The 114,290-nt window shown below is 64.1% G+C and carries 106 protein-coding genes, 1 tRNA gene and 1 riboswitch (2 of these 108 cut by a window edge); of the genes, 57 read left to right on the top strand and 50 right to left on the bottom strand.

The features are described from left to right. Both F3J19_RS17430 and F3J19_RS17425 read left to right on the top strand, forming a co-directional pair. A protein-coding gene (locus F3J19_RS17430) for a lyase family protein (RefSeq protein WP_167043520.1) crosses the window boundary here: on the top strand, positions 1–599 show its end. The gene continues 904 nt to the left of window position 1, outside the view; only the last 599 of its 1,503 coding nucleotides appear in the window; its start codon lies beyond the left edge, outside the window; it ends in the stop codon at positions 597–599. 213 nt (positions 600–812) lie between these two features. Then, positions 813–1,889: a GlxA family transcriptional regulator gene (locus tag F3J19_RS17425; RefSeq protein WP_167043518.1), complete on the top strand. Its 1,077-nt coding sequence runs from the start codon at positions 813–815 to the stop codon at positions 1,887–1,889. Between the two features lie 470 nt (positions 1,890–2,359). On the opposite strand, the gene F3J19_RS17415 is transcribed toward F3J19_RS17425, so the two are convergent. Further along, on the bottom strand, positions 2,360–3,310 hold the full coding sequence (locus F3J19_RS17415; RefSeq protein ID WP_167043514.1) for a DJ-1/PfpI family protein: 951 nt from the start codon (positions 3,308–3,310) through the stop codon (positions 2,360–2,362). Between the two features lie 102 nt (positions 3,311–3,412). Here F3J19_RS17415 and F3J19_RS17410 point away from each other — a divergent pair, with 102 nt between their 5' ends. The 3 genes from F3J19_RS17410 (at position 3,413) to F3J19_RS17400 (ending at position 6,665) form a co-directional block, all read left to right on the top strand. Continuing rightward, positions 3,413–4,117, top strand: coding sequence for a DJ-1/PfpI family protein (locus F3J19_RS17410; RefSeq protein WP_205192971.1), 705 nt, complete (start codon positions 3,413–3,415; stop codon positions 4,115–4,117). Between the two features lie 46 nt (positions 4,118–4,163). Beyond that, positions 4,164–5,495, top strand: coding sequence for an MFS transporter (locus F3J19_RS17405; RefSeq protein ID WP_167043512.1), 1,332 nt, complete (start codon positions 4,164–4,166; stop codon positions 5,493–5,495). 120 nt (positions 5,496–5,615) lie between these two features. Further along, positions 5,616–6,665 carry a porin gene (locus tag F3J19_RS17400; protein WP_240159021.1) on the top strand — a complete coding sequence of 350 codons (1,050 nt, stop codon included), beginning with the start codon at positions 5,616–5,618 and terminating at the stop codon, positions 6,663–6,665. A 315-nt stretch (positions 6,666–6,980) separates the two neighbouring features. On the opposite strand, the gene F3J19_RS17395 is transcribed toward F3J19_RS17400, so the two are convergent. Next, the gene (locus F3J19_RS17395) at positions 6,981–7,217 is read right to left on the bottom strand and encodes a tautomerase family protein (RefSeq protein WP_167043510.1); all 237 of its coding nucleotides are present in this window, start codon (positions 7,215–7,217) and stop codon (positions 6,981–6,983) included. A gap of 12 nt (positions 7,218–7,229) precedes the next feature. Further along, positions 7,230–7,640 carry a cupin domain-containing protein gene (locus F3J19_RS17390; protein ID WP_167043586.1) on the bottom strand — a complete coding sequence of 137 codons (411 nt, stop codon included), beginning with the start codon at positions 7,638–7,640 and terminating at the stop codon, positions 7,230–7,232. A 137-nt stretch (positions 7,641–7,777) separates the two neighbouring features. On the opposite strand from F3J19_RS17390, the gene F3J19_RS17385 reads away from it, so the two are divergent. The 5 genes from F3J19_RS17385 (at position 7,778) to F3J19_RS17365 (ending at position 14,853) form a co-directional block, all read left to right on the top strand. After that, positions 7,778–8,671: a LysR family transcriptional regulator gene (locus F3J19_RS17385; protein WP_167043508.1), complete on the top strand. Its 894-nt coding sequence runs from the start codon at positions 7,778–7,780 to the stop codon at positions 8,669–8,671. Between the two features lie 121 nt (positions 8,672–8,792). Further along, positions 8,793–10,037 carry a chromate efflux transporter gene (gene chrA / locus F3J19_RS17380; RefSeq protein WP_167043505.1) on the top strand — a complete coding sequence of 415 codons (1,245 nt, stop codon included), beginning with the start codon at positions 8,793–8,795 and terminating at the stop codon, positions 10,035–10,037. 270 nt (positions 10,038–10,307) lie between these two features. Then, positions 10,308–10,910, top strand: a complete 603-nt coding sequence (locus F3J19_RS17375; RefSeq protein ID WP_167043503.1) for a PAS domain S-box protein — start codon at positions 10,308–10,310, stop codon at positions 10,908–10,910. A gap of 821 nt (positions 10,911–11,731) precedes the next feature. Continuing rightward, positions 11,732–13,846, top strand: a complete 2,115-nt coding sequence (locus tag F3J19_RS17370; RefSeq protein WP_167043501.1) for a bifunctional diguanylate cyclase/phosphodiesterase — start codon at positions 11,732–11,734, stop codon at positions 13,844–13,846. A 242-nt stretch (positions 13,847–14,088) separates the two neighbouring features. Then, a complete protein-coding gene (locus F3J19_RS17365; RefSeq protein ID WP_167043499.1) occupies positions 14,089–14,853 on the top strand; it encodes a ParA family protein in 765 nt (254 codons plus the stop codon). A gap of 65 nt (positions 14,854–14,918) precedes the next feature. Here the strand turns inward: F3J19_RS17365 and F3J19_RS17360 are convergent, their stop codons facing one another. From F3J19_RS17360 to F3J19_RS17340, 5 genes are all read right to left on the bottom strand, one after another. Further along, entirely contained in the window at positions 14,919–15,602 is a 684-nt protein-coding gene (locus F3J19_RS17360) for a Fe2+-dependent dioxygenase (protein WP_167043497.1), read from the bottom strand. A gap of 68 nt (positions 15,603–15,670) precedes the next feature. Next, positions 15,671–17,914, bottom strand: a complete 2,244-nt coding sequence (locus tag F3J19_RS17355) for a TonB-dependent siderophore receptor (protein ID WP_167043495.1) — start codon at positions 17,912–17,914, stop codon at positions 15,671–15,673. Between the two features lie 327 nt (positions 17,915–18,241). Further along, the gene (locus F3J19_RS17350) at positions 18,242–18,853 is read right to left on the bottom strand and encodes a lysozyme inhibitor LprI family protein (protein ID WP_240159020.1); all 612 of its coding nucleotides are present in this window, start codon (positions 18,851–18,853) and stop codon (positions 18,242–18,244) included. Next, positions 18,807–19,940, bottom strand: coding sequence for an acyl-CoA dehydrogenase (locus F3J19_RS17345; RefSeq protein ID WP_167043492.1), 1,134 nt, complete (start codon positions 19,938–19,940; stop codon positions 18,807–18,809). The genes F3J19_RS17350 and F3J19_RS17345 overlap by 47 nt, the downstream gene beginning before the upstream one ends. A 12-nt stretch (positions 19,941–19,952) precedes the next feature. Beyond that, positions 19,953–21,161: an acyl-CoA dehydrogenase family protein gene (locus F3J19_RS17340; RefSeq protein ID WP_167043583.1), complete on the bottom strand. Its 1,209-nt coding sequence runs from the start codon at positions 21,159–21,161 to the stop codon at positions 19,953–19,955. A gap of 119 nt (positions 21,162–21,280) precedes the next feature. Between F3J19_RS17340 and F3J19_RS17335 the strand changes: the two genes are divergently transcribed. Next, positions 21,281–22,189, top strand: coding sequence for a LysR family transcriptional regulator (locus F3J19_RS17335; protein WP_167043490.1), 909 nt, complete (start codon positions 21,281–21,283; stop codon positions 22,187–22,189). Between the two features lie 9 nt (positions 22,190–22,198). On the opposite strand, the gene F3J19_RS17330 is transcribed toward F3J19_RS17335, so the two are convergent. Continuing rightward, positions 22,199–23,065 (bottom strand): hypothetical protein, encoded by an 867-nt coding sequence (locus F3J19_RS17330; RefSeq protein ID WP_167043488.1) that lies wholly within the window; start codon positions 23,063–23,065, stop codon positions 22,199–22,201. A 283-nt stretch (positions 23,066–23,348) separates the two neighbouring features. Between F3J19_RS17330 and F3J19_RS17325 the strand changes: the two genes are divergently transcribed. After that, positions 23,349–23,729, top strand: a complete 381-nt coding sequence (locus tag F3J19_RS17325; RefSeq protein WP_167043486.1) for a DUF5594 family protein — start codon at positions 23,349–23,351, stop codon at positions 23,727–23,729. A 149-nt stretch (positions 23,730–23,878) separates the two neighbouring features. Here the strand turns inward: F3J19_RS17325 and F3J19_RS17320 are convergent, their stop codons facing one another. From F3J19_RS17320 to F3J19_RS17300, 5 genes are all read right to left on the bottom strand, one after another. Continuing rightward, positions 23,879–25,999, bottom strand: a complete 2,121-nt coding sequence (locus F3J19_RS17320) for a phospholipase C, phosphocholine-specific (RefSeq protein WP_167043484.1) — start codon at positions 25,997–25,999, stop codon at positions 23,879–23,881. Positions 26,000–26,104: 105 nt separating this feature from the next. Further along, the gene (locus F3J19_RS17315) at positions 26,105–26,398 is read right to left on the bottom strand and encodes a hypothetical protein (RefSeq protein WP_240159018.1); all 294 of its coding nucleotides are present in this window, start codon (positions 26,396–26,398) and stop codon (positions 26,105–26,107) included. 239 nt (positions 26,399–26,637) lie between these two features. Next, positions 26,638–27,507: an alpha/beta fold hydrolase gene (locus F3J19_RS17310; protein WP_167043480.1), complete on the bottom strand. Its 870-nt coding sequence runs from the start codon at positions 27,505–27,507 to the stop codon at positions 26,638–26,640. Between the two features lie 19 nt (positions 27,508–27,526). Beyond that, a complete protein-coding gene (locus F3J19_RS17305; RefSeq protein WP_167043478.1) occupies positions 27,527–29,140 on the bottom strand; it encodes a benzoate-CoA ligase family protein in 1,614 nt (537 codons plus the stop codon). 131 nt (positions 29,141–29,271) lie between these two features. Further along, on the bottom strand, positions 29,272–29,739 hold the full coding sequence (locus F3J19_RS17300; RefSeq protein WP_167043476.1) for a DUF4863 family protein: 468 nt from the start codon (positions 29,737–29,739) through the stop codon (positions 29,272–29,274). Between the two features lie 226 nt (positions 29,740–29,965). Here F3J19_RS17300 and F3J19_RS17295 point away from each other — a divergent pair, with 226 nt between their 5' ends. The 5 genes from F3J19_RS17295 (at position 29,966) to F3J19_RS17275 (ending at position 36,595) form a co-directional block, all read left to right on the top strand. Continuing rightward, positions 29,966–30,931 carry a helix-turn-helix transcriptional regulator gene (locus F3J19_RS17295; RefSeq protein WP_167043474.1) on the top strand — a complete coding sequence of 322 codons (966 nt, stop codon included), beginning with the start codon at positions 29,966–29,968 and terminating at the stop codon, positions 30,929–30,931. Between the two features lie 118 nt (positions 30,932–31,049). Continuing rightward, positions 31,050–32,729 carry a 2,3-epoxybenzoyl-CoA dihydrolase gene (gene boxC / locus F3J19_RS17290; RefSeq protein WP_167043472.1) on the top strand — a complete coding sequence of 560 codons (1,680 nt, stop codon included), beginning with the start codon at positions 31,050–31,052 and terminating at the stop codon, positions 32,727–32,729. Between the two features lie 84 nt (positions 32,730–32,813). Beyond that, entirely contained in the window at positions 32,814–34,241 is a 1,428-nt protein-coding gene (gene boxB, locus F3J19_RS17285; RefSeq protein WP_167043470.1) for a benzoyl-CoA 2,3-epoxidase subunit BoxB, read from the top strand. Positions 34,242–34,298: 57 nt separating this feature from the next. Further along, positions 34,299–35,534: a benzoyl-CoA 2,3-epoxidase subunit BoxA gene (gene boxA, locus F3J19_RS17280; RefSeq protein ID WP_167043468.1), complete on the top strand. Its 1,236-nt coding sequence runs from the start codon at positions 34,299–34,301 to the stop codon at positions 35,532–35,534. A 281-nt stretch (positions 35,535–35,815) separates the two neighbouring features. Then, positions 35,816–36,595 (top strand): amino acid ABC transporter substrate-binding protein, encoded by a 780-nt coding sequence (locus F3J19_RS17275; RefSeq protein ID WP_167043466.1) that lies wholly within the window; start codon positions 35,816–35,818, stop codon positions 36,593–36,595. A 182-nt stretch (positions 36,596–36,777) separates the two neighbouring features. Here the strand turns inward: F3J19_RS17275 and leuA are convergent, their stop codons facing one another. After that, the gene (leuA, locus tag F3J19_RS17270; RefSeq protein WP_167043464.1) at positions 36,778–38,484 is read right to left on the bottom strand and encodes a 2-isopropylmalate synthase; all 1,707 of its coding nucleotides are present in this window, start codon (positions 38,482–38,484) and stop codon (positions 36,778–36,780) included. Positions 38,485–38,789: 305 nt separating this feature from the next. Beyond that, positions 38,790–39,446 carry a cadmium resistance transporter gene (locus tag F3J19_RS17265; protein ID WP_167043462.1) on the bottom strand — a complete coding sequence of 219 codons (657 nt, stop codon included), beginning with the start codon at positions 39,444–39,446 and terminating at the stop codon, positions 38,790–38,792. A 197-nt stretch (positions 39,447–39,643) separates the two neighbouring features. Here F3J19_RS17265 and F3J19_RS17260 point away from each other — a divergent pair, with 197 nt between their 5' ends. Next, positions 39,644–40,111 carry a hypothetical protein gene (locus F3J19_RS17260; RefSeq protein ID WP_167043460.1) on the top strand — a complete coding sequence of 156 codons (468 nt, stop codon included), beginning with the start codon at positions 39,644–39,646 and terminating at the stop codon, positions 40,109–40,111. Positions 40,112–40,219: 108 nt separating this feature from the next. Here the strand turns inward: F3J19_RS17260 and F3J19_RS17255 are convergent, their stop codons facing one another. Then, entirely contained in the window at positions 40,220–41,488 is a 1,269-nt protein-coding gene (locus F3J19_RS17255) for a DUF3443 domain-containing protein (protein WP_167043458.1), read from the bottom strand. A 41-nt stretch (positions 41,489–41,529) separates the two neighbouring features. Further along, positions 41,530–41,979: a DUF2844 domain-containing protein gene (locus F3J19_RS17250; RefSeq protein WP_167043456.1), complete on the bottom strand. Its 450-nt coding sequence runs from the start codon at positions 41,977–41,979 to the stop codon at positions 41,530–41,532. A 436-nt stretch (positions 41,980–42,415) separates the two neighbouring features. Here F3J19_RS17250 and bamC point away from each other — a divergent pair, with 436 nt between their 5' ends. Then, complete coding sequence (gene bamC / locus F3J19_RS17245) at positions 42,416–43,645, top strand: outer membrane protein assembly factor BamC (RefSeq protein ID WP_167043454.1); 1,230 nt, start codon at positions 42,416–42,418, stop codon at positions 43,643–43,645. A gap of 237 nt (positions 43,646–43,882) precedes the next feature. Continuing rightward, positions 43,883–44,029 carry a hypothetical protein gene (locus tag F3J19_RS17240; protein WP_167043452.1) on the top strand — a complete coding sequence of 49 codons (147 nt, stop codon included), beginning with the start codon at positions 43,883–43,885 and terminating at the stop codon, positions 44,027–44,029. A 608-nt stretch (positions 44,030–44,637) separates the two neighbouring features. On the opposite strand, the gene F3J19_RS17235 is transcribed toward F3J19_RS17240, so the two are convergent. From F3J19_RS17235 to F3J19_RS17220, 4 genes are all read right to left on the bottom strand, one after another. Continuing rightward, positions 44,638–45,564, bottom strand: coding sequence for a DMT family transporter (locus F3J19_RS17235; protein ID WP_167043450.1), 927 nt, complete (start codon positions 45,562–45,564; stop codon positions 44,638–44,640). Positions 45,565–45,958: 394 nt separating this feature from the next. After that, positions 45,959–47,557 (bottom strand): L-lactate permease, encoded by a 1,599-nt coding sequence (locus F3J19_RS17230; RefSeq protein WP_167043448.1) that lies wholly within the window; start codon positions 47,555–47,557, stop codon positions 45,959–45,961. A gap of 471 nt (positions 47,558–48,028) precedes the next feature. Then, positions 48,029–48,493 carry a hypothetical protein gene (locus tag F3J19_RS17225; protein ID WP_167043446.1) on the bottom strand — a complete coding sequence of 155 codons (465 nt, stop codon included), beginning with the start codon at positions 48,491–48,493 and terminating at the stop codon, positions 48,029–48,031. A 231-nt stretch (positions 48,494–48,724) separates the two neighbouring features. Continuing rightward, positions 48,725–48,937, bottom strand: coding sequence for a glycine zipper 2TM domain-containing protein (locus F3J19_RS17220; RefSeq protein WP_167043444.1), 213 nt, complete (start codon positions 48,935–48,937; stop codon positions 48,725–48,727). On the opposite strand from F3J19_RS17220, the gene F3J19_RS17215 reads away from it, so the two are divergent. Beyond that, positions 48,923–49,255 (top strand): hypothetical protein, encoded by a 333-nt coding sequence (locus F3J19_RS17215; protein ID WP_167043442.1) that lies wholly within the window; start codon positions 48,923–48,925, stop codon positions 49,253–49,255. The genes F3J19_RS17220 and F3J19_RS17215 overlap by 15 nt on opposite strands. Here F3J19_RS17215 and thiC read toward each other — a convergent pair. Further along, positions 49,249–51,180, bottom strand: a complete 1,932-nt coding sequence (thiC, locus tag F3J19_RS17210; RefSeq protein WP_167043440.1) for a phosphomethylpyrimidine synthase ThiC — start codon at positions 51,178–51,180, stop codon at positions 49,249–49,251. The genes F3J19_RS17215 and thiC overlap by 7 nt on opposite strands. Before the next feature lie 93 nt (positions 51,181–51,273). Then, a riboswitch (TPP riboswitch) is annotated at positions 51,274–51,392 on the bottom strand. 314 nt (positions 51,393–51,706) lie between these two features. On the opposite strand from thiC, the gene F3J19_RS17205 reads away from it, so the two are divergent. From F3J19_RS17205 to F3J19_RS17180, 6 genes are all read left to right on the top strand, one after another. Further along, positions 51,707–52,156 (top strand): hypothetical protein, encoded by a 450-nt coding sequence (locus tag F3J19_RS17205; RefSeq protein WP_167043438.1) that lies wholly within the window; start codon positions 51,707–51,709, stop codon positions 52,154–52,156. Positions 52,157–52,265: 109 nt separating this feature from the next. Further along, positions 52,266–53,174, top strand: a complete 909-nt coding sequence (locus F3J19_RS17200) for a DUF1223 domain-containing protein (RefSeq protein WP_167043436.1) — start codon at positions 52,266–52,268, stop codon at positions 53,172–53,174. A 51-nt stretch (positions 53,175–53,225) separates the two neighbouring features. Beyond that, on the top strand, positions 53,226–53,867 hold the full coding sequence (locus tag F3J19_RS17195; RefSeq protein ID WP_167043434.1) for a cytochrome b/b6 domain-containing protein: 642 nt from the start codon (positions 53,226–53,228) through the stop codon (positions 53,865–53,867). Between the two features lie 118 nt (positions 53,868–53,985). Further along, positions 53,986–54,777: a molybdopterin-dependent oxidoreductase gene (locus F3J19_RS17190; RefSeq protein WP_167043432.1), complete on the top strand. Its 792-nt coding sequence runs from the start codon at positions 53,986–53,988 to the stop codon at positions 54,775–54,777. Between the two features lie 86 nt (positions 54,778–54,863). After that, positions 54,864–55,112, top strand: a complete 249-nt coding sequence (locus tag F3J19_RS17185; protein WP_167043430.1) for a pentapeptide MXKDX repeat protein — start codon at positions 54,864–54,866, stop codon at positions 55,110–55,112. A gap of 442 nt (positions 55,113–55,554) precedes the next feature. Then, complete coding sequence (locus tag F3J19_RS17180; RefSeq protein ID WP_167043428.1) at positions 55,555–56,484, top strand: EamA family transporter; 930 nt, start codon at positions 55,555–55,557, stop codon at positions 56,482–56,484. A 233-nt stretch (positions 56,485–56,717) separates the two neighbouring features. Here the strand turns inward: F3J19_RS17180 and F3J19_RS17175 are convergent, their stop codons facing one another. The 3 genes from F3J19_RS17175 to F3J19_RS17165 all read right to left on the bottom strand — a co-directional run bounded on the left by F3J19_RS17175 (position 56,718) and on the right by F3J19_RS17165 (position 60,823). Then, positions 56,718–58,757 (bottom strand): NADPH-dependent 2,4-dienoyl-CoA reductase, encoded by a 2,040-nt coding sequence (locus F3J19_RS17175; RefSeq protein WP_167043426.1) that lies wholly within the window; start codon positions 58,755–58,757, stop codon positions 56,718–56,720. A gap of 163 nt (positions 58,758–58,920) precedes the next feature. Further along, positions 58,921–59,058, bottom strand: coding sequence for an entericidin A/B family lipoprotein (locus F3J19_RS17170; protein ID WP_167043424.1), 138 nt, complete (start codon positions 59,056–59,058; stop codon positions 58,921–58,923). 223 nt (positions 59,059–59,281) lie between these two features. Next, entirely contained in the window at positions 59,282–60,823 is a 1,542-nt protein-coding gene (locus F3J19_RS17165; RefSeq protein ID WP_345891046.1) for a sensor histidine kinase, read from the bottom strand. Between the two features lie 231 nt (positions 60,824–61,054). On the opposite strand from F3J19_RS17165, the gene F3J19_RS17160 reads away from it, so the two are divergent. The 7 genes from F3J19_RS17160 (at position 61,055) to F3J19_RS17130 (ending at position 64,725) form a co-directional block, all read left to right on the top strand. Continuing rightward, positions 61,055–61,231 (top strand): DUF1328 family protein, encoded by a 177-nt coding sequence (locus tag F3J19_RS17160; RefSeq protein WP_167043422.1) that lies wholly within the window; start codon positions 61,055–61,057, stop codon positions 61,229–61,231. Positions 61,232–61,288: 57 nt separating this feature from the next. Next, positions 61,289–61,450, top strand: coding sequence for a DUF1328 family protein (locus tag F3J19_RS17155; RefSeq protein WP_006052455.1), 162 nt, complete (start codon positions 61,289–61,291; stop codon positions 61,448–61,450). A gap of 74 nt (positions 61,451–61,524) precedes the next feature. After that, positions 61,525–62,097 carry a ferritin-like domain-containing protein gene (locus tag F3J19_RS17150; protein ID WP_167043420.1) on the top strand — a complete coding sequence of 191 codons (573 nt, stop codon included), beginning with the start codon at positions 61,525–61,527 and terminating at the stop codon, positions 62,095–62,097. Between the two features lie 209 nt (positions 62,098–62,306). Beyond that, positions 62,307–62,939 carry a response regulator transcription factor gene (locus F3J19_RS17145; protein WP_167043418.1) on the top strand — a complete coding sequence of 211 codons (633 nt, stop codon included), beginning with the start codon at positions 62,307–62,309 and terminating at the stop codon, positions 62,937–62,939. Between the two features lie 14 nt (positions 62,940–62,953). Continuing rightward, complete coding sequence (locus tag F3J19_RS17140; RefSeq protein ID WP_205192968.1) at positions 62,954–63,403, top strand: response regulator; 450 nt, start codon at positions 62,954–62,956, stop codon at positions 63,401–63,403. A gap of 43 nt (positions 63,404–63,446) precedes the next feature. Next, on the top strand, positions 63,447–64,268 hold the full coding sequence (locus F3J19_RS17135; RefSeq protein ID WP_167043414.1) for an aminoglycoside phosphotransferase family protein: 822 nt from the start codon (positions 63,447–63,449) through the stop codon (positions 64,266–64,268). 43 nt (positions 64,269–64,311) lie between these two features. Next, positions 64,312–64,725 carry a VOC family protein gene (locus F3J19_RS17130; RefSeq protein ID WP_167043412.1) on the top strand — a complete coding sequence of 138 codons (414 nt, stop codon included), beginning with the start codon at positions 64,312–64,314 and terminating at the stop codon, positions 64,723–64,725. Between the two features lie 17 nt (positions 64,726–64,742). Here F3J19_RS17130 and F3J19_RS17125 read toward each other — a convergent pair whose 3' ends face one another. The 3 genes from F3J19_RS17125 to F3J19_RS17115 form a co-directional block, all read right to left on the bottom strand. Further along, positions 64,743–65,084, bottom strand: coding sequence for a DUF1493 family protein (locus F3J19_RS17125; protein WP_167043410.1), 342 nt, complete (start codon positions 65,082–65,084; stop codon positions 64,743–64,745). Between the two features lie 51 nt (positions 65,085–65,135). Further along, entirely contained in the window at positions 65,136–66,338 is a 1,203-nt protein-coding gene (locus F3J19_RS17120) for an MFS transporter (RefSeq protein WP_167043408.1), read from the bottom strand. A gap of 441 nt (positions 66,339–66,779) precedes the next feature. Further along, complete coding sequence (locus tag F3J19_RS17115) at positions 66,780–67,589, bottom strand: phosphodiesterase (RefSeq protein ID WP_167043406.1); 810 nt, start codon at positions 67,587–67,589, stop codon at positions 66,780–66,782. Between the two features lie 356 nt (positions 67,590–67,945). Here F3J19_RS17115 and F3J19_RS17110 point away from each other — a divergent pair. Next, positions 67,946–68,030, top strand: a tRNA-Leu gene (locus tag F3J19_RS17110). 261 nt (positions 68,031–68,291) lie between these two features. On the opposite strand, the gene F3J19_RS17105 is transcribed toward F3J19_RS17110, so the two are convergent. From F3J19_RS17105 to F3J19_RS17065, 9 genes are all read right to left on the bottom strand, one after another. Next, on the bottom strand, positions 68,292–68,681 hold the full coding sequence (locus F3J19_RS17105; protein ID WP_167043404.1) for a DUF779 domain-containing protein: 390 nt from the start codon (positions 68,679–68,681) through the stop codon (positions 68,292–68,294). Positions 68,682–68,746: 65 nt separating this feature from the next. Then, entirely contained in the window at positions 68,747–70,267 is a 1,521-nt protein-coding gene (gene adh / locus F3J19_RS17100; RefSeq protein WP_167043402.1) for an aldehyde dehydrogenase, read from the bottom strand. Positions 70,268–70,420: 153 nt separating this feature from the next. Next, positions 70,421–70,915, bottom strand: a complete 495-nt coding sequence (locus tag F3J19_RS17095; RefSeq protein ID WP_167043400.1) for a molybdopterin-dependent oxidoreductase — start codon at positions 70,913–70,915, stop codon at positions 70,421–70,423. A gap of 179 nt (positions 70,916–71,094) precedes the next feature. Then, the gene (locus F3J19_RS17090; protein ID WP_167043398.1) at positions 71,095–71,832 is read right to left on the bottom strand and encodes an enoyl-CoA hydratase/isomerase family protein; all 738 of its coding nucleotides are present in this window, start codon (positions 71,830–71,832) and stop codon (positions 71,095–71,097) included. Between the two features lie 54 nt (positions 71,833–71,886). After that, complete coding sequence (locus tag F3J19_RS17085) at positions 71,887–72,132, bottom strand: hypothetical protein (protein ID WP_167043396.1); 246 nt, start codon at positions 72,130–72,132, stop codon at positions 71,887–71,889. 59 nt (positions 72,133–72,191) lie between these two features. After that, positions 72,192–72,977, bottom strand: coding sequence for an SDR family oxidoreductase (locus tag F3J19_RS17080; RefSeq protein ID WP_167043394.1), 786 nt, complete (start codon positions 72,975–72,977; stop codon positions 72,192–72,194). A gap of 48 nt (positions 72,978–73,025) precedes the next feature. Continuing rightward, positions 73,026–73,340, bottom strand: coding sequence for a non-heme iron oxygenase ferredoxin subunit (locus tag F3J19_RS17075; RefSeq protein ID WP_167043392.1), 315 nt, complete (start codon positions 73,338–73,340; stop codon positions 73,026–73,028). Between the two features lie 55 nt (positions 73,341–73,395). Continuing rightward, positions 73,396–74,397 carry a 2Fe-2S iron-sulfur cluster-binding protein gene (locus F3J19_RS17070; RefSeq protein ID WP_167043390.1) on the bottom strand — a complete coding sequence of 334 codons (1,002 nt, stop codon included), beginning with the start codon at positions 74,395–74,397 and terminating at the stop codon, positions 73,396–73,398. A gap of 127 nt (positions 74,398–74,524) precedes the next feature. After that, positions 74,525–75,469 (bottom strand): LysR family transcriptional regulator, encoded by a 945-nt coding sequence (locus F3J19_RS17065; protein WP_167043388.1) that lies wholly within the window; start codon positions 75,467–75,469, stop codon positions 74,525–74,527. Positions 75,470–75,587: 118 nt separating this feature from the next. On the opposite strand from F3J19_RS17065, the gene F3J19_RS17060 reads away from it, so the two are divergent. From F3J19_RS17060 to F3J19_RS17030, 7 genes are all read left to right on the top strand, one after another. Continuing rightward, positions 75,588–76,844 carry an SRPBCC family protein gene (locus tag F3J19_RS17060; RefSeq protein WP_167043579.1) on the top strand — a complete coding sequence of 419 codons (1,257 nt, stop codon included), beginning with the start codon at positions 75,588–75,590 and terminating at the stop codon, positions 76,842–76,844. 3 nt (positions 76,845–76,847) lie between these two features. Continuing rightward, positions 76,848–77,330: an aromatic-ring-hydroxylating dioxygenase subunit beta gene (locus F3J19_RS17055; protein WP_240159017.1), complete on the top strand. Its 483-nt coding sequence runs from the start codon at positions 76,848–76,850 to the stop codon at positions 77,328–77,330. 28 nt (positions 77,331–77,358) lie between these two features. Beyond that, entirely contained in the window at positions 77,359–78,411 is a 1,053-nt protein-coding gene (locus F3J19_RS17050) for an aldo/keto reductase (RefSeq protein WP_167043386.1), read from the top strand. A gap of 139 nt (positions 78,412–78,550) precedes the next feature. Continuing rightward, the gene (locus F3J19_RS17045) at positions 78,551–79,930 is read left to right on the top strand and encodes an MFS transporter (protein ID WP_167043384.1); all 1,380 of its coding nucleotides are present in this window, start codon (positions 78,551–78,553) and stop codon (positions 79,928–79,930) included. A gap of 73 nt (positions 79,931–80,003) precedes the next feature. Further along, on the top strand, positions 80,004–81,083 hold the full coding sequence (locus F3J19_RS17040; RefSeq protein ID WP_167043382.1) for a porin: 1,080 nt from the start codon (positions 80,004–80,006) through the stop codon (positions 81,081–81,083). A 291-nt stretch (positions 81,084–81,374) separates the two neighbouring features. Next, on the top strand, positions 81,375–83,051 hold the full coding sequence (locus F3J19_RS17035) for an alkaline phosphatase family protein (protein ID WP_167043575.1): 1,677 nt from the start codon (positions 81,375–81,377) through the stop codon (positions 83,049–83,051). Between the two features lie 285 nt (positions 83,052–83,336). Beyond that, on the top strand, positions 83,337–84,686 hold the full coding sequence (locus tag F3J19_RS17030; RefSeq protein ID WP_240159016.1) for a cytochrome c peroxidase: 1,350 nt from the start codon (positions 83,337–83,339) through the stop codon (positions 84,684–84,686). Here the strand turns inward: F3J19_RS17030 and F3J19_RS17025 are convergent. The 6 genes from F3J19_RS17025 to F3J19_RS17000 are packed head-to-tail and all read right to left on the bottom strand — an operon-like array spanning position 84,683 to position 92,415. Continuing rightward, entirely contained in the window at positions 84,683–85,768 is a 1,086-nt protein-coding gene (locus tag F3J19_RS17025; RefSeq protein WP_167043378.1) for a GTP-binding protein, read from the bottom strand. The two genes, F3J19_RS17030 and F3J19_RS17025, sit on opposite strands and share 4 nt — an antisense overlap. Then, positions 85,765–87,183, bottom strand: coding sequence for an MFS transporter (locus F3J19_RS17020; RefSeq protein WP_167043376.1), 1,419 nt, complete (start codon positions 87,181–87,183; stop codon positions 85,765–85,767). Before F3J19_RS17020 ends, F3J19_RS17025 begins: the two co-directional genes overlap by 4 nt. 57 nt (positions 87,184–87,240) lie before the next feature. Beyond that, positions 87,241–87,639, bottom strand: a complete 399-nt coding sequence (locus F3J19_RS17015) for a hypothetical protein (RefSeq protein WP_167043374.1) — start codon at positions 87,637–87,639, stop codon at positions 87,241–87,243. A gap of 8 nt (positions 87,640–87,647) precedes the next feature. Next, complete coding sequence (locus F3J19_RS17010) at positions 87,648–89,435, bottom strand: hydantoinase B/oxoprolinase family protein (RefSeq protein WP_167043372.1); 1,788 nt, start codon at positions 89,433–89,435, stop codon at positions 87,648–87,650. Beyond that, a complete protein-coding gene (locus F3J19_RS17005) occupies positions 89,432–91,534 on the bottom strand; it encodes a hydantoinase/oxoprolinase family protein (protein ID WP_167043370.1) in 2,103 nt (700 codons plus the stop codon). Before F3J19_RS17005 ends, F3J19_RS17010 begins: the two co-directional genes overlap by 4 nt. A 29-nt stretch (positions 91,535–91,563) precedes the next feature. Beyond that, positions 91,564–92,415 (bottom strand): fumarylacetoacetate hydrolase family protein, encoded by an 852-nt coding sequence (locus F3J19_RS17000; RefSeq protein WP_167043368.1) that lies wholly within the window; start codon positions 92,413–92,415, stop codon positions 91,564–91,566. A gap of 115 nt (positions 92,416–92,530) precedes the next feature. Here F3J19_RS17000 and F3J19_RS16995 point away from each other — a divergent pair, with 115 nt between their 5' ends. After that, a complete protein-coding gene (locus F3J19_RS16995; protein ID WP_167043573.1) occupies positions 92,531–93,493 on the top strand; it encodes a LysR family transcriptional regulator in 963 nt (320 codons plus the stop codon). Positions 93,494–93,577: 84 nt separating this feature from the next. Here F3J19_RS16995 and F3J19_RS16990 read toward each other — a convergent pair whose 3' ends face one another. Next, positions 93,578–94,585: a porin gene (locus tag F3J19_RS16990; protein WP_345891045.1), complete on the bottom strand. Its 1,008-nt coding sequence runs from the start codon at positions 94,583–94,585 to the stop codon at positions 93,578–93,580. 712 nt (positions 94,586–95,297) lie between these two features. On the opposite strand from F3J19_RS16990, the gene F3J19_RS16985 reads away from it, so the two are divergent. The 7 genes from F3J19_RS16985 to F3J19_RS16955 all read left to right on the top strand — a co-directional run bounded on the left by F3J19_RS16985 (position 95,298) and on the right by F3J19_RS16955 (position 102,872). Further along, the gene (locus tag F3J19_RS16985; protein ID WP_167043364.1) at positions 95,298–96,128 is read left to right on the top strand and encodes an alpha/beta hydrolase; all 831 of its coding nucleotides are present in this window, start codon (positions 95,298–95,300) and stop codon (positions 96,126–96,128) included. Positions 96,129–96,220: 92 nt separating this feature from the next. Further along, positions 96,221–97,099 (top strand): xanthine dehydrogenase family protein subunit M, encoded by an 879-nt coding sequence (locus tag F3J19_RS16980; protein ID WP_167043362.1) that lies wholly within the window; start codon positions 96,221–96,223, stop codon positions 97,097–97,099. Next, entirely contained in the window at positions 97,096–99,417 is a 2,322-nt protein-coding gene (locus F3J19_RS16975; protein WP_167043361.1) for a xanthine dehydrogenase family protein molybdopterin-binding subunit, read from the top strand. The genes F3J19_RS16980 and F3J19_RS16975 overlap by 4 nt, the downstream gene beginning before the upstream one ends. A 2-nt stretch (positions 99,418–99,419) precedes the next feature. Continuing rightward, entirely contained in the window at positions 99,420–99,911 is a 492-nt protein-coding gene (locus F3J19_RS16970; protein WP_167043359.1) for a (2Fe-2S)-binding protein, read from the top strand. A gap of 110 nt (positions 99,912–100,021) precedes the next feature. Further along, a complete protein-coding gene (locus F3J19_RS16965; RefSeq protein ID WP_167043357.1) occupies positions 100,022–101,407 on the top strand; it encodes an MFS transporter in 1,386 nt (461 codons plus the stop codon). Positions 101,408–101,412: 5 nt separating this feature from the next. Next, positions 101,413–101,790, top strand: coding sequence for a RidA family protein (locus F3J19_RS16960; protein ID WP_167043356.1), 378 nt, complete (start codon positions 101,413–101,415; stop codon positions 101,788–101,790). Positions 101,791–101,822: 32 nt separating this feature from the next. Next, complete coding sequence (locus F3J19_RS16955) at positions 101,823–102,872, top strand: XdhC family protein (RefSeq protein WP_167043354.1); 1,050 nt, start codon at positions 101,823–101,825, stop codon at positions 102,870–102,872. Positions 102,873–102,909: 37 nt separating this feature from the next. Here F3J19_RS16955 and F3J19_RS16950 read toward each other — a convergent pair whose 3' ends face one another. Further along, a complete protein-coding gene (locus F3J19_RS16950) occupies positions 102,910–104,517 on the bottom strand; it encodes a class I adenylate-forming enzyme family protein (protein WP_167043352.1) in 1,608 nt (535 codons plus the stop codon). Beyond that, on the bottom strand, positions 104,514–105,449 hold the full coding sequence (locus tag F3J19_RS16945; protein ID WP_167043350.1) for a LysR substrate-binding domain-containing protein: 936 nt from the start codon (positions 105,447–105,449) through the stop codon (positions 104,514–104,516). Before F3J19_RS16945 ends, F3J19_RS16950 begins: the two co-directional genes overlap by 4 nt. A gap of 304 nt (positions 105,450–105,753) precedes the next feature. Between F3J19_RS16945 and F3J19_RS16940 the strand changes: the two genes are divergently transcribed. From F3J19_RS16940 to F3J19_RS16915, 6 genes are all read left to right on the top strand, one after another. Next, positions 105,754–107,211: a UbiD family decarboxylase gene (locus F3J19_RS16940; RefSeq protein WP_167043348.1), complete on the top strand. Its 1,458-nt coding sequence runs from the start codon at positions 105,754–105,756 to the stop codon at positions 107,209–107,211. Positions 107,212–107,340: 129 nt separating this feature from the next. After that, positions 107,341–107,988, top strand: a complete 648-nt coding sequence (locus F3J19_RS16935) for a carbon monoxide dehydrogenase subunit G (protein WP_167043346.1) — start codon at positions 107,341–107,343, stop codon at positions 107,986–107,988. Positions 107,989–108,013: 25 nt separating this feature from the next. Then, the gene (locus F3J19_RS16930; RefSeq protein ID WP_167043344.1) at positions 108,014–108,655 is read left to right on the top strand and encodes a UbiX family flavin prenyltransferase; all 642 of its coding nucleotides are present in this window, start codon (positions 108,014–108,016) and stop codon (positions 108,653–108,655) included. A gap of 108 nt (positions 108,656–108,763) precedes the next feature. Continuing rightward, positions 108,764–110,209 (top strand): MFS transporter, encoded by a 1,446-nt coding sequence (locus F3J19_RS16925; RefSeq protein ID WP_240159014.1) that lies wholly within the window; start codon positions 108,764–108,766, stop codon positions 110,207–110,209. A gap of 223 nt (positions 110,210–110,432) precedes the next feature. Continuing rightward, complete coding sequence (locus tag F3J19_RS16920) at positions 110,433–111,464, top strand: porin (protein WP_240159012.1); 1,032 nt, start codon at positions 110,433–110,435, stop codon at positions 111,462–111,464. 46 nt (positions 111,465–111,510) lie between these two features. Beyond that, on the top strand, positions 111,511–112,248 hold the full coding sequence (locus F3J19_RS16915) for an ABC transporter substrate-binding protein (protein WP_167043340.1): 738 nt from the start codon (positions 111,511–111,513) through the stop codon (positions 112,246–112,248). 77 nt (positions 112,249–112,325) lie between these two features. Here the strand turns inward: F3J19_RS16915 and F3J19_RS16910 are convergent, their stop codons facing one another. The 3 genes from F3J19_RS16910 to F3J19_RS16900 form a co-directional block, all read right to left on the bottom strand. Beyond that, positions 112,326–112,586, bottom strand: a complete 261-nt coding sequence (locus F3J19_RS16910; RefSeq protein ID WP_167043338.1) for a hypothetical protein — start codon at positions 112,584–112,586, stop codon at positions 112,326–112,328. Positions 112,587–112,654: 68 nt separating this feature from the next. Next, a complete protein-coding gene (locus F3J19_RS16905; protein ID WP_167043336.1) occupies positions 112,655–112,915 on the bottom strand; it encodes a hypothetical protein in 261 nt (86 codons plus the stop codon). After that, positions 112,896–113,414: a DUF2778 domain-containing protein gene (locus F3J19_RS16900; protein WP_167043334.1), complete on the bottom strand. Its 519-nt coding sequence runs from the start codon at positions 113,412–113,414 to the stop codon at positions 112,896–112,898. The genes F3J19_RS16905 and F3J19_RS16900 overlap by 20 nt, the downstream gene beginning before the upstream one ends. 413 nt (positions 113,415–113,827) lie before the next feature. On the opposite strand from F3J19_RS16900, the gene F3J19_RS16895 reads away from it, so the two are divergent. After that, on the top strand, positions 113,828–114,290 hold the 5' portion of the coding sequence (locus F3J19_RS16895; protein ID WP_167043332.1) for a type VI secretion system tube protein Hcp. 11 nt of this gene lie beyond the right edge of the window; only the first 463 of its 474 coding nucleotides appear in the window; the start codon lies at positions 113,828–113,830; the stop codon falls past the right edge of the window.

The following is a 114,290-nucleotide window of genomic DNA, read 5'->3' as shown; positions in this document are numbered from 1 at the left end:
TACTTCTCAGTTCGGGACCGCGTGGCGGCATTGCAGAACTCGCTTTGGCGCCGCATCAAGCCGGGTCGTCAATGATGCCTGGCAAGATAAACCCGGTGCATGCGATAGGACTAACGCAGGCGGCCTTCATGATATCCGGCGCTGAGCACAGCGTGATGCTCGCATGCGCCGGTGGACAATTGGAAAATAACAACTACAAGCCATTGATCGCGACATGTTTATTCAAGGCACTGAGGCTCGTGGAGCGAGCGGTATTTCTGTTTGATACCCACGTGGTGCGCCCGCTCAAGGCCGATCATGAGTTGAGCATGAGACATCTCGTTGACTCGATGGCGATAGCACCTGTAGTCAAAGAAAAAATAGGATATGCGCGGACGTCATCTCTAGTACGTCAAGCAGTGGCATCGGGAAAGACGTTGTTAAAGGTACTCGTTGACGAAGGTATCGTGAGCGAAGGCGAGGTGCAGGAACTCCTGCGACAAAGCAGTTTCCACCCTGATCTCCCTCATTCACAAATGTGGGCAAACCCGCTGCGGTCGACAGGAAGACTAGCTCAGCATGACTCGTCGAAAATCGGACCGCGGCGCGGCCAACGCTAGCCGTACGTCATCTGAAAATTGAAGCCATCTCGTTGGCGGCGGCTAAAGACCAATAACTGTGTGACAGATTCGAACCGGCCCATGCATCCAAACCGGAGAATGAAAAGGACTTATGTCATCGCCTTGATATGAAAAAAATTTTCGTTTTATTGAAATTTTTCATTCTAAATCGCGTTGAATTTAACCGGGCGACCGTTCTCCGAGGGGCGGAAAATGGAAGAAATTTGTGGCCCAATGAAATCGCATGATAAATTCAAAAAAATGATTGGTGGAGTGAGGAATTTCTCATTTTTACTGATCCCGAATTTTACGATGAATCCGCTCGTAAATGCGATAGAAGTATTGCGATTGGCAAATCAGCTCGGACGGAAGGATCTGTTCAAGTGGACACTCTATTCAGAAGGCGGCGGAGCAATTGAATCAAGCAATGGAATTTCATTTCAAACAAAGATGATTCAAGATGCTCCATTACCGGATATCTTGTTTATATGTGCTGGAAACGATGTACATCGGTTAAGACTTGCTTCGTGTCTGTCACTCGTGAGGAAATTTGCAGCCTCAGGAGTTCTCCTTGGAGGGATGTGCACAGGTTCATTCGTTCTGGCTAAAGCGGGGCTCCTTGATGGGTACTCGTGTACGATTCATTGGGAGTATCTAACAATGCAGAAGGAGATGTTTCATAGAGTGAAATTTGAGAAACGGATTTTTGTCGTTGATCGGGACAGAATTACGTGTATCGGTGGCACCGCGTCTTTGGACATGATGTTGCATTTAATTGATGGGGAAATTGGAAGTGATTTAAAGAAAAATATATTGGAATTTCTCGTTATTGAGTCGATAAGAGGCGGGGAATCTTTGAAGCCGACTCCGAAAATCGATGGATACGGTTTTCACCAGGATATTCTGCGATCTGCCATTGAAATAATGGAAAATAACGTAGAAGAACCACTTTCATGTGAGGAGCTATCGCGACGGATCGGAATTTCAACCAGACAGCTACAGCGCATTTTTGGGAGAAATTCAGGAGGCGGGATTAAAAGATGCTATATTGCCATCAGGCTACGCCGCGCGCGAGAACGGATTGTTCAATCAAATATGAATATTTCAGATATATCGATTGCGAGCGGATTTCATTCTCTGGCCCATTTCAGTCAAAGCTATAAGGATTTTTTTGGCTTGCCGCCAACGGAAGATCGCCGCCTGGCACAGACAGAGCTGAAAAACGAGCATGGCGATGTCGGGAATCCGTTGCGTTTATTGCCTTCGCGCAGCGCGAGCGGATTGAACTGATCCTGTGCCGTGAATTGTCGGCGGGGACCGTCAGGTCATGGCGAGAAACTGTCTGTAGGCCGGCCCGACCCAATAGAGTTGGCACGCGCCAGATCTTGGTGGGGCATCGATGTCGCTGCACCGTTTGCCGGCGACTCTGTGTCCGCCGTCGTCACGGGGACAATTTCGGGCCTCGTATACGAAGCGTGCCCCCATACGGAGACGACCGTGATCGCACTCGAGTTCGGTACCGTCGCCCTCGAAGAGTTTGTCGATGCTTTGCGAGGTGACCATCGACTCCATCCTTTGGCGTGATATGGTACCAGCTCAGTTTCGAAGCGCCGTTGGCCAAGCCATGGTGAGGCTGAAATAGACTGATTTTTCTCGCCCTCAGTACGCTTCGCGGGACTGCCGCGTAGAGCAATACCGAGGCGGGGAAAAGTTTTGTATCACCTCTTGAGGAGAACCGTCGACCTTCCCGATGATGCAATTCAGCCATGCTTTCCGAAAAAGCTGCGGAACGCGGAGGGTGGCAGGCCGAACTTGCGTTGAAAGGCTCTGCGCATTTGCTCCTCCGAGGCGAAGCCGCAGCGGTCCGCGATAATCGCAGTTCCGCTTGTGGTTGTCTCCAACATGATTCGAGCTCTCGATAGCCGCAGTTCCTGGACAGCGACGAAAGGTGAGCACCCCATAGCCAGCCTGAAGCGTCGCTGGAACGTTCTCGATGTCTGACCGGCCGCTGAGGCAAGTTCCTCGACACTCCACGTTTTGTGAAGCGCGGCCGATACCTTGGCCATCAGGGGGGAAAATTCAGCTGCTCCGGCCTTTTCCTGCATGACAAGTGTCTCGCTGAATTGGGCCTGTCCGCCGGGGCGCCGCAAATAAACAACGAGCTTCTTGGCCACAGATGCCGCCACGCGGTAACCATGGTCCTCTTCCACCAACGCAAGGGCCATGTCGATACCGGCGGTTACACCCGCCGATGTCCAGACGTTGCCGTCGTTCACGAAGATCGGCGACTCCTCCACACGGATCTTCGGATACCTGGAGCGCAGTGCGTCGCATTTCTCCCAGTGCGTCGTTGCCCGTCTGTCGTCAAGAACACCCGCGGCCGCCAGCAGGAATGCCCCCGTACACACGGAGCAAAGCCGTCGCGCCGTTGCCTGGCTACCTGAGATCGAACTCGTGAGTGTGCGACTTGCACAAGCTCTTTCCACACCGGTGCCGCCAGGGACGACGATCGTGTCTGCCTGATCCAATGTTTTTAGATCCGCGTCGACGACGATATCAGGTCCGGCGCTGGCGCGAACCCTGCCAGGCACCTCTGAAACCGTTATGAGCGTGTAGGCAGGCGAGGACATTTCCCGGTTTGCCAGGGCGAAGACCTGCATAGGCCCTGCGATGTCCAGTGGCTGGTACTCGTCGTACACGACAAAAGTCACAAGGCGTGGCTCGTTTGGCAGGAAAGGGGGGCGATTTGAGTTTTTTGCCACTCTCCTCCTCCTAGAATCGTTTCAACACATTTAACGGCAAGGAATGATGGTATGACGAACGCGGGCTTTCGTGTGGGAATGGTGATGTTCCCAGGCATTACCCAGTTGGATTTGACGGGGCCTCTCGAGGTTTTGAGCGCCGTTGCGGGTTGGTCGGTCGATCTCGTTAGCGAAACCACGGATCCTGTGCCGTGCGGCCGTGGATTTCGACTCGTACCGACCGTCCGGTTTTCCGACGCGCCCCTGTACGACTTGCTTGTCGTGCCGGGAGGGCCGGGCGTTGACGACGCCATGCTGAACCCTGTCGTCGTGGAATTTGTCCGGAACCAGGCGAAGCATGCTCAATATGTTTTTGGAATCTGTACGGGCTCCCTGCTTCTTGGCGCAGCAGGATGTCTCAACGGACGCCGGGCGAGTTGTCATTGGCAGGCGGTGGATCTGCTGACCCATTTCGGTGCGACGCCTAGTCGCAACCGCATGACGATAGACGGACGAATGTTTACTTCCGGAGGCGTCACAGCCGGCATCGACATGGCATTAAAGGTCGTGGGCGAGCTCGCGGGCAAACAGGTGGCGGAGGGCATTCAACTGCTCCTGGAATACGACCCGGAGCCGCCGTTTGACGCCGGCACACCAGAAACCGCACCCGTGGACGTAGTCGAGCGGCTTGAAGTCGCAAGCACCCAGCGCAAGGCTAATCGACGGGAAGCCGTTCTGTCCGCTTGCGCAAGGATGAATCAGATTTGTCCCGACTGAATCGCAGAGACGTACCGAGTGACAGGCAATGAAGAGGAGGGACACCATGAATCTGGGCAACGCGGCAAATATGCCAGATATTTCGAGCAGCTCACAGCACACGTCGGGAAAGTCCGTCGAATGGCGCACAATCTTCATCGCTAGCGTCGGCGGAGGACTGGAGTTCTATGACTTCATCGTGTACGGCATTTTTGCGCCGTATATCGCCAGGTCTTTCTTTCCTTCCGGCAGCGTCGTCGTCTCGATGATTGCAACCTTCGCCACATTTGCTGTGGGTTACATGGCTCGACCGCTGGGCGGGTTGGTCCTGAGCCATATCGGAGACAAGTTCGGTCGTCGCTCGGCGTTTCAGCTTTCGCTGGTGACGATGACGGTCACTACCGCCGGAATGGCTTTTATGCCCACCTATGCAATTGTTGGGGCATCGGCGAGTGCCGCATTCGTGGTCCTGCGTTTTCTGCAAGGTGCATGTATTGGGGGGGAGCTACCCGGTGCCATCGCTTACGTCGTTGAGACTGCGCCAGGGAAAAGTGGGCTCGCGTGCGGCCTCATGTTCGCATGCGTGAATACAGGAAGTCTGGTTGCCGCGATCGTCAGCATTGTGCTCCATGCGACGTTGACCGAGCCCGATATGTTGTCGATAGGCTGGAGAATAGCGTTCCTGATCGGTGGCGTGCTCGGCGCCATTGGCGCATTGATGAGGAGGAGCTTGCGCGAGACGGAGCTTTTTCTGTCCGTTAAGGAGAAAAAACGGGCCAAGGTACCTGCGCTCGAAGTCGTTCAGGCACACCTTCCGCAGATTCTGATGGGAATCGGTATCGTAGGCCTGAATCAGGCACTCATCGCAGTGCTCAACGTGGCTATGGTTCCCTATCTGACTCAGGTGGCGTCCTATTCGGCACAAGCCGCAAGCTCGCTTGTGATGTTCTCCGTTGCCATCATGTCTGTCGCGATTGTCCTGGTAGGATATCTAAGCGATATCATCCGAAAGACGACGATTTATATTGCAGGCGCGGCGTTGATTGCTCTGGGTAGCTATCCGTTCTATACGTCAATCGCTTCTAAAGCGATAGATCCGTATGTCGCGTTCTGTCTGGCTGCGACCGCCTGCTCGTTGATCTCTGGCACCTTCGGGGTACTCGCGTCCGAGTTGTTTCCCACCAGACTGAGATTTAGTGGCCTGGCTATCTCCTACAACATTGCAGCGGCGCTGCTAGGAGGATTTACGCCACTTCTGACTTCGTTATTGACCAGAATCACAGGGAATAGTGCAGCGCCTGGATTGTTTGTCTCTATTGTCTCGGTTCTGGGTCTCATTTCAGCAATTGCAATACTGTTCAAAAGATCTGAAGATCCTGCGGCCGTGAGCCCAGAGTAGTGGTGAATTAGTCGTTCGTTCCTCTCAATTAGATGAAGCAAGCGGCTTGATGATATTAAATATCAAGCGGGTAGGCGCATTCATTGATTGAATAAAATATATATAAATCAGGAGATAAAATTGAAAAATGTACTCTTGGCATTGTGCTCGATGCTATGGGTTGCCTCATCTTATGGGCAGTCATCCGTTACGTTGTATGGCCTGATGGATGCTGGCATCACCTATACCAATAACGTCGAGAGTGGCAAGACGCATGGTGCGGATCTGCAGTTCACGTCTGGCTCGGCGCAAGGCGACCGCTGGGGCCTACGGGGAGCAGAGGATTTAGGCGACCAGGAAAAAATCATTTTTGTGCTCGAGAATGGCTTTCAGCTTTCAAACGGTGCGTTGGGACAGGGCGGTCTGGAATTCGGAAGACAAGCCTATGTCGGTGGCGCAGGACCATGGGGTACGTTGACGCTGGGTCGTCAATTCGACTTCATCGGTGATCAAATGTTTGCGTATGCGATCGGTGCGAATACTCCAGCCGGTCTGCTAGCGTGGAGTCTTCCCGCTTACGCGGCTGGCGGCTACAGCTTGGACAATCGCGTATGGGGCGATCAAGTGAACAACGCTGTCAAATACATGTCTCCGGTTGTCGCCGGTTTCTCTGCGGGCGCAATGTTCGGATTCGGCAATACGCCAGGGTCGATTGCCGCAAGCAGTTCCCAGGCTTATATCGTCAACTATCGGCAAGGCTCATTCAGTGCATCACTTGCCTATTTCGGTCAACACGATGTCAAAACAGGCGGCAACTCACGTGAGTTTGCGGGTGGCGCATCGTACGAGATCGGCGCGGCGAAGATGTTTGCGATGTTGACCGATGTTCGTTTGACTGGCGGCGATCAGGCCCGGGCAACGACTGCCGAAGCGGGTATGACCTATCGACTGACGCCAGCACTTATGCTCGGCGGCGGCGCTCAGTTTCAGAAGCGCAACAATGGACTGGGAAGCGCAAATCAACTGACACTCGTCTCGGACTACAGCTTGTCGAAGAGCACAGACGTCTACGTTATCGCGGCATTGGCGCACGATCATGCGTTTGGCGCGCAGGTTCAGGCCGCACTCGGGTCGCCCTCTGGATCCGATGTCCAGACTGGTGCGCGAATCGGTATCCGCCACCGATTCTAGCGCTTGAATGCCAGAGCAGCAGAGCATGATCGTAACCGCGGTCGGCGTAGATACGGCCAGGACGACTCAGCGGCTGGCCGCGCACGCCGCCAATCGGCACGATGTCACGACGCTCGCTCACGCACGCGCCGTCATCGCGGCATGGCATCAGGACTATCTTGCGGATGTTGCGCACACCGGAATACCGGCAGCGAAGCACGTGACGCCCTGAGCCGATCTGGAGAGTGTCAGGCACTCTGGATAATCGGCTCGGCATGAGCAGGCATAAGCATGACAAAGACGACGCAATGCAGACCTGCCTAGATCCTCCCCGAGCTATAAACTCGACGGGTCATACCCCGGCTGTTGGTAAAGCGTGTCCCACTTATCGCGAATGTCAGGATGATAGACGTCCCTGACCCAGGCCGAGGGCTGCACCACCTCGATACCCACGGAAACGGACTCCTTTCCATACCCAAGGATGCGGGTCACGGCCTTCGTGATTTCATCGGATAGCTGCTGCTTCTGCTGCTCCGACTTGCCCGGCCATAACTTGACGATGACGTGCGGCATCGTTGGCTCCCGTTAGCGTGAACCGGCGGAACTAGGATACTGATCGTCGCTGACCTGTTCGAGCCAGTCGACGACCTTGCCGTCGAGCGCTTCCTGGATGGCGATATGCGTTATCGACGTATCGGCACAAGCCCCGTGCCAATGCTTGACGCCCGCGGGAATCCAGACCACGTCGCCCGGACGTATCGTTTCGAGCGAACCACCCCAACGCTGCACAAAGCCGCAGCCCGCAGTGACGATCAGCGTCTGACCGAGCGGGTGCTCATGCCACGCAGTACGTGCACCCGGTTCGAACGTCACGCTGCCACCGGAGGCACGAGCCGGCTCGTGGGGTGGAAACAGCATGTCCACGCGAACGCTGCCCGTGAACCAGTCGGCCGGGCCCCTGGCGGAAGGAACGCTCCCGCAACGCTTGACTTCGATTTCCATTTTTCGCTTCCCGTTTCGAGGTTTGCTCATGCCAGCCGGATGCGCTACGTGGCTGATGGAGGCACTGTACTGATCGTGTGATTCATCCGGTAGCTGCTAGACTTGGCAAACGGATATGAGCCAAATTCATCATGACGAACGTTGATCTGAATGTCCTGCGGGCGTTTTTTGTCGTCGCGCGCGAGCGCAGTTTCACTCGCGCGGCGGCTCAACTCGGCGTATCGCAATCCGCGCTGAGTCATTCGATGCGCGGTCTGGAAGAGAAAATAGGCTTGCGATTGCTGACCCGGACCACCCGGGGCGTTTCGCCCACCGAAGCAGGTGAGCGCTTGTTGTCGAACGTCGGACCCTACTACGAGGGGATCGAGGCGGAACTGATGTCGCTGAGCGCGCTGCGGGGAAAGCCGGCAGGGTTGATCCGCATTTCGGCTCACGATCACGCGGCCGATACCATTCTCTGGCCCAGGTTGAAGGAGGTGTTGCTCAGCTATCCCGACATCTCGGTGGAAATCAACATCAACTACGCGATGGTCGATATCGTGGCGGAGCGGTTCGACGCGGGTGTGCGGAGCGGCGATCTGATCGCACAGGACATGATTGCCCTACGTATCGGTCCCGACTTCAAAATGGCAGTCGTTGGTTCACCTGACTATCTGATGTCGAATCGGCCGCCGGTCACACCGCATGATCTGGCGGCTCATCACTGCATCAATCTTCGTCTTCCGACGCGCGGCGGATTGTATGCCTGGGAATTCGCAAGGAAGCGCGAAGCATTGCACGTGAACGTCAGTGGTCAATTCATCTTCAATACGACACCGCAAATGCTTGACGCCGCGCTGGAAGGATACGGACTTGCCTACGTGCCCCATGATCTGGCTGCTCCGTATCTGGCCGAGGGGCGGCTCGCGAGCGTGCTCGACGCATGGTGTCCGACGCTGCCCGGCTATCATCTTTACTATGCGAGTCGACGGCAAACATCGCCGGCGTTTGCCGTGATCGCCGATGCGCTTCGCTACCGTGGTTGAAGCGCGCGCACCTTTCCGTGCTGCGGTTTTTTCGCCCGCATACCCATGGAGCAGGTCATGGCGACGATGACTCTCTCACCCACTCATGCCTCGCACCGAGATCGCTCGAACCCGCACCGCCATGGACGCTGAAATGTCGCCGTCGCGCGCCACCCGGCTGGGCCGCGCCTTTGAAGTTTTCACGGTCTTTCTGAAGCTTGGGCTGACGAGCTTCGGTGGCCCGATTGCCCACATCGGCTACTTTCGCCGCGAGTTCGTCGAGCGACGCCGCTGGCTGGACGACGAGACTTTCACCGATCTGGTGGGGCTTTGCCAGTTTCTGCCTGGACCGGCGAGCAGTCAGGCGGGCTTTTCGATCGGGCTGCTGCGGGCCGGGTGGGCCGGCGGTCTCGCCGCCTGGTGCGGCTTCACGCTGCCGTCGGTGTTCGCGATGCTGGCCTTTGCGACCATCGCGCCGAATCTGGGCGGCCGGGTCGGCACGGGGGTGATTCACGGCCTGAAACTGGTGGCGGTTGCCGTGGTGGCCCAGGCCGTCTGGGATATGGCGCGGCGCCTGTGTCCCGATCTGCGTCGCGCGGCGATCGCGCTGGCCAGCGTGGTGCTGCTGAGCCTTCTGTCCACCGCTTACGCGCAACTCGCGGTAATCGGCATGGGTGCCTTGCTTGGCCTTGCACTGTGCCGAACCGGGGACGTGCAAGCGGCGCGTAACATGACGCGGCACCCGGGCGAATTCCATGTATCTCGAAGGGCGGGTCTTGCCGCATTGATCGCGTTTGGTGTCCTGCTGTTCGGACTGCCGATGCTGAATGTGCCCGGAGCCGCGCAGGGCGTACGCGTATTCGAGGCGTTCTACCGCTCGGGCGCGCTGGTCTTCGGCGGTGGACACGTGGTGCTTCCGCTGCTGCAGCATGAGACGGTTTCGACAGGGTGGATCGCGCCGGGCGACTTTCTTGCCGGATATGGTGCGGCCCAGGCTGTGCCGGGTCCGCTATTCACCTTTGCGGCCTTCCTTGGCTGGATGATGGCCGCGCCGCCCAGGCACTGGAGCGGCGCGCTGCTGGCGACTTTGGGTATCTTTCTGCCGGGCCTGCTGCTGGTCCTTGCGGCGTTGCCGTGGTGGCAGGCGCTGCGTGCCCGTCCGGCAATGTCGGCAGCGCTCGCGGGTGTCAATGCCGCCGTCGTCGGTCTGCTGGCCGCCGCACTTTACTTACCGGTATGGACGAGCGCGGTTCGCACCCAGGCCGATTTCGCCACGGCATGCATCGGGTTCTGTCTTCTGACTCGATGGAAAGTGCCGCCGCTCGCGGTCGTTGTCTTCTGCATCGCAGCCGGCGTGGTGCAAGGCGTTCTGCACCAGGCGATGTAACGGCTCAGCCGGCCTTGCCGTGGCGGCGTGCCACCTGACGACCGGTATGGCGGCATCGTCCGGGGGCAAGCGGGTATTTGTCAAGATGATGAAATTCAATCGTCAGACATTTTTACCGCAGTGGTATGGTGATTCCGCCTATCCGGCAAGTCGAATTGACCGTGTATTTGTATCGCGTTACGCTGTGGCGCCAGCCCAGTCGGTTTTTATCAACCACGCACCAGCGAGGTGATTCCACAAGCGCGATGCAAGGGAAGTCTGTACACGGCTATGAAAAGCGAACTCTTCGACGACCTCGTCACCACTTCTGCAGCGGGTTCGCCTGACGCGATTTTCCTCGTGAACGAGCGGGGGCGCATCCTGCATGTCAGTCCGGTGTGCGAGGATATATTTGGCTACGTACCGGGCGATTTCGTCGATCAGTTCATCATCGACTTCGTGGTGCCAGCCGATCAGGACGCCACACTCAGAGAGGCGCGAGAGGTGCTGGCCGGCCGCAAGCGGGTCGGTTTTGAAAACCGTTATCGACACAAGGACGGACGCGATGTCTACGTCACGTGGTCGGCGCGCTGGCTGGAGCACGAGCGCCTGCGCGTCGGGGTAGCTCGCGACGTGACCGAGCTGCGTCGCCGGGACGCTTCCCCCCTGGCGCTGTTGTCGCTTCTTGCGCCGCATGAACGCAAGGTGCTCGACCTGCTGCTGACCGAGGCGTCGGAGAAACAGATCGCCGAGCGGCTGGGCCTTGCTGCCTCGACCACGCATTCCTATATCACCGGAATCTTTCGCAAATACGGCGTGCGGGGCCGGGCGGGCTTGATGAGCTTATGGCTCAAGCATCTCTCGAGCAGCATCGCACAGGCGCACGAAAGGTAAGGGCGGTTCTCCTCGCGCGGAAAAAGTAGCCGCCGGCAAGCCCTACCCGCAATATCCGCGAGTCAGCCTTGTCAAGCGGCATTCGCCGCGCAGAGCCCGCCGCTTTTACACGCGTTTTCTGGGCTCCTGTCGGGTTCTCTCAGGTCTCTAGCGATGCCGTTTTTTGTGGCTTACCGGTCGGGTTTCCCGCATCGCCCGCGATGCGGTTAGCCTGTATGCAGGAACGGATGCTATCCGAAACGGTTTGCCGAACCTATCCTGCTAATCAGAGGGTTTCCTTCGCCTGAATTCTCCGCCTGGAATTTCCGGCACGCCAACGCCAATGCCAACGCGCGAAACAAACGTGGCGTTGCGAGCGACGGTTGATCTGTTCACCGTCTGTAATCCGGGTTGTTAATCAGCCAGCCATACAAAAAAGCGAAAATAACCATTCAATCCACGGAACGACGGATAATCGCCTTCGCCTCGATACTGTCGGGGGCGGCTTTGGCAGCCTGAGCGGGGATCGTCGTCGAACGGCGGCGCCAAAGCGCGTTGTCCGCACAATCGGCGGCCCATCTGGACCACGTAATGGGGATGACATGAATGGCTGAGCAGCAGCGTTTGACAGGCGAAACCCCGGACATGGCCGTACCTCGGGCCGGTGCGTTACCGCGGGCGGCCGGAACAGGCTCGACGCACGAGACCCACGAGACGCAAGCACGGCGTATTCGCGTCGGGCTCTAGGGCAACCGTCAAGGCAACTTTCAAGGCAAACCCCGGCGCGAACTCAATACAGATTCAGCGCGGAAAAAGCATGGAGAAGAAGAGGTCAGCCGTTGATGCTAGCCGGCACCTACGACCCGCTACTCGTCGTTTGCTCGTTGCTGGTGGCGAGCCTCGCATCGTTTACGGCGCTCGACCTGACGCGGCGCATCGCAACGGCCAGGGGCCGGGCCGCGCGCTGGTGGCTGGCAGGCGGCGCCTGCGCCATGGGCGTCGGCATCTGGTCCATGCATTTCATCGGCATGCTGGCGTTCAGCCTGCCGATTCCCCTCGGCTACGATCCGGCGATCACCGTTTTGTCGCTATTGATCGCCATCGCCGCGTCGGCGTTCGCGCTGCGGCTCGTCTCCCATGCATCGCTGCCGCGCCTGCATCTGGGCGTGGGCGCGTTGTTGCTCGGGATCGCCATCGCCGGCATGCACTATACGGGCATGGCGGCGATGCGCATGTCGCCGGGTATCGAGTACGACCCGCTGCTGTTCGCGCTATCCCTCGTCATTGCGGTGCTCGCGTCCGCGGTGGCGCTCTGGATTGCCTTTCACCTGCGCCGCCAGACCCCGAGAATCCGGTATTTGCGGGCCGGCGCCGCGCTGCTCATGGGCGGCGCGATCGTCGGCATGCACTTCACGGGCATGGCCGCCGCGCGGTTCCCGCTCGGCAGCCTGTGCGGCGCGGCGCACGGCGGCATGAACAAGGGCTGGCTGGCCGTCGTCATCATCGTCGCGACGTTGGCGATTCTCGCGATCACGCTGATCATTCTGGTGCTCGACCTGCGGTTGGAAGCCGAGACCGCCGTGCTGGCGACCTCGCTGGCGGAAGCGAACGAGGAACTGACTTATCTCGCGCTCCACGATACGCTGACCAAGCTGCCGAATCGCGTGCTGCTGCACGACCGCCTCGAACAGGCGATTCAGCAGGCGGGCCGGGACCAGCGCCGCTTTGCTCTGCTGTTCATGGACCTCGACAGCTTCAAGCCGGTCAACGACGCGTTCGGCCATCACGTGGGCGACCTGCTGCTCGTCGCGTTTGCGCAGCGCATTCGCGACAACATCCGCGTGCAGGATACGGCGGCGCGCGTCGGCGGCGACGAGTTCGTGCTGCTGGCCGGTATCGGCGATCACGCGGATGCGGCCAGCATTGCGGAAAAACTCGTCAGGGCGGTCGAAGAACCGTTCGAGGTCGAGGGCCAGGAACTGAGGGTCTCGACCAGTATCGGCATCGCCATCTATCCCGACGACGGCGAGCATCAGGACGATCTCCTGAGCAACGCGGATGCGGCGATGTATCACGCGAAGGGCTTGGGGCGCAATCGCTACTGCTTTTTCGAAGCCTCGATGAACGTCAACGTCGAGGCGCAGATGCAGCTCGTGCAGGACCTGCGTCTGGCGCTCACGCGAGGCGAGCTGATTCTCCACTATCAGCCCAAATTCGATGCGGCGAGCGGCGAGGTGACCGGCGCCGAGACGCTGGTGCGCTGGATGCACCCGACGCGCGGGTTGATTGCGCCGGGCCAGTTCGTTCCCGTCGCCGAAAAAACCGGGCTGATCGTGCAAATCGGCGATTGGGTTCTCGATGAAGCCTGCCGGCAACTGAGCGAATGGCACAGGCTGGGTCGAACGGACTGGTCGATCGCGGTCAATCTCTCGGCCTTGCAGTTCCGGCACGCGGGGCTGTTCGAGACGGTACGCAATACCCTCGCACGCCACGCGCTCGATCCCGGCTGCCTGACGCTGGAAATTACCGAATCGACCGCGATGTCCGATGTGGAGACGGGTCTTGAGATCCTCATGCAATTGAGGAAGATGGGCGTGCGGATTTCGATCGACGATTTCGGCACGGGCTATTCCAGCCTGCTGTATCTGAAGCGCCTGCCCGCGGCCGAACTCAAGATCGACCGCGGCTTTGTCCGCGATCTCACGCATGACACGGAAGATGCCGCGATCGTCTCGGCGATCATCGCGCTGGGGCAAACGCTCAATCTGAAGATCGTCGCGGAGGGCGTGGAAACCGTCGAGCAACAGGCGTTTCTGGCCGGGCTCGGCTGCGATGCCCTGCAGGGCTTCCTGCTCGGCAAGCCGATGGCGGCGGAGGATTTCATCGAGGCGTTCCCGCTTCCGGAGCAGGAGCAGGTGCTGGCCGACCCGGATGCGGCATCTATCGATGGACCTTGAAGACCTTCAGGCAGGGCTCAACCCAAGGCTCAATCGGGGCTCAATCGAGGCTCATTCGGGGCTCAATCGGCACAACGGCGAACGTATCGACTCCGGGGAAAGAGCGCCGCCCGTTGGCGCCAGGCTCGGCGTGGCCACCGGGGCAGACGCAAGGGCTTTTCTTTCATATCCATCTGTTCGCGCTGTCACGCCACTGGAGTAAGCTGTGCGCTTTGCGCATTCGTCAAAAGGGACAGGGGTTTATGCGGCGTGTGATATTCAATCAGAAGGGTGGGGTCGGCAAATCGACGATCGTCTGCAACCTGGCCGCCATTAGCGCCAACGAAGGCCAGCGGACGCTCGTGATCGATCTCGATCCGCAGGCCAATTCGAGCCAGTATCTGCTCGGCGAACAGGCGCGGGATCTCAAGCCCGGCGTCGCCGATTTCTTCGAAACGGCCCTGAATTTCAGCTTCCGGCCGACGCCCGCCTCGACGTTCGTCCATCCGACGCCGTTCGAGAATCTCGACGTGATGCCCGCGCATGCCGATCTCGATGCGCTGCACGGCAAGCTCGAATCGCGCTACAAGATCTACAAGCTGCGCGACGCACTGAACGAACTCGATGCGTACGACGAGATTTATATCGACACGCCGCCGGCGCTGAATTTCTACACGCGTTCCGCGCTGATCGCGGTCGAGCGTTGCCTGATTCCGTTCGACTGCGATGATTTTTCGCGCCGCGCGCTCTACGCGCTGCTCGACAACGTCAAGGAGATTCAGCAGGACCACAATGCCGCGCTCGAAGTCGAGGGAATCGTGATCAACCAGTTCCAGCCGCGCGCGAGCCTGCCGGTGAAGCTCGTCGAGGAACTCGTCAGCGAGGGGCTGCCGGTGCTGGACTCGCGCTTGTCGGCGTCGGTGAAGATTCGCGAGTCCCATCAGTATGCGCGGCCGATGATTCACTACGATCCGCGTCATAAGCTCACCCAGGAGTTTACGGCCTTGCATCGGGAACTGGCCGGGTAGTCCGGTCGGCGGGTCCGATGCATGCCGCCGGCTCATGACCGGCTTAGGGTCGACTTAGGGCCGACTCAGGTCTCGCTCCAGACCCGCAGCAGATTGTGATAGATGCCGACGAGCGAGCGGCGCGACGCGTTATCGGCGTTCGTCGCGTTGAGCCGCTGGATCGTGTTGTCGAGTTCGAACAGCAGCGCGCGCTGGTTATCGTCGCGCACGAGGCTCTGGACCCAGAAGAAGCTCGCGAGCCGCACGCCGCGCGTGACCGGCACGACGTGATGCATGCTCGTCGCCGGATAGAGGATCGCGTCGCCGGCCGGCAGCTTGACTTCGTGCGCGCCGTAGGTGTCCTCGATTCGCAGTTCGCCGCCGTCGTACTCGTGCGGCTCGGACAGGAACACCGTGATCGACACGTCGGTGCGGACCTTGAGGCCCGAGCGCAGCACGCGCACTGCGCCGTCGATGTGCGAGCCGAAGGTCATGCCGCCCGAGTAGCGGTTGAAATGCGGCACGTACGCGCGATTCGGCAGCGCCGCGCTGATGAAGAACGGATGGCGCTCGGTCGCCGCGAGCACGCGGTCGGCGAGTTCGCGCGTGATGGGCGCTTCTTCGTCGAGCTGCTGGTTCTGCTTGACCTCCGCGCCGTGATAGCCGGCCGTCGCGCGGCCGTCGACCCACGGGCTGTCGGGCGCTTCGAGCGCGCCGCGAATGTAGCGCACGGTGTCGGCGTCGAGCAGGCTGGGAATCCGGATGAGCATGATGATTCCTTTGGCCCGGCCAGGCGGCGCGGCAGCGGCGCGCGCATCCGGCCGGACGCGTTCCGGCCTTAATAGAACCGGTAGTTGAAGGTAGCCAGCAGCGTGCGCCCGATGCCGGGCACCGAGCGTCCGCCGTCGGACGCGATCAGCTGGTCGTAATAGAGCTTGTTGGTGAGGTTCAGCAGGTTGAGCTGAACGTCGTACCGCTTCGTATGATAAGCCGCCATCGCGTCGACCCGAACGTAGCTCGGCACCTTCACGACGTTGTCGGTGGCCGGGTAGCGCGACGACATGTAGATCGGCCCGCCGCCGATTTCCCAATGCTCGACCGGCTGGTACGTGACCCACAGCGTCGCCATGTGGCGCGGCGTGTTCGGCAGCGTATTGCCCTGCGTGCCGTCGAGCGCCTTGACGATCTCGCTGTCGAGATAGGTATAGCCGCCGTAGATCTGCCACTTGCTGCCGAGGCGGCCGGTCGCGCCGATCTGGTAGCCGCGTACGCGCGTGTCGCCGTCGAGCGTATAGGTGCCGTCGCCGTTCTGCGTGCGGGTGTTGCTCTGCTCGATCTGGAACAGCGATTGCGAAATCGACAGATTGCCGTCGAGCAGATCCCACTTGCTGCCGATCTCGTACGACTTGCTGTGTTCGGGCGCGAGGTTCTGCGTGCCCGAGGTCAGCGTGAGCGCTTCGAGCGACGGGTCGAACGACGTGCCGTACGAGAAGTAGTACGACTGCCAGTCGGTGGGCTGATAGATAAGGCCCGTGCGCACGCTGGTGAAGTAGTTCGTCTGGCTGGCGTAGGCCGGCGCCGTCGTCGTGTTGGCGATGCTGGCCTGGAAGCGGTCCCAGCGCACGCCGCCGACCACTTTCCAGTGCTCGCCGAGCGAGATCGTGTCGTTCACGTAGGCGCCGAACGAATTCGCCGACGACTCCGCGAGGTTGTCGAGCGTCTGCACGGAGCCGGCCGGGCGAGGATTGTAAGGCGGGTCGAGCAGCGGCACGATCGCGATCGTGCCGCTGCCCTTCGGCATGCCGGGGCCGGTCACGCGATAACCCTGATTGGTGTAGGTCTCGTGGCCGAGATCGATGCCTGCGACGACCTTGTGCTTGATCCAGCCGCTGCCGAGCGTGCCTTCGATATCGGTCGAGTTGTAGATCGAATGATTGTCGATGACGCGGTCGCGGCTCACGAGGCCGACGTAAAGCGACGAGAGCGGCAGGTCGGTGAAGTTGCCCGCCCCGAGTGCCGGCGAGTTGGCGAACGGGCCGGTAAATAGACCCCGTTTCAGGCTCGTTTCGCGGGCGTCGGTGTCGGTATGGCTGAGCTGCGCCTGATTGCGCAGCACGAAGCCGTTTTCGAACCGATGGATGTAGCGGCCGGTCACGGTCTGATTGTCCTGCAGGGTCCGGTCGTCGGTGAAGCCGTAGAAGGTCGAGCGGCCGACCGGCGCGGGCGCGCCGTTGACCGACTGCACGCCGTAGTCGGCCATGTCCCGGTTGTGCTGGATCAGCGCGGACAGCGTGAACTCGTTCGGCGTGCCGATCCCGAAGCTCACGGTCGGCGCGATGCCGTAGTCCTTGCTCGACATCACGTCGCGCGTGCCGTGCAGCGACTGGCCGAACGCGTTGATGCGGAACGCGGATGTATCGGTGAGCGGCTGGTTGAAGTCGACCGAGGTGCGATAGTGGTCGTCGGTGCCGATCGTCGTCGAGACCGAGGCCGATTTCGTCAGGTTGGCCTGCTTCGTCACCTGATTGATGACGCCGCCCGTGGAGCCGCGGCCGAAGTAGAGCGAGGAGGGGCCGTACAGGACGTCGATCGATTCCAGGTCGAAGGTGTCGCGATAGTACTGGCCGCGGTCGCGAAAGCCGTCGAGATAGATGTCGTTGTTGGCGGTGAAGCCGCGCAGATTGATGTTGTTGCCGATCACGCCGCCTTCGGCCGCGCCGATCGTGACGCCCGGCACGTTGCGCAGCGCGTCCGAGAACGACGTGACGCCTTGCGACTGCATCAGTTGCTGGTTGACGACCGTGACCGCCTGCGGAATATCGTGCACGTCGGTCGACACGCCGGTGATGTTCGTGCGGTCGGTCTGGAAGCCGGTGCTTTCCGCATGCCCCGTCACTTGAACCGTAGGCAGCGTCTGCGGCTGGCTCGATGCGCTGTCCGCTGGAGCGGCGGCAGAGGACGAGGCAACCGGGGACGATGCGGCGGCGGGTGCGGCGGTGTTCGTCTGCGCGAAGGCGGAAGTCGCGATGGGCGCGCAAAAGAGACCCATCACCGCGATAGCGAGCGGAGTTTTGGTCAGCATCTGGTATGTCTGGAGTGTGGATTTATTAGCCAACGCCTTGGCCCACGCTTTCCAGACGGCCCTCTGATTCGCCCCAGGGGCGAGTGCTGACGCTGCTGCGCAATGCGGCTTTACGGCGTTGTTGTCTTGGCACTCAACCGGTCTTGCTGGCTGGTCCGGCGTCGCGGGGAGCGACGGGACAACTGGCTTGCAACAGCACCTGAATGAGAATCGTTACTATGCCTTATGTAGTTTCTTAACTCAACAGAAATAATCTTTCATTTTTCTTTCTGTATTATTTCTGCATCATTTTCGCGTGAAGGCGGGTTTATTTCTGAATGGCCGGTTTTAGCGGTTGTATTTTTCAGATTGGATGGTCTTGCTCATGCGCTCCGTCGCGGCTGTTTTGCACATCGCGATGGCGGTGGGCAGCATCGAGCCGCCGCCCCATTCATGCGAGGCCGATTTCTCGCATTGCGTGTCGCGGCGTTTTTTCCATGCGGCGATCTTTCTCTCCAGAACGGCTTTGCAGGCTGTCGATGATCCGGCCGTCGCATCCACGATGTGCGCCAGTTTCTGTTCCGCCACGATCTGATCGCGCCATGCGCAGAAATTCATATTGGTCTGGTTGTCGTCGCAATGGGATAAGGCCGCGCTGACCTCGCTCGCGGGCAGGCCGCTGCGCGTCGCGATCTCGCTGACCGGATCGGGGGCGGCGGCCCATGCGGAAGTGCTGATAAACGTCAGCGCGAGGATCAGATGTTTCATCGCTGGTGTTGCGTGATGAACGGTGCGGCTTCTTCGCGGCGGCGATGGATTAAGCCTGACATGCTCACCACTCGGAGTTGGATGAGAGCAATCTAGCAGACCTTGCAAAGGGAAGCGCGTTTCGCGAACGATTTTGGGCCTTCGCCTATCGAGCCCCCAACGCCACGAACCGCTCCAGATGATGATCCTCATCGCCCAACTGATGATCGATCATCACGAGCCGCTTCGCGTAATGAGCGAGCCGCAATTCCCACGTCATGCCGATCCCGCCGTGCAGCTGGATGCACTCCTGCGCGACCAGCGTGCCGATCCGGCCGATGCTGTACTTTGCCGCCGACACCGCGCGCTCGCGCGCCTTGCGTTCGCCATCGAGCGCGGCGGCCGCGTTGATGACCGCCGAGCGTGCCTGCTCGATCTCGAGCAGCAGATCGGCCATGCGGTGCTGCAGCGCCTGGAAGCTGCCGATCGGCACGCCGAACTGCTTGCGCGTGCGCAGGTATTCGAGCGTGTCGTCTTTGGCGACATCCATCGCGCCGAGCGCTTCCGCGCAGAGCGCGAGCACGCCGCAGCTCACCGCGTATTCGAGCGTCGCGAAGCCTTCATCGGCTGAGCCGAGTACGGCGTTCGCGCCGAGCGTGACGTGGTCGAACGTCACTTCGGCAGCACGGCCGCCGTCGATCTTGCGATAACCGCGCACGTTGACACCGGCCGCCTCGCGCGGCACGAGAAAGAGCGTGAGGCCCGCTGCGGCATCGTCGGCGCCGCTCGTGCGCGCCGACACCAGAAAGACCGCCGCCTGCTCGCCATGCTGAACCACGGCCTTCGCGCCGTTCAGGGTCCAGGCATCGTCGTGCCGCTGCGCGCGCGTCGCGCTCACGCGAGCGAGTTCGTAATGACTGTCCGGCTCGCCATGCGCGAGCGCGGCGATACGCGAGCCGTCGATCAATGCGACCAGCTCCGCTTTCTGCGCCGCGCTGCCGCTGCGCGCGAGCGCGCGGCCGACGATCAGCGTATCGAGAAACGGCTCGACGACGAGCCCGCGCCCCAAGCTCTCGAACACGACGGCGATATCGAAACCGCCGCCGCCGAAGCCGCCGCTCGCTTCATCGAACAGCGCGCCGACGATGCCGAGTTCCGCGAAGCGTTGCCACAGTTCAGGGCTGAAGCCTTGCGCCGAGCGCGCGATGCGGTCGCGCGTCTCGAAGCCGTATTGTTCGCTGACGAAGCGGTTCAGCGTGTCCGCCAGCATGCGGCGGTCTTCGGTGTGCCGAAAATTCATGACGTGGGTCTCTCAGAGTCCGAGGATCATTTTGGCAATGATGTTCTTCTGGATTTCGTTCGAGCCGCCGAAGATCGACAGCTTGCGATTGTTGAGGTACAGCGCCGCCGCGCTCGCGGCTTCGTCGGGGCCGACCGGCACGCCGTCGAAACCTTCGTACAGCGCTTCTTCGACGAACGGCTGCGCATAGGCGCCCATCGCGCGGCGCGTGAGCGATGAAATCTCCTGGCGAATTTCGGTGCCGCGAATCTTCAGCATCGAGCTTTCGGCGCCGGGCACGCCGCCGCCCGCGACTGCCGCGATCACGCGCAGGTTGGTCGTCTTCATGTTCTCGAGATCGATCTCGACGCGCGCCATGCGTGCCGCGAACGCTGGGTCTTCGGCGAGCGGGCGGCCATTGCGGCGCTGCTGCGCGGCGATCTGGCGCAGACGGTTGAAGGCGGCCACCGAGAAGCCGACACCCGCGATATTGGTGCGCTCGTACGTAAGCAGATATTTCGCGTAGGTCCAGCCCTTGTTCTCTTCGCCGACGAGATTCTCCGCGGGCACGCGCACGTCGGTGAAAAACACTTCGTTGACTTCATGCTCGCCGTCGAGCGTGATGATCGGCCGTACTTCGACGCCGGGCGTGTTCATGTCGATCAGCAGAAAGCTGATGCCTTCCTGCTTGCGCACGTCGGTCGCGGTGCGCACGAGGCAGAAGATCATGTTCGCGTAGTGGCCGAGCGTGGTCCACGTCTTCTGGCCGTTGACGACGTAATGCTCGCCGTGCGCATCCTGGCCGCGCACGGCCGTGGTTCTGACCGAGGCGAGATCGGAGCCCGCGCCCGGCTCCGAATAGCCTTGGCACCACCAGTCTGAGCCGTCGAGAATGCGTGGCAGCCAGTGCCGTTTCTGCGCCTCGCTGCCGTATCGGATCAGCACCGGCCCGAGCATGTTGACGCCGAACGGCACGATGCGCGGCGCGCCGGCCAGCGCGCATTCGTTCTCGAAGATGAATTTCTGCACCGCGTTCCAGCCCGGGCCGCCATATTCCTGCGGCCAGTGGTTCGCGAGCCAGCCCTGCGCGTTGAGAATCGCGTGCCACTCGGCCATGTCGTCGCGCGTGAGGCGGCGGCCGCCGTGCACTTTATCGGCGAGACGCCGCGGGAGCTTTTCGCGCAGAAAGGCCAGCACGTCGGCGCGAAACGCTTCTTCTTCGGGGGTGAAGTTCAGATCCATCGCGGGGTCTTCCATCCATGTTCGTGGGGGCTGATGCGCATTCTGGAGTGGTCAACGTTGATTGACAATGGCATGCCCGATTGACAGACTGTCAAAATTATTTTGACAAAGGCGCCGCGATGGACGTCAATTCCCTGACCCTGCTCGTGGACATTCTCGACGCCGGCAATCTGAGCGAAGCCGCGCGCCGGCTCAAGATGAGCCGCGCGAACGTCAGCTATCACCTGAATCAGCTGGAGCGCTCGATCGGTGTGCAGCTGGTGCGGCGCACGACGCGCCGCGTCGAGCCGACCGAGATCGGTCTGCGCCTCTACGAGCATGGCCGCACGATCCAGAACGCGCTGCTGGCCGCGCGCGAGTCGGTCGCGACGCTCGGGCAAAGCCTGCAGGGCCACGTGCGGCTGAGCGTGCCGAGCGGCTACGGCCAACTCGTGATGTCCGACTGGCTGATCGCGTTCAAGCGTCTGCATCCGGGTATCGTGCTCGACGTGATGTTCGAGAACCGCGTCGAAGACCTGCTGCGCGATGAAGTCGACATCGCCGTGCGCGTCATGTCCGAGCCGCCGCAGAACCTCGTCGCGCGCGACATGGGGCCGGTCAGATATGTCGCGTGCGCCTCGCCCGGCTTCGCGCACACGCACGGCATGCCCGCGACGCTCGACGACCTGCGCGCCGCGCCGCTGATTAGCGCGGCCGTGATCGGCAGGCAGTTGCGGCTGGCCGCGTATCTGCGCGACGAGCGCCACGAGGTGCTGCTCGAACCGACGATCATCTTCGAGAACTTTCTGTTTTTACGCGAGGCGCTGCTCGCGGGGCTCGGCGTCGGCATCGTGCCCGACTACGTGGTGCAGGACGATCTGCAACGCGGCGCGGTGCTGACCGCGCTCGACGAATGGCGCCTCAGCATCTTCGGCACGCACATGTACATGCTGTATATGCCGAACCGGCACCACACGCGCGCGGCCGCGACGTTCATCGAGTTCATGCTCGCGCAGGCGCACGGCGCGGGCAGGGGCGCCGCCGCGTGAGACGGGCGGCTATGCGCCGAGCTTGCGCCCGAGCGCGGTCCTGAGCATCGGCACGCCGACGCGCAGCAGCTTGCGTACGCCTTCATCGCGGCCGACTTTCTGCACCGCGTTGTCGATCATCGTCTGCATCACGTTGGCCGGATAGAATTCGCCAAACCGGCGGTTCGCGCCGCTCTGCTCGAACACGTGATGCAGGAACGAACCGGCAGGCGGACCGATACGCTTGAAGAGCGCCATCTTCACGACGCGGTTGTTCCACAGGTGCAGCGTGTACGCGTCGGAGCACAGCGCCGCGCATTCCTCGAAATGGCGCGGCAGGAACGGCTTGTAGTAATCGTCGAAGTGGACCGGGTAGAACAGGCTCTCGGGCAAGCCGGCCTTGACGCCGTAGACCGCGGTCAGCAGGCGCGGGCCGGTGTCGCCCCATTTGATTTCGGTGCCCTGCATCGCCTTGACTCGCTTGAGCAGTTCGTACAGACGCGGCGAGTCGGGATCGAGCCGCAGTATCGCCGTGCAGATGCTGGACGGCGTTTCCTTGCCGATCAGGTCGCCCTTCGCGTTGAGATCGAAATCGCGCAGCAGCAGCATGTCCGTGTCGACCCAGATTTCGTCGGTCTTCGTGAACATCGCGAAGCGGAAATAGTCGGTGAAATGCGCCATCGACGGCACGCCTTGAATCGGAAAGGCGTTCAGCGTGTCGGGAGGCAGAATCGCGCGCGCGTCTTTCGCGCTCACGCCGGGCGGCAGATTGGCGATCGGCTCGTAGCTATAAAGCGCGACCTCGCTGCCATAGAGGGTGAACGATTGCAGACACGCGACTTCGTAAGGGGAGAGTTCCGGGCCGTGCCAGAACGATGCGAACCTTGCCTTGCTCATAAGCCATCCGTGGAAAAATCATCTGGCACGACCAGCCTGGTGGCCTCTCTGGAGGTTAGACGCGCGCGGCACAGGTCTGACGTAAAGGGCCGTAATCGCACAGGAGTTGTCGCAAAACGTTGAGTCGATCGCTGCGGTGCGAGGGGGTACATGCGATAGGGCGCGGGGGCCGCGCTTCCCCGGACGTAGCCAACGCCCCTGAACACGAGCGCCTGCACGCGAGTCCGCACCGACCCGCGTGCTACGATGCCCAGTCCCACTACGCACGACATCGGAGACCTGGATGCGTCCGGAAAGCGCCGTTCGTTTCGACAAGGAGTTCGCGCCGCGCATCGCCGAGGCGATCGGCGCATGTTTCGCGAAGACCGTGCATACCGAAGTGCTGCCGTATGGCGGGCACGGTCAGCCGACCCGCGTGCGGATTCATGCGACGCCGCTCGATGAACTCGGTCACTACGCGCATCCGCTGAATCTTTACCTGACCTGGGACAGCGACGAAATCGAACGACTGATGGGCGAGCAGGGTGCGGCGCGCTTCGCCGGCTATCTCGCCGCGCTGCCGCGCAAGCTCAAGGCGTGGACCCAGGCGCGCGAACTCGATTTCCTCACGCATACGCAGGGCGAACCGGTCGCGCTGCTCGGCGGGCTCGATTTCGAATCGTAGGCAGGGCGCGCCGATCTACGCGCCCGGTTAGGCGCGTGCGTGCATCGGTAATCGGCAATCGGCAGGCCCAATAAAACAACGGCCGCTGCGACATCGATCGCAGCGGCCGTTGTTTTTACCGCGGGACTCGCGTGACGTCGAGCCGCCGTTTAGCTACCCAAAGCCGGATCGCTCATGCTGCTCTTGCCGGTTTCCACGTGACCGGCAAGGCGCCGCGCAAACGATGCATCGGTGTCGACCGTGATCGACAGGTCGTACCAGCCGTGAGCGTTGCGCAGATCGAGGTATAGCTGATCGGTATCGCCGCCGCGCACCGAATGCCGGATCGCATTGTGCGGATCGTACGCATTGACGATCATGAACTGGCAACGCGCGCTGCCCGTGTTTTCCAGACGCAGTTGCAGATTGCCGTTGGCGACGTCGTAACCCTCGGCGATATCCGGTTGCGCGATCTCCTTGCGTTCCCACCAGCTGCTGCGCGCGACGACCTTGCCCGCGAAGCGGCGCAGGAAGCCGTTCGGACCGTGCACGGTGAAGTCGTAGGTGCCGTCCGCGTTGAGCGGCAAGGTGTCCTGCAGGTGCTTGCCGGCTTCGACCGTATAGCTGAGCGGCGCGGCGGCGCCGTTCGTCACGTAGACGAGGAACACCGCGCCCGCGCGGCCGGTATTGATGAAGCGCATCGTCAGCTTGCCGTTCGAGCCTTCGTCGGCGCGCACGAACAGTTCATACGGCAACGCGCGCGCGGGACGCACGCCGGGCTCCTGCTGCGGCACGGCCTGGGCCGCGGGCGGCTGCGGGATGTAATCCGGATGACGGTTCTGATCGGGCGGCACGTACGAGGTCGTGCTCGGCAGCGACGGCAGGTTGGCGTTCGGATTGCTGAAGTTGAAGGCCGAGGTCAGATCGCCGCACACCGCGCGACGCCACGGCGTGATGTTCGATTCGCCGAGGTTGTGATGTTCGCCGAAACGCTTTTCGATGAAGCGGATCACCGAGGTGTGGTCGAACGTTTCCGAGCAGACGTAGCCGCCTTTCGACCACGGCGAGACCACCAGCATCGGCACGCGCGGGCCGAGCCCGTACGGCGCGGCGGGCGTCTTCGCATCGCCGGGATAGATTTCGTGCGTGATGCTGACGGTCGACAGGCCGTTCGCGCTCGACGCCGCCGGGAACGGCTGCGCGAGGTGATCGAAGAAGCCGTCGTTCTCGTCGTAGTTGATGAGCAGCACGGTCTTGCTCCACACCTCGGGGTTCGACGTGAGAATCTGCAGGACCTGATCGATGTACCACGCGCCGTAGTTCGACGGCCAGTTCGGATGTTCCGAATAGGCTTCGGGCGCGACGATCCACGAGACTTGCGGCAGCGTGTTGTTCTGCACGTCGCGCTTGAGGATGTCGAAATAGCCGTCGCCGTTCGCCGCGTTGGTGCCGGTGCGCGCGTTGTCGTAGAGCGGGTTGCCCGGCTGCGCGTTGCGATACTGGTTGAAGTAGAGCAGCGAGTTGTCGCCGTAGTTGCCGATGTACGCGTTCTGCGTCCAGCCCCACGAGCCGTTCGCGTCGAGCCCGTTGCCCATGTCCTGATAGATCTTCCACGAGATGCCGGCGTTCTGCAGCACCTCGGGGTAGGTCGACCAGCCGTAGCCGAGTTCCGAATTGTCGATCACCGGGCCGCCGCCGCTGCCGTCGTTGCCGACCCAGCCGCTCCACATGTAGTAGCGGTTCGGATCGGTCGGGCCCATCAGCGAGCAGTGATACGCATCGCAGATCGTGAACGCGTCGGCGAGCTGATAGTGAAACGGGATGTCCTCGCGCGTGAGGTAGGCCATCGTCGTCGCGCCTTTCGCGGGCACCCACTGATCGTTGCGGCCGTTGTTCCAGGCCGCGTGCGTGGTGCCCCAGTCGTGCGCGAGATCCTGCAGGAATTGCAGGCCGAGGTTCGGCGCGGTGGGACGGAACGGCAGCACGTAATTGGCGCCGGCGGCATCGGTGGTGAGCGGCTGATACCAGACCGGCTGGCCGCTCGCGAGGTTGATCGCACGCGTGTCGCCGAAACCGCGTACGCCCTTGAGCGTGCCGAAGTAATGATCGAACGAGCGGTTCTCCTGCATCAGCACGACGATGTGCTCGACGTCGCGGATCGTGCCGGTGCAGTTGTTCGCCGGAATGGCGAGGGCGTTGCGGATGCCGGGCGGCAGCATGCTCAACGCGGTGAAGGAACCGGCGGCTTGCGCGGCCGAGCGCAGAAAATCACGGCGATTTTTTGAGGTCATGGTTCTGGCTTTGATCTTCGGTGGAGGAAAGTGCACTGCGAAGATGCACTGTGACGATGCGTCGCGCGCGGAAAGAGTGGCCGCTCACCGCGCGCGGCGCGGAACTCAATCCACGGTGTGGATGACGGGGCTCGCGAGCGGCGCGCGCGACGCATCGGCGGCGGACAGTGCCGTGCCGGCGTCGGAAGCGGGGGGCGCGGGAGTCTGGATCGTGAGCGTCGCCGGTGCGGGGGCGGCCGGCGGCGCGGCGGCAAAGCTGCTGGTGCCGGCGCTGTTATCGCTTTGCGCGGCGCGCTGTTCGGTCGTCGAGCCGAGCGTGCTCGTGTCGGCGGGTGGGTCGTCGTGGCTGCATGCGGTGCCGAGTGCGCAGAGCGAGACGATCGCAAAAGCATGAGCCAAACCGGGAGCCAAACGTTTGCACGGCAATGCACGACTCAGCTTCGGCACGAAGGGCATGTCACTCTCTCCAATGTGAGGAAGGGACGCCAGGGCATCGATGTGCCGAGGTCAGCGATGCCGCAGCATAATCGCCGATCCGTGTAATTTTTATGAAGTATTGGTAAGGAAGCGGCGCTGCCCTGTGCTGGTGCTGATGTCGATGGCCGCGCCGGTTGCGTTGGTTGCTTCCGTCGCGCGGTTTATCGCTGTGCTGCGATGAATGCCGCGATCGCGTCGTCGAGCGGGGCCGGTGCGTCGCGATGCGGCGAGTGCCCGCAGGCGGCGAGCTTGACGAGCTGCGCATGCGGCACGCGTGCGGCGATCGTGTCGATCTGCGCCATCGTGCCGTAGTTGTCGTCGTGGCCCTGGATCGCGAGCAGCGGCTGGCGAATCGAGGCGAGCGTATCGACAATGCGCCACTGTCTGAACGCGGGATTCAGCCAGATATCGTTCCAGCCATAGAAGGCCGAATCGACGTCGGCGTGGTGGCGCGCGAGCTTGTCGCGCAGGTCGGTGGTTTCGTAGAGCTGCTTCGTTTGCGCGATGCTGGCCACCGAGAGGTCTTCGACGAACACATGCGGCGCCATCACGACCACGCCCGCGAGTGCCTCGGGATACAGCGCCGCGTAGAGCAGCGCGATCGAGCCGCCGTCGCTATGGCCGATCACCCACATGCGCCGGCGTTGCCGCGCATCGATGCCGAGCGCGTCGAGCAGCGCGGGGAGAATGTCGCGGGCCTGCTCGGTCATGAAGTCGACCGGCCATTTCACGTGGGGCGCGCGCGGCGTCGAGAGTCCATAGCCCGGCCGCGAATAGACGAGCCCGCGCAGGCCGAGCCGTTCGCACAAGCGTTGCGGCCAGTCGCGCCACATCGACACCGAGCCGAGTCCTTCGTGCAGGAACAGCGCGAGCGGTGTGTCGTCTGCGCGCTGGGCCGCCGGTTCGTTGAGCCAGCGATACTCGATGCGCAACGCGTCATGCGCCGCGCTCGCGGGCAGTTCGGCAAAGCGGCTCGCGCCGGCGGCGGGGGCGGGCGTAGCGGGAGCGGCAGCCGTTGCGGGGTTCGGCATGAATGGATCACCTTATGACTTATGACTGTTCGCGCAGCTTGAAGCGCTGAATCTTGCCGGTGGCGGTTTTCGGCAGATCGTCGGCGAACACGATGTCGCGCGGATACTTGTGCGGCGCGAGCCGTTCCTTGACGAAGGCCTTCAGTTCGTCGGCGAGTATCTCAGACGGTGCGAACTCGCGCTTCAGGACGACGAACGCGCGCGTTTTCACGAGCCCGCCGTGATCGACGCCGACCACCGCCGCTTCGAGCACGGCCGGATGCTCGACCAGCACCATCTCCACTTCGACCGGCGACACGTACTGGCCGCTCACCTTCAGCATGTCGTCGCTGCGGCCCGCGTAGACATAGCAGCCGTTGGCGAGACGCCGGTACTTGTCGCCGCTGCGAATCCATTCGCCGAGAAACGTCGCGCGCGATTTCTCGCGATTGTTCCAGTACATGAGCGCCGCGCTCGGCCCCTTGATGTACAGATCGCCGACTTCGCCATCGGGCACCGGCTGCCCGGCTTCGTCGCGCAACTCGACCTCGTAGCCCGGCACCGGGCGTCCCGTCGTGCCGTATTCGACTTCGCCCGGGCGATTCGACAGGAAGATGTGCAGCATTTCGGTCGAGCCGATGCCGTCGAGAATCTCGGCGCCGAAGTGCGCGGTGAAACGCTCGCCGACGTCGCGCGGCAACGCCTCGCCCGCCGACGCGCATACGCGTATCGCGACCTCGGCGCGCGCGGGCAGATTCGGCGAGACGAGCATGCTCGCATAGAGCGTCGGCACGCCGCAGAACACGGTCGGACGATGCTTGACGAGGCGCGCGAAGATCGCGTCGGCGGTGGGGCGCTCGGCCATCAGGATCGCGGTCGCGCCGACCGACAGCGGAAAGGTCAGCGCATTGCCGAGCCCGTAGGCGAAGAACAGCTTGGCCGCCGAAAACACCACGTCGCTCTCGACGATGCCGAGCACCGGCTTGCCATACAGCTCGGCGGTCCAGTACAGGTTCGCATGCGTGTGGACTGTGCCTTTCGGCTTGCCGGTCGAGCCCGAGGAGTAGAGCCAGAAGGCGATGTCGTCGCCACTGTTGGCGCAGCCTTTGAGGGCGGGTGGCGCGGCGTCGAGCAGGTCTTCGAAGCGGGGCGCGTCGAGCGAGGTAGTGGGCGCCGTATCCGCCGACGGCTCCGGCTGCGAGACGATCAACTGGCAGCCGTCTTGATCGATGCTTTCGAGCGCCTGCGCGACGTTCGGCAACAAGGCCGCCGACACGATCACCGCGCGCGCGTGGCTATGCGTGAGCATGTACGTATAGTCGGCGGCGCTCAGCAGCGTGTTCGCGACGACCGGCACGATGCCGGCGTAGAGCGCGCCGAGAAATGCGACCGGCAGCGACACGGTATCGAGCATCACGAGCAGCACGCGTTCCTCGGGATGCACGCCGAGCGTTCGCAGGGCGCTCGCGCAACGTCGCGCGCGTTGTTCGAGTTCGCCGTAAGTCAGTGTGTGCGTGTCGTCGATATAGGCAGGCTTGTTCGCGCGCGCCTCGTTCAGTTCGAACAGATAGCGCGCGAAATTGAAGAGCGGGGGTGGCGGCGCGGCCGCCTGATGCGCACTCGTTCGCGCGCTCGTTTCCAGCGGGGCTTCCATATTGTCTCCTCCATCGGTGGGCGCGGTCCGGCTGTTTGGCGCTCGTGATCCGCTCGATGCCTGATGCTCGCGTCGCCATGCGCCGCGCTGACGTTGCTGCCGCTATGGCTTGTGCCGTCGCGCCGGCGGTTTTATGTCGCGGTGAATTCGATCGCGCCTTGCGGCAGCAGATACAGCACGAGCGCCCGACCGTTCGCGACCGTCGGACGATGCGCGGAGCCGGGGCCGTACACGCACCAGCCGGCCGGATGGCCGTCGAACGTCGCGCCCTCGGTGAGTGGCATGATCAGATCGATTTCGCCGTGCGGATGCACATGGTGCGGACCGGCGATGTCCTGCATCGCGACGACGTCGACGGAAAAGCCGTGGGTCTCGGGCAGCGCCTTGAAGATGCGCCCGTAGCGGATGCCGCCCGCTTCGCGGTTGCACAGCCAGCCTTCGGCGACGCCGTCGCGGCAGGCCTGGGCGAGTTCGCGGAAAGTCGTGCTGCCGGCCGGCCAGGTGGCGTTCAGCCAGGCCGCGAGCGACGCGTCGAGCGGGCGCCCGTCAAGTTGTGCCGTTACGCCGGCGATCAGGTGCTGGAATTCTTGCGGGGACATGCGAGCCTCCAGAAAAGCGCGTTTACGCAGGGCAGACGTTCCACCGCCGGAACTTTGCTGCATGCGTGCTGCCGCGCTGTCTCCGTTACGCCGCCGGGCCAGCCGGCGGTGTTCTGATATTTCGTGAGCGTTTGTAGTTGAAGCGGCTTTTGATGAAAATTAAACTGTTCATCTAGTGCGTGTCAAGCACTATAGTACATATATCGAAGTATCGAGGTCGCAAAACATGAATCGAAAATACTCCGCCGCACCGCTGGATGAAGCCGCCGCCGACCCGGCTCGCGCCGAGCGCGGCGAGCGTGAAGAGCGCGATCCGTTTCTGACCGCGATGGGCGAGCGCGTGCGCCTGCTGCGCGCGCGCCGCGGCATGACCCGCAAGACGCTCGCGGCCGAAACCGGCCTCTCGGAGCGGCATCTCGCGAATCTGGAATCGGGCCTCGGCAATGCCTCGGTGCTCGTGCTGCGGCAGCTTGCGGCCACGCTGAACTGCTCGCTCGCCGAAGTGGTCGGCGACGAAACCACGGCGTCCGCCGAATGGCTGCTGATTCGCGAATTGCTGCAAGGACGCGACCAGGCGGCGCTGCAACGCGCGCGCGCGGCGCTGGCCGAGATGTTCGCGCAGGCGCCGCGCGATCCGCACCGCAAGCACCGCATCGCGCTGATCGGCCTGCGCGGCGCGGGCAAATCGACGTTCGGGCGCATGCTTGCCCAGGAGCGCAAGGTGCCGTTCATCGAGCTGACGCGCGTGATCGAACAGCTTGCGGGCTGTCCGCCGTCGGAGATTCATTCGCTGTACGGCGCGAGCGCTTACCGGCGCTACGAACAGCGCGCGCTCGACGCCGTGATCGAGGAGCACGAGCGCGCGGTGATCGCGTCGCCGGGCGGGCTCGTGTCGGAGTCGGGCACCTTCAATGCGCTGCTGTCGCACTGCTTCACGGTATGGCTACAGGCGACGCCCGAGGAGCATATGCGCCGCGTCGTCGCGCAGGGCGATCTGCGGCCGATGTCGGGCAACAACGAGGCGATGGACGACCTGAAACGTATCCTCGCGGGCCGCGCCGAACTATACGGGCGTGCCGACATGAGCTTCGACACGAGCGAGAAGACGCTTGCCGACGCCTATCTGCAATTGCGCGACCGGCTTGCCGCGCGCCTCGCGGCGGAAGCGCCCGACGAGGCGCGGGCCGGCTGAGCGGTCGCTGGGGCGTCAGGGTTTGCACCTAAAAATGCACTAAAATTCTTTACTCGGATATGTTGATGCACTATTGTTCAAAAAAACAGATTCGCATCGTCCAGTCAGGAGACGCCCCATGTCCACAGCACACCCCGCCGTTGCGCCGGCCGCGCGGGTCGACTACCGCACCGATCCCTCGCAGTACCGGCACTGGAAGCTGAGCTTCAACGGTCCGGTTGCGACGCTCGGCATCGATATCGCTGAAGACGGCGGTATTCGCGACGGCTACAAGCTGAAGCTGAATTCGTACGACCTCGGCGTCGACATCGAACTGCACGACGCGATCCAGCGCATCCGCTTCGAGCATCCCGAAGTCAGGACCGTGGTGGTGACGAGCCTGAAGGACCGCGTGTTCTGCTCGGGCGCGAACATTTTCATGCTGGGCCTTTCGACGCACGCGTGGAAGGTCAACTTCTGCAAGTTCACGAACGAAACCCGCAACGGGCTCGAAGATTCGTCGCGCCATTCAGGGCTCAAGTTTCTCGCCGCGGTGAACGGCGCCTGTGCGGGCGGCGGCTATGAACTGGCGCTCGCCTGCGACGAAATCTATCTGATCGACGATCGTTCCTCGTCGGTGTCGCTGCCGGAAGTACCGCTGCTCGGCGTGCTGCCGGGCACGGGCGGTCTCACGCGCGTCACCGACAAGCGCAAGGTGCGCCACGATCGCGCGGATATTTTCTGCACGGTGGTCGAAGGCGTGCGCGGCGAGCGCGCGAAGGCCTGGCGTCTCGTCGATGAAGTCGTGAAGCCGAACCGGTTCGATCAGGCGATCCAGGCGCGCGCGCTCGAACTCGCCGCGCACAGCGATCGCCCAGCCGATGCGCGAGGCGTTGCGCTCACGCGTATCGAGCGCACCGAGCGCGAAGACGGTCTTGGCTACCGGACCGTCGACGTTACGATCGATCGCGCGAAACGCGTGGCGACCTTCACCGCACGCGCGCCGCAAGAGGTGCAGCCTGCGGACCTCGATGCGATCGTCGCGGCCGGCGCGAACTGGTGGCCGCTGCAATTCGCACGCGAACTCGACGACGCGATCCTGTCGATGCGCACCAACGAACTCGACATCGGCACGTGGGTGTTCAGGACCGAAGGCGATGCGCGCAACCTGCTCGCCGTCGATGCGACGCTGCTGCAGCACAGGGACCACTGGCTCGTGCGCGAAACGATCGGCCTGCTGCGCCGCACGTTCGCGCGCATCGATGTGTCGTCGCGTTCGCTATTCACGCTGATCGAACCGGGCTCGTGCTTCGCGGGCACCTTCGCCGAATTCGCATTCGCGGCCGACCGCACCTATATGGCCGCGCTGCCGGCCAACGAAGACGAGGAACCGGCCATCACGCTGTCGGAAGTCAACTTCGGTCTGTACCCGATGGTTACGCAGCAGTCGCGGCTCGCACGGCGCTTCTATGAGGAAGCCGAACCGCTCGACGCGGTGCGCGCGCTGATCGGCCAGCCGGTCAAGGCCGTCGAGGCCGAGCGTCTCGGCCTCGTGACCGCCTCGCCCGACGATATCGACTGGGCCGACGAAATCCGCATCGCACTCGAAGAACGCGCGGCGATGTCGCCCGATGCCTTGACGGGTCTCGAAGCGAATCTGCGCTTCAATGGCCCGGAGACGATGGAGACGCGCATCTTCGGCCGGCTCACCGCCTGGCAGAACTGGATTTTCAACCGGCCGAACGCGGTGGGCGAGAAGGGTGCGCTCAAGGTGTACGGCAAGGGCAGCAAGGCGCAATTCGACGTGTCGCGCGTTTGAGGCGCGTGACGCCCGATTGACCCCATCGCGCCGTCCGCCGATATGCGCTTCTCGCGATTGCAGCTTCTGAACAGGGAACCGACCATGTCCACGATCAACTACAGCGAAAAGATTCCGAACAACGTCAACCTTGCCGACGATCGCGCCTTGCAGCGCGCGCTCGAACAATGGCAGCCGAACTTCCTGTCGTGGTGGGGCGATATGGGCCCGGAAGGTTCGCACGGCTACGACGTCTATCTGCGCACGGCTGTCAGCGTCGACGCGGGCGGCTGGGCGCACTTCGACTACGTGAAGATGCCCGAGTACCGCTGGGGCATTTTTCTCACGCCGGGCGAGCAGGACCGCAAGATCCACTTCGGCGAGCATAAAGGCGAAGCCGCATGGCAGGACGTGCCCGGCGAACATCGCGCGAACCTGCGCCGCATTATCGTCACGCAGGGCGACACGGAGCCGGCCTCGGTCGAGCAGCAGCGTCACCTCGGTTTGACCGCGCCCTCGATGTACGACCTGCGCAACCTGTTCCAGGTCAACGTCGAAGAGGGGCGCCACCTGTGGGCGATGGTCTATCTGCTGCATCGCTACTTCGGCCGCGATGGCCGTGAGGAAGCCGAAGCATTGCTCGGCCGCCGTTCGGGCGACGACGACAATCCGCGCATTCTCGGCGCGTTCAACGAGAAAACGCCGGACTGGCTCGCGTTCTACATGTTCACGTACTTCACCGACCGCGACGGCAAGTTCCAGTTGTCGGCGCTGGCCGAGTCGGGCTTCGATCCGCTCGCGCGCACGACGAAGTTCATGCTGACCGAGGAAGCGCATCATATGTTCGTCGGCGAGTCGGGCGTCTCGCGCGTGATCCAGCGCACTGCGCAGGTGATGAACGAACTCGGCACCGACGACGTCGCGAAGATTCGCGCGGCCGGCGTGATCGATCTGCCGACCATCCAGCGTTATCTGAACTTCCACTACTCGGTCACGATCGACCTGTTCGGCGCCGATCATTCGTCGAACGCGGCGACGTTCTATAGCTCGGGCTTGAAGGGCCGCTATGAAGAAGGCAAGCGCGACGACGATCATCGCCTGAGCGAGCATGGTTACAAGCTGCTCGACGTGCAGGACGGCAAGCTCGTCGAGCGCGAGGTGCCGATGCTCAACGCGATGAACGAAGTGCTGCGCGACGATTACATCAAGGATTCGGTCGCGGGCGTCGGGCGCTGGAACAAGGTGCTTGAGAAGGCCAGCATCGATTTCCGCATGACGGTGCCGCACAAGGCATTCAACCGGCAGATCGGCACCTTCGCGGGCACGCGCGTGTCGCCCGATGGCCGCGTGATTGGCGAAGCCGAATGGGCCGCCAACGAAGCGAAGTGGCTCGCCACGCCGGAGGACCGCGCGTTCGTTGCCTCGCTGATGGGCCGTGTCGCCGAGCCGGGCAAGTTCGCGAACTGGATCGCGCCGCCCGCGATGGGCGTGAACCGTCAGCCCGTCGATTTCGAGTACGTGCGCTTTAACTGAAGCGATGGCGGCAGGCGAAGCACGAGAGGCGCGCTGTATCACCAGGTGGAGGAAGTCATGAACGCTCCAGTGTCGATCGGAGTGTTGCGGCAGCATCTGATCGATCCGGAAATCTGCATTCGCTGCAATACCTGCGAAGAGACTTGCCCGGTCGACGCGATCACGCACGACGACAACAACTACGTCGTGAAGGCCGAGGTCTGCAACGGCTGCATGGCCTGCGTGCCGCCGTGCCCGACCGGCGCGATCGACAACTGGCGCACGGTGCTGAAGGCCGACGCGTATTCGATCGACGAGCAGTTCACATGGGACGTGCTGCCGGAGCAGAACACGATGGCGGTGCCGGCCGAAGAAGCTGCGCCCGCCGCGAGCGACGCCGCCGCCGCCGAAGCGGACGGCATCGAAGTCGATACCGTGCGCGGCGCGGTCGTGCCGCCGTGGTCGGCCGCGAAGCCGTACGTGAATCTCTACACGCACAAGACGCCGACCACCGCGACTGTGGTCGGCAACTACCGGCTCACCGACAGTGCGACGTCGAGCGACATTCATCACATCGTGCTCGATTTCGGCTCGATGCCGTTTCCGGTGCTCGAAGGGCAGTCGATCGGCATTCTGCCGCCGGGCGCCGCCGCCGATGGCCGTACGCATCATGCGCGCCAGTATTCGATTGCCAGTCCGCGCGACGGCGAGCGGCCCGGCTATAACAACGTGTCGCTGACGGTCAGGCGCGTGTCGCGCCAGCATGGCGATACGATCGACGGCGTCTGCTCGAACTATCTGTGCGATCTGAAGAAGGGTGACGTGGTCAACGTGATCGGCCCGTTCGGCAGCACGTTCCTGATGCCGAATCATCCGAACTCGCATCTGTTGATGATCTGCACGGGCACCGGCTCCGCGCCGATGCGCGCGATGACCGAGTATCGGCGGCGCAAGCGTCTGAAGGGCGCGACCGGCAAGCTGATGCTGTTCTTCGGCGCGCGCACCCAGGAAGAGCTGCCTTACTTTGGACCGCTGACGAATCTGCCGAAGGATTTCATCGACACCACGCTCGCGTTTTCGCGCACGCCGGGTCAGGCGAAGCGCTATGTGCAGGACGCGATGCGCGAGCGCGGCCCCGACGTCGCAAACCTGCTGAGGGATGACAACACCTATATCTACGTATGCGGGCTCAAGGGCATGGAAGACGGCGTGCTGCAGGCGTTGAAGGATATCGGCGAGCGGCATCAGCTCGACTGGGAAGCGCTGTGGGCGAAGTTGAAGCGCGAAGGGCGGCTGCATCTGGAGACATACTGACGTCCCGGAATGGCTTCCGGGACGTGCATCAAACTCTCCGGCGACGCGCGGCAATGCGTGGAGGCGCGTCGAATTCATGCGTCGCGGACTCGAGACGCGTTCTTTCCTCGCCGATCTGGCTTTCCATCGTGCCTCCCGGCACCGCTTGCCGCCTGGACCTGCTTCTTGAAAAAAACGACCGGTTTGCTACAGTCGGCCCATGCCGCCCGATAGCGCTCGCCAGCCGGCGCTCTCGGATTTCAATCCGGGCCACCGGCATGGCCAATCTGTTGGAGCCCTCGATGAAGCCGATTCGTTTGCTGGTGCTGGCCGTGCTGCTGCAGGTGGTCGCGAACCCAGTATTCGCCGGCGACAAACTCGCGCAGATCCGGACCTCGGGCGTGTTCCGCATCGGCACGGAAGGCACCTATGAGCCGTACAGTTTTCACGACGACGCGGGCAGGCTGACCGGTTTCGACGTGGAACTCGGCACGGCGATCGCGCAGCGTCTCGGCGTCAAGCCGCAATTCATCGAAGCCCGATGGGAAGGGCTGCTGGCCGGTCTCGACATCGACCGCTATGACGCGGTCATCAACGAAGTCGCCGTGACCGACGAGCGCAAGCTCAAATACGATTACTCCGATCCGTACATCACGTCGCACGCGGTGCTGATCGTCGCCTCGGACAACACGACGATCCAATCCTTCGACGACCTTCTGGGCCGGAAATCCGCCAATACGCCGACGAGCCATCTCGGCCGGATCGCGGCGGCGCACGGCGCGCAGGTGATCCCCACGCACGGCTTCGAGGAATCGATCGATCTGGTCGCCGGGGGGCGCGTCGATGCCACCGTCAACGATTCGCTGTCGTTTATCGACTACAGGAAGCGCATGCCCGGCGTGAGGCTCAAGGTCGTCGCGGTCGATACGTCGGGCGAGGACAGCGGCCAGTCCGCGGTGCTGATCCGCAAGGGCAATCCGAAGCTGCGCGCGGCGCTCAACGAGGCGCTCGCCGGCCTGAGAAAAGACGGCACATATCAGCGGATTTCTCAGAAGTATTTCGGTCGCGACGTGTTTCGTTGAGCGCGTGGCGCCGTTCTCGCGGGTGAGTCGGTGCGATGAAGCGGTGACATGAGCCGGTGAAACGAAGCCGCAATAAAAAAGAAGGGGCGTTGCAATTGCAACGCCCCCTCCCGATACTACCGCGCGCCGCACCGATTACCAGACCGGCACAGCGGACCGGCAACGCACACTACTCACGCGCCTCACACGGTTGCATCGCTCAAGGCCGCTTCGAAGAAGCGCTCCTGCGCTTGCGCATTGGCACGCGCATACGCGCGATTGACACCGCTGATCACCGCGCGGATCGACGCCGTCACGAGGTTCGCATCGACCCCGACGCCGAACGCGCTGCCGGACACCTCGGCGCCGGCCATTTCGGCGATCGCGATCGCGCGGGCGTCGGCGCCTTGCGTGAGCGCGCGTTCTTCGTAGTGCTGGATGCGCACCGGCACGTCGAAGGCGTGCATGAGCGCGTCGAGCGGACCGTTGCCCGCGCCGGACAGCACGCGCGCCGTGCCGTTGATTTCGACGTTGAGCTTGATGTGTTCGCGGCCGTCACGGTCCGACAGGCTGTGGCCGATATAGCGGACCGGCTCGGCCGTGCTCACGTATTCCTGCTGGAACAGTTCCCAGATCTGCGCCGGCGTGACTTCCTGGCCGCTCTCGTCGGTGAAGCGCTGCACGGCCGAGCTGAAATCGACCTGCAGACGGCGCGGCAACACGACGCCATAGCTCTGTTCGAGCAGATACGCGATGCCGCCCTTGCCCGACTGGCTGTTCACGCGGATCACGGAGTCGTAGGTGCGGCCGAGGTCGCTCGGATCGATCGGCATATACGGCACTTCCCAGATCGCGTCCGGCTTCTGCGCGGCGAAGCCCTTCTTGATCGCGTCCTGGTGCGAGCCCGAGAACGCGGTGAAGACCAGATCGCCGACATACGGATGACGCGGATGCACCGGCAACTGCGTGCATTCTTCGGCCGTGCGCGCGACTTCGTTGATGTTCGAGAAATCGAGTTCGGGGTCGACGCCCTGCGTGTAGAGGTTCAGCGCGAGCGTGACCAGATCGACGTTGCCGGTGCGCTCGCCGTTGCCGAACAGACATCCTTCGATGCGGTCCGCGCCGGCCATCACCGCGAGCTCGGCGGCCGCCACGGCGGTGCCGCGATCGTTATGCGGATGCACGGAGACGATCAGCGAATCGCGGCGCTTGAGGTTGCGGTGCATCCATTCGATCTGGTCGGCGTAGACGTTCGGCGTTGCCATTTCGACAGTGGCGGGCAGGTTGACGATCGCCTTGTGCTCGGGCGTCGGCTGCCAGATGTCGAAGACCGCGTCGCAGACTTCCTTGGCGAATTCGAGTTCGGTGCCGCTGAACACTTCCGGGCTGTATTGCAGTGTGAAGTGCGTGTCGGGCTGCGCGTCGGCGAGACGCTTCATCGTGCGCGCGGCCTTCTGCGAGAGTTCGATCACGCCGTTCTTGTCGAGGCCGAAGACGATCTTGCGGAATTCCGGCGCGGTTGCGTTGTACAGATGGACGATCGCGCGCGGGGCGCCGCGCAACGATTCGAAGGTGCGCTCGATCAGATCGTCGCGCGCTTGCGTGAGCACTTCGATCGTGACGTCGTCGGGAATATGGCCGCCCTCGATCAGCTCGCGCACGAAGTTGAAGTCGGTCTGCGAGGCCGATGGAAACGCGACTTCGATTTCCTTGAAGCCGATCTGCACGAGCGTCTTGAACATGCGCATCTTGCGCTCGGCGTTCATCGGTTCGAAGAGCGCCTGGTTGCCGTCGCGCAGGTCGGTGCTCATCCAGATCGGCGCGCGCGTGATGGTGCGCGACGGCCATTGGCGATCCGTCAAATTGATCGGCTTGAACGAGCGGTATTTGGTAGCGGGGTTCTTCAACATTTTCATCATCCGAGGGTGAGACCGTGGCAGGTGTCGACCGGACGACGAAAACGCGATACTGGGCCGCCGGTCGGAAACCGGGGCTGGGTCAGTTACTGGGGAATCAAGCGGTTGCTTCGGTGTATCAGAGAGAAGCGGACGCGCGCAGCAGCAGACCTAGCCCGGTAGAGCGGGCTAGTAGTAGCGATAGGGTGGTCTGGGCGCGGTACATAGTGCGCAATGGGAACATATTATCGGGATGGAGTCAAGGCTCGTGGCTCGTGGGGCAGCGGGCTTTGCGCCGTGGCGGTCCCGCACCGCGCCGTCTACAGCCCGAATACGACGTGCAACGTATCGTTGTGCACGATCGTCGATACGCCGATCGCGAGCAGGATCGGCGGCAGCAGCGCCGAGCCGTAGCGGCGCACCGGCGCGCCGAGCAGCGGATGCTCGACCAGCCATACGGCGCCGGCGCACCACAGCCCGATCATGACGACGAACACGAGCGATACGAGCGCGTTTTCGCCGACACCGTGGCTCGCGTACAGCGGCACATAGACGGCGAGATTGTCCGAGCCGTTGGCGATCGCAACGCTGGCGACGGCCCAGCTCGACGAGCCGCGTCCCGCGGGCGCCGGGCTGTGGCGAGCGGCCGGAGCATGCGCGGCGGGCTCGCCCGCATCGGGCTCCGCGCCGTTGTCCTCGCGTTGCGCGCGGGCGGGGCCGAAGCGCTCCCAGGCCTTGCTCAGGCCCACGCCGATCGGCAGGAACCCGAGCAGGCCGACATAGCCCGTCGGCAGGCGCGCGAGCAGCGCGGCGAGCAGCAGTGCCGCCGCGACGAGGATCAGCGAGCCCGCGTACTGTCCCGCGATCACGCGGCGGCGCTCGGCGCCGGCTTCGGTCAGAAACGCGAGCAGGACGAACAGGTTGTCGATATTGGTCGCGGCATAGGCGACGATTGCGAGCAGGACGAGGCTGAACATAAGGAAACGGATCGATACAGGATGGCAAAACCGCGCCGGGCCAAGTGGCCCTTCCGCTGGACGGCAACGCGGCCGACCCACACGATGCCGATGCGATCCGGCGAGGTCAAGCGGCATGCGTCAGGCGGCATGCGTCAGCGCCGCCGGCGGGCGGGGCCGTAAGCTACAATGGCCGACGGCTAAAAAACGGAATGTCGATGAAGATGCGGATTCTCCCTATCGCCTGTGTCGCGATCGCCGCCGCGCTGCTGACGGCCTGCACGATCGCTTCCCGCAACTCGGGCGCATGCGAGCAACTGATGCGAAACAGGCTGGCCGAAACGTCGTCGGATACGCTGCGTGTCGCGCATCGCGGCATTGCGATTCGCGGCTCGCGCGTGGTGGTCGAAGGCTCGATCGAGCATGTGCCGAGCGCATCCGAAGTAGCCGCCTCGGCTGCGGCCGTGGCGTCCGCTCCGCGGGCGGCCTCGGCACCGGTCATGGCCTCGGCGACGAAGGAAGCCTCGGCTGTCGCCGTGGCGGCCAAGCCTGCGGCGCCCAAAAAGGTCGTGACGCCGGCTGCCGCCGAATGCACGTTCCACGGCGAAGAACTCGACGTATTCCGCTGGCTCGCGCCCGCGAAGCTCGCGGCACCGGCGGAGCAGGCGGACGGCGCCGCGGGTTGAATCGACGGGAGCGCCGGTGCCAGGGCGGCACCGGTTTCCACCCCAGTCCTCTTTCCTCGCCGCCTCGGCGCTGAATCCGTCAGCGCGTCGGCACGCCTCCTCACTCCCTCAAAATGCGTAATACGGCCCGGCTCCGGCCGCCGTATTACGCGACGCGATTGCCGTATAAACCCGTCGCCCGTAGAAGAACGGCAAGCCCCACGCGAAGCCTTGGCTCGACGTGCCCGCGAGGTTGTCGAACGCGTTGTTCGACGACGCGAACAGCGTGCTCGCATTGCCGACATCGAACGCGACCGTGTTCGACACGCCATTGCTTCCTGCGATCGACGCGTTCGCGGCTTGCGTCGAGCCCGGGCAGTACCAGATGCCGCACAGCGGAAACTGCGACGAGTGGAAGAAGAACCCGTTCGAACCGCTGTCGAGATAGCTCAGCGTATAGGTCTGCCCGCCCGCGGTCGTGGTCACGTAGCCCGTCACCGAATTCGCCTTGATGACGCTCGCGCCGCCGAGCGTGTTGTTCGCCTGCGTGCCGATGCCGAAGATCAGCGAGCCCGACACGCTCGCCGCGCCGGCATCGGCGACGGCGGGCAGGTCGATCACGACGCCGTTGTTGTCGAGCGCGAAACTGCTGACCGGGTTGGTCACCTGCTGAGCGACGGCCTGCGCACTGGCCGTGCAGGTGCCGCTCGTGGTGCAGCTGTAGTACCAGCGCGGCAGCGCGGCGTTCGCGCAGCCGCTGCCGCAATCGACGGGGAACAGGCCCACGCCGAGAATGCCGTTCGAGTGCAGGCTCGCGACCGTCAGCATCGCCGGGCCCGCGTTCGCGCAGTCGGTCGGCGCGGCGGGCAGCGCCGGATCGGCGATCAGATGCACGGGAATCGCGGCGGCGAGCTGGCCGGCCATGCGCACGTCGGCGGTGCGCACCGAGCCCCACGCGTAGCCGCTGCCGAACACCGCGCATTCGCTTGCCATGCCGCCGCCCGATGCCACCGCGGGCAACGTAAAGCCCGCGGGCAGCGCCGACGCGAGAATGCGCAGGCCGTTCGAGCCCGTGTCGACCTGGATGTCGTCGATCGTCGCGCAATTGCTGGTGCCGGCCTGGCAGATCGTGACGCTCGTCGTCAGCATGTTGCGCGTCATGCCGGGCGATACGCCGACCGTGACCGGCTGCACGTTCGCCACGTTCGATTGCGGCACGCTCGTGTTCTGATTCGAATTCGACGTGCCGGCGCTGCTGGGCGAAGACGGCGTGCCGCCTGACGAGCCGGTTCCGGACGGGGTGGACGACGCGTTGTTCGAGCCGCCGCCACCGCCGCAGGCGGCAAGGGCCGCGCAGACGACGAGGGCGAGGGCGTAGACACGGAGAGCGGATTTCATGGCGGGGTGGGCATCGGGTGGGGCTGAAGGGCGGCTGCGCGTTACTGGAGATCGTCGGCCGTGACGCCGGCCGGCAAGGCCGCCGGCAGCCACGCGCGGCCGACGTAGCTGCGCATCGGGCCGCCCGATTCGACGATCACGTCGGGCCGCGCGATCCGCGACGCATGCAGGTTGCCGTTCGCGGACGCCGCAGCCGCGCCCGCCTGATACGAGCCGGCGTACTGGCCGAGTAGCGCGTGCAGGTCCGGCATGGTCGGGCCCTGCCACGTGTAGGCGACAATCTGGCCGGTGCTGGTCGCGTATTCGTTGAGGGTCGTGTTGCCGGCGTCGGTCATCGTGCGCACGCGCAGCGCGCCGTTGAGGATCGTGCGCGAGGCCGCCTGGGCGGGCATCGCGCCGCCGAGTTCGGCATAGGCGCCGGTGCTGGCGCAGCACGCGATGAGCGCGAGCGCCGCCGCACGCGCGGACGGATAAAAACGGGCTTTGAACATGGCGTGTATGCCTTGCGGGCGGGGGCGCCCGGGCTTTATTGAGATACGAATGAAAAATAACAGCCGGGTTTAGCTTCCTGTGACGTGCCCTGTCAGGCGCCGCCACACGCAATCTCAAAATAAAGCGGGATGTATTGCTTAAAGCCCTTTCAGAACAAGCGTTTAACCACGACGTAAGAACATTCTTAACGCCGTCTCATGACTGTTAGCGACCGTTAAATTTACCCGATGACAACGCAAATAGGCGGGAAAAAACGCGAATTTTTTTAGGGAAAGAGGCATGGCGCACAGACATCCAGAACGAGACGCCGCCGGTGCGATGGGTGGACCAACCTGCGGGCAAACCCCAGTTTTTGCACACGCTTGCCCGGGACCGGTAAAATGTTGGGTTGATCCACGGAAACTTGCCGTGGCGTAGCGGAAGGATTCCCCGAACATGACTGATCTTCGTCTTACCAGGCGGTTTGCAGTAATGCTGATGGCGGGCGGGCTGGTTGCCGGCTGCGGCACCTCGTCGCCGAACAAAATCGACTACAAGAGCGACTCCCGGTCGAAGCAGGTATCGCTCGCGGTACCGCCGAACATGATCGACGAGACGTCCGATCAGCGCTCGCTGCCGCCGCAGGGTGGCGAAACCTCGCTGTCCACACTGAAGCAGGTGCAGGCACAGGCGCCGGCGGGCAATTCCGTGGTGGTCGTGCCGCCGGTTCAGGGCATGCATATCCAGCGCGACGGCACCGAAAGCTGGCTCGTGCTCGACAACAGAACGCCGGATCAGGCCTGGCCGCAAATCCGTCGCTTCTGGCAGGAGCAGGGCTTCCTGCTTGTCGTCGACCAGCGCGACAAGGGCGTGATGGAAACCGACTGGAACGAAACCCATGCGCAGATCAACGACGGCCTGATCCGCAACACGCTGTCGAAGGCGATGGGCAACAGCTACGTAAGCTCCGAGCGCAACAAGTTCCGCACGCGTCTCGAAGCGGCGCCGAACGGCGGCACCTACGTGTTCGTGAGCCAGAAGGGCATGCGCGAGGCGGTCACGGGTGCGAACAACGATTCGAGCCAATGGCAGCCGAAGCCGAACGATCCGGCGCTCGAGCAGGAATATCTGAAGCGTCTGATGGCATCGCTCGCGCTGGCCGATTCGCGCGGCGCGGCCGGCACGCCGAACGCCGAGCTGTCGCCGGCGGGCGCGCAAACCGCGCCGAACGCGGCCACGGCGGGCGCCAAGTCGGCGGCGGCTGCAACCGCGGCGCAGAACGTCGTGCTCGCGGCGCAGCAGCCGATGCCCGATCCGGACGCGCAGAATACCTCGGCGCAGTTTTCGTCGACGGAACTCACGCTGGGCGAGCCGTATGACCGCGCATGGCTGCGCGTGGGCCTCGCGCTCGATCGCAGCAACTTCACGGTCAACGACCGCGACGCGACCCGCGGCCTCTACTTCGTGCGCTACGTCGATCCGAAGGATCTGTCGTCGGCCGAGCAGGGTTTCTGGAGCCAGGTGTTCCACGGCAAGAAGGAAAAGGTCGCCAAGGAGTATCGCGTGAACGTGCGCGCGGTGACGCCTAACCAGACGCGTGTCGCCGTCGTCGACGACAAGGGGCAGATCGACGACAGCCAGCAGGCGAAGCAGATCATGAGTCTGATGGCCGACCAGTTGCACTGAGCGACGTTCGCGCGGCGAGGCCGCCGATTCGGAAGACCGCCCGGGTGAATCCCGGGCGGTTTTTTTTCGTCCGTTCGTTTGCCGTCCCGTTGTCCGTTTGCCGTTGCGTCGCCGTCGTATGCGGCGGCTCGCGGTTCATCGCGCTCGCCGCGTCGTCCTGCGCAACCGGTCGAGCCGCGCATGGCTTTTGCTTTTGATCCTGACAGCGACAGTCACCGGCCAGGAGCGGAGCCAGCCATGTTCGACGTGATCCCTTACTGGATGTGGGCAGTGAGCCTGCTCGTTCTTGCCTTGATGTGCGGCGCGGTGTTGAGCGTTCCCGAGCCACGCGAGCGCGGGCGGCCGCTACGACGAATCGCATCGGCGCGGGCGAGGCGGCTGTAGCGTCGACCGGCCCCGCATCCGTCCATGCACGTCCGCGATGCCGGCGTTTTCGCCGTGTGCAGCGCACGTAACGTGACGTTACGTTGGTGACGTAACCCGCGAAGTTCTCCGCCTTGCCGGCCATGCTTCGCTTCCTTTCTGTTTGAAAGAAAAATATCAATATAAATCAGACAGTTGTGGGCATCTGCGAGGGCTTCTCATAGCTGGCACGCAAGCTGCTTTATAAGACTCATGGGGCCGGATGGGATACCCGATGCGCATGCGCGGCGGATTCCACTTGCGTTTCAAATCATTGCGGTGCCGGCGTGCGAACCGGTACCGAGCCCGATAACGGCCTGCGCGTTGCGCGCGGCCCCGGTGGCCCCGTCGCCTATCCTCGTAGGGCGACGGTTTTTGCCCGCACTCCCTGGGAGTGCGGGCTATTTTTTCGTACTCAGGATTTGCAACGTAGCGCCGGATGGCCGAAGCGGCGGGGCGATTGGCACCGCGCGGGCAGGAAAAGAGGCTGCGGACGTCGAAGGCGTGCGGAAACGGGGGGGGCCGGCTAGGCGTAGGCCTGCGGAACTGCCGCCCGGCCGCCCGGCGAAGCCGCACCAGTACCCATGCGCTCAGGTATCGGCGCGCCGCGTTCCTGTCCACGGCAGACGCTTCACGACTCCCGTTGCCAGCGCGGTACCCAGCAGAATCACAGCGCAACCTTCGAGCATGCCCGGCGACACGGCCTCGCCGAGAAACAGCGCACCCCACAGAATGCCGAACACCGGAATCACGAACGTCACGGTAATTGTGCGCGCCGGCCCGATGACCGCGACCAGATGGAAGAACATCATGTACGCGATGCCGGTGCAGGCGACGCCGAGCCCGATCACGGCGCCCCATGCGCGCAGCGAGATCGGCGCGGCGGGCCAGTCGATCACCGCGAGCGGCAGCAGCACGATCGTCGCGCCGAGCATCGTACCGGCGGCGACGGTCAGCGCATCGACGCCGGTCAGGTAGCGCTTCGTATAGTTCGCGGCGATGCCGTACAGCAGCGTCGCGCCGAGCGCGGCCGCCGCCGCGAGCGCCACGGTCGCAGGTGTGGCGGGCGAGCCGTCGGGCGCCACGATCTGGTCCCACACGAGCATCAGCACGCCGAGAAAGCCGACCGCGAGACCGAGCGTGCGTAGCGTGCTCAGGCGATCGCGCAGCCACAGGAAACCGACCAGCGCGCCCCACAGCGGCGTGCTGGCATTGATCACCGACGTCACGCCCGCCGACAGCGTCAGCTCGGCATAGGCGAACAGGCAGAACGGCGCCGCCGAATTCAGGATGCCGACCACCAGCAACGGCAGCGCGCGCGTGCGCAGCAGTGTGGCGGACTGTTGCAGCGGCCGTCGCGCGAGCAGCACGATGGTGAGAAAGATTGCACCGATGCCGACGCGCAACGCCATCAGCGGCGCCACGCCGAAGTCGTTCACGCCGATGCGGATGAACAGGAACGACGCGCCCCACAGGGCGGCGAGAATCATCAGTTGCAACAGGTTTCTGGCTTTCATTGGAAGGGCGCCGCGCGCGGTTGAGTCGGGACGCCTGAGCATCGTAACAGCGCGATCGTGCGAAACGTTTCAGCGTGGAATGAAACGGCAAGATGCGGGAGAGGGGGCGTCCGGTGAACCCGATCGTAAGCGTTGCGCGGGCACGCGCAAAACGAGCAATTCTCACCGATATGTGAGAAAAACTACGATACGACGGGCGGAGAGGCCGGCCGTGCCCGTGCCGAACCGGCGGGCACGTGAAAAAACATGAGGTAAACCACAGTCTCAGGGGGCCGCGGCCGAAGCGCATCCGCTTCGACGCAGCGCCAGAGCCAGACGTGGACGCAACGCCGGTCAACCTCGACGCGGCGTCGCTGCCACCTCAATGCAACCTCAAGGCAACGTTAATGCAGCGTCAATGCGGAATCATCCACTGCAGGAAATTCTGCTGCGCCCACACGAGCACGCCGAGCAGCACCGTCAGCAGAATCGAATGCTTGAAGGTCTTCGCGAACACGACACCTTCCTTGCCCTTCAGTTCGGTCGTCGCGACGCCGGTCGAGATGTTCTGCGGCGAGATCATCTTGCCCATCACGCCGCCCGACGAATTGGTCGCCGCCATCAGCACCGGGTTCAGGTTGAGCTGGTTGGCCGCCACCACCTGCAGGTTGCCGAACAGGGCGTTGCCCGAGGTATCGCTGCCCGACAGGAACACCGCGACCCAGCCGAGGAACGCCGACACGAGCGGGAAGAACGGCCCGACCGAGGCGACGCCGAGACCGAGCGTGTAGGTGAGCCCCGAATAGTTCATCAGATAGGCGAGGCCGACGATGGTCGCGACCGTCAGAATCGCGATGCGCGTCTGCACCCACGTATCGGCGATCGCCTTGCCGAATTCGCCCGGCGACAGCCGCACGATGAACGCGGTGATGAGCGCCGCGACGAGAATCGCGGTGCCGGTCGCGAGCGGCTGGAAGTCCCACACCGCGCCGTACGGCGTGTTGTACAGCGTGATGAAGACGGCCTTGTCGAGACCGGGCCACGGCACCTTGACGTCGCCGATCGTGAAGATCTTCGCGACGGTCCAGACGATCACGACGACCGACACGATGATCCACGGATACCAGCCCTGCGCGCCGCCGACCTTGCCGCGCACCTCGTTGATGCGGTCGACGTTGACCGCGAACTTCGGATCGACGGCGGGCTTCCAGACGCGCAGGAACGCGATCGTGACGATCAGCGAGACCATCGACGACAGCACGTCGGTCAGGCTGTAGTTCACGTAGTTCGACGCGACGAACTGCGTGAGCGCGAAGCTCGCGCCCGACACGAGCAGCACCGGCCACACGCGCAGCATGTTGCGAAAGCCCGCGTAGACGGCGATCACGTAGAACGGCAGTAGCAGCGCGAAGAACGGCAACTGCCGGCCGACCATTTTCGCGAGCGCATCGGACGGCAGATGCGTGACCGCGCCGAGCACCGTGATCGGCACGCCGAGCGCGCCGAACGCGACCGGCGCGGTGTTGAAGATCAGCGTGAAGGTAAGCGCTTCGAGCGTCGGGAAGCCGAGCATGATGAGCAGCGAACTCGTGATCGCGACCGGCGTGCCGAAGCCGGAAATGCCTTCGAGCAGCGCGCCGAACGAAAAGCCGACCACCACGAGCACGATGCGCCGGTCGTTCGGCAGGTTGTCGATCATCCACAGGCGAAAGGCCGCGAATCGTCCCGAGCGTTGCGCGATGTTGTAGAGCAGGATCGCGGTGAAGACGATCCACATGACGGGCCAGCACGCGAACACGGCGCCCGCGGCCACCGAGTTGAACGCGAGTCCGACCGGAAACTGCCAGATGAAAATCGCCACCACCAGACCGATGACGAGGCCCGCGAGCGACGCCTGCCAGGCTGGCCTGCGGGCCCAGCCGAGCAGCGCGAGCACCGCGATGATCGGCAGCGCGGCGACGAGAAACGAGGGGAACAGCGAGTTGCCGACTGGAGTGAGTAGTTGATGAAACATCACGTCTCCTTCGTTGTTGTTGGGATCGACGCGTGGACTGCGCGTGACGGGCGCGTCGCGGTAGCAGGTAGATGCACCCCGGTGAAACGGGCGTACCGGGCATCGCCTGATTTAAGCGGGTGCTGCATGTGGCTTCCCCAAGAATAGAGCGCTGCGCGGCCGCGTCAAGCCGGGAAAGTACGGGCGTTCGGAATGGCGTGGTGCGATGGCTCACGCATGGCGCATGTCGGGCGCCGGGGGAGAAGATGAATCGCGCTCGATGGGCGCGCGAGGCAGAGCGTGAAGGAAGGCGCCTTCCGGGCGAGGGCGCATGAGCGAAAGCGCGCTTGGCGCGCACAGTACGCCGCGTCGGCAGCGCATGAAAAGCGGCGGGGGCGTGGGCGACTGACGCATGGACGGCGGATCGCGTCCACGCGCCTGCTCAATGGTTGGGAGCCGGGCGCCTGACATGGCCCGGCGTTCCAAACTGCTTCAATGCCAGTGCCGTCCCCACCCGCCGCCCCAATATCCGCCGACGCCGATCGCAATCGACGGCCCGTAATAGGCCGGGTACGGATAAACAGGCGGCGGATAGTACGCGGGATAAGGCGCGACATAAACGGGCGGCGGCGCGGCGACGGCGTAACCCGGCGACGAATTCTGCGGTGCCGTTTGCGGCTGTGCCGGCTGTGTCTGCTGCTGGGCCGAGGACGGATTCGACGGATCGTCCGGCACGCCCTGCTGGGCCGTGGCCGGCGTGGCGTAGTACGACGAGTAGTACCCGCCCGGATAGTAGCCGGCCGGGTAATAGCAGCCCGACAAGGCGAGCGCGATGGCCGCGCCGCCGAGCATGGCGACGCGACGCGGGAGAGGCGAGAGGGTACGGATGGACGGTGCAGATTCGCGCGGCGGCCACGGACGTGCCGAGCGAATGGTGTTGACGACGCAAGGCTTCATGACACGCTCCTCGATGACCGACGCCGCCATGCGCGGCGTCATTCAGAGGAGCTTACGCTTTTGCGATGGAAGCGCTGTGGCAAAACCGTAACGGCGTATTTCAGTTCATTTCAGCGTCTGCCCGAGGCAAGCGCTGAGGTTTCCGTTGCTGTCGCAGGCGCCCGAAGATAATTCGGTATCCTGTACGAATCGCCGGGTGCTATCGAGTACTATCGGATGCTATCGGGCGGATCACCTGCCGATCTGATTGCCGATCACCCCACCCACCGCCGCGCCGCCGAGCGTCGACAAGCCGCTGCCGCCGATCACGGCGCCGGCTGCACCGCCGACGCCCGCGCCGATCGCCGTATCGCGCGTACGCGCAGACATGCCGCCGCAAGCCGCGAGACTGGCGACGACGGTTGCAATAGCGGCAAGCGAGCCGATGCGATGGATCGTTTTCATGATGCAGACTCCGGGATTCGTTGGACCTGTTCGTTGAACCGGTTCGTGGCAGTGGGGCTCTCCCTGTCCTTGCTTCCGATCGCGGCCGCGCGCGTCGGCGCCGGTTGTGCGAGCCTGGCGGCGACGCGCCGCTTTCGTCAGCGGATGTTTTCCTTCTGCATACCGATTCAGCACGGGGCGTGCCCGCTCTTCCGGCAGACGCAACGAAAAAAGCCCGCCATTCAGGCGGGCTTCGATGCTGCGCTTGCCAAGCGACGCGTTCAGTCCAGCGACACGAAACACGAAACACAATGTGCCGCGAGCGGAACCGCTCACTGACGCTGATAAATCTCCGCGCCTTGCTTCATGAACTCGATCGACTTCACTTCCATGCCTTTCTTCAGCGCTTCGTCGTCGGTCACGCCCTGTTGCGCGGCGAACTCGCGCACGTCCTGGGTGATCTTCATCGAGCAGAAGTGCGGGCCGCACATCGAGCAGAAATGCGCGACCTTGGCCGAATCCTTCGGCAGCGTTTCGTCGTGGAATTCGCGCGCCTTGTCCGGGTCGAGACCGATATTGAACTGGTCTTCCCAGCGGAATTCGAAGCGTGCCTTCGAGAGCGCGTTGTCGCGCACCTGCGCGCCCGGATGGCCCTTCGCGAGGTCGGCGGCGTGGGCGGCGAGCTTGTACGTGATGATGCCGGTCTTCACGTCGTCCTTGTTCGGCAGGCCGAGGTGTTCCTTCGGCGTCACGTAGCAGAGCATCGCGGTGCCAAACCAGCCGATCATCGCGGCGCCGATGCCCGAGGTGATGTGGTCGTAGCCCGGTGCGATGTCGGTCGTGAGCGGCCCGAGCGTGTAGAACGGCGCTTCGTCGCACCAGTCGAGCTGCAGGTCCATGTTCTCCTTGATGAGCTGCATCGGCACGTGGCCCGGGCCTTCGATCATCACCTGCACGTCGTGCTTCCACGCGATCTGCGTGAGTTCGCCGAGCGTCTTCAGCTCGCCCAGCTGCGCTTCGTCGTTCGCGTCGTAGATCGAGCCGGGACGCAGGCCGTCGCCAAGCGAGAAGGCCACGTCGTAGGCCTTCATGATTTCGCAGATCTCTTCGAAGTGCTCATAGAGGAACGACTCGCGATGATGCGCGAGACACCACTTCGCCATGATCGAGCCGCCGCGCGAAACGATGCCGGTCATGCGGTTGGCCGTGAGCGGCACGTATTGCAGACGCACGCCCGCGTGGATCGTGAAGTAGTCGACGCCTTGCTCGGCCTGTTCGATCAGCGTGTCGCGGAAGATTTCCCACGTCAGGTCTTCGGCCTTGCCGTTGACCTTTTCGAGCGCCTGGTAGATCGGCACCGTGCCGATCGGCACCGGGCTGTTGCGGATGATCCACTCGCGCGTTTCATGAATGTGCTTGCCGGTCGACAGATCCATCACCGTGTCGCCGCCCCAGCGGATCGCCCACGTCATCTTGTCGACTTCCTCGCCGATCGACGACGTCACGGCCGAGTTGCCGATGTTCGCGTTGATCTTCACGAGGAAGTTGCGGCCGATGATCATCGGCTCGCTTTCCGGGTGATTGATGTTGTTCGGAATGATCGCGCGGCCGCGCGCGACTTCCTCGCGCACGAATTCCGCGGTGATTTCAGCGAGGCCGTTCGGGCCGAACGCGCTCGCGCCGAACGCCTGGCCCGGATGCTGGCGGCCCATCATCGCGGCGAGCTTCGTGCCGTTCGGGCCGCTCGTCTTCAGGCTTTCGAGGTACTCGGCGCGGCGCTGGTTCTCGCGGATCGCGATGTATTCCATCTCCGGCGTGACGATGCCCTGCCTCGCGTAGTGCATCTGCGTCACGTTTTTGCCGGCGACCGCGCGGCGCGGCGTGCGATGCAGGCCCGGGAAGCGCAACTGCGCGGTGGCCGGATCGGCGGCGCGCTCGCGGCTGAAGCTGCTCGACAGGCCGGTGAGCGGCTCGGTGTCGCCGCGCTCTTCGATCCACGCCTCGCGCAGCGCCGGCAGACCCGCGCGGATGTCGATCTTCGCGTCCGGGTCGGAGTAGGGGCCCGACGTGTCGTAGACGTAGATCGGCGGGTTCTTTTCGCCGCCGAAGCTGTCAGGCGTATCGGCCTGGGAGATTTCGCGCATCGGCACGCGGATGTCGGGGCGCGAGCCGGTCACGTAGACCTTGCGGGAATTCGGCAGCGGCGCGACGGCGGCTTCGTCGACATGGGCGTCGGCGGACAGGAACTTCGGGTTGGCGTTCATGCAAATCTCCATGCTAAGCAATGTGGGGCGGCTAAGCAGGAGACCGAGACGGAAGAGGTCGGAAATCGCGAGAGATGAGGCGGTGCAGCTGGAGTGCGAGATCCGTACGCTTCCCTGCGCTGGCATTATCCAGATCAGGTTCAAAGGGTATTTCTCACCCACGTGGCACGGACCTCCAGACACCGTGCGACGCAGGACCCCCGCGTTAGCAGCGCACACGATACACCGGCCGCCCGCTGTTTGGCAACCCATCCAGATAGATCAAGCGAGGGATTGGGTTGCAATCAGACATATCCTATTCTTGTTCTGACACCGTATTGAACAGCGATGGCCGACAGCGAAAAAACGCCCGCGGCTTATCTCGAAAAGCGCCGTTAAAACGCCGTTCAAGCTCCGTTCAAGCGGGTCGACCCATTGCCGTCCAGCCAGGTGCGGCAAGGCGGCTGTCCGGCGCGGCGATTCGCGCGGGGCGGCGTGCGAATGGCGCGAGGCGACTCGCGCCGATTGACAAAAAAGCGAGGTGTGCATGAAAGCGGAAACAGGGCGGTGGCCGGCGTTCGGCAGGAAGGCGGCGGTAGCGGCGTTGCTGGCCGCGCCGCTGGCGGCGTCGGCGGCAACGGGCGGGGTGATCCGGTTCGTCGGGATGGTCGTGGCGCCGCAGCTGGAAATCAGCGCGGATGCCGTGCCCACCGTCGCGAGCGCCGGCGGGGCGGCGGTGGCGGGGCAGGGGCTCGCGCGCACGGTGACGTTCGGCGCGTCGCCGGGCGTCGGCGGCGGCGTGGATGTCGCGCTCGAGGTCAACGGCGATGCACGCTCGCGCGATCTCGTGGCGGCGCGTTTCGTCGACGGTGGCGGGCACGTGACCGCGGCTCGCGATGGCCGCTATGACGTGGGACAACTGGGCGGCGTGCTGTCGCTCTCGGCGCAGCGCGCCGACGTGGACACGCGTGTCACGGTGGTCGTCAGCTACGAGTAAGCCGCGAGGTCCGTGGCGCCTGCCAGCCGCTGTCGAAAAAAAATAAAAACAGGCTGTCATAACCGGCGGCGCGGTTCGACCAACGTGCAGATTCCTTGTGGAGCACGTCATGTCGACCGCGCGCAGCCGTTCAACGCTTCGATATTGGGTTTTATCTTTCGCGCCAGTTTTCGCGCTGGCGATCTTCCTTTTCAGCGCTGGCGCCGGCAGCACTCGCGCCTACGCAGCCGCTGCCGCCTGCGCGGCGCACAGTCCCGCGCATCGCGTGGCGCTCGTCGAGTTGTACAGCAGCGAAGGCTGCGATAGCTGTCCGCCCGCCGACCGCTGGCTCGGTCAATGGAAAAGCGGCGCGGCCGCGCAGGGCATCGTGCCGCTCGCGCTGCATGTCGATTACTGGAACAGCCTTGGCTGGACCGACCGCTTTGCCCAGCCTCGCTTCACCGAACGTCAGCAGACGCTGACGAAGCTCGCGGGCGCTCACACGGTCTATACGCCGGAAGTGTTCGTCGCGGGTCACGAACTGCGCGACTGGTCGCGGCGCGACAGCTTCGCGAGCCGCATCGACTGGCTCGTCGCCGAACCGGCGCAGGCGAGCATCGCGCTTGCGTTGACGCCGCGCATGCCCGGCGCGTTCGATGTCGATGCGCGATTCCGCAGCGAGGCCGCGTCCGCTGCCGGTCCGTTGAGCGCCTATCTCGCGGTCTACGAAAACTCGCTGATGTCGCAGGTCGGCGCCGGCGAAAACCGCGGCGCGACGCTGCATCACGAGCGGGTCGTGCGGCAGTGGCTCGGTCCCATACCGCTCGTCGCGGGCCATGCGCGGATCAGGCAGGACATCCGCATCGAGGACGCGCCGGCCGATGCTGGCACCAACGCCAACGCCAACGCCAACGCCAACGCCAACGCCAACGCCAACGCCAACGCCAACGCCAACGACCGCTTCGGCGTGGTCGCCTTCGTCGAGAACGACGCGACCGGTGACGTGCTGCAAGCCACCGAACTGGCCGCCTGCCATTGAACACCATCCAGCCACCACTCCGGATTGCCCCATCCGCCTCAGGAGAGTCCCATGTCCACGCCCCACACCTTGCGCGACAGCGCGCCCCCCGCGACCCCGAACCGGCACCGCGCGATCCATCCGCTGTGGGTGCGCGTCACGCACTGGCTCAACGCGCTCGCGGCCATCGTGATGATGCTGTCGGGCTGGCGCATTTACGACGCCTCGCCGATTTTCCCGGCCTTCAGCTTTCCGACCGCGATCACGCTCGGCGGCTGGCTCGGCGGCGCGCTGCAATGGCACTTCGCGGCGATGTGGCTGCTCGTGTTCAACGGACTCGTCTATCTCGCGCTGAATCTCGCGAGCGGCCGCCTCGTGCGCAAGTTTCTGCCGCTGACGCCGCGCGTGGTGCTGCGCGACTTCGTCGCCGCCTTGCGCGGCCGGCTCTCGCATGCCGATCTGCGCGACTACAACGCGGTGCAGAAGCTCGCCTATCTGTTCGCGATCGTCGATCTGATCGTGCTGGTGCTGTCGGGGCTTGCGATCTGGAAGTCGGTGCAGTTTCCGCTGCTGCGCGAGCTGATGGGCGGCTATGACAACGCGCGCATCGTCCATTTCACGGCGATGTCGCTGCTGGCCGCGTTCCTCGCCGTGCATCTGGCGATGGTGGCGCTCGTGCCGCGCTCGCTGCTCGCGATGCTGCGCGGCCGCTGAGCCGCATGCAAGCGCAGGCTCCCGGACAACCCGCAATGACACACCCGACACACCCGACACACCCGACACACCCGACACACCCGAACCACAGCATGCACAACGTTACGGATGGCGAATCATGACCAAGCCCGATGATCGATCCACGCAACGCGGCCTCCAGCGGCTGGACCGCGCCTCGATCCTGCTCGATGCGAAGCGCGAGCTCGCGATGCCGTCGCGGCGTCTGTTCGGCAAGCAGTTGCTGACGCTCGGCGGTTTGTCGATGCTGACCGGCTGCTCGCTGACCGACGACGCCTCGGTCAACCGCTTCCTCACCGCCGTCTCGCGCCTGAACGACCGCGCGCAGGCCGCGCTGTTCGATCCGCGGCAACTCGCGCCGACCTACACCGAGGCGCAGATCACGCGGCCGTTTCCGTTCAACGCGTTCTACGGCATCGACGACGTGCCGCACGTGGACGGCGCCGACTACCGCCTCAAGGTGAGCGGCCTCGTCACCGGCCAGCGCGTCTGGACCCTGCCCGAGCTGTATGCGTTGCCGCATGCCGAGCAGATCACGCGGCATATCTGCGTGGAAGGATGGAGCGCGATCGGCCGCTGGGGCGGCACGCCGTTCGGCGATTTTCTGCGGCGCATCGGCGCGGATACGAGCGCGAAATACGTCGGCTTCAAATGCGCGGACGACTACTACGAAAGCATCGACATGGCGACCGCGCTGCATCCGCAAACGCTGCTGACGTTCTCGTACGACGGCGAGCAACTGCCTGCGAAGTACGGCTACCCGATGAAGCTGCGCATGCCGACCAAGCTCGGCTACAAGAATCCGAAACACATCGTCGAGATGTTCGTCACCAACACCTACCCTGGCGGCTACTGGGTCGACCAGGGCTACAACTGGTTCGGAGGCTCCTGACGCACGCGTCGGCGGCTTCGGAAATACGCCGGCCCGCGCCGGTTTCGCTTGATTTACCCCCACCCACTGACAAACGGAGTTATCCCATGAAAAAGTTCGTAATCGCAACGATCACGCTCGCCATGCTGGCTGGCAGCGGCGCCGCCTTCGCTCAGGCGAGCGGGGCGATGTCCCACGATTCGATGTCGAAGGACGCGATGTCGAAAGATTCGATGTCCAAAGACAGCATGTCGAAGGACAGCATGAAAAAAGACGCCATGAAACACGACGCAATGAAGAAGGATGGCGGTGCGATGGGCATGAAGCACGAGGCGTCGGGCGCGATGGCCAACTGAGGTCCCGGGCGCGCCTGACCCGTGCTGGCGGTCCCGGCGCGGCAGGCAAAAAAGCCGGTAAAAAGCAGCCAAAAAAGCAGCAAGAAAGCCGGGTTGATGCGCCCGGCTTTTTTCTGTTGTAACGATGCCAAAAAGTTACGATTCTCCCGAGCGATGCAGTGTGCGCTTACTGCATAATGCGGTGCGCGCCGCATTCGGCGCGTGCCGGCCGCGGCGCTTGCAGCGTCGCCGCGGATCGCGGCCCCATTGGGCACATTGGCGCTATCGGCCCACGGGCCGCGAGGGCCATCCGCATCGCTTTTTCGCTCCATCGACATGTCCGCCAGCTTCGCCCGTCAGACCGCATCGCCGATGCGGCGTCCGCCGTCCCGCACGAGGGAGGGCAGCGCAGGCGCGAGGCTTTTCCCGTGGATACGCTCGACGATGCAGGCGGGCTGAACGCATGTCGTCGCCCCGTTCCGTTTTTTCTCCGCGTCACTGGCCGATCCGTGCGCCGCGCTCGCACAATGGCCAGATCGCGCTCGCACTCGCCGTCGTCTATCTCGTGTGGGGCTCGACCTACCTCGCCGTGCACGTCTCGCTCGGCTCGTTTCCGCCGCTCCTGCTCTCCGGCTTGCGCAACCTGTTCGCCGGCCTCGGCCTGTTCGTGCTCGCGGTGCGCCGCAAGCCGATTCCGCCGAGCTTCGCTGAAATCCGCAACGCCGGGCTCGTCGGCACGATGCTCGTCGGTTTGTCGAGCGGCATGCTCGCCTACGGGATGCGCACCGTCGGCACCGGCACCGCGGCTGTGATGGTCGCCACCGTGCCGCTCTTCGCGAGCGTGATCGCGGCGCTCGCGGGCCGCAAGATCGGCCGCGGCGAATGGTTCGCGGTTGCGCTCGGGCTCGTCGGCATTGCGATTCTGAGCCACGGCGACACCACGCCTGGTTCGGCCGGCGGCAGTCTCGCGATTCTGTGCGGCGCACTGTTCTGGGCCGGCGGCGCGCATCTGGCCGGGCAACTGAAGCTGCCCTCGGACCTGTTTCTCTCGACCGCGCTGCAGATCGGCCTCGGCGGCGCGGTTTCGACGCTGGTCGCGTGGATCTCGGGCGAGCGCATGCTCGAACTGCATGTGCTGCCGCTGCTCGCGTTTCTCTATCTGATGCTGATCGGCACGATGGCCGCGTACGTCGCGTACGGTTTCCTGATTCGCCATACGAGCCCGATCATCGCAAGCAGCTGCATGTACGTGAATCCGGTCGTGGCGGTCGCGCTCGGTGCGTTGCTGCTTGGCGAGCCGGTCACGCGCTACACGGTGGTCGCGACGATCGTGATTCTCGTGAGCGTCGGCTTGTCGTTCTGGTTCGATTACCGGAAGAAGGGGCGCGCGTGAGGTGTGGGACGGGATTCACGTTCACGCGAGCGTGCTTGACGTAAATTCCGTGCAATGCGCCGCGCATGTCTTTGCGTGTGGCGTGCGTTGCGGGTGGGGAGCATAGGGCGGTGGAGCACGGTGGTGGGGTACGACCGCGGGGGATGACCGCGGGTCTGACCGTAGAGTCAGCGGTGGCGCACAGCACACCCGATCGCCATACGCCCCTCGGCCTTCGAGTTGCCTCACCACCCTCAAAGCCGCGCCGCCAGTTCCGCACCCTCGCGGATCGCGCGTTTCGCATCGAGCTCGGTCGCGAGCTTCGCGCCGCCAATCACGTGATAACGCGGCCTACCGTCGCTCGTGCCGCCGGGCGTCGACGGCAGCAACTCGCGCAACGATTCCTGCCCCGCGCACACGACAATCGTCTCGACCTCGAGCCACTCGTCGGCACCCGCGCGCGCGATCTTCAGACCGCGCGCGCCGATCTCGCGATACTCGACGCCGTCGAGCATCTGCACGCCGTTTCTGGCGAGCGTCGCGCGATGCACCCAGCCCGAGGTCTTGCCGAGTCCTGCGCCGAGCTTGCCGGCCTTGCGCTGTAGCAGCCAGATCTGCCGCGCCGGTTGTGGCGCGGACGGCGGCTTGAGCCCGCCGCGCTCGCGCACCGCGAGATCGACGCCCCATTCGTCGAGCCACGCATCGCGCGGTATCGGCAAGGGCTCGCCCGCGCGATGCAGCAGGAATTCGCTGACGTCGAAGCCGATGCCGCCCGCGCCGATCACCGCGACGCGCGCGCCGACCGGCGCCCCGCGCAGCACGTCCACGTAGGACAGCACATTGGGCCCGTCGATGCCGGCGATCGACGGCCGCCGCGGCACGATGCCGGTCGCGACGACCACGTCGTCGTAAGCGCCGGCGGCGAGCAGCGCGGCATCGGCGCGCGTGCCGAGCCGCACGTCGACGCGATGCCGCTGCAACTGGCTCTGGAAATAGCGGATCGTCTCGCTGAACTCTTCCTTGCCCGGCACGCGCATCGCGAGGTTGAACTGGCCGCCGAGCCTGTCGCTCGCTTCGAACAGCGTCACGCGATGGCCGCGCGAAGCCGCCACCGTCGCCGCCGACAAACCGGCCGGCCCCGCGCCGACCACCGCGATCGAACGCGCGGTCTGCGGACTTGCGAGCGGCCGGTAGAGCAGTTCGGTTTCGCGTCCCGCGCGCGGATTCACGAGACAGCTCGCGCGCTGATTCCTGAACGTGTGATCGAGGCAGGCCTGATTGCAGGCGATGCAGACATTGATTTCGTGCGCGCGGTTTTCGGCAGTCTTCAGCACGAACTCGGGGTCGGCGAGCAGCGGCCGCGCCATCGACACCAGATCGGCCGAGCCGTCGGCCAGCAGCGTCTCGGCGACCTCGGGCGTATTGATGCGGTTCGACGCGATCACCGGCACGTTGACGGCGGCCTTCAGGCGCGCGGAGAGCGAGGCGAAGGCCGCGCGCGGCACCGAGGTCACGATGGTCGGCACGCGTGCCTCGTGCCAGCCGATACCGGTATTGAAGATCGTCACGCCGGCCGCTTCGAGCGCCCGCGCGACCTGCACGGTTTCGTCCCACGTATTGCCGCCTTCGACGAGATCGATCAGCGACAGCCGGTACACGACGATAAAGCGCTCGCCGCACACCGCGCGCACGCGTTCGACGATCTCGCGCGCGAGCCGTATGCGGTTCTCGATGCTACCGCCGTACCGGTCGGTACGCCGGTTCGTGCGCGGGCAGAGGAACTGGTTCAGCAGATAGCCTTCGCTGCCCATGATCTCGATGCCGTCGTAGCCCGCGCGTTGCGCGAGCCGTGCGCAGCGCGCGTAATCGCGCACGGTCTTCGCGATGCCGGCGAGGCTGAGCGCGCGCGGCTTGAACTTCGAGATCGGCGACTTCAGCGCGGACGCCGAGACCACGAACGGCTGGTAGCCATAGCGGCCCGCGTGCAGGATCTGCAGCGCGATCTTGCCGCCCTCGGCATGCACGGCCTCGGTCACGAGCCGATGATTGCGCAGATCGAATACCGAGTTGAGCGTGCTGCCGAACGGCAGCAGCCAGCCCTCGCGATTCGGCGAAATGCCGCCCGTGATGATGAGCCCGACGCCGCCTTTGGCGCGCTCGCGGAAATACGCGGCGAGTTGCGGGTAATGCCAGAAGCGGTCTTCCATGCCGGTATGCATCGAACCCATCACGACGCGATTGCGCAGGCGCGTGAAGCCCAGGTCGAGTTCGGCGAGCAGGTGGGGGTAAGACATGCGGGGGACCGTGTAAGTAGGGGAGCCGCTCGCACGATACACCGCGCGCCGGGCCAGGCCGCCGAGGAAAAATTCTAAATTCCGCGAGGCATGAAAAAGCCCGCCGCGGTTTCCCGCGGCGGGCTCATCCTGACCCTGCCCGAACCTCCATTTATGGGTTCTTTTACTTGTTCTGTTCCGCGGAGTTCGTAATGGCGTTGCCGCCCTTCGAAATGTCTTCGCCGGCGCCCGCCACCGTGTTGCAACCGCTGGCAAGCATCGCCGTTCCGGCAAGCACAAGCAAAGCGATCAGTCGAGTCATGAAAGTTCTCCTTGTCGAGAATGCATCGGTTGATGTCGGCCGACCGGCGCCATGCCGGTCGAACAGGTTTCGATCCGGTCCCGAATCAGTCTCGAACCGGCCTCGCACCAGCCATGACTGCATGGTAAGAAAAGGGCGGAGCGCGCGCTGTCGGTCGCGCGGCGATTTTGTTGTAGGCGGGCTCCGGTGTTTGCGTCGGCGTCGTCCTACAGCGGGGCACGCCTCATGCCGCAGGGCCTTGCCCGACGAGGCCTGGCGACGTGGGCGGCGCGGCGGCCGGCGTGGCTGGGGTGGCCGACCCGAGCGCGGCCACTGCCGCCGATTGCGGCAGATCGACCGACGGCGTCGCCGTGCTGACGCTCGGCATGACCACGTCGATCTCGGTGCCGCCCGGCGTGCCGCGCCGGATGTCGAAGCGTCCGCCATGCGCGGCGACGCGCTGCCGCATGCCGAGCAGGCCGTGCGTATGCGTGCGTGTCAGGTCGGCCGGCATGATGCCCACGCCGTTGTCGCCGATATGCAGCGCGACCTGGCCGTCGTCGACCCGCAAGGCGATCGATACCTTCGAGGCCCGCGCGTACTTCGCCGCATTCGTCAGCGACTCCTGCGCGACGCGAAAGAGCGCGATCTCGGTCTGCTCGTCGAGCTGGACGTCGTCGGCGGGCAGGTGCAGGTCGAGCGTCCAGTTGTTGCGCTGCGCGGCTTCGTCGGCGAGCGTGCGCAGCGCCGTGACGAGCCCGAAATTGGCGAGCACCGTGGGCCGCATGTCCTCGATGATGCGCCGCTTCAGTGCGATGCCCTGGTCGAGATTGGCGAGCGCGCGCCTGAGCTTGTCGGCGAGATCGGGTTCGCTGTCTTCGAGCTTGCGGCGCGCCCATGCGACGTCCATCCGGCACGCGGTCAGAATCGCACCGAGTTCGTCGTGCAGTTCGCGCGCGAGCTGCGTCTTTTCGTTTTCGCTGACCGCCTGCAGGTGCCAGCCGAGCGCTTCGAGCTGACGCGTGCGCTCGTTGACGAGCTGGTCGAGTTCTTCCTGCTGCGTAATCAGTTGACGCTGCGCGCGCGTCTGCCGGTCGATCTGGATGCCGAGATCGCGAAACAGCAGGATGAACAGCACGATGTTCAGCGCCGAGAGACCCGCCGCGCACAGCGTCGAGAGCCGCTGATCGGCGCGGCTCGCGGCGAGCGCATGCTGCGCGCGGCGCTCCTCGTCGTCGCGCAGCAGCGCGAGCGTGCTGTCGATTAGCGACGCGCCGGCGGGATTCAGCCTGGCTGCCGGCCCGCAGGCGCCAAGATCGAGCCGATGCGGCGCCGCCTGTTGCAGCGCAGTTGCGCCCGCACCGATGCGCGCATCGATCAGCGCGACGATCTGCGTGAAACTCGCAAGCTCGGCGCTGTCGGCGCGGCTGTCGCGATAGAAGCGCTCCAGTTGCCGCGTGTTCTCGCGGATGCGCGCGGCGCTCGCGCAAAAGGCCTCGGCGGAAGCCATGTCCTGCGTCAGCAGAAAATGATTCTGCTGCGCGGCGAGCCGCGACAGTTCGCTCGCGAGCGTGCTGAGCCGCACGGTGACGTCGCGTGCTTCGAGCGCGGTTTCGTACTCGGCCGCGATGCGCTGGCGTGCGGTTTCGAGAATCACGAGACCGCCCACCGTGATGACGATCGCGACCGTCATCGCGATGGCCCAACTGCGCTTGCGCATCCAGTCGGCGAGCCGCGCCGTGACGCGAGGGCGGCTCAGTTCCGGCGCGTTCTGTGCGTTCTGCACGTTCGACACATTCGGCTCCTCGGATCGGGATCGGCTTCAACAGCGACTTCGATATCGGCCTCGATATCGCACTCGCCCGGCGGCGCAGCGCGGCTCGCGTAACGCGGACGTAAGCCGATGTAAGCGGATTCTCACACGAAAAACGGCGAGCGTCGGAGTGCGCCTGCGCGCACCGCCCGATACGATGGACCCGACCATTCGCTCAACGTTTCGTTTCAGGAGGGAGCCATCATGTTGAAGTGGGCGCTGTTCTTTGCCGTCGTGGCCGTGATCGCCGGTCTTCTCGGATTTACCGGTATCGCGGCCGGCGCGGCGGCCATCGCGAAGTTCCTGTTCTTCGTGTTCGTCGTGCTGTGCGTGGTGTTCCTCGTGCTCGGCTTCGTGATAACGAAAAAGATAGTCGACTAGCGCGGCGGGCGAGCGATTTGCTTCGCAGACCCAACGTCGATACAAGGGAGAACCGTCATGCTTCACTATGCCATCGTCTTCTTCGTGATTGCGATCATCGCCGCAGTGTTCGGCTTTACCGGCATCGCGGCGGGTGCGGCCGAGATCGCGAAGATTCTGTTCTACATCTTTCTGGTCGTATTCGTGGTCACTTTGCTGCTCGGCGTGTTCCGAACGTAGCCGAAGCGGGCGCGGTTCGTGCTCAATTCGTACGTGACGTGCCATTTCCCCACAACAGTCCAAGGAGAAATTCGATGACGAAACAATCCGCCGCCCAGAGCGGGGCTGCCCAGTCCGACGGTCCGTTCGTGATGGACCTGCAGAAGATTCGCGACGACGCGCGCAAGCACATCTCCGACGGTCCGGTTACCGCGACCTACGGTGCCGATCGCAAGATCGTGCTCAAGCTGCTCAACGATGCGCTCGCGACCGAAATCGTTTGCACGCTGCGCTACAAGCGCCATCATTTCATGGCCAAGGGCATCAATTCGGAAGCGGTGGCGGTCGAGTTCGCCGAGCATGCGGCCGAGGAGCAGGAACACGCGGACCGTATCGCCGAGCGTATCGTGCAGCTCGGCGGCGAACCCGATTTCGCGCCGGACGGTCTGAAGAAGCGCGCGCATTCGGAGTACAAGGAGGGCGCGAGCCTGACCGACATGATTCGCGAGAACCTGGTTGCCGAGCGCATCGCGATCGATACGTATCGCGAGACCGTGCGCTATCTCGGCGAGAAGGACGTGACCACGCGCCGTCTGCTGGAGGAAATCCTCGCGGTCGAGGAAGAGCATGCCGACGATATGGCCGATCTGCTCGAGGGACGCGACTAGCGGATAGTGTGGATGGGCAGCTTCGATGGCTGCAACAAGGGCGCGCGGGTGGGCCGGGTCGCGTGAGTTAGCATGAATTCGCGCGATCCGGCGCGAGGGATGCAAGGCGGTGAGGTGCATGAACCCGTCCGTGTATTTCGGCCAGGCCACGTGCCTGGTCATTACAATGTCCGTTTCGGAGCGATCTCCTTTGCACGGACACCCAACCGATGATTCGAGTGCTGATAGCTGACGATCATGCGATCGTCCGAGGCGGTTTCAGACAGTTCGTCGCCGACGAGCCGGATATGTGCGTGGCCGCCGAGGCCGCCACCGGCGAGGAAGCCATCAATCTCGTGCGCGAGCAGGCATTCGACGTGGTGCTGCTCGACATCGCGATGCCCGACAAGAACGGCATCGACACCTTGCGCGTGATCCGGCAGGTGCGCCCCGAGCAGGGCGTGCTGATTCTTTCCGGCTATCCCGAGAGCCAGTATGCGATCAATCTGCTGCGCGCCGGCGCGAACGGTTATCTGAACAAGGACTGCGAGCCCGAGGAAATCGTGCGGGCAATCCGCTCGGTCGCACGCGGACATCGTTACCTGTCCGAAGCGGTTGCCGATACGCTCGCCGACAATCTCGACAAGCCCGCCGCGGGGCGGCCGCACGAAGCGCTGTCGGAGCGCGAATTCCAGATCTTCTGCAAGCTCGCGGCCGGACGCTTGCCGACCGAGATCGCCGAGGAATTGCATCTGTCCGTGAAAACCGTGAGCACGTATCGCGCGCGCGTGCTGGAGAAGATGCGGCTCGCGACCAACGCGGACCTCACGTATTACGCGATCAAGAACGGTTTGATCGAATGAGGGACGATCGAGACATGCCGATGAACCGCGAACCGAAGTCCGCTGCCGAGCCCGCCCGCCGCGCGCCGCTGCGCGTGCTGCTGATCGAGGATTCGCCGCTGATCCGTCGCAGCCTCGTGGAGGCGATCGATTCGTCCGGTCTGCTGCGGGTGGCCGCTTACGCCGATGCTGCCGATCAGGCGATCGCGCTGCTCGGCGACGAAACCTTCGACGCGGTGATTATCGATCTGCAACTGAAGCAGGGCTCGGGCGTGCCGGTGCTCGCATACTTGCAGCGCGAGGGGCTGATCGATGCGATGTTCGCCGCGGTGCTGACCAATCACGCGCTGCCTGCGTATCGCGCGCGCTGCGAGCAGTACGGCGTGCGCCACTTTTACGACAAATCGTTCGAGTTCGACCGCGTGCTCGATGCGTTGCAGGAGTATGCGTTGGGGCGCGGCGATCCGCGCACGGCCGGACGATGAGCGATGGAACCCCGGCAAAACCTGACGAACCGAATGGGCCTCCATGTTCGAGCAATACCTGAAGCGCTGGAATCTGACGATCGATGGCGATCCGTTTACCTCGCGCAGCGGCAACCTGCTCCCGGTCCGTCAATACGGGGTGGCCGCCATCCTCAAGCTGTCGTCCGAGGCCGAGGAACGGGCGGGCAGCCGCCTGATGGTGTGGTGGGGCGGCGAGGGCGCGGCGCCGGTGCTGGCTCACGACGGTGAAGCCTTGCTGATGGCGCGTGCGCAAGGTTCCGCTTCGCTCGTGCAAATGGTCGAACAGGGCCGCGATGACGACGCCACGCGCATCTTATGCGCAACGGTCTCGCAGTTGCATCGGCCGCGCGCCGCGCCGCTTCACACGCCGCTTCCCGCGCTGGTTCCGTTGACGCAATGGTTCGATGCGCTGTTGTGCGCGGGCCCCGCGCATGGTGGGATTGTCGGGCTCTGCGCCCAGACCGCGCGCGAACTGCTGGCGGCACCGCGCGACGTCACGGTTCTGCACGGCGATATTCACCACGGCAATGTGCTCGACTTCGGACCGTCCGGCTGGCTCGCGATCGATCCCAAAGGTTTGTACGGCGAGCGCGCGTTCGACTATGCCAACCTCTTCTGCAACCCCGACGGCGAGAGCGCATTGGCACCGGGCATCTTCCGGCGCCGTATCGAGTTGGTTGCCGATGTCGCCGGTATCGAGCCGCGGCGACTTCTGCAGTGGGTGCTTGCGTGGACGGGTTTATCGACGGTCTGGATGCTCGAAGACGGCGAAGATGGCGACGATGCAGGCAGCAGACTCGAAATAGGCAAGCTCGCGGCAGCCGCGCTCGGCATCGTCGAGTGAATCTTCAGATATAAACGAGTGTGCATTTCACGGAGCCAATGCCATGCAACTGCTGGATCACGTGTCGATTGGCGTGCCGGATCTTCAGACGGCGCGACCCTTTTACGATGCCGTCATGGCCGCTCTGGGGGCGCGCAAGGTTTATGACGAGCCCACTGCGCTCGGTTACGGCGAGCGCTGCAGCGGGGACGACACGGTATCAACCTGTCTGGCGATATATCTGGACCCCGGCGAAATAACGCCGAACAAACGCCATTGGTGTTTCAAGGCGCCGTCCCGCGAGCATGTGGACGCGTTTTACCAGGCCGGACTGTCGGCGGGCGGACGGTCTGACGGAGAGCCGGGACTAAGGCCTCACTACCATCGGGATTACTACGCGGCGTTTCTCGTCGACCCCGCTGGCAACCGCGTCGAGGCCGTGTGTCATGCGGCTCCGTCAGCGAGTCGAGTCCCGTGACAGGCCGAGTCCTGTTGTCACCATCCCCGCTTCATCGCTTCATCGAGCATCCCAAGCGTGAGCGCGCGGCCGCCGAGTGATTCGCGTGCCCTCGCGCTAAACAGGGATTTCAATGTCGTTGCCGCGACGTCGCGTTTGCGCATGGCTGCGGATGGAACGTAGCAGGCCACGTTGAAATCCCGCAGATCGACACGGAACCGTTCGGACCACGCGCGCATCGTCTCTACGATCTTCGCGGGTTCCCAATCGAGATCGTGATAGAGGTCCATGTCGCGGGTCAGCTTTTCGTCGAGAGGCAACGCAGCGGGTGTCCACATTTCCCGTATGAATTGATCGAGATCGAGCCACGCATCGCTCATTACAGGCGATCTTCCTGCCAATGGCTCATCAGCCTTGCGCGCAGCCCGCAATCAATGCCCGGCCCGCGCCGGCAAACTCAAATGATTCCACGCGGCCAGCGCCGCGAACACGAGGCCCGCGATACTCACGCCGATCCAGCCGAACATGGGCCAGACGATCGCGCTGACGCCCGAGCCGAGCGTGCCGCCGATGAAATACGCGACCATGTACACGGTATTCACGCGGCTGCGCGCTTCGGGCTTCAGCGCGTAGATGCGCGACTGATTCGAAATCTGCGCAGCCTGCACGCCGACGTCGAGAATGATCACGCCGATCACGAGCCCGACGAGGCTCTTCGCCGATGCGCCGAACACGACGAACGCAATCGCGACGAGCACGATCGACAGCGTGACGACCGCGCGCGGTCCGCGCCGGTCGGAGAACTTGCCGGCGAGCGGCGCGGCCATCGCGCCGGCCGCGCCGACGATGCCGAACAGTCCCGCCGCCTGCGGTCCGAGATGAAACGGCGCGCCCGCGAGCAGCAAGGCGAGCACCGACCAGAAGATGCTGAACGCGCCGAACATCGCCGCGCCGGTCAGCGAGGCTTCGCGCAGCGCGCGATGTCCGGTCACGAGATGCCACATCGACACGAGTAGCTTGCCGTACGGCAGCGTCGAGGTCGGCTGGCTCTTCGGCAAACGCAGGACGATCACGACCGCGAGCACCAGCAGCGCGACGACCGACATGCCGAACACCGCGCGCCAGCCGAAGTATTCGCCGACGATGCCCGCCGCAGTCCGCGCGAGCAGAATGCCGAGCAGCAGGCCGCTCATCACCGTGCCGACCGCCTGGCCGCGCTCGGCCGGCGGCGCGAGTTCGGCTGCGAACGGCACGGCCTGCTGTGCGATCGTCGCGAGCACGCCGATCGCGAGACTCGCGACGATCAGCACGGAGAGCGTCTGCGCGGTTGCCGCGACGACGAGCGCGATGCACATCGCGGCGATCTGCAGCAGGATCAGCAGACGCCGGTCGAAGCGGTCGCCGAGCGGCGCGAGCAGCAGCATGCCGGCCGCGTAGCCGAGCTGCGTGACGGCCGGCACCGCGCCGACCCACGAGGCGCCGCCCGGAAACGACTGGCGCAGGTTGTCGAGCAGCGGCTGGTTGTAATAGATGTTGGCGACCGAAATGCCGGCGATCGTCGCGAGCAGCAGCAACAGGCCGCGCAGCGAGCGGGCGGAGGCGGGAGCGGAGGTGGAGGCGTCGGGAGTGGACATGACTCAGGCAGGAGCAACGGACCGGCCCATGCGCGGTCCTCGAGCGTGCCGATCATACCGGAGCGAGGCGGATCGTGCTGACGGGCGGCCCACGGTCCTGGGCGAGACACGGGCCGCGCGGACACGAGCGGGCCACGGCGCGCCGGAGCCGGGGGCGCTAAAGCCGGGGCGCGAGGCTGGCGTGCGATCCCGCTGCGGGTCGTTGCGGACTGTTTCGGACGTCGCTCCGATGACGCTTCCATGACGCGCGGCAAGGGCTCGATTGTCGTGCGCTCGCGTCGGCGCATCGGGATGACGTATCGATTTGAAGCGTCGATTTGAAGCATCGGGACCCGGCATCGAAAGGACGCATCGAAGCGACGCATCGAATCCCGGTGCATCAGAGCGCCGACCTCGGTCGCTCGACTCGCCGCCGTCGTCGTCGAACATCATCAAACGTCATCAAACGTCATCAAACGGATAAGGCCCGTCGGCGGCCTCGACATACGCATGATGCGTCACGATGCCGGTCGCCGGATCGTAGCGATGCAGCGCATAGGCGGGCGGCTCCATCACGAACATCGACGGTGCATCCTCGCGCAGATCGAGCGCGACCTGGTGCGCGGGCGCCGGAATCGCACACGCGATCGTGCCGCCGAAGCGCACGTACATCGGCCGATGCACGTGTCCGCAGATCACGCGCTCGACGTTCGGATGACGCGCGATCAACGCGGCGAGCTTGTCCGATGCCGCCGGATCGAGCCGCATCTCGTCCATGTGCTCGATACCGCAGGCGAACGGCGGATGATGCAGCGCGACCACGACCGGTTTGCCGCTTGCCGCGTCGAGCTGCTGCGCGAGCCACGCGAGCCGCGTATCGCACAGCATGCCGCCGCTTGCGCCCGGCACCAGCGAATCGAGCGCGATCACGCGCAGCGGGCCGACGTCGAGCGCGTACTGCACGAACTCGCCGCCGCCGTGCAGTTCCGCGCGCTCGGGAAACGCCGCGCGCAACGCGCCGCGTTCGTCGTGATTGCCGACTAGCAGGAAGTAGGGGATGTCGAGCGGCGCGAGCAGCGTCTTCAGGTGTTCGTACTGTTGCGGGTCGCCCTGATCGACGAGATCGCCGGTCATGATGACCGCGTCGGGACGCGGCACGAGCGCATTGAGCGCGGCGACGCAGCGCGCGAGATACGGCGCGGTATCGATGCGGCGGTAGGCGAGCTCGCCGGGCCGCTTGATGTGCAGGTCGCTGATTTGAGCCAGTAGCATGGGGAATCCTCGGTGTGGCGCGCCGGAAGCCGGCGCCGCTTCCATTACGATAATGCAATCGGCGCGTGCGGTTCGATCGAGACTTGCGGCAGGTGTCGTCGTTGCGGCCGATGTACGGACCCCGCCGGCGCGAGTGCTGCTGCCGCGTTGAAATCGACTTCGCACTATCGGGAGCGTTTGTGACCGGCGGATGAAGCCGGAAAGCCGGATGGGGCGGCGGGTTTGTCGTGAGAATACGGCTGGATTGCCGGCGGATTGCAGGTGGATTGGCGAGCGGCTACAGTTCGCCCGCTGCGCTTTTTGGCGTGCCCGTCACGCAATGGTAGAATTCGCGACCGCGCGTGGTCGCGACCCCTGCCGGGGTGATGAAATTGGTAAACATAGCGGACTTAAAATCCGCCGCCTCACGGCTTGTCGGTTCGAGTCCGATCCCCGGCACCACAATACCAGCAAGGGTTTCGCCGATTCGACCCGCGCAAGCCCTGTCTCATTGGTATGGGTTTTCTGCCCTGAACCGGATTTTCCGGTCTCTTTCTCTCTTGCCCGATCTTTCCCGTCGCCGCTGCCAATTTTTTGTGCGCGTGATATTGAACGGACGTCACCGCGTTCGGCGACGAAGCAGTGCAGCCTATGGACGATTGTGTCGATCCGCCAGTCGCTAGTTTCTACCGCCATGTTTCCGCTTGACGCGCCCCAGACACGCTAGCTCTCCGCCCGTTCGGCCGGATGCGCAGCGAGCCATGCCGATTCGGCATCGTCAAAGAGCCTCGATCGCGTGAGAAAGCGCAGACCCGTAGGACGCTCCAGCGAAAACATGCCGCCGTTGCCGGACACGCAATCGATGATGAGCTGCGTGTGCTGCCAGTACTCGAATTGCGATTCGCTCATGTAGAAGGGCACGCCCGCAAGGGTGCCGAGTTTCACGTCCGAGCCGCCCACCATGAACTCATTGGCTGGAAAGCACATGGGCGCACTGCCGTCGCAACAGCCGCCCGATTGATGAAACAGCACGGGACCGTGCTCGGCGACGAGTTGTTCGATCAGCGCGATCGCGGCGGGCGTTGCGACGACACGCGGCACTTCGTCGGCCATGGCGAGTACTCCCTGGCGATGGCGCCTCGCCGTGCATCATGCGGCGGCGAGGCCGGGACCGTCACTCAGAAGAATCCGAGCGGCTTGTCGCTATAGCTCACCAGCAGATTTTTCGTCTGCTGATAATGGTCGAGCATCATCTTATGGTTTTCACGTCCGATGCCCGACTGCTTGTAGCCGCCGAACGCAGCATGCGCGGGATAGACGTGATAGCAGTTGGTCCACACCCGGCCCGCCTGGATCGCGCGGCCGAAGCGATAGGCGCGCGTGCCGTCGCGTGTCCAGATGCCGGCGCCGAGGCCGTACAGCGTGTCGTTGGCGATATGCAGCGCTTCTTCCTCGGTCTTGAACGTCGTGACTGACACGACCGGCCCGAAGATCTCTTCCTGGAAGATCCGCATCTTGTTGTGGCCGCGGAACACCGTGGGCTTCACGTAGTAGCCGTTCTTCAATTCGCCTTCGAACGCGTTGCGCTCGCCGCCCGTCAGGCATTGCGCGCCTTCCTGCTTGCCGAGATCGAGATACGAGAGAATTTTCTCCAGTTGTTCCCGCGACGCCTGTGCGCCGATCATGGTCTTCGGATCGAGCGGATGTCCCTGCGCGATCGCGCCAACACGCTTGAGCGCGCGTTCCATGAAGCGGTCGTAGATTTTCTCGTCGATCAGCACGCGCGACGGACACGTACACACTTCTCCCTGATTGAGCGCGAACATCGTGAACCCTTCCAGCGCCTTGTCGAGGAAGCTGTCGTCGTGCTCCATCACGTCGGCGAAGAAGATGTTCGGGCTCTTGCCGCCGAGCTCCAGCGTCACGGGAATCAGGTTCTGGCTCGCATACTGCATGATGAGCCGGCCCGTGGTGGTTTCACCCGTGAAGGCCACCTTCGAGATGCGCTTGTTCGAAGCAAGCGGCTTGCCGGCTTCGAGACCAAAGCCGTTCACCACATTCACGACGCCGGGCGGCAGCAGATCCTGAATCAATTCGATCAGCACGAGGATCGAGGCCGGAGTCTGCTCGGCGGGCTTGAGCACGACGCAGTTGCCGGCCGCGAGCGCGGGGGCGAGCTTCCACGTCGCCATCAGGATCGGGAAATTCCACGGAATGATCTGGCCCACCACACCGAGCGGCTCGTGGAAGTGATAGGCAACCGTGTCGTCGTCGATCTGCGAAATGGCGCCTTCCTGGGCACGGACCGCGCTGGCGAAATAGCGGAAATGATCGATCGTGAGCGGAATGTCGGCCGCCATGCTTTCGCGCAATGGCTTGCCGTTGTCGATGGTCTCCGCCACGGCGAGCCGCGTGAGATTGGCCTCGATGCGCTCGGCGATCCGGTTCAGCAGATTCGCGCGGTCTGCCGCCGAGGTGCGGCCCCAGGCGTCCTTGGCCTTGTGCGCGGCGTCGAGCGCGAGTTCGACGTCGGCTTCGCGCGAACGGGGGATGGACGTGAAGGGCTCGCCCGTGATCGGGGAAATATTGTCGAAGTACTCGTTGCCGACGGGCTTGAGCCACTGCCCGCCGATGAAGTTCTCGTACTGCTTGCGGAAGGGATATTCGGTGGTGAGGTACTGCAGTTCTGCGTGGTTCATGGGTGTATTCCTCGCATGTCGACGGGACAGGTGTACCGCTCCGTTATATCCTGAGAAATATTACGCCTCTCCACCGTAAGGATTCGAAGTTTCGATTTTGCGACGCACAACGGAAGCGTCGCCGGACGGTGGCAAGGCTTGCCGTCAGCGGCGTCAGGGCCTCAATACGCGGGTTTCGATCCGGAGAAGGCGTTTGACGTGACGTGGCGCGGGCAGAAGATCCGCGCCCGAGAACAGGATGGGGGCGCCGTCATCGGGATCGAGCGGCACGCCGTCGCACTCGTACGCAACCACGACTTGCCGCCCCACCAGCGTGTTGAACAGTTCGTGCCACGAGAAGGTGACCGCGTAGCCATCGTGGCCGACAGCGATGAAGATCATGCGCTTGAAGTCGCCATCCGCGTCGCAGCGCAGTTCGGCCTGCCTGAGCAGATCGGTCAGCAGGACCCCGCGATACGGCGCAACGGTGCGGATAAAGCGGTTCGTGGTGTAGCAGCGCAGATCGAACGGAGCACAGGTCACGCCCGGATATTGCCGGAGATCATCGAGCGAGAGCGTCAGGGGGCGAACCACATTGCCGGTGAGGAAGAGCGTGCCCGTGGAAGAGGCGACATCGGCAGAGGCGTGGTCGGTTTGCGCAGCATTCATCTGGAACTCTCCGAGGCAGACCAGGCGAGCGAACTGCCCGCTATAACTGACCGTATATTACGCTGGGCTGCGCATCCTCGTCATTTTCGCGGGAGTATGGTGGTTATGCCGTGCCGTTTATGCATTGCGCCGTGCGCCGAACAGGGGCGCCGCGCATGTAGGGGAAGATCAAGGGGAGATCAGTCGCGGCGTATCGAAGTCATTGCGCAAGAGAGCATCAGCCCCGCCGTTTCGCTTGCCAGGGAAAAATCGGGTATCACGATTTCGCGGAAGTAGGCCTTGAGCGCGCTCAGGGCAATCCGGTCACGCGAGCAGATGGACGCGCTGATGGCATCGCCGCGCGAGGCAAGCGTGCCGGCCGGCACGACTTCCGCGACGAGGTCCCATTCGCGAGCGGTCTTTGCATCGATGGTGTCGGTCAGATAGATCATATGCGCCGCCGCTTTGGGGGGCACGCGATGTCGCAGCACCGACCACACCAAAGTGGGCGGCAGGTTCTTCTGCAGTTCGGGCAGACTGAAGCGAGCCTCTGCCGATGCGATGGCGAGATCGCAGGCCGCAACGAGCGCGCAACCGAAACCCTGAGCGTCTCCCTGCACCTCGGCCAGCACCGGAATCTCGCTTTCATGCAATGCGCGGTAGACGCCGAGGATCGGATCGGCAATCGCGCGGCGAAACTGCTCCGGACTCGCGACCGGTTGCGAGGGCGGATTCGCTGCTCGACCGCCGCAAAAACTGGCACCTGTCGCGCTGATCCGGATGAGTTTCACGGCGGGGTCGCGACCCGCGGCGCGAATCGAATCCGCTAGCGCACCCAATCCGTTCAGGCTCAGCGTATTGCCGCTGTCGGGCTGCGCAAACGCAATACGGCATTCGCTGCCGATTCTGGAGACGCTGAATTCGGTGATGAGATTCATCTGCTCACGCTCGAGAGGTTCGTGCACGGCAAGCCGTGCTTGCAAGGTAGGCCGTTACAGCGCGACGAGACGCGTTGCGGATAGTTCGAACCGCGACATCGACGCTTCGTGCGTTCCGTTCATGCAGCGCCAGAGATAGAACAGTTCGATAAAGCCGGCGATGTTATGCGTGTCGTGCACGTCATCGTCGTCTGCCGGGAACGTGCCGTCATCGTGAAAGCCTGCTAGCCCGTCATTCTGCGCAGGCCGCGTTTTGCGTTGCTGCCCGATACCGCTTCCCGTTTCAAGGTGCCAATCCATCGTTCTTCCTGGTGGAGAAGGGAGAAGGGCGGTGCGCGAGCGCCGCCGGCCTCTGTTTGTCAGATGGCGCGCGTTTCGCCGCCGTCGATATCGAGAATGGAGCCCTGCGCGAACGATGCCGCCGCCGATGCCATGAATGCCACCGCCTGGCCTATTTCGTCCGGAGAGCCGAAGCGGTTGATGCCGCATTCCTTGAGCAACCGGTCCGTGGCGACATCGGGGGGCACGCCGGCGTTCTGGGCAATGCGCTGGATGTTGCGTTCAAGGCGGTCGGTTCTGATACGCCCGGGATTGACTGCGCACACGCGGACGCCATCGCGTTTGCCGATATCGGCCATCGCTTTCGTGAAGTTGATCAGCCCGGCATTGACGACGCCGCCAATCGTGAACTCGCCGATTCCGGTCCATGCGCCGACGCCGACGATGTTGACGACCGTGCCCTGCGTCTGCGCGAGATGCGGCCATGCCGCGCGCGTCATGCGCACGTAGCCGTGCAGCTTGAGCGCGAGACCATCCTGCCAGTCGTCGTCGGTCAATTCGAAGAAGTCGCCGCGCTGGGTCGCGCCCGCGTTGTTCACGAGCAGATCGAGACGCCCGAACCGGGCGAGCGTTTGCTCGACCACGGCGGACGCGGCCGTGCGCTCGCGCAGGTCGCAAGCGACGGTCAGCACGTCGACGCCGCTGTGTTCGCGCAAGGCGGCGGCGGTCGCGTCGAGCTTCGCGGCATCGCGTGCGACCAGCGCGAGCTGCATGCCTTCCTGTGCGAGCTGGCGCGCGACGCCGGCACCGATGCCGCGGTTCGCACCGGTGACGATCGCGACCTTGTCCTTCAGATTCAATTCCATGCTGTCTCCTGGGGGACGTGCTTTGTTTTTTTCAACCGCGACCGCGATTCATTCGATCTGCACCATCACGCGCGCGTCGACGATCTTGACCGGAAACGCCCGCAGATCTTCGGTCAACGGCGCGCACATCGCCTTGCCCGTGCGCACGTCGAAGCGTCCCTGATGCAAGGGGCACTCGATTTCGCCGTCTTCGAGAAAACCGTCGCACAGCCGGGCATGTCCGTGTGTGCAGATGTTGTCGGTCGCGTACACCTCACCGTCGATCGAATACAGTGCGATTTCGCGCCCGCCCGCCTTGACGGCGACGACGTCGTCGGCGCGCAGATCGGCTTGCGCCGCTACGTCGATCCAGCCTTCTGTCATGGAAATGTTCTCCTGATTGAACCTGTGTTGAACCTGTGTGTTGGGATGGGTGATGTCACGCCGGTTGCGTGGCGATTGGGGGTTGCGTGAAGAAAGCGTCGGCGTAGATGCGCGAAGGATCGAGCCCTCTCGCGACGAGCGCCGCCGTCACGGCGTCGACCATCGGCGGCGAACCGCACACATAGCCGCGAAAATCGGGCAGATCATCAGCGCCTGGCCAGTCGGCGGCGATCGCGTCGGGAACGAGTCCCGCGCGATGCCCTTCCTGCGCGGGACCGCTCGCGACGACGATTTGCACGAGCAGATTCGGATAGCGTCGTTGCAGATCGGCAAGCGTTTGTGCGCCATACAGGTCTTCTTCGGAACGCACGCCGAAGTACAGATGGACCGGCCGGCGATTGCCGGCTTCGAGCGAAGCACGCGTGATCGACAGCACGGGCGCGAGCCCCGTGCCGCCGCCGACGCAGATGATCGGGCCGTCGTGAGTGCGGCGCAGATAGGAGGTGCCGAGCGGGCCGCCGATCCGCGCGGTATCGCCGGGCCGCAGCACGTTAGCGACATGCCGGCTGACGGTGCCGCCCGGGACGATGCGAATGTGGAATTCGAGCAGATTGTCGCCTTCGACGGAAGCCATCGAATAGGGCCGTTCGAGTCCGGGCCCGAACTGCAGCGTCGCGAATTGACCCGGCGAAAACGATAGCGGGCGGTTCGTGCGAAAACGCACGATGCGCACGTCATGCACGGGCGCCTCGATGGACTCGACCGTGCCCTTCAGAATGCGCGCGGGATGCACGACGATCTCGTCGGGCTCGGGGATGGCGATGGTGCAATCGCCCGTAAGCGAGGCCTGGCACGCGAGCACGGTTTGCGAGGGCGAGTCGATGCGCTCGCTTCCGACTTGCAGCGACCCGTCGATCAGCGTGCACCGGCAGGTGCCGCAGCGGCCCGCGGAGCAGCTATAGGAAATCGGTACGCTCGCCTGCCGCAAGGTGTCGAGCAGATTGTCGCCGGATGCGAAGCCGATCGACTGTCCGGTGGGTTGCACGTGCAACTGCATGAATGTCTCCGCCTCTAGATCTGTTTTTGGCGATCTTAAGCGGGAGACTGTCAGGCAGGAACTACGTGCCCGGAATGGACGATATTCGCACGCTGAATATGTGCGTGACCCGGTGCACCGGCCCGTATCACGGCAGCGGCACGGTCTGCTCGGTCGGCACGTGCGGCGCGCCTTCGCTGAACGTGTCGAACATCATCGAGCGCAGCCACTGATTGGCGGGGTCGCGATGATATTTGGCGGACCAGAATACGTTGAGCGGGATCGCTTCGAGCTTGATGGGCATCGGCGCCCACGCGAGATCGAACGGCACGATGCTGCGGTTCACGAGGCGCCCCGGCAGTGTCGCGATCAGATCCGTCTCGCTGAGAATATGGCCCACTGCCGCGAAGTGCGGAATCCGCAGCTTCACGTTGCGGCGCACGCCGAGGCGCTCCAGATCGTGTTCGATCATCATGTGCCCCGTATGCGCGGCCAGCACCACGAGGTGATCGGCCTGCCCGAACTCTTCGAGCGTCACGCCGCCCTTGTCGAGCGGATGGCCCTTGCGGAACGCGCAAACGTACTGACTCGACGTGAGGCGGCGCTGAAACATGCCGGTGTTGAGGTGGGGCAGCCAGCCGATGGCGAGATCGACGGCGCCCGTTTCGAGCTCGTCCTTCAGATTGGACTCGTCCTTGCGGACCGTGCTGATGGATACGTTCGGCGCGAAGCGTTCGAGCGCGCGCATCAGGTTCGCGAGGAAGTCGATTTCGCCGATATCCGTCATCGCAATGGTAAAGCTGCGATCGCTCGTCGCCGGATCGAAATCCATCTCCAGGTTGACGACGCCCTGAATCAGCCGCAACGCTTCGTTGAGCGGGCCGGCCAGCCGCTCGGCGTAGGGCGTGGGCTGCATGCCGCGGCCCGTGCGCAGCAGCAGATCGTCGCCGAGCAGCGCGCGCAGCCGGTTCAGCGCATTGCTCATGCCGGGCTGCGACATGCCGAGATTCTCCGCTGCCTTCGAGACGCTCTTTTCCCGCACGAGTTCGGCAAGTACCAGCAGCAGGTTCAGATCCAGATTGCGTAATTCCATCAGTCTCGCCCCCGATATTGCTGGCGATTATATCGTGCATTCGCGGGCCTTTATTGGTCGGCGGCGAGCTCTCGCCGATCATGTTTCCAGCAACAACGACAGGAGACAACGCATGAGCATGGAATCCGTTCCGATTTCGTTCGTTCATAAATGGAAGGACGAAGGATCGAGCCGCATCCCGTTCTGGGTCTATACCGATGAGTCGGTTTATCGCCGCGAACTCGAGCGAATCTTCTACGGCAAGCACTGGAACTACGTCGGCCTCGAAGCCGAATTGCCGAACCACGGTGATTTCAAGCGCACCTGGGTCGGCGAGCGCTCCGTCATTCTGGCGCGCAACGAAGACGGTTCCGTCAGCGCGGTGGAGAACATCTGCGCGCATCGCGGCGCGGCATTCTGCCGTGAACGCACCGGCAACCGCAAAGAGTTCCTGTGCCCGTATCACCAGTGGACGTACGACCTCAAAGGCAATCTGACGGGCGTGCCGTTTCGACGCGGACTCAAGAAGGACGGCGAAATACGCGGCGGCATGCCGGCCGATTTCAAACCGGCCAATCACGGCTTGAACAAGCTCAAGGTCGCGGTACGTCACGGCGTGATATTCGCGTCGTTCGATCACGACGTGGAGCCGCTCGAAGACTATCTCGGTCCGCAGATCCTGCCTTACTTCGACCGCACGTTCGACGGCCGCAAGCTGAAGATTCACGGTCACGCGCGCCAGCGCATTCCCGGCAACTGGAAGCTGATGCAGGAGAACATCAAGGACCCGTATCACGTCGGTCTCCTGCATACCTGGTTTCTGATGTTCGGCCTGATTCGCGGCGATCAGAAGTCGCGCATCGTGACGGATGCACATGGCCGGCACGGCGCGATGGAGTCGACCCGCGAGGCGACGGGCAAGGGCGATGTCAGCGAAGGCCTGCACAGCTTCAAGGACGACATGCACCTGAACGACGAACGCATTATCGACATCGCGCAGGAAGACTGGTGGAACGGCCCCACGGTCGTGATGCTGACGCTCTTTCCCAATCTGATCGTGCAGCAGCAGTCGAACAGCATGTCGATGCGGCAGATCATTCCGCGCGGCACGGGGGCGTTCGATTTCGTCTGGACGCACTTCGGCTTCGAAGACGACGACGCCGAGATGGAGACGCGCCGGATGCGCCAGGCCAACATGTTCGGCCCGGCGGGCTACGTCTCCGCGGACGACGGCGAAGTGCTCGAGTTCTGCCAGGAATCGTACGACAGCGGCGATAGCGGGCGCGTGACGATTGCGGAGCAGGGCGGACGCGACTGGAGCGAATCGACCCACACGATTACCGAGAACGTGCTGCGTGGCATGTACGCGTACTGGCGCAAGTTGATGGAGATCTGACCCATGCAGCACACCAATCCGCAAATGGACCTGCTCGACGTGATGGCGTTGCACAGCGAATACAGCGCGTGCGTCGATGCGGGCGAGTTCGATCGTTGGCCTGATTTCTTCGTCGACGACTGCGACTATCGCATTCAGGCGCGCGAGAACTTCGACGCGAAGCTGCCGCTTTGCATCATGTGGCTCGAAGGCAAGGGCATGCTGCGCGATCGCGTCTACGGGGTGCGTGAAACGCTTTATCACGATCCCTACTATCAGCGGCACATCGTCTCGGCGCCGCGCATTCTCTCCGCCGACGCCAACGAGATTCACGCCGAGGCGAACTATCTCGTGCTACGTACGAAGCGCGACACGTTTTCCGAACTCTTCAACGTGGGCCGCTACATCGACACGCTCGCGCGCACGCCGGACGGCCTGAAGTTCAGGACGCGCGCCTGCGTATTCGACAGCGAGTGGATTCGCAACTCGATCATCTACCCGATCTGAGCCGGCAGGCTCCGAAGGAAACGTCACGATGAAATACGTCAAGCTGGGCAACAGCGGCCTCGCCGTTTCCCGCATCGCGCTGGGCATGATGTCTTATGGAACGCCGCAATGGCGGCCGTGGATACTCGACGAAGCCGCATCGCGTCCGATCGTGCAACGCGCGGTCGAACTCGGGATCAACTACTTCGATACCGCCGACATGTATTCGGCGGGACAGTCCGAAGTACTGACGGGCCAATTCGTGCGCGAATTCTGTCGCCGCGACGAAGCGGTGATCGCGACGAAGGTGTTCTATCCCGTCGAGATGGCGTTCAAGGGCGGTGCCGTGGGCGGGACGAAACCGCCGAAGCAACCCAACTCGGACGGCCTGTCGCGCAAGCGCATCCTGCATGCTGTCGACCAGAGCCTCGCAAGGCTCGGGACCGACTATATCGACCTGTACCAGATCCATCGCTTCGACTACGAGACGCCGCTCGAGGAGACCATGGAAGCGCTTCACGACATCGTGAAGGCCGGCAAGGTGCGCTACCTGGGTGCAAGCAGCATGGCGGCATGGCAGTTCGCCAAGGCTCAGCAGATCGCACGCGAGAACGGCTGGACGCCGTTCGTCAGCATGCAGAACCACTACAACCTCGCGTATCGCGAGGAAGAGCGCGAAATGATTCCGCTGTGCCGCGATCAGGGTGTCGCGGTGATTCCGTGGAGTCCGCTCGCGCGCGGATTTCTTTCCGGCCGCCGCAAGACGGACGCGGCGGTACAGGATTCGACGCAAGACTCGACGCAAGACGCGGCGACCCTGCGGGCAAGAACCGACGACGTCGCGCAGAAGTACTACTGCCGGGACAGCGATGCGCGTGTGCTGACCCGACTGGGCGAGCTTGCCGCGCGCCGAAACCTCAGTCACGCGACGCTCGCGTACGCCTGGCTTTTGCACAGGAACGTGACGGCACCCGTGATCGGCGCAACGCAGCAAGCTCATGTGGAGGACGCCGTCGCGGCAATCGACGTGAATCTGTCCGCCGACGAGATCGCGGAACTCGAAGCGCCTTACGAGCCGCATCCTGTGATCGGTCATAGCTGACGGCTTGACCGCAACGGCACCGCATACCACGTACCACGCACCGCGGGAAAAGAAACGATCCCGTCGATGCTTCGCGTGGTGCCGCTTGCGCCGCAGCCCGCCTACGTGGGCGACATAAAAAGAATCAAGGAGACAATCGATGCAACACCCCGCAGGGTCACCCGGGCAACGCCCGTCCGGTGTCACGCCGGGCGGCGCGGCGCCGCAAGCCTGGTATCGCTCGCTCAATCGTCAGCAGTGGAATGCGCTATGCGCGTCGAACCTCGGCTGGCTGTTCGATGGCTACGAAACCTACACATTGATCCTGACGGTCGGCATCGCGCTGCGCCAGTTGCTCGAGCCGGCGATGCAGGCGCAGATTCCCTTCTATGCGGGCCTCGTGATCGCGCTGACGCTGCTCGGCTGGGGCGTGGGCGGTCTGATCGGCGGCGTGCTGACCGATTACATCGGCCGCAAGCGGATGATGATGCTGGCGATTCTCGCCTATTCGCTGACCACGGGCCTGAGCGCATTCGCGTGGAACTGGGAGTCGTTCGTGGTGCTGCGCCTGATCGTCGGTCTTGCGATGGGTTCGGAGTGGGCCACGGGCACGGCGATGACGGCCGAACTCTGGCCGGACCGCCATCGCGGCAAGGGAGCGGGGCTCATGCAATGCGGGCTCGGCATGGGCTTTTTCGTCGCGTCGCTGGTGTGGCTCTTCATGAGTCAGGCGGGCGAGCTTGCGTGGCGCTATATGTACCTGCTCGGCGTGCTGCCCGGCCTTGTCACCTTGTGGATGCGCTCGAATATTCCGGAGTCCGAGCAGTGGGAGCGCGTCAACGACGATCGCAAGAGAATCCGTGGACTCAAGCGTCAAGGCGGCGCGGTATCGAGCCACGAACAGGCGTTGAGCCGCTTTACGCTCGTCGATCTGTTCTCCGAACCGACCTTGCGGCGCCGTACTTTGATCGCGGTATTCATGTCGCTGACGACGACGCTCGGCTGGTGGGGCATTTCCACCTGGGTGCCGCCTTATATCGGTTCGGTGGCTGCGCACGCGGGATTGTCCGCGGCGCGCTGGGCGAGTTTTGCGGGCATGGCATACAACGTCGGCGCGATTGCGGGCTATATCGGGCTCGGTTTTCTCGCCGATGCCTATGGCCGCAAGCGCGTGACGTTCCTGTTCTTCGGCATGGCGCTCGTCATGACGCCCGTGCTGTTCATGTGGACGCACGACATCGGAATGCTGCTGCTGGTCTCGGCCGTGACGGGCTTCTTCAGCCTCGGTCAGTACACGTGGATGCCGACCTGGTTGCCGGAGCTCTATCCGACACGCATCCGCGGCACGGCGATCGCGTTCTGCTTCAACGTGCCGCGTTTGCTCGCATGGTCGGGCCCGCTCGTCGCGGGCACGCTGATCGCGCGCTTCGGCGGCTACGGCCACGCCGCCGTGACGGTGGGCTTCATCTATCTCGTGGGGTTGTCGCTCACGCCGTTCCTGCCGGAAACCGTCGGCAAACCGTTGCCCGAGGACGTGTAACGCGCCGTCGCTCCGCACCGGTCACAGGGATGCAAGCCGGTGCTTCAGACAATAGAAGAGGAGACCTTGGACAATGAGAAAACGAACTCTGGCGCTGCTTGCGTCGAGCATGCTGGCAACCGGCGCCTATGCGCAAAGCAGTGTCACGCTTTACGGCAGCATCGATGAAGGCATCACTTACAACACCAACAACATGGGGCACGGCACCGCGACGCTTGGCCCGGTTGCCGTGCCCGATTTCTTCGGACTGCGTGGCGTGGAAGATCTGGGCGGCGACCTGAAGGCGCTATTCGCCTTGCAAAACGGCTTCAAGTCGAATACGGGCCAAGGGACGATTGCGGGTCAGGCGTTCAGCCACTTTTCATGGGTCGGACTATCCAGTTCCCGTTTCGGTACGCTGACGCTGGGCCGTCAACTGGATCTCGCCGCGGACGCGTTGCGCGTCAACTCGAATGGCAGCCTGCAATACACGTTTTATCTGTTTCATCCGGCTAATCTCGACAATCTGGGAATCGTCGGCGATTCGATCAACAATTCCGTGAAGTACACGACGCCGTCGTTCGATGGATTCACTGCTAGCACGCTGTACGGTTTCGCCGATTCCACCACGCAACCGGGCCGGGTGGTAAGCGCGGATATCGTCTATGCCCAGGGGCCGTTGCGTGCGTCGGCCGTCTACAGTAGCTGGCGCAATCACGCGATTGCGCTGGTATCGGGGCTCGGCCTGACGTCGTTTCTTGGGCAGCCGCTGGCGGGGGGGCAGACCTTCGTCGCGCGAAAGCAGGATATCTTCGGCTTGTCGGCGTTCTACAAGGCCACACCCAGATTCGACCTGCACGGCGTGTTGACACAGGTGAATCTTTCGACGGACACCCAATCGGCTCGCATGAGAACCGCGGAACTCGGTGCGGACTATCACGCGACGGCGGCCAATACCGTGACGGTCGGCGGTTACCTTTCGTGGCTCTCGGGCACGCGCTATGCCGAACTGGGTATCGGCAACGTCTATGCCCTTTCCAAAAGGACCGTCGTGTATGCACAGGTGACCTATCAGCATGCCGATGGCGTCGGCAATGCGGCGATGCCATTGCTTGCGCCGTCGGATAGCCCGAATCAGACCGCGTTTCGTATCGGCGTGCATCACTTCTTTTAACGGCTATGCATCGGGCGAATACAAGGGATTTCCCCAGGCCGGGACGGCGGTGGAAGCCGCCGATGCGACGCATCGGATACCTGATCGATTTTGTCCGATCATTTCAACGAAATCTTTTTGCAAGGGATCGGACGCCGAGCCTTCATATCCCGATGCTCTAATCTATTCGCCGCGTAGTCCCCGCATCCCGATGACATGCGCACACCGGTGTACGCCGGTGCGAATCTGATCGTTGCCCGCGCAGGCTTCGTGGTCATCCCCAATCAATACGAATTCAGCGAGGAGCACGACATGCAATGGCGCCATCTAGCACTTGGTTTACTCTCCGTCTCGGCATTCGCATCGACCGTTGCATGGGGCGATAACGACGATCATGGCCGGAACGACCGGCATGACGAGATTCGCACGGCTACCCCGATCAAGCATCTGGTCGTGATCTACGGCGAGAACGTATCGTTCGACCATTACTTCGCGACTTACCCGCAGGCGGCCAACCTGCCGGGCGAGCCGGCATTTCACGCGCAGGCCGGCACGCCGCAGGTGAACGGTCTGTCCGGCGCCTTGCTGACCAACAACCCGAACGCCACGAATCCGGGTAACGGCACGGCGGCATTCAATCCGTTCCGTCTCGACCGCACGCAGGCGGCCACGGCCGACCAGAACCACGCCTATACGGCCGAGCAGCAGGCCTACGACAACGGCGCGGCCGATCTCTTCCCGGAATACACGGGCAATGGCACGACCGGCGGGATCGGCGCATTCGGCACGAAGGGCCAGGTGATGGGCTACTTCGACGGCAACACGGTGACCGCGTTGTGGAATTACGCGCAACGCTTCGCGATGAGCGACAACGCCTACACGTCGACCTACGGCCCTTCGACACCGGGTGCGCTCGAAGTGGTCGCGGGGCAGACCAATGGCATGAAGATCGTGGCGACGACGAAGCAGCCCTCGGTCGCGGGCTCGTACTACGTCAATGACGGCCAGAACGGCTTCACGATGATCAACGACGTCGACCCGGGCTACGACACCTGTTCGAGCAAGACCGATTCCGCCATGATGACCGGCAAGAATATCGGCGACCTGCTGAACACGCGCAACATCACCTGGGGCGGCTTCATGGGCGGCTTCAACCTTTCCACGGTGAACAGCAACGGCACGACCGGGTGCCTGCGCAGCACGATGTCGCCGGTCGTCGGCGCGGCGACGGCCGACTATATTCCGCACCACAACTGGTTCCAGTACTTCGCGTCGACGTCGAATCCGCAGCACCTGCGCCCGAGTTCGATGGCGGCGATCGGTCACAGCACGGAGAAGGACGGCCGCACGCCGGACCCCGCCAATCACCAGTACGATACCGACGACTTCTTCAACTCGGTGAGCGCGGGTAATTTCCCGGCGGTCAGCTTCCTCAAGGCCCCGGCCTACCAGGACGCTCACGCCGGCTATTCGGACCCGCTCGACGAGCAGGCTTTCGTCACGAAGGTCGTCAACTTCCTGCAGCAGCAGAAGGACTGGGACGATACGGCCGTGATCGTGGCGTGGGACGACTCGGACGGCTGGTACGACCATGCCTATACGTTGCCGACGAGCGCGTCGTTCGATTCGGTCGCCGATCAGCTGAATGGCTCGGGAATCTGCGGCACGGGTTCGGCGCGCAACGGTGTGAACAACAAGCCCGTGAACGGCCGCTGTGGTCCGGGCACGCGCATTCCGTTCGTCGTGATCTCGCCGTGGGCGAAGCAGAACTTCGTCGACCATACGCAGATCGACCAGACGTCGGTGGTCCGCTTCATCGAAGACAACTGGCTTGACGGTCAACGTCTCGGCGGCGGCTCGTTCGATGCGAGCGCGGGCAGCATCATGGGCATGTTCGACTTCGATCGCCGCGGCGAGGGCCGCTACAAGCACCCGCTCTTCCTCGATCCGCAGACGGGCCTCGTCGTCGACAAGGCACCCAAAATCTGACGCTGTGCAGGCTGCCCTGATACCGATATGACGGTATCGGGCAGCCGTGCAGGACGATCGGACTTCGGCCGGTCGCGCTCGACGCAGGTCCGCGACCGGCATGACGAGCGCTTGCCGTTCCCCACTTCGAGCCAGTCTGTTCGCTGGCTCGATTTTCTATTTGTCGACGCCAGAATCCTCACCATGAGTCTTCGTTCGAACTCCGTATCGGTGTCCAATCTGCAGGCAAACCAACAACCGGGCCCGGCGGATGTGCCGCGGACCGTACGTCGCTTTCTACTATCAATGGCCGTCCTTGTCGTGCCGGGTGTGTTCGCGGCAGCCGCCCATGCGGTCTCGAATCCCGGGCCGATGCCTGCAAGCGCCGGCGAAGCCGTGGCCAATTTCACGGGGGACAATCCTCACCCCGTGCATCTGGTGCGTCCGGCCGAGGCGCCGCTGAGCGCGGTCGCGATGCTCGGCAGGCAACTCTTTAACGACCCATCGCTTTCCGCATCGGGGAAACAGTCGTGTGCCTCGTGTCATAGCGCGCAGCATGCGTATGGGCCGCCGAACGGCCTGTCGGCGCAGATCGGCGGCCCGCATATGAATCTGGCCGGCTACCGTCCGCCGCCCTCGTTGGCCTATCTCTACCGGCAGGCGCCGTTCAGCATCGGGCCCGATCAGGCGGACGTGGATACGGCGGTCAACTTGAACGATGCGGCCAGCGCCGCACAGGGCGTGCAGCGCGCCACGAAAACGGCGGGCGTCGCGCCCGCCGCGCCGGCGATAGTGCCGCAAGGGGGCCTGTTCTGGGACGGCCGCGCGGACTCGCTGCAGCAGCAGGCAGACGGGCCGATGCTGAATCCCGTTGAAATGGCTAACAGCAGTACTGACCAGATCGTGGCCAAGCTGGAACATTCGAAATACGCGAGCACGCTCAGGCAGCTATTTGGCGCCAACCTCTTCAGCAACCACGAACTCGCGCTTTCCGAAGCGATGTTCGCCATCGCCCGTTACGAGTTCGAGGACGCGTCCTTTCATGAATTCACGAGCAAGTACGATTACTGGCTCGAAGGCAAGGCTCGCCTCAGTCAGGCCGAGTTGCGCGGGCTGAAGCTTTTCAACGATCCCGACAAGGCGAACTGCGCGGGCTGCCATCTGAGCCAGCCGACCAAGGACGGATTGCCGCCGCTCTTTACCGACACGCAATACGAAGCGCTCGGCGTGCCGCGCAACCGGGCACTGCCCGCCAACAGGAATCCGAAGTTTTACGACCTCGGGGTCTGCGGCCCGTTTCGTACCGATATCGCGCAGCAGACGCAGTATTGCGCGATGTTCCTCACGCCGACGCTGCGCAACGTCGCGACGCGCCATGTGTTCTTCCATAACGGCGTCTATCACGACCTCAGACAGGTGATGGATTTCTATAACCTGCGCAATACGAATCCGGCCAGAATTTACCCGAAGAATGCCGCGGGCAAGGTCGAGAAATACGACGACATTCCGCTGAAGTACCAGGCCAACGTCGACGTGACGGACGCGCCGTTCGACCGCAAGATGGGCGACAAACCGGCGATGACGGACCAGGATATCCGCGACATCATCGCTTTCATGAAGACGCTGACCGACGGGTATAAGCCGTCGGGCAACTAGCGCGAGGTGCGTGTGCGACGCCGCGCCAGCACACTCAGCGATTCGTCCAGGGCCTGCGCGTCGATGCCGCGTGTGATGAAGACGATGCGCGTGCGCCGGTCCGCTCCCGGCCACGCCGGCAGCAGTTGCGGCGGCTGGAACAGGTGCTGCACACCGTGGATCACCATCGGTTGTTCGGGGTGTTCGGCAAGATGCACGATGCCTTTGACGCGCAGCAGGTCCGTGCCGCGCAGGGCGATCACGGTATCGAGCCAGTGGGCGAGGCCCTCGCGTGACAGTGGCTCGTCGCGCACGATGACGAACGAGCGAATGTCGTCGCGGTGCGTGGGTGGCGCGTCGGATGCCGTATGCGCCGGGCGGGCGGCCAACCGGTAAAGCGGTGCCTGTTCCGCGGGGATGGCCCTGGAATCGGAACAAGAATCGGAACAAGAAGCGGCGCGCATCAGCCCGCGCAGCGCGTGCGGCTGCGTGACCGGATCGGCGTGGCACGCAGCCTGCGGGTTCAGCGCCGCGAGGCGTTCCAGCAGGGCGGCGGGCGGTACGCCATTCAGCAGGTCGAGCTTGGTGAGAAACAGCGCATCGGCCACCGCCACTTGCCGCGCGGCCTCGGGCTCGCGTTCGAGCGTCCCCGAGCCGAGTATCGCGTCGACCGTGCAGGCCACACCGGCCAGCGCAAAACGCTCGCGCACCGCCGCGTCGCCCATGAGCGTGCGCAGGATGGGCCCGGGGTCGGCCAGGCCGCTCGTCTCGATCAGCACCTGGCGCAGCGCCGGCTCGTTGCGCGTGCTGAGGCGCACGAGTGCGTCGACCAGATCGCCGCGCACCGCGCAGCACAGGCAGCCGTTCGCCAGCAGCACGGTATCTTCGGTCGTACTGGCGATCAGGTCGTGGTCGATGCCGACCTCGCCGAACTCGTTGACGATGACGGCCGTGCCGTGCAGGTCCGGCAGGGCCAGCAGGCGGTTGAGCAGGGTGGTTTTGCCGCTGCCGAGAAAGCCGGTGAGGACCGTCACCGGAATCCGTTCGCCCGCGGCCGGCGAGGTGGCCAGCAAAGCCGAAAAATGTCCGCCCGGCAGGCTCATGGCGAAATCTCCTCTAGCGCACGGTTGCTGGTTTCGATCATGTATTTGGAGGTCAGCAGTCCCACCACGGTCGCCGCCGCGAACATCAGGAACACCACGCCGATGCCTTGCGCCGATAGCACCACGCCCACCACGACCGGCGCCACCGCCGAAGCCACGCGCAGCCAGGAGGTGGCCAGGCCGGTTCCGATGGCGCGCATCCGGGTCGGATAGATCTCGGGCGTGTAGAGGTAGAGCAGCACGGTCGTGGTGCCCATCACCGCATAGGCCGACGAGGCCAGGATCGCCACCGACCACGGGCTTCTCGCGCCGAGCGCCGCCAGCAGGGCGAGCAGCGCGCCGCTGACGAGGAAGCAGGCGCCGGTCCAGCGGCGGCGGCCCACGCGGTCCACCAGCAGCGCGCAGACCAGCACCGCGCAGGTGCTCAGCACGTTGGTGATGGAGGCCATGCGCAGCGACTGCTGCAGCGGCAGGTGATACACGGTCCGGTACAGCGTCGGGAGCCAGTTGTTGATGCCGTTGGCGACGAAGTACGACGAGGCCCACAGTACCCACACCACCAGCGTGCGAGGTAAGTACACCGGCGAGAACATTTCTTTCCACGATCCCTTTTGCGGCGTGCTCGACTGTTGCACGTCGATCAGCGCTTGCAGGCGCGCCTCGATCTCGGCGTGATCGCGCTGCGGGTCGAGGCTGCGGCGCGGCGTGCTGGATTCCAGCCCCGCGATCACGGCGTCGGCTTGCTCGAAGCGGCCTCGCGCCGCCAGCCAGCGCGGCGATTCCGGCAACCGGACCATGAACAGCAGGATCAGCAGCCCGGGAATGCCACCCACGAGGAACATATAGCGCCAGCCGAAGGTCGGCACCACGAATGAACCGACCTGGGCCGCCGCGAGCAGGCCCAGCGGGAAGATCAGTTCATACAGGATAAAGAAGCGCCCGCGCCCCTTGGCCTGCGACAGCTCGTTGATATAGGCCGCGGCGATCGGCACCTCGCCGCCCACGCCGATGCCCTGCAGGAAGCGCAGCGCGAACAGCATCGGGAAGTTGCCGGCGAAGGCGCAGGCGATGCTCATCGCCGACATCAGCGCCACGGCGATGGAAATGCCGGGCACGCGTCCGGCCCGCTCGGCGAGCCAGCCGAAGAACAGCGCGCCGATCACCTGGCCCGCGTAGCCCGCCGCGATCAGGAAGCCCACCTGCGCATGGTTCAGATGCCATAAGCTCACCAGCACCGGCAGCACGAAAGCCAGTGAGAGCGCGTCGAAGGCGTCGAAGAAGGTGGCGCTGCCCATGACAATGCGCGCCCTCGTGTGCCAGCGGCAGAATGGCACATTCTCGATGCGAAACAGCAACCGGGCTGTTCGCTGCGCGTCGGTCAGGCCCGACACCGCGGCGATCGCGTCCGCTTTCATGAAGTTGTCTCCTTGGCGAGGCGCGTGCCCCGCGCTTTTTTGTGTGCTTCGGCGAGGTCAGCCGGCCATGCCCGATCCGTGCAGCTCGGCGAACGAGTGCAGGGTGCGTTCGAGCCGCGGGATCAGCCAGTCGGCGACGGGGGGCGGAACGCGTGCTTCCTGTACGTCTTCGAGCAACTGACGTAACGGTTGCGTACCGACATCCGTGGCACCCGTGGCACCCGTGGCATGCGCGCTGCTCTGGCGAGCGCGGAACCAGGCCGCGACTTCGGCCTCGGCGCAGCGCTCGCCGCCGTCCTGCAGGTAGTCCACGATGTCGAGTTCGAAGTCTTCCAGCCGCAGGCTCACGCCGCCGGCGCCGCACGCGCAGGCCGCGCCGAGAGCGACATGGCGCAAGGCCAGGGCGCTCCACAGGTCGAGCAGACGGCCGGCGCGCGCGGACAGGTCATCGGTCACGGCGGCACTCACTGTCCGGCCCACGGAAGGTCGGTCGAGCCGTTGACGCCGTGGCCGGTGCCGCTGCGCAGCGCGCTCGTGGCCTCGTGATCGACGCCGCCGTTGGAGTCCAGCGCGACCTTGTAGACTTCGCGTGCCACCCGCGCGCTGACGTAGCCTTCGCGCACGTCCTCGGCCACCTTGTCCACCTCGCGTTCCAGCGGGTCGCCGAAGCCGCCGCCGCCGCCCGACAGCATCTTGTACGCGTCGCCGCGTTCCAGCCGCACGTTGAAGATCTTGGCGTTCGCGTGGTCGGTATTCCACTCGCCCTTGTGGCGCACCGCGAGGCCGTTGCCCATCGCGTCGCCGCCGCCTTCGAGCCCCCACGGCTTGCAGTGCACGCGATCGATCCGCGTCGTGACGGTGAACGGCGAGAGCGCCTGCACGACCATCTCCGCACCCAGTCCGCCGCGATGCTTGCCGGCGCCCGCCGAGTCCTGGCGGATCTCGTACTTTTCGACCAGCACCGGGTACTTGGCTTCGAGCTGCTCGGTAGGACTGTTGTGGGTATCGCCGTCGTTGATGCAGACCGTCACCGAGACGCCGTCCTCTTTGCTCTTGGCGCCCCAGCCGCCGCCGAGCGGACCGATGCCGACGATGAAGAGCCGCCCGTCTTCCGGCGAGATGCCGTGGATGTTCGGGAACACCAGGTCCGCGTGGTGGCCGGCAATCGAGCGGTCCGGAATCGCGGGCGCCAGCGCCTTGAAGATGGTGTCGATCACCGTCATCGGGAACGTCATCCATACGCGCATCGGGTAGGGCCGCTCGGCGCTGATGACCGTGCCCATCGGCATGATGACCTTGAGCGGCCGGAAGCTGCCGTCGTTGACCGGGTAATCGGTCGGCGTGGTCAGGCACTTGTAGGCCACCTGGGCGCAGGCGATGCCGGTGGTAAAGCCCGAGTTGTAGAAGCCGCGCACCTGTTTGGAGACGTCCGACAGGTCCACCGTCATCTCGTCGCCGCTGACCACGACCTTTACGCGGATCGGGATGCGCTTGCCGATTTCGAGCCCGTCGTCGTCCATGAACGATTCGGCCTCGTACACGCCATCGGGAATCGACAGCGTGTTCTTGCGCGCGACGGCCTCGCTCGAATCCATGATCTGCCGGATCGAGCTGTTCACCGCGTCGGCGCCGTAGCGTTGCAGCAGTTCCACGTAGCGGCGCTCGCCCGTGGTGATCGCGGTGATCTGCGCGCGCAGGTCGCCGAGCGCGCGCTCGGCGAGACGCACGTTCATCGCGATGATGTCCACGAGATCCTGGTTGACCACGCCGTCGCGCTGATACTTCATGATGGGGATCTGGATCCCCTCGCTGAAGATGTCGGTGGTGACGTTGCCGAGCGTGCCACCCACGTCGAGCCAGTGCGCCATGCAGCAGGTGAAGCCTTCGAGCTGGCCCTCGTGGAACACCGGCATCGTGAACGTGAAGTGGTTCAGATGGCTGCCCGTCGTATAGGCGTCGTTGGTGACGAGGATGTCGCCCGGCTTGATGTTCTCGTAGCCGAAGTGCCGGATCTTGGCTTTCACGGTCTCGGACATGCCGCGAATGAACATCGGCAGCCCGAGACCGATCGAGACCGTGTCGCCTTCCTTCGTGAACAGCCCCACCGTGAAATCGAGCGCTTCGTAAATGATCAGGTTGTAGGCGGTGCGGGTCAGGTTGGTCTTCATCTCCTCGGTGACCGCATAAAGGCCGTTGCGAATGATCTCGACGGTGACCGGATCGACGGTTTTCGATTCGTTGGGGGTACTCATGTTCTGTCGCTCCCGATGGCGATTTGCAGGTTGCCGAGTTCGTCCACGCGCAGCGAGTCGCCGGGCTGTACGACGGTGGTGGAGGCGTGCTCCTCGATCAATGCCGGGCCCGCGATCTCGTTGCCTGACAGCAGGCGGTCGCGGATATAGACCGGCGTGCTGGCCCAGCCCGTGGAGCGGAAATACACCGGCTTGACCGCGCGCACCGCGAGCGCGTCCGGCGTTGCCGTGCCTTGTTCGACGCTGTGCTTCGGCGGTTTTTTCATGGTGCCGAGCACCGTCACGCGCAGGCTCACGAGGTCGGCGGGCTCCTTCGGTGCCGAGGTGCCGTAGCGCACCTTGTGCAGTTCGTCGAACTGCCGCTTGATTGCCGCGCGGTCTCTGGATTCGAAGAAGGCCATCGGCAGATCCACCGTCACCGCATGCTCCTGGCCCACGTAACGCATGTCGGCCGCGCGCTCGATGACGATGCCGTCGGCCTGCACGCCGGACTGCGCCAGCGCGGCGCGGCCTTCGTCTTCCATGCTCCGGTAGGCCGCTTCGATTTCATCGAACGAGACGTCGTTGAGCTTGCGGAACACCGAGCGGACGTAGTCGTAGCGAAGATCGGAGAACAGCATGCCGTAGGCGGAGAAGTAACCGGGCGCGTATGGAATCAGCACGCGGCGAATCCCGATCTCGCGTGCGATGGCCGAGGCATGCAGCGGACCCGCGCCGCCGTACACCACCATCGTGAAGCTGCCGGCGTCGAGGCCGCGCTCGGTGGTCACGGCCTTCACCGCATGCGACATCTGCGTCACCGCGATGCGCAGAATGCCGTCGGCCGCCTCGGTCGGTTCGAGCCCCAGCGGGCCGGCGACGCGCCCGGCCATCTGGCGCGTGCAGGCTGCGAGGTCCAGCTTGAGTTCGCCGCCGAGAAAGTGCTCGGCATCGAGCCGGCCCAGCAGCAGGTTGGCATCGGTCACGGTCGGTTCCTCGCCGCCCCGGCCATAGGCCACCGGTCCAGGCATGGAGCCCGCGCTTTGCGGGCCCACGCGCAGCGCATGGCCGGTTTCCACACGGGCGATGGAACCGCCGCCGGTGCCGACTTCGTGGATATCCATCATCGGAATCTGGATCGGCAGGGCGCGCTCGTAGCCGCCGATCAGCGCCGAGCCGGTCGTCAGCGGCCGCCCCTCGCTGATCACGCCGGCCTTGGCCGTGGTGCCGCCCATGTCGAAGGCGATCGCGTCGCCCATGCCGAGTTGCGCGCACAGCGCCTGAGCGCCGATCACGCCCGCGGCCGGCCCGGATTCGAGCATGCGTACGCAGCCGACCTTGGCATGCTCGACCGGGAACAGGCCGCCGGTGGACTGCACGATATAGAAGTCGCCGTCGAAGCCCTTGCCGGACAGATGATTCTCCAGTTCTCCCAGGTAGGCCGAGACGCGCGGACCGACATAGGCATTGGCGACCGCAGTCGACACGCGCTCGAACTCGCGGTATTCCTGACTCAGCTCATGCGAGGCGCAGACGAACGCCCCCGGCATTTCTTCCTGCAGGATCTGCTTGACCCGCTGTTCGTGCGCCGGGTTGCGATACGAGTGCAGAAGCAGCACCGCGACGGCTTCCACGTTCTGTCCGCGCAATTCGCGCGCGAGTTCGCGCACGGCGGCTTCGTCGAGCGGCTTGTGCAGGCTGCCGTCCGCGCGCAGGCGCTCGGCCACCTCGTAGCGCAGCGAGCGGCGCACGAGCGGCTGGTGCTTGTTGAAGAACAGGTTATAGGCGTCGGGCCGGTTGACACGGCCGATTTCGTAGATGTCGCGGAAGCCTTCCGTAATCAGCAGCGCCGTGTTGGCGCCGTTGCGCTCCAGCAGCGTGTTGATTGCGATCGTGGAGCCGTGCAGAAACAGGTGGCCGTCGCGCCAGTCGATATTCGCGCTGTCGATGGTGGCCTGGATGCCCTTGACGAGTTCGCCGTGAGTCGAGAGCGCCTTGCCGAACAGCAGCTTGCCGGTGGTTTCGTCGAAGGCGGCCATGTCGGTGAAGGTGCCGCCGATGTCGACGGCGATGCGCAGCTTGCCGCCTGCGGCGCTCGCCGCATCGGATGTCTTTGCCATGATGTTGACCAGGTTGGAGATGAGGCGCGTCAGTTCGCAACGGCGACGCGGTTACGCAGGATGCCGAGGCCGGTGATCTCGACTTCGACGGTGTCGCCGTCCTTCATGTACGCAGGGGGCTCGCGGCGATCGCCCACGCCGCCGGGCGTGCCGGTCGCGATCACGTCGCCGGGCGAAAGCGGCGTGAAGGTCGAGATGTATTCGACGAGAACCGGGATGTCGAAGATCAGGTCGCCGACGCTGGCGTGCTGCATCACGTTGCCGTTGACGCGGGTTTCGAGCGTCAGCGCGGCGACGTCGGGCACTTCGTCGGCCGTCACGAGGTGGGGGCCGAATGCGCCGGTGCCGGGGAAGTTCTTGCCGGGCGTGAACTGATGCGTGTGGCGCTGCCAGTCGCGCACCGACACGTCGTTGAAGCACGCATAGCCGGCGATATGGTCGAACGCTTGCGCCTTGGGAATGTAGCGGCCGCCCTTGCCGATCACGAAGGCCAGTTCGCCTTCCCAGTCGAAGCGCTCCGAGAACGATGGGCGGAGCACGGCGTCGTCGTGGGCGACCAGCGTGTCCGTGAAGCGCAGGAACAGCGAGGGGTGCTCGCTGTCGGCGCGTTTGGTCTCGGCCACGTGGGACTTGTAGTTCAGGCCCACGCAGATCACCTTGCCGGGGTTGGGGATCACCGGCAGCGGCTGCGTGGCGCTGGCGGCCACGCGGCGGCCCTGGCCGGTGGCGCATTGCTGGAGTGCTTGCAGTGCATCGTCGCGAAGCACGGCGCGCAGGTCGGTGTGCCGGTCGAGGAAGGATTGGGGCGGGACGAGGTAGTCGTTGCCCTCTACGCATCCATAGGTGGCACGGCCGTCGAGCAGGAAGCTGGCGAGTTTCAAGGTTGTCTCCTTCGTAGTGTTGGAAGCACTATAAAAATCCGCCCGTCTTCCGCCTAGACAGAGATCGGAGATGACAGATATGCTTGGAGAGTGATATCCGATGAAGGTGGGCCCGATGAACCTCGACAGCGTTCGCCTGTTTCTCGAAGTGGCCGATGCCGGCAGCCTGAGCAAGGTGGCGGCGCGCCGGCAGACCGTGCAGTCGCACATCAGCCGGCAGGTTGCCGACTTCGAGGCGAATTGCGGGGGGCGGCTGTTCCACCGCACCGGCCGCGGCGTCGTGCTGACCGAACTCGGCGAGCGCGCGGCCGCCCGGCTGCGCATCTGGCTGCACGAGACGGAACAGTTGACCGAAGAGATGCGGGCCGATGCCGGTCACGTGATGGGCGAGGTGCGGCTCGGTATCCTGCCGTCGGCCGCGCATCCGCTCATGACACGTCTTTTTGCGCGGCTGCAGGCCCAGCATCCCGGGATTCGCCTGAGCATCGCGGAAGCCCAGGGGGCGGAGCTCGATAGCATGCTGGACGGCGGCACGGTCGATCTGGCGATCCTGTTCCGTTTCCGGCGCCCGAGTGGCCGCGAAGAGAAACTGCTGTGCGAGGCCCACACTTACCTCGTGTCCGCGCCGGGCGATCCGCTGACGCGCGAGGCCACACTCGATTTCATCCGCCTGCGCGATTTGCGGCTCGTTTTGCCGAGACGGCCCGGCCAGTGGCGCCAGGCGCTGGACGAAACCGCGCGCGGCCTCGGCTTCCGGCTGGAAGCCGTGGTCGAGGCCGACTCGCTTACCGCGCAGAAGGAACTGGTGGCCAATACGCCGGGTTTGTATGCGGTACTCGGCCCTTATGCTTTTGCCGCGGAAGTGCAGCGCGGGCAGTTGCAGGTCTGCCAGGTCGTCAAGCCGGACCTTTGCCGCCATGTCGTGCTGGCGCTGCCGCGCCATGGCAAATTTTCCGCGGCCTGCCGTGTGGTGGCCGACGCGGTGCAATCGATCATTGCCAGTTGGGAGCACCAGCTAACCGAGCCGGTCAAGCACCAATCCGTCGAGCGCGGTAAAGGCAAAAAGGTTCGTTCGTGAAAGGTTGATGGCCGCCGGCAATGGCGCAGGCGGCACTGTTCAGGATTCCGGCGTAGTGGGGGCCGAGGCGCCGGCCCGCAGAGATCAGAACGTGTGTCTCATGCCAACGCCGTATGTGCTGCCGGACGGTTTTGACGAAATTTTGTCGTACGAGTAGGCCGCGTAGACGTCCGTGCGCTTCGACAGGTTGTAATCGTAGGCGACCGATCCCGTGTTGTGGACCGTGTCGTTGTCGTGTGGCGCACGCTGTCTGGTGATGGCCCATTCGGCGAGAATCACCGACACGGCAGTCACGGGAATCGACAGGCCCGCCTGATAGGTATGCGACCCGACCTGCGCGGTGGTGGTATTGGTCGTTTGTAGTGCGCCGTAGAACTTTGCGAAGTTGGCGTTGTAGGTCGCGCCGGCGAGATACAGATACTGCTCGGCGCCCGGTGCGGTTATCGCAGCGCGCACACGCTGCGCGGAGAGCGCGACTTGCACGGGGCCGTTCTCGTAGTTCAGATGCAGGCCGAGATTGTCGCGCCCCTGCGAGCCGGTGACGCTGCTCACTCCGTATTGCACCGCGCCGGTCAGCCCATGGAACGAGGGGCTGTAATAGCCGACCACATTGTCCCAGACCGTATCGCCGATCACCGTATTGTTGTACGCGGCGGTGTACGACTGAACCACCAGCGGAGAAAACACGACCGACGCGCCGAACGGATTGAGGAGAATCTGATTGGTGTAGGTCTGGGTCGTCTGTTCGCCGAGCTTGAGCGTGCCGTATGGGGTCGAGAATCCGACGTAGGCGTTGCGCGAAAACAGGCCATCGGTGGCGTTGCGTCCCATTTGCCCGGTGTTGGGGCGGAAGAAGCTTTCCAGCACGAAGATCGCGGCATTGCCGCCGCCCAGGTCTTCGCGGCCGCGCAATCCCCAGTACGACGTGGTCAGTCCGCCGCCGCCGGCCTGAACCGTTCCATGCGGTGTCGTGCTGACTTTCGACTGGTCGATGTACATGCCGATCAGGCCATACAGATCGACCGACGACGATCCACCCGGGAGGGATTGGGCGTGCGCCGCATGACCGAGCAAGGCCAGTGACGCAGCCATGAAGCAGCCTGCGCGCTTGAATTCGCGCGCCGTGGTTCGTTCGAGTCCGTACATCGATTCAGTCTCCTGATTAATTATTTTTTGAACGCAAGACATCGTCGCGAAGGGGATCAGCGTTCGCGCAATGGCAGCCATCGTCAGATGGGATGGGGTGCCGACGAGGTCATCGGCGTCCTCTGTCTGTTTCGGTTCGGTCTTCTGGTTCGCGATGGACGGCCGGTCGGCGCATGGCAGTGGTCATGCGCTGATGCAGGCGCTCATGCGAGTCCCGGATGCGCGTCTCGATGGGCGAGCGAAAGCAGTTTATGAATCACCGTGCCGTGCGGGTAGGTGCAGGTCGGTGATGTCAGATATGCCTGAGGGGAGATGGCTGGCATCAGCCGGCTGTTCTGCTTGCGCGGCGGCGCTCGATGGCGGAGAGGGCGCTGCGGGCGTCCTTAATCTTGCTGGCATCTTGCCGGCGGCTGCGTCGGCCAGGCCCGTGCTGGCGACCGACGTTCACCCTGCGTCGCAAAGCTTACGGTTCGTGTACCGGCCGCCCGCCACGAAAGTTGCGGGCAGCAAACTGCCGGATGCCGCCGGCACACCCGCTTCCCCGATGAAACTTTTTCATGCCCCCCATGAAAGATCGTCGTTTGCGGCGCGCGGTTCGCGCCCGCAATATCAGGCCCACGAAGACCTTCCCCTCTCTCACCGAACGGATTCCCTCACGATGACTGCCTCAATCGAACGCGATGCCGTGTCGTCGCACGTGAGCGTGCGCGACGGTACGCGCATCGGCTATAGCCTCTACGGACAACGCGACGGCGTGCCGCGCGTCGTGCTGCTTCATTCGCTCGCCATGGATCGCGCGTTCTGGCAGCCGGTGGTCGAACGCCTCGTGCCGCATGCGGCGGTGCTCGCGCTCGACTGCCGCGGGCACGGCGCGTCGGACAAGCCGGCCGGCCCGTACACGGTCGCGCAGTTCGCCGCCGACGTGCGCGACGTCGTGACCGCGCTCGACTTCGGCGGCGTACTGATCGCCGGCGCGTCGATGGGCGGCTGCGTGTCGCTCGAATTCGCGGGCACGTACCCGGAACTCACGCGTGCGGCCGGCCTGATCGACACGACGGCCTGGTATGGCGAAACCGCGCCGAAGGATTGGGACGTGCGCGCCTCGAAGGCCGAAAAGGAAGGGCTCGCCGGGCTGGTCGAGTTCCAGACCACCCGTTGGTTCGGTGACGAGTTCCGCGCGACCCACAAGGACGTCGTGCAGCGCTGCGTCGATACGTTCCTGCGCAACGAGGTCGCCGCGTTCGCCGCGACCGGCCGGATGCTCGGCGCCTACGACGGCCGCGCGCAAATGGCGAAGCTGCGCGTGCCGACCTGCGTGATCGTCGGCGAGGAAGACTATGCGGCACCGCCCGCGATGGCGCGTGCGCTGCACGAAGGCATCGCCGGCTCGACGCTGACCGAGGTGCCGAAGGCGCGCCACCTGACGCCGCTCGAAGTGCCCGAACTCGTCGCGAACGAACTGCTCGCGCTGATCAAGCGCATCGCGTAGGTGCGTCAAATAAGTGTGTCAAATAAGCGCGTCGCATCAGAGCCTCACATAAACGCGTCACAACCGGATTTGCATTAAGGAAGGGGGGCCGAATGGCGCCATTCGAATTCGCTACACCGCGCTCGCTGCAGCAGGCGATCGCGCTTCTGGATCCCGAGGACCCGGACATCCGCCCGGTCGGCGGCGGCACGGCGATCATGCTGATGATGAAGGCCGGCGTGCTGCGCCCGACGCGGCTCGTCAGCCTGCAGGACGTGGAGCCCGAGCATTCGCGGATTTCGATCGGCGGCAACGGCGAACTGCAGATCGGCGGCCTGACGCGGCTCGCCGCGCTCGAACATTCGCAGGAAGTCCGCGAAGGCTGGCCGCTGCTCGCGCGCACGCTGCGCACGCTGTCGAACGTGCGGGTGCGCAACGTCGCGACGCTCGGCGGCAATCTCGCGCATGCCGATCCGCACATGGACATGCCGCCGGTGCTGAGCGCGCTCGGCGCGAGCGTCACCGTGACGGGCCCCGCCGGCGAGCGCACGCTGCCGGTCGAGGAACTCGCGACCGGCTACTACGAGACCGTGCTCGCGCGCAACGAACTGATCTCGAAGGTGACGGTGCCCGCGCAGGCCGGCCGTCCGGCTGCCTACATGAAAGTGACCACGCGCGCCTCGCACGACTGGCCGGCGCTCGGCGTCGCGGTCGTGCTCGACATGCAGGGCGAGCGGATCGGCAACGCGAGCGTGATCGTCGGCGCGGCGACCGACCGGCCGACGCGTCTCGTCGATGCCGAAGCGATCCTGCGCGGCGCGCTGCCGGATGCGGCGACGCTCGCGCGCGCCGGCGAGGCGGGGGCGGCGTCGCTCGACATTGTCGGTGATCCGCACGGCTCGGCGAGCTACAAGAAACATCTGCTGACTGTCTACCTCGGACGCGCGGTGCGCATCGCGCTGGAGGCGGCTCGCAACAAGGAGCAGGCATGACCATCATCGAAACCGCGCCGCTCGAAACCGGCGCCGCGCCGCGTCAGGTCGGACGCGGCATCAACCGGCTGGAAGCGAACGCCAAAGTGACCGGGCGCGCCGGCTATATCCATAACGTCTCGCTGCCGCGCATGCTGCACGCGAAGATTTTCCGCAGCACGGTCGCGCACGGCCGCATCGTGTCGATCGACACGAGCGCCGCGCGCGAGGCGCCGGGCGTATTCGCGGTCTATACCGCCGACGACATTCGCCGCGTGATTCCGGAGCCGTTCTTCGGCCCGGCGTTTCACGACCAGCCGATCCTCGCGGTCGACAAGGTGCGCTATATCGGCGAGCCGGTCGCGGTGGTGCTCGCGAGCGATCCGCATGCGGCCGAGGAAGCGACGCACCTGATCTACGCCGAATACGAAGAACTGCCGGCGGTGTTCAACGAAGTCGAGGCGGCGGCTTCCGACATTCACGTGCATGAAGAGCTGAAGCCGGCCGGCACGTTTCCGGACCTGAAGCATCTGGCGGGCCGCCAGGCGACCAACGTCGCGCTCGACTTCCGCGTGCGTCGCGGCGACGTCGATGCCGCGTTCGCGCAGGCCGCCCACGTATTCGACGATACCTTCACGACGCAGCAGGTCATGCACGTGCCGCTCGAGCCGATCGTGACGGTCGCGGAACCGGGCGAGAACGCCGGCACGCTGACGCTGCACACCGCGTCGCAGAGCCCGTCGTTCGTGCGCATCGAGATCGCGCGGCTGCTCGGCTGGGCGGAAAACCGCGTGCGCGTGCGCGTCGGCCTGCTCGGCGGCGGCTTCGGCGCGAAGCTCTACATCAAGGTCGAAGCGCTCGCGGCGGCGCTCGCGCTGCTGACGCGCCGTCCCGTGCGCGTCGCGCTGACGATGGAAGAGCAGTTCTTCACGATCACGAAACACGCCACCACCTTCCGCATGCAGACCGCCGTCTCGGCGGACGGCCGCATCACGGGCCGGCGCTGCGAAGTGTGGTGGAACGGCGGCGCGTATGCCGACATCGGCCCGCGCGTCACGCAGAAGTCTGGCTTCACCGCGAGCGGCCCGTACGACATCGACAACGTGTCGATCGACTCGTATCAGGTGTACACGAACCTGCCGCCGGCCGGTGCGTTCCGCGGCTTCGGCATTCCGCAGATGGTGTGGGCGTACGAGAGCCACGCGGACATGATTGCGCGCAAGCTCAAGCTCGATCCGGTCGAGTTCCGCCGCCGCAATCTGCTGCGCGACGGCCAGCCGCACGCGACCGGCACCGTGATGCGCGACGCCGCGCTCGAACTGGTGCTCGACCGCGTCGCTACGCGCATGAACTGGAGCGCGCCGTTCGAACGCGGCAGCGGCGTGGTGCGCCGTGGCCGCGGCGTCGGCATCGGCTTCAAGGCGCTGGTTGCGCCGACCACCTCGGTCGCGATGGTGAGCCTGTCGGCCGACGGCAGCTGCACGGTCTATTCGAGCACCGTCGACATGGGCCAGGCCTCGGACACCGCGATCGCGCTGATGGCCGGCGACGTGCTCGGCATCGACGCGGAAAAGATCAAGGTGATCCGTCCCGACACCGATTCGACGCCGTACGACATGGCGACGCTCGGCTCGCGCTCGACGTTCCACATGGGCCACGCGGTGCGCCTCGCGGCCGAGGACGCGCGCGCGAAGCTGCGCCAGCTCGCCGACGAACTGGGCGTGCCGGCCGACGAACCGGCGCGCGCGGGCGATCTGCTCAAGCGCAAGTACGGCATGCAGGCGGGCAACATCGTCGGCATCGGCAGCTTCATTCCGCCGTACACGAAGCCCGATCACGAGACCGGCCAGTCCGACAACATCACGCCGAACTGGATGGTGGGCGGCACCGGCGTCGAAGTCGAAGTCGACGTCGAGACCGGCCACTTCAAGATCGTGCGTTTCGAGAACGTGGTCGATTGCGGCACGCCGATCAATCCGAAGGTCGTCGATACGCAGATTTCGGGCGCGGCGATCATGCAGCTCGGCATCACGATGTTCGAGCGCATGGAGTTCGATGAAGTCGGGCAGCTGCGCAACGCGTCGTTTGCCGAGTACAAGATTCCGGGCATCCACGACATCCCGCACCGGATCGGCCGCGAGACCGTCGACGCGTATCAGTCGAACGGGCCGTTCGGCGCGAAGGGCGTCGGCGAGAGCTCGACGTTCGGCGTCGCCTCGGCGATTGCCGAGGCGATCGAAGACGCCGTCGGCGTGCGCATCAAGACGCTGCCGATCACGCCCGAAGCCGTGTACCGCGCCATCTGCGCGGCACGCAACGAACCGCTGCCTGAGGAATGACCATGAGCGAGACCCTGATTAACCTCGAATTCACGCTGAACGGCGAGCGCGTGCGCGCCAATGTCGCGCCCCATCTGACGATTCTCGAAGTGCTGCGCAACGAGTTCGGCCTGTACGGTGCGCGCGAAAGCTGCGGCCAGGGATTGTGCGGCTGCTGCACGGTGCTCGTGAACGGCGAGAGCGTGTCGGGCTGCCTGTACCTCGCGGCGATGGCGAACGGCGCCGAAGTCACGACCGTCGAGCATCTCGACGCGAACGGCGCGCTCGATCCGATCCAGCAGGCGTTCATCGACTGCGGCGCGTTCCAGTGCGGCTTCTGCACCTCGGGCTTCCTGATGATGAGCCGGCAACTGCTCGCCGAGAATCCCGATCCGACCGAGGCGGAGATTCGCCACTACCTGTCGGGCAATCTGTGCCGGTGCGGGGCCTACCCGGAGATCATCGAGGCGGTGAAGCTCGCCGCGCAGCGCCGCAAGGAGACGGCGTCCGCGTAAACCGCCCGCACGCGCGACAACAAGAACATCCGCACGTGCTGCATCGGGCGGGAGCCGGCGCCGGCGCGTCGCTTCCCGCCACTCCCCGCCGTTCCCGGAGACAACCACCCATGCCTTCTTCCGCCAACGGACGCGGCGAGCGCGCCCGCGCGACTCCGCCATCCGCGGGCAGCGCACCCGCGCCCGTCTGGTATCGCTCGATCAACCGCCAGCAGTGGAGCGCGCTGATCGCGTCCAATCTCGGCTGGTTTTTCGACGGCTACGAAACCTATGCGCTGATCCTCACGGTCGGCGGCGCGCTCGCGCAACTGCTCGCGCCGTCGCTGCATCCGCAGATTCCGTTCTACGCCGGCCTCGTGATCGCGCTGACGCTGCTCGGCTGGGGACTCGGCGGGCTGATCGGCGGCGTGCTCGCGGACTACATCGGCCGCAAGCGCATGATGATGTTCGCGATCCTCGCGTATTCGCTGACCACGGGCCTCTCGGCGTTCGCGTGGGACTGGCTCTCGTTCGCGATGCTGCGCTTCGTCGTCGGGCTCGCGATGGGCTCCGAGTGGGCGACCGGCACCGCGATGACCGCCGAAATCTGGCCCGACCAGCATCGCGGCAAGGGCGCAGGTCTCATGCAATGCGGGCTCGGCACGGGCTTCTTCGTCGCCTCGTTCGTGTGGCTCTTCATGAGCCACAGCGGCGAGCACGCGTGGCGCTACATGTACCTGATCGGCGTGCTGCCGGGACTCGCGACGCTGTGGATGCGCTCGGGCATTCCGGAATCCGAACAATGGGAGCGCGTCGATCGCGAACGCCGCGAGTCGCTCAGGCGCAAGCGCGCCGGCGAGCGGCTCGGCGAAGACCAGCAGGCGCTCGCGCGCTTCACGCTGCTCGACCTGTTCGCCTCGAAGGAGCTGCGCCGCCGCACCGTGATCGCGGTGCTGATGTCGCTGTCGACGACGCTCGGCTGGTGGGGCATCTCGACGTGGGTGCCGCCGTATATCGGCTCGGTCGCCGCGCATGCGGGCCTTTCCGCGCCGACGTGGGCGAGCTATGCGGGTATGGCGTACAACGTCGGCGCGATCGCCGGTTATATCGGCCTCGGCTTTCTCGCCGACGCTTTCGGCCGCCGCCGCATCACGTTCCTGTTCTTCGTGATGGCGTTCGTGCTGACGCCGGTGCTGTTCCTGTGGACGCACGAGATCGCCGTGCTGCTCGCGGTCGCGTGCGTCACGGGCTTCTTCAGTCTTGGGCAATATACGTGGCAGCCGACGTGGTTGCCCGAGCTGTACCCGACGCGCGTACGCGGTACCGCGATCGCGTTCTGCTTCAACGTACCGCGTTTTCTCGCGTGGACCGGGCCGCTCGTCGCCGGCACGCTGATCTCGCGCTTCGGCGGCTACGGCCACGCGGCGGTGACGGTCGGCTTCATTTACGTGATCGGCATCGTACTCGCGCCGTTTCTGCCCGAGACGCGCGGCCAACCTCTTCCTGAACAGGTGTGACTATCATGCAATTCATCCAGTCGAAAGACGTGCCGCCGCCCGGCGGCCACTACTCGCAGGCCGTCACCGCCAACGGTTTCACGTTCGTCTCGGGGATGCTGCCCGGCCCCGGCGTCGCCACCGACGGACCCGACAACTTCGAGCGCCAGGTGCGCGCGGTGCTTGCGCATTGCGAGAACGTGCTGAAGGCGGCCGGCAGCGACATGGGCGACGTCGTGCAGTGCATCGCCTATATCGTCGGCATCGACTATTGGCCCGAGTTCAACCGGATCTACGCCGACGTGTTCGGCGATCACAAGCCGGCGCGCGCGGTCGTGCCGGTGCCGGAACTGCATCACGGCTTTCTCGTCGAGGTGCAGATGGTGGCCGTGGCGCGGAACTGACGGCGCGTACGCGAGGAGCGAGGAGAGAGGCGATGGAGAGTATCGACGTCGAGGTGCTGCGGCATTGCGTCGACTGGCTCGGGTGCGGCCACCGCGTGGTGCTCGCGACGGTCACGCGCACGTGGGGTTCGAGCCCGCGGCCGGTCGGCGCGATGCTCGCGCTGCGCGACGACGGCGTCGTATGCGGTTCGGTGTCGGGCGGCTGCATCGAGGACGACCTGATCGACCGCATGCGCCGCGCGCCGCTCGTCACGCATTTGCCGGAGCGCGTGACCTATGGCGTATCCGCCGACGAAGCGCGGCGCTTTGGCCTGCCGTGCGGCGGCACGATGGAACTGGTGCTGGAGCCGCTTGATGCCGACGCGCAGGCGCCGGGCGGCATCGGCACGCTGGCCGCGCGCATCGGCGGCGGCGAACGGGTGGCGCGCGAACTCGATCTGGCGAGCGGCCGCGCGCGGCTGCGGCCCGCGCGTGCCGACGAGCAGTTGCGTTGCGACGCGCATACGCTGACGACCGTGCATGGGCCGCGCTATCGGCTGCTGCTGATCGGTGCGGGCGATCTCGCGCGTTTTCTCGCGACGATCGCGGTGGGCCTCGGCTATCAGGTGACGGTCTGCGATCCGCGTGAAGAGTATGCGGACGACTGGGACGTGCCGAACGTGTGTCTCGTGCGCACGATGCCCGACGATACGGTGCTCGCGATGAAACTCGACGGCCACAGCGCGGTGGTTGCGCTGACGCACGATCCGAAGCTCGACGATCTCGCGCTGATCGATGCGTTGCAGACCGAAGCGTTCTACGTCGCCGCGATCGGCTCGCGTTCGAATAGCGCGAAGCGGCGCGAGCGTCTCAAGCTGTTCGACGTCAGCGAGGCGCAGCTCGCGCGCTTGCGCGGTCCCGCGGGACTGTCGATCGGCAGCCGCACGCCGCCGGAGATCGCGGTGTCGATCGCGGCCGAGTTGACCGCGGCGAGGAATGGTGTCGCCGCGCGGACGCCTGTCGAGCGCGAAAGGGAAACGCGGGCGTACGAGCCGGACGAAGCCGTGTGTCCGGCGCTGCTCGAACTCGAAGCGGCCGGTTGACTCACGCGCCGTTCGTCGTGCTTCAGGTCGCCGTACTTCAGGGTTTGCCCGAGTGCGTGAATGTCCACCACTCGCGGCGCAGCGCGTCGCGCAGAATCTTGCCGCGCGCGTTGCGCGGCAATTCGTTCACCAGATAAATCTGGCGCGGCTGTTTTTCGCGCGGCAGTTTGGCGCGGCACAGCGTGACCAGTTCCGCGATCTCGATCTTCATGCCCGGATGCGGCACCACGAAGCACACGGGCTCCTGTCCGTAGATCGGATCGGGCACGCCGACCGCCACCGCGTCCTGCACGGCGGGATGTTCGAGCAGCAGGTCCTCGATTTCCTGCGGCAGCACCTTCACGCCGCCGCGAATGATCAGATCGTCCATGCGGCCCGAGACGACCACGAAGCCTTGCGTGTCGATGCTCGCGACGTCGCGCGTGGCGAGCGGCGCGCCGCGGATCGGCTCGATCCGGTGCGCGTCGTTCAACAGGCCGAGTGCGAGTTTCTCGCCCGCGACGACCACCTGGCCCGGCGTGCCGGGCGCGCACGGCGCACCGTTCGGGTCGACGACCGAGAAGCCGATATGCCCGACCGGATAGCCGACCGTGCCGAACTTGCGGCGCGTATAGCGGTTGCCGCACATCCATCCCGCTTCCGACGACCCGTACAGGTTCAGCACGCGAATCCCGTAGTGCGCCTCGAAGCGCGCCCATTGCACGGTCGACAGCGGCGCGGTGCTGCAGGTGATCGCGCGCAGCGACGCGAGCTTGCCGCCCTCGATGTCGACCGGCGCTTCGAGCAGCAGGTTCAGCACGGTCGGCACGCCGGCGCTGACGCTCACGCGATGTGTGGCGATCCACTGTGCGAAGCGGCTGCGCGAGAAGCTGCGCGCGACGCACAGCGTCGAGCCGAGTTGCAGGAACGGAATCAGGCTCAGGATCTGCGCGGAATACCAGTCGAACGAGCGGTATTCGAGCGTACGGTCGTCGGCCGTGAGCGCAAGCAGGTCGATGGTATCGAGGCCGTTGTACCAGTAGCTCGCATGATCGTAGACGACGACCTTCGGCACGCCGGTGGTGCCGGATGTGCAGCACATCGCGGCGATTTCGTCGATGCTGCCGGGTTCGTCGGTGTCGCGTAGCGGCGTATCGTCGTCATGGTTCGATGCCGTGGCGAGGGGCGTGGTCACGAAGCGCAGTTGCGCTCGCGCTTTGTCCACATTCGTGTCCACATCTGCATCCGCATTCGCGGGCCACGCGCCAAAGCGCACGATGCGCGCGCCGCTCGTGGGCAGGACGGTTTCGTCCGCGTGCTCAGCGATCAGCACGAACGCGGGATCGATGCGATCGAACACGCGCTGTGCGCCGTGCGCGCCGAGGAACGCGACATCGAGCGGACAGACGATCGCGCGCAGCCGCCACAGCGCGAGCCACAGCAGCAGCTTCTCGATGCCCTCGCTGCCGGCCAGCACCACGCGCGCGCCGCGTGTGACGTTTGCGCGTTGCAACTGGCGCGCGAGCGCATCGACGTACTGCGCGAGTTCCGTGAAGTCGATCGACAGATTGCGCTCGACGTCGACGAGCGCCGTCTTGTGCGGCGTGCGTTGCCGGTGCGCGTCGAGCAGCGCGCCGACGCGCGCGAACGGCAACGCGACGGTCATGCGGTCTCGGTGCGCGCGGGGCGGGCCGCCACCGGTTCGGCGAGCGTCTCGAGCGCCCATTCGCGGAATAGCTCGACTTTCTTGAGCTTGGCCTTGTCGATTGGCGAGGCGATGAAATAGGCGGAATTCGATTGCACGCGCACGTCGAACGGCGCGACCAGCGCGCCGCTCGCGAGATCGGCATCGACGAGCGGCGAGCGGCCGATCGCGAGTCCGACGCCATTGACCGCCGCCGCGAGCGACGTCAGTTGCAGATGAAATACCGCTTCGCCCGCGAATTCGACGGGCTCGCGCACGGCCGCTTCGAGCCAACTGGGCCAGTCGTCCTGGTACATCGAATAGAAGTAGGTGCGGATCTGCCGGAAGCGCGCAAGACCCTCGGCAATCGAATCGAACGCTCCGGCTTCCGCGAGCGCGCCCGGCGCGCACACGGGGAAAAACGTCTCGCCGTGCAGGCGGTCGGCGCGCACCGAGGCCCAGCGTCCCGAGCCGTAGCGGATCGCGACGTCGTAGCTGTTGCGCTTGAATTCGTCGAAGTTCGAGCTGGTCGCGAGGTGTACCGTGATGTCCGGATGCCGGCGCTGGAAGTCGGGCAGCTTCGGAATCAGGCACTTGATCGCGTAGGTCGGCAGGCTCGCGACCGTTAGCACTGCGCTCGGTTTTTTCTTGCGTGCGCGGTCGGTCGCCATCGACAGCAGATTGATCGCCTCGTGTACCGACTGCAGGTATTCGCGCGCCGCTGGTGTCAGCGAGAGCACGTTGCGACGGCGTACGAACAGTTTGATGTCGAGCCGCTCTTCGAGCGTCTTGATCTGATGGCTGATCGCGGTTTGCGTGAGTTCGAGTTCCTGCGCCGCGCGCGTGAAACTGAGGTGCCGCGATGCCGCTTCGAACGCGAGCAGGCTCTGCAGGGATGGGATGTACGGTCTCATGCGATGTCAGGCCGGATCACATTCGGAAGGTCGGATTATAGTCGGTTTGAGATTAACGTACGTAGCGGTGCGCACACAAGACGGAGCGCGAAGACGAAGCGCGCGCGCCGCGGCGAGGCTGCCTCGCGAGGGGGGATAATCGCGCACGGCAGAGCATGAAAGAAACTCATCCCCTCTATGAAAGAGGATCGTTTGCACGATGTGCATCGATGCTGCAATGTTGCGCCTACGATGCCGCGCTTGAGCCACTTTCACGCGGACGACCCCACAGAACCGGTATCAGCGAGACCAAGGAGACAACACCGTGAGTCAAACGGCGAAAGCCCATTCACTGGACCTGCGCGCATGGCTCGACGAGGCGCGCGCGCTCGGCGAATTGACGGAAGTATCGGGCGCGGACTGGAACCTCGAACTGGGCGCGATCAGCGAGCTGAACGTGAAGAAAGAGCGCCCGAGCGCGCTGCTTTTCGACGATATCCCAGGCTATCCCAAGGGTTTTCGCGTAGCGACCTGCACGACAGCGAGCCCGGCGCGCCTCGCGTCGATCCTGCGCCTCGCCGGCGGCGAATCGCACAAGGCGCTCGTGCAGACGCTGCGCGGCAAGCCCAAGCAATGGCAAAGCCAGGCCGAGGGGTACGACCCGGTCGTCGTGAACGACGGCGCGGTGTTCGAGAACGTGCAAAGCGGTGACGACGTCGACCTGTTTTCGTTTCCGTCGCCGCTGTGGCATGAAAAGGACGGCGGCCGCTATATCGGCACCGGCTGCATGGTCGTCACGAAAGACCTCGACTCCGACTGGATCAACGTCGGCACCTATCGTGTGATGATTCACGACCGCAATCACGTCGGCCTCGACATGATTCCGGGCAAGCACGGCGCGATTCAATACGACAAACATATGAAGGCCGGCAAGCCGTTTCCGGTCGCGATCGTGATCGGCTGCGATCCGCTCGGCTACCTCGTGTCGGGCATCGAAGTGCCGTTCGGCATGTGCGAATTGAACTACATCGGCGCGATTCTCGGCAAGCCGGTCGAAGTCGTGAACGGCCAGTTGACCGGCCTGCCGTTCCCGAGCGCCTCGGAGATCGTGATCGAAGGCTATGCGCATCCGGGCGACGAGCGTATCGAAGGGCCGTTCGGCGAATTCCACGGCTATTACCCGGGCAAGGCGGAGACCGCGCCGGTCGTCACGATCGAGCGGATTTACTACCGCAACCAGCCGATCATCATGGGCAGCCCGCCGGCCAAACCGCCCAACGACTACTCGTACTCGAAGGCGGTGATGCGCTCGGCGCTGCTCGTCGACGCGTTGCAGGCCGCCGGCGTGCCCGACGTCGAAGGCGTGTGGGCGCACGAGATCGGCGGCGCGCGCATGTTCAACGTCGTGTCGATCCGCCAGCGCTATGCGGGCCATGCGCGCCAGGCCGGGCACATCCTGAACCAGTGCGGCGTCGGCGCGTATATGTCGCGCTACACGATCGTGGTCGACGAGGACATCGATCCGTCGAATCTGCAGGAAGTGATGTGGGCCGTCGCGACGCGCTCCGATCCGGACCTCGACATCGACATCATCAAGCGCGGCATGGGCTCGAAGAACGATCCGATGTCGATCGCGTATCCGTACAAGGCGCCGTTCAATTCGAAGGCGATCATCGACGCCTGCCGTCCGTACGACTTCATCAAGGAGTTTCCCGAAGTGGCCGAGGCGAGCAAGGAATTGCAGGAAAAGGTCCGCGAAAAGTGGCGGCACGTGCTCGACTGAGCATGCGCGAGCCGCAATGAACGCGGCGCCGGGAGCCGGCGCCGCCACCACCCGTCATACCGGTTCTCCCATATCGCGCCCATGAGGCCGGCGAGAGAGCCTGTCGTCCGCAGTACAAGGAGATTTGCAATGGAACTGACCGGCGAACGCATTTTGCCGCTGCCGCGCGAGCGCGTCTGGGACGCATTGAACGACCCCGAGATACTGAAGGTATCGGTGCCCGGCTGCGAGTCGCTCGAACGCGTCGACGACACGCACTACAAGGTCGTGATGGCCGCGGCCGTCGGGCCCGTGAAGGCGCGCTTCAACGGCAAGCTGACGCTCACCGATCTGCGCGCGCCGGAAGCCTATTCGCTGAGCTTCGAGGGCTCGGGCGGCGCGGCCGGCTTCGGCAAGGGCACCGCGCAGGTCGAGCTGGCGCCGGAAGGCAGCGGCACGAAGCTCGTGTATCGCGCGAATGCGCAGGTGGGCGGCCGGCTCGCGCAGGTCGGCGCGCGGCTGATCGACGGCGTCGCGAAGAAGATGGCCGAAGAGTTTTTCGGGCGCTTCACCGAAGCGCTCGCACCGGAGATGCCGGCCGAGGCCGTGGTTGACGGCAGTGCCGACACGGCAGACGCTGCAGCCGCCGGGGCAGCGCAAAGTACCACGCCGCATGCGGCCGCCACGGCCGCGGTGGCATCGAGCGCGCGCGCGGCGGGCGGCGGCAGCAGCAAGCTGTGGCTGTGGGCAACACTCGGCGTGGTGGTGGCCGTGGCCCTCGTGTACGCCTTCCATTGATGCACTTTTCACCGGCGAGTCCACGATGCACGATCTGACTTCATCTGAGCACTCGCGCGGCAACCGGGCACGCCGCATCGTCGTCGGCATCAGCGGCGCGTCGGGGGCGATCTACGGTGTGCGGTTGCTCGAGATGCTGCGCGCGGCCAACGTCGAGTCGCACCTGGTGGCGAGCCGCTCGGCCCAGATCACGCTCGCCGACGAGCTGGGCATGACGCTCGCCGACGTGAAGCAGCTCGCCGACGTGCATTACCCGAATGCCGACATCGGCGCGGCGATCGCGAGCGGTTCGTTTCGCGTCGACGGGATGGTCGTCGCGCCGTGCTCGATCAAGACGCTCTCGGAGATCGCGACCGGCTGCACGAGTTCGCTGCTGTCGCGCTCGGCCGACGTGATGCTGAAGGAGCGCCGCCGTCTCGTGCTGATGGTGCGCGAAACGCCGCTGCACGCGGGGCATATCCGCAGCATGGGCGCGGTCACCGAGGCGGGTGCGATCGTCTATCCGCCGGTGCCCGCGTTCTATGCGAAGCCGGCGTCGCTCGAGCAGATGGTCGATCAGACGCTCGGCCGCGTGCTCGACCTGTTCGACATCGATACCGAAGCGGTGCGCCGCTGGCAGGGTCTCGCCGATTCGTTCGCGGGCGCGCGTGGCGCCGAGGCCGACTGAGCGGCGGTAGCACGGATGGCACAAACGACGACATAAGCGACGGCACAAGCGACGGATTCGGTCCGCCACTCAACCGGGACAGCAGAACAACGATTACTGGAGACACAGATGCGGGACAGCAGAGTCTTAAACGCGCAGGCAGGCTCGCAGCCTACGCTGCGCGACAACATGGCCGGCAGCGCGGAGGCGGCCGCCGCCGCATCCGGCCAGCAGGCGGCCGAACTGCTCGCGCGCATCGAGAGCGTGCCGTTTTCGCGCTGGCATACGAAGGCGCGCGTCGTGATCGGCAGTTCGACGTTCTTCGATGCGTTCGACGCGCTCTCGCTCGCGTTCGTGCTGCCGGTGCTGGTCGGCCTGTGGCAGATCAAGCCGCTGCAGATCGGCTTTCTGATCGGCGCGAGCTATATCGGCCAGTTCATCGGCGCGCTCGTGTTCGGCTGGTACGCCGAGCGCTCGGGCCGGATTCGCAGCGCGACGGTTTCGATCGCGATCATGTCGGTGATGAGCCTCGGCTGCGCGCTGTCCGGCAACATTCCGATGCTGCTCGCGTGCCGCTTCATCCAGGGCATCGGCGTCGGCGGACAGATGCCGGTCGCGGCGACGTACATCAGCGAACTGTCGAATGCGCACGGTCGCGGCAAATACTTTCTGCTCTACGAAATGCTTTTCCCGGTCGGCCTGATGGCGGCGGGGCAGCTCGGCGCCTGGCTCGTGCCGGCGGTCGGCTGGAAGGTGATGTTCTGGATCGGCGCGGTGCCGGGCCTGATGATCGCGTTCTTCGTGTCGCGGCTGCCGGAGTCGCCGCGCTGGCTGATCGGCAAGGGACGCTACGCGGAAGCCGAAGTGGTCGTGCGCAGCATGGAAGCGAGCACGCCGCGCCGCATCCTGGCGGCGGGCGGCCCGAAGGTGAGCGCAGCGAAGCTCGCGCCGACGGGCAAGAAGGCCGGCTGGCGCGAACTGCTTTCGCCGTTCTATCGCGGCCGCACGCTGATCGTGTGGGTGCTGTGGGCGACGGCGTTCTTCATTGCGAACAGCCTGAACAACTGGCTGCCGACGCTGTATCGCACCGTCTATCAGTTGCCGTTGCAATCGGCCTTGCGCGCGGCGTCGATGACCAACATCGCCCAGGTCGTGCTGCTGCTCGTGTGCGCCTATTCGATCGACCGCATCGGCCGCCGCAACTGGACGCTCGCGGCGTTCTGCGCGGGCGGCGCGCTGTCGGTCGCGCTCGGACTGTTCGCCGCGCACAGCGTGTGGGGCGTGATGGTGATGGGCACGCTCACTTACGGGCTGATCGGTTCGATCAACGCGGTGCTCTATCTGTACACGCCCGAGGTCTATCCGACGCGGATGCGCGCGACCGGCACCGGCCTCGCGACGTCGTGGCTGCGGCTCGCGTCGGCGGTGGGCCCGACGCTCGTCGGTCTGCTCGTGCACACCGAGGGCACCGGTTCGGTGTTCCTGATGTTCGCGGCAGTCAGCGCGGTCGGCGCCCTGGCCGCGACGGGCATGATCGAAACGCGCGAGCGCAGCCTCGAAGAGATCGCGCCCTGATCCGAGTGCGTATCCGCACTGAGTGAGCTTGTATCTGAGCCGTACCTGAGCCGTACCGGCGCCGCCCTGTCGCGCGGCGCCAGCCATACCCCTACCCCGAAAAAAAGAATCTGCCCGCTCCGTTGCCGCAACGGGGCGCGGCGACGCGCGCTCGCGCGCAACCCCGGCGGCGATGCCACGACATCGTCCGCCGATGCACAACAACGATCTGGAGACTCTCGCGATGACAAGGAAGAACGGCAGCCGGTTGGCGAAGTACGCGCGCATGGCGCTCGGCATGGGTTTATTGACGGGGGGCGCGGCGTACGCGCAATCGTCGGTACAGCTGTACGGGATCGTCGGCACGTATGTCGGCAGCGTCAAGCACAGCAGCGGGCCGGCGGCCGCGGTCACGCTGGGCGGCGGCGGCCTGACGACGTCGTTCTGGGGGCTGCGCGGCTCCGAGGATATCGGCGGCGGCAACTCGGTGGAGTTCGCACTCGAAAGCTTCTTCCAGCCGAACACGGGCGCGATGGGCCGCACGCCGGCCGATCCTTTCCTGTCCCGCAACGCGTACGTCGGCGTGTCGACGCACTACGGCAAATTGTGGCTGGGCCGGCAGACGAACCCGACCTACATCAACATGCAGTTGCTGAACCCGTTCGGCGCGTCGGTGGTGTTCTCGCCGATCGTTCTGCAAACCTTCGTGGCGACGTTCAACAACACGGTGATCGGCGACACCGTCTGGGACAATGCCGCGCAATACCAGACGCCGAATCTGGCCGGGCTCACCGCCTCGGCAATTTATGGGTTCGGCGGCGTCGCGGGCGCGAACGGCATCGCCAATCTCGGCTTGCACGCGAAGTACGTGAACGGGCCGTTCCTCGCGGCGGTGTCGTTGCAGCGCGTGCGCACGCCGGTTACCGCGCCGGTGTCCGAGCAGGACATGTGGATGGGCGGCATGACGTACAACTTCAACATCGCGAAAGTCTATGCGCTGGCCGAGGGGGCGCAGACCTACGGCAAGCCGGCGAGCGCGCACACGTACATGCTGGGTCTGTCGGCGCCGATCGGCGTGGGCTCGGTGCTTGCCGAGTGGGCGCGCACGACGCGCAGCGCGCCGCTCAACGTGCGCACGATGCGTAACACGGGCTCGATCGCCTACGATTACCCGCTGTCGAAACGCACCGACGTGTATCTCGTGGGCATGTACGACAAGACGAGCGGCTACGGTTCGGCGACGACGACGGCATTGGGTCTGCGGCACGCATTCTGAGCGTGCCGTCGTGCCGATTCAGGGACTTCGAACTCACGGAGCAAATATGGCAATCGATCAGACCGTCGTGTCATCTTTCACGCCTACGGGCAAGGTGCGCGCGTCGATCAATCTCGGCAATCCGATACTCGCGAACCAGGACCCGGTGTCCGGCGAACCGGTGGGTGTCTCGGTCGATCTGGCGCGTGCGTTTGCGACGCGCCTGAACGTCGAACTGGAACTGGTGGTATTCGATGCGGCGGGCAAGTCGGTGCAGGCGGTCAGCGACGAGCAGGCCGACTTCGGTTTCTTCGCGATCGATCCCCTGCGTGGCGAGAAAATCGCGTTTACCGCGCCGTATGTGCTGATCGAAGGCTATTACCTCGTGCGCGACGATTCGCCGATCCGCTCGAATGAAGAGGTCGATCGTGCGCATAACCGGGTGGTGGTCGGCAAGGGGAGTGCGTACGATCTGTTTCTGACGCGCGCGTTGAAGGACGCGCGGATCGTGCGCGCGCCGACTTCGCCGACTGTGGTGCAGACGTTCGTCGAAGAGCAGGCGGAAGTGGCGGCGGGCGTGAAGCAGCAACTCGAAGCGGACGCGCGGCAAGTTGGCGGATTGCGGTTGCTCGGCGAGAGATTTATGGTGATTCAGCAGGCGATGGGTGTGCCGAAGAGTCGCGGCGAGGGCGCGGCCCAGGCGTTGCGGGCGTTCGTCGAGGAGATGAAGGCGTCGGGTTTTGTCGCCGAAGCGCTGGCGCGGCATCGGATCGGTGGGGCGTCGGTGGCGCCGTTGGTGGGGTGATGGGGGGCGCCTGCTGTTGCTGCTGCTGTGATTGGTGGCAGCAGGCGTATCAATTGCGGTGTGTTGGTGGGGATTTTTTATCGTCTCATGCGATAGTGCCGCCAAAGTCTCATCAGGATCGAGTAAGCGATGATGGTAGCGATCAGGTCGATGAGCATCATGGCCAGGATATAGAACAGTTCGGTATCGGCAATTCCGAATGCGTTTGAGGCCACGATCAGTTCTTGTTGCTGCCGCAACGTCATTGGAATCGGATAGGTGTGGACGTACCGGATCGCTAAAAAATACAAGCCGCAGAACAGCAGTACTTTGGCGGCTTTACAGATAAGTGTTGCCATTTGCAATTACCTTGATCCAGTCACATAGCGCGCTGGCTGCGAACCAACGCGCTATGTGACGGAGCTTTTTATTCCTTCATGCGATAGCGGCGCCAAAGTCTCATCAGGATCGAGTACACGATGATAGTAACGATCAGGTCGATAAGCATCATGGCCAGGATGTAGAACAGTTCATAGTCGGCAACTCTGAATGCGTCCGAGATCACGATTAAATAATGTTGCTGTTGCAATGTCATCGGCATCGGATAGGTGTGAACGTACCGGATCGCTAAAAAGTACAAGCCGCAGAACAGCAGTACCTTAGCGGTTTTACGGACAAGTTTTGCCATTTGCAATTACCTCGATCCAGCCATATGCACGCATGACAGAATTGCCAGCCCAGATAGTTCCAGTTCGCAGCAGCGCTTGACGAAGATTGTGAAAATCCACGCGGCTTTGTAGCGTAATGCACCCGAACGAATGTCCACCTCCCCCGGAAGGATGTAACCGGAAATTGCCGCGCTTTATACCATTCACCCACGTCCAGTCATCGATCAAGCCATCGTTGCGGTACAGCGCGAACCAATCGGTATGATGTGTTGGAGTGCCAATAGCAGAATTCCATGAGTCTTTGAGATAGGCTTCTGCTCTCGAACCGATACCGCCGCCAGGCCGATCGATGATCCAATACTTCCCCGCGGGCAAAGGCCCTTTATCGACTACAGCCGTGCATCCACTTCGATTGCGATAGATTTCATCGCCCGAGAACGCTGGAAACGACCCGATACCCTTCATGTCCGGATGCAAAACCGGCTTGTTATCAACAACGAATTTTCCCTGTAACGGCATAGATTCCTCGAAAGTGACGGTCGCTCTATCAGTGAAGGCGAGCCTTGTCTGAAGGAAGCGTTCGCTACGCTGCCACAGTGATGCAGGGTCGTGAAGGGACGCAAGTCAAGGAAAGATACGAATTAACAATAATTAAAGACTACGTAGCAAATATCACAACTTTCCAATACGTATCTTGAAATTGACTGGAGCGTTGTTTCACTGTTTTCCTGGATCAGGTAGAAGACAGAAGGGGGCGACTGTCCTAGCTTTCAGAGTTGTCTGATTCCAACGAGCCTATTTTTTTCGAATCATGGCTTTCGATGTGTATCTGCATGTGATGTAGGCACATGCATGATGCGTGCAAAGCGATGTTGTCCGTACGATATTTTGACTACTGACGACGGTTGATCTCAATGCAGACTGGGGATGTTATGGCGGATATGTTTGTCAAGATTGACGGTATTTCAGGTGAGTCGCAGGATGAATTTCACCGAGGCGAATTAGAAGTGACCGGCTGGCATTGGAAGATGGAGCAACAATCTGCAATGATGTCCGGTGCTGGAGGTGGAGTAGGTAAGGCGACTATTAACGATCTTGAGTTTCTACACCATATCGATCGTGCCAGCCCTAACCTGATGCGTTACTGTCTGACGGGCCGCCACATTCCACAGGTAGTTTTAACGATGCGTAAGGCGGGGGGTATTCCGTTTGAATTTCTGAAAATCACGATGAGCGATGTTGTTATCATTGAGGTTGAACCGTCGGTCGCGGGCACGAATTATATGGAGCGCGTTCGCCTGTCGTTTGCGAAAGTGAAGCAGGAATACAAGGTGCAAAACGTTGTCGGTGGGAGCGGTGGGATGGTTACAGCTGAATTTGATATCCGAGAGAATA

It is taken from the genome of Burkholderia sp. Ax-1724, assembly GCF_011752995.1.
Classification (GTDB): domain Bacteria; phylum Pseudomonadota; class Gammaproteobacteria; order Burkholderiales; family Burkholderiaceae; genus Paraburkholderia.
The sequence above is the reverse complement of the archived record's forward strand: the minus strand, read 5'-3'. Positions and strand labels throughout refer to the sequence as shown.

Coding starts and splice junctions, on each gene's coding strand:
- F3J19_RS17120 (WP_167043408.1), bottom strand. CDS start 66,338: ATGTCCACTCCCGACGCCTCCACCTCCGCTCCCGCCTCCGCCCGCTCG.
- F3J19_RS16945 (WP_167043350.1), bottom strand. CDS start 105,449: ATGAGACCGTACATCCCATCCCTGCAGAGCCTGCTCGCGTTCGAAGCG.
- F3J19_RS17235 (WP_167043450.1), bottom strand. CDS start 45,564: ATGAAAGCCAGAAACCTGTTGCAACTGATGATTCTCGCCGCCCTGTGG.
- F3J19_RS17145 (WP_167043418.1), top strand. CDS start 62,307: ATGATTCGAGTGCTGATAGCTGACGATCATGCGATCGTCCGAGGCGGT.
- F3J19_RS17335 (WP_167043490.1), top strand. CDS start 21,281: ATGGACGTCAATTCCCTGACCCTGCTCGTGGACATTCTCGACGCCGGC.
- F3J19_RS16960 (WP_167043356.1), top strand. CDS start 101,413: ATGCAATTCATCCAGTCGAAAGACGTGCCGCCGCCCGGCGGCCACTAC.
- F3J19_RS16970 (WP_167043359.1), top strand. CDS start 99,420: ATGAGCGAGACCCTGATTAACCTCGAATTCACGCTGAACGGCGAGCGC.
- F3J19_RS17305 (WP_167043478.1), bottom strand. CDS start 29,140: ATGGAAGCCCCGCTGGAAACGAGCGCGCGAACGAGTGCGCATCAGGCG.
- F3J19_RS17180 (WP_167043428.1), top strand. CDS start 55,555: ATGTCGTCGCCCCGTTCCGTTTTTTCTCCGCGTCACTGGCCGATCCGT.
- F3J19_RS17135 (WP_167043414.1), top strand. CDS start 63,447: ATGTTCGAGCAATACCTGAAGCGCTGGAATCTGACGATCGATGGCGAT.
- F3J19_RS16915 (WP_167043340.1), top strand. CDS start 111,511: ATGGCAATCGATCAGACCGTCGTGTCATCTTTCACGCCTACGGGCAAG.
- F3J19_RS16955 (WP_167043354.1), top strand. CDS start 101,823: ATGGAGAGTATCGACGTCGAGGTGCTGCGGCATTGCGTCGACTGGCTC.
- bamC (WP_167043454.1), top strand. CDS start 42,416: ATGACTGATCTTCGTCTTACCAGGCGGTTTGCAGTAATGCTGATGGCG.
- F3J19_RS17030 (WP_240159016.1), top strand. CDS start 83,337: ATGGCCGTCCTTGTCGTGCCGGGTGTGTTCGCGGCAGCCGCCCATGCG.
- F3J19_RS17090 (WP_167043398.1), bottom strand. CDS start 71,832: ATGAATCTCATCACCGAATTCAGCGTCTCCAGAATCGGCAGCGAATGC.
- F3J19_RS17185 (WP_167043430.1), top strand. CDS start 54,864: ATGAAAAAGTTCGTAATCGCAACGATCACGCTCGCCATGCTGGCTGGC.
- F3J19_RS17255 (WP_167043458.1), bottom strand. CDS start 41,488: ATGAAATCCGCTCTCCGTGTCTACGCCCTCGCCCTCGTCGTCTGCGCG.
- F3J19_RS17355 (WP_167043495.1), bottom strand. CDS start 17,914: ATGCTGACCAAAACTCCGCTCGCTATCGCGGTGATGGGTCTCTTTTGC.
- F3J19_RS17385 (WP_167043508.1), top strand. CDS start 7,778: ATGACGAACGTTGATCTGAATGTCCTGCGGGCGTTTTTTGTCGTCGCG.
- F3J19_RS17045 (WP_167043384.1), top strand. CDS start 78,551: ATGCAACACCCCGCAGGGTCACCCGGGCAACGCCCGTCCGGTGTCACG.
- F3J19_RS17125 (WP_167043410.1), bottom strand. CDS start 65,084: ATGAGCGATGCGTGGCTCGATCTCGATCAATTCATACGGGAAATGTGG.
- F3J19_RS17115 (WP_167043406.1), bottom strand. CDS start 67,589: ATGCTACTGGCTCAAATCAGCGACCTGCACATCAAGCGGCCCGGCGAG.
- F3J19_RS17225 (WP_167043446.1), bottom strand. CDS start 48,493: ATGAAGCCTTGCGTCGTCAACACCATTCGCTCGGCACGTCCGTGGCCG.
- F3J19_RS17295 (WP_167043474.1), top strand. CDS start 29,966: ATGAATCGAAAATACTCCGCCGCACCGCTGGATGAAGCCGCCGCCGAC.
- F3J19_RS17020 (WP_167043376.1), bottom strand. CDS start 87,183: ATGAAAGCGGACGCGATCGCCGCGGTGTCGGGCCTGACCGACGCGCAG.
- F3J19_RS17025 (WP_167043378.1), bottom strand. CDS start 85,768: ATGAGCCTGCCGGGCGGACATTTTTCGGCTTTGCTGGCCACCTCGCCG.
- F3J19_RS17040 (WP_167043382.1), top strand. CDS start 80,004: ATGAGAAAACGAACTCTGGCGCTGCTTGCGTCGAGCATGCTGGCAACC.
- F3J19_RS16905 (WP_167043336.1), bottom strand. CDS start 112,915: ATGGCAAAACTTGTCCGTAAAACCGCTAAGGTACTGCTGTTCTGCGGC.
- F3J19_RS17155 (WP_006052455.1), top strand. CDS start 61,289: ATGCTTCACTATGCCATCGTCTTCTTCGTGATTGCGATCATCGCCGCA.
- F3J19_RS17370 (WP_167043501.1), top strand. CDS start 11,732: ATGCTAGCCGGCACCTACGACCCGCTACTCGTCGTTTGCTCGTTGCTG.
- F3J19_RS17260 (WP_167043460.1), top strand. CDS start 39,644: ATGAAGATGCGGATTCTCCCTATCGCCTGTGTCGCGATCGCCGCCGCG.
- F3J19_RS17190 (WP_167043432.1), top strand. CDS start 53,986: ATGACCAAGCCCGATGATCGATCCACGCAACGCGGCCTCCAGCGGCTG.
- F3J19_RS17320 (WP_167043484.1), bottom strand. CDS start 25,999: ATGACCTCAAAAAATCGCCGTGATTTTCTGCGCTCGGCCGCGCAAGCC.
- F3J19_RS16935 (WP_167043346.1), top strand. CDS start 107,341: ATGGAACTGACCGGCGAACGCATTTTGCCGCTGCCGCGCGAGCGCGTC.
- F3J19_RS17175 (WP_167043426.1), bottom strand. CDS start 58,757: ATGTCTTACCCCCACCTGCTCGCCGAACTCGACCTGGGCTTCACGCGC.
- boxC (WP_167043472.1), top strand. CDS start 31,050: ATGTCCACAGCACACCCCGCCGTTGCGCCGGCCGCGCGGGTCGACTAC.
- F3J19_RS17340 (WP_167043583.1), bottom strand. CDS start 21,161: ATGGATCTGAACTTCACCCCCGAAGAAGAAGCGTTTCGCGCCGACGTG.
- F3J19_RS17330 (WP_167043488.1), bottom strand. CDS start 23,065: ATGAGCAAGGCAAGGTTCGCATCGTTCTGGCACGGCCCGGAACTCTCC.
- F3J19_RS17150 (WP_167043420.1), top strand. CDS start 61,525: ATGACGAAACAATCCGCCGCCCAGAGCGGGGCTGCCCAGTCCGACGGT.
- F3J19_RS17055 (WP_240159017.1), top strand. CDS start 76,848: ATGCAGCACACCAATCCGCAAATGGACCTGCTCGACGTGATGGCGTTG.
- F3J19_RS17075 (WP_167043392.1), bottom strand. CDS start 73,340: ATGACAGAAGGCTGGATCGACGTAGCGGCGCAAGCCGATCTGCGCGCC.
- F3J19_RS17200 (WP_167043436.1), top strand. CDS start 52,266: ATGTCGACCGCGCGCAGCCGTTCAACGCTTCGATATTGGGTTTTATCT.
- F3J19_RS17395 (WP_167043510.1), bottom strand. CDS start 7,217: ATGCCGCACGTCATCGTCAAGTTATGGCCGGGCAAGTCGGAGCAGCAG.
- F3J19_RS17310 (WP_167043480.1), bottom strand. CDS start 27,507: ATGCCGAACCCCGCAACGGCTGCCGCTCCCGCTACGCCCGCCCCCGCC.
- F3J19_RS17085 (WP_167043396.1), bottom strand. CDS start 72,132: ATGGATTGGCACCTTGAAACGGGAAGCGGTATCGGGCAGCAACGCAAA.
- boxA (WP_167043468.1), top strand. CDS start 34,299: ATGAACGCTCCAGTGTCGATCGGAGTGTTGCGGCAGCATCTGATCGAT.
- F3J19_RS17240 (WP_167043452.1), top strand. CDS start 43,883: ATGTTCGACGTGATCCCTTACTGGATGTGGGCAGTGAGCCTGCTCGTT.
- F3J19_RS17275 (WP_167043466.1), top strand. CDS start 35,816: ATGAAGCCGATTCGTTTGCTGGTGCTGGCCGTGCTGCTGCAGGTGGTC.
- F3J19_RS17035 (WP_167043575.1), top strand. CDS start 81,375: ATGCAATGGCGCCATCTAGCACTTGGTTTACTCTCCGTCTCGGCATTC.
- F3J19_RS16995 (WP_167043573.1), top strand. CDS start 92,531: ATGAACCTCGACAGCGTTCGCCTGTTTCTCGAAGTGGCCGATGCCGGC.
- F3J19_RS17065 (WP_167043388.1), bottom strand. CDS start 75,469: ATGGAATTACGCAATCTGGATCTGAACCTGCTGCTGGTACTTGCCGAA.
- F3J19_RS17105 (WP_167043404.1), bottom strand. CDS start 68,681: ATGGCCGACGAAGTGCCGCGTGTCGTCGCAACGCCCGCCGCGATCGCG.
- F3J19_RS17095 (WP_167043400.1), bottom strand. CDS start 70,915: ATGAATGCTGCGCAAACCGACCACGCCTCTGCCGATGTCGCCTCTTCC.
- F3J19_RS17215 (WP_167043442.1), top strand. CDS start 48,923: ATGGATCGTTTTCATGATGCAGACTCCGGGATTCGTTGGACCTGTTCG.
- F3J19_RS16920 (WP_240159012.1), top strand. CDS start 110,433: ATGACAAGGAAGAACGGCAGCCGGTTGGCGAAGTACGCGCGCATGGCG.
- F3J19_RS17070 (WP_167043390.1), bottom strand. CDS start 74,397: ATGCAGTTGCACGTGCAACCCACCGGACAGTCGATCGGCTTCGCATCC.
- F3J19_RS17220 (WP_167043444.1), bottom strand. CDS start 48,937: ATGAAAACGATCCATCGCATCGGCTCGCTTGCCGCTATTGCAACCGTC.
- F3J19_RS16900 (WP_167043334.1), bottom strand. CDS start 113,414: ATGCCGTTACAGGGAAAATTCGTTGTTGATAACAAGCCGGTTTTGCAT.
- F3J19_RS17350 (WP_240159020.1), bottom strand. CDS start 18,853: ATGAGGATCATCATCTGGAGCGGTTCGTGGCGTTGGGGGCTCGATAGG.
- F3J19_RS17195 (WP_167043434.1), top strand. CDS start 53,226: ATGTCCACGCCCCACACCTTGCGCGACAGCGCGCCCCCCGCGACCCCG.
- F3J19_RS17425 (WP_167043518.1), top strand. CDS start 813: ATGGAAGAAATTTGTGGCCCAATGAAATCGCATGATAAATTCAAAAAA.
- F3J19_RS17140 (WP_205192968.1), top strand. CDS start 62,954: ATGCCGATGAACCGCGAACCGAAGTCCGCTGCCGAGCCCGCCCGCCGC.
- F3J19_RS17360 (WP_167043497.1), bottom strand. CDS start 15,602: ATGCTCATCCGGATTCCCAGCCTGCTCGACGCCGACACCGTGCGCTAC.
- F3J19_RS16980 (WP_167043362.1), top strand. CDS start 96,221: ATGGCGCCATTCGAATTCGCTACACCGCGCTCGCTGCAGCAGGCGATC.
- F3J19_RS16910 (WP_167043338.1), bottom strand. CDS start 112,586: ATGGCAACACTTATCTGTAAAGCCGCCAAAGTACTGCTGTTCTGCGGC.
- F3J19_RS17250 (WP_167043456.1), bottom strand. CDS start 41,979: ATGTTCAAAGCCCGTTTTTATCCGTCCGCGCGTGCGGCGGCGCTCGCG.
- F3J19_RS16950 (WP_167043352.1), bottom strand. CDS start 104,517: ATGACCGTCGCGTTGCCGTTCGCGCGCGTCGGCGCGCTGCTCGACGCG.
- F3J19_RS17005 (WP_167043370.1), bottom strand. CDS start 91,534: ATGGCAAAGACATCCGATGCGGCGAGCGCCGCAGGCGGCAAGCTGCGC.
- F3J19_RS17130 (WP_167043412.1), top strand. CDS start 64,312: ATGCAACTGCTGGATCACGTGTCGATTGGCGTGCCGGATCTTCAGACG.
- boxB (WP_167043470.1), top strand. CDS start 32,814: ATGTCCACGATCAACTACAGCGAAAAGATTCCGAACAACGTCAACCTT.
- F3J19_RS16975 (WP_167043361.1), top strand. CDS start 97,096: ATGACCATCATCGAAACCGCGCCGCTCGAAACCGGCGCCGCGCCGCGT.
- leuA (WP_167043464.1), bottom strand. CDS start 38,484: ATGTTGAAGAACCCCGCTACCAAATACCGCTCGTTCAAGCCGATCAAT.
- F3J19_RS16985 (WP_167043364.1), top strand. CDS start 95,298: ATGACTGCCTCAATCGAACGCGATGCCGTGTCGTCGCACGTGAGCGTG.
- F3J19_RS17345 (WP_167043492.1), bottom strand. CDS start 19,940: ATGAATTTTCGGCACACCGAAGACCGCCGCATGCTGGCGGACACGCTG.
- F3J19_RS17365 (WP_167043499.1), top strand. CDS start 14,089: ATGCGGCGTGTGATATTCAATCAGAAGGGTGGGGTCGGCAAATCGACG.
- F3J19_RS17325 (WP_167043486.1), top strand. CDS start 23,349: ATGCGTCCGGAAAGCGCCGTTCGTTTCGACAAGGAGTTCGCGCCGCGC.
- F3J19_RS16925 (WP_240159014.1), top strand. CDS start 108,764: ATGCGGGACAGCAGAGTCTTAAACGCGCAGGCAGGCTCGCAGCCTACG.
- F3J19_RS17080 (WP_167043394.1), bottom strand. CDS start 72,977: ATGGAATTGAATCTGAAGGACAAGGTCGCGATCGTCACCGGTGCGAAC.
- F3J19_RS17160 (WP_167043422.1), top strand. CDS start 61,055: ATGTTGAAGTGGGCGCTGTTCTTTGCCGTCGTGGCCGTGATCGCCGGT.
- F3J19_RS17010 (WP_167043372.1), bottom strand. CDS start 89,435: ATGAGTACCCCCAACGAATCGAAAACCGTCGATCCGGTCACCGTCGAG.
- F3J19_RS17050 (WP_167043386.1), top strand. CDS start 77,359: ATGAAATACGTCAAGCTGGGCAACAGCGGCCTCGCCGTTTCCCGCATC.
- thiC (WP_167043440.1), bottom strand. CDS start 51,180: ATGAACGCCAACCCGAAGTTCCTGTCCGCCGACGCCCATGTCGACGAA.
- F3J19_RS17265 (WP_167043462.1), bottom strand. CDS start 39,446: ATGTTCAGCCTCGTCCTGCTCGCAATCGTCGCCTATGCCGCGACCAAT.
- F3J19_RS17060 (WP_167043579.1), top strand. CDS start 75,588: ATGGAATCCGTTCCGATTTCGTTCGTTCATAAATGGAAGGACGAAGGA.
- F3J19_RS17205 (WP_167043438.1), top strand. CDS start 51,707: ATGAAAGCGGAAACAGGGCGGTGGCCGGCGTTCGGCAGGAAGGCGGCG.
- F3J19_RS16930 (WP_167043344.1), top strand. CDS start 108,014: ATGCACGATCTGACTTCATCTGAGCACTCGCGCGGCAACCGGGCACGC.
- F3J19_RS17300 (WP_167043476.1), bottom strand. CDS start 29,739: ATGTCCCCGCAAGAATTCCAGCACCTGATCGCCGGCGTAACGGCACAA.
- F3J19_RS17230 (WP_167043448.1), bottom strand. CDS start 47,557: ATGTTTCATCAACTACTCACTCCAGTCGGCAACTCGCTGTTCCCCTCG.
- chrA (WP_167043505.1), top strand. CDS start 8,793: ATGGACGCTGAAATGTCGCCGTCGCGCGCCACCCGGCTGGGCCGCGCC.
- adh (WP_167043402.1), bottom strand. CDS start 70,267: ATGAACCACGCAGAACTGCAGTACCTCACCACCGAATATCCCTTCCGC.
- F3J19_RS17375 (WP_167043503.1), top strand. CDS start 10,308: ATGAAAAGCGAACTCTTCGACGACCTCGTCACCACTTCTGCAGCGGGT.
- F3J19_RS17410 (WP_205192971.1), top strand. CDS start 3,413: ATGACGAACGCGGGCTTTCGTGTGGGAATGGTGATGTTCCCAGGCATT.
- F3J19_RS16990 (WP_345891045.1), bottom strand. CDS start 94,585: ATGGCTGCGTCACTGGCCTTGCTCGGTCATGCGGCGCACGCCCAATCC.
- F3J19_RS17405 (WP_167043512.1), top strand. CDS start 4,164: ATGAATCTGGGCAACGCGGCAAATATGCCAGATATTTCGAGCAGCTCA.
- F3J19_RS17170 (WP_167043424.1), bottom strand. CDS start 59,058: ATGACTCGACTGATCGCTTTGCTTGTGCTTGCCGGAACGGCGATGCTT.
- F3J19_RS16965 (WP_167043357.1), top strand. CDS start 100,022: ATGCCTTCTTCCGCCAACGGACGCGGCGAGCGCGCCCGCGCGACTCCG.